The sequence below is a fragment of the Acinetobacter lactucae genome, assembly GCF_013122135.1.
Lineage (GTDB): Bacteria > Pseudomonadota > Gammaproteobacteria > Pseudomonadales > Moraxellaceae > Acinetobacter > Acinetobacter lactucae.
Genome location: NZ_CP053391.1, coordinates 2,940,903 through 3,056,245, shown reverse-complemented (window position 1 = coordinate 3,056,245; position 115,343 = coordinate 2,940,903). Strand labels below are relative to the sequence as shown.

The 115,343-nt window shown below is 40.0% G+C and carries 100 protein-coding genes, 1 other RNA gene and 1 pseudogene (2 of these 102 cut by a window edge); 71 read left to right on the top strand and 31 right to left on the bottom strand.

What is annotated here, in order from left to right; translation table 11 throughout:
• Positions 1 to 443, bottom strand: partial view of an acyltransferase gene (locus HLV59_RS14280; protein ID WP_171430239.1) — the start only. It extends 484 nt beyond the left edge of the window; the window shows 443 of its 927 coding nt (coding positions 1–443); it begins with the start codon at positions 441 to 443; its stop codon lies off the left edge, out of view.
• 246 nt (positions 444 to 689) lie between these two features.
• Between HLV59_RS14280 and HLV59_RS14275 the strand changes: the two genes are divergently transcribed.
• From HLV59_RS14275 to HLV59_RS14230, 10 genes are all read left to right on the top strand, one after another.
• A complete protein-coding gene (locus HLV59_RS14275; RefSeq protein WP_031947566.1) occupies positions 690 to 1,343 on the top strand; it encodes an OmpA family protein in 654 nt (217 codons plus the stop codon).
• Between the two features lie 193 nt (positions 1,344 to 1,536).
• Positions 1,537 to 3,576 carry a UvrD-helicase domain-containing protein gene (locus HLV59_RS14270; RefSeq protein WP_005070868.1) on the top strand — a complete coding sequence of 680 codons (2,040 nt, stop codon included), beginning with the start codon at positions 1,537 to 1,539 and terminating at the stop codon, positions 3,574 to 3,576.
• A 23-nt stretch (positions 3,577 to 3,599) separates the two neighbouring features.
• Complete coding sequence (dut, locus tag HLV59_RS14265) at positions 3,600 to 4,052, top strand: dUTP diphosphatase (RefSeq protein WP_016144530.1); 453 nt, start codon at positions 3,600 to 3,602, stop codon at positions 4,050 to 4,052.
• Between the two features lie 199 nt (positions 4,053 to 4,251).
• Positions 4,252 to 5,670, top strand: coding sequence for a phosphomannomutase/phosphoglucomutase (locus tag HLV59_RS14260; protein ID WP_016144531.1), 1,419 nt, complete (start codon positions 4,252 to 4,254; stop codon positions 5,668 to 5,670).
• Positions 5,671 to 5,685: 15 nt separating this feature from the next.
• The gene (gene argB / locus HLV59_RS14255) at positions 5,686 to 6,591 is read left to right on the top strand and encodes an acetylglutamate kinase (RefSeq protein ID WP_002121716.1); all 906 of its coding nucleotides are present in this window, start codon (positions 5,686 to 5,688) and stop codon (positions 6,589 to 6,591) included.
• Between the two features lie 122 nt (positions 6,592 to 6,713).
• Complete coding sequence (locus HLV59_RS14250) at positions 6,714 to 7,496, top strand: GNAT family N-acetyltransferase (RefSeq protein ID WP_016144532.1); 783 nt, start codon at positions 6,714 to 6,716, stop codon at positions 7,494 to 7,496.
• A gap of 107 nt (positions 7,497 to 7,603) precedes the next feature.
• Positions 7,604 to 8,452, top strand: coding sequence for a class II glutamine amidotransferase (locus HLV59_RS14245; RefSeq protein ID WP_016144533.1), 849 nt, complete (start codon positions 7,604 to 7,606; stop codon positions 8,450 to 8,452).
• A gap of 251 nt (positions 8,453 to 8,703) precedes the next feature.
• Entirely contained in the window at positions 8,704 to 9,159 is a 456-nt protein-coding gene (locus HLV59_RS14240; RefSeq protein WP_002121698.1) for a bacteriohemerythrin, read from the top strand.
• 153 nt (positions 9,160 to 9,312) lie between these two features.
• Positions 9,313 to 10,380, top strand: a complete 1,068-nt coding sequence (locus HLV59_RS14235) for a hypothetical protein (RefSeq protein WP_099910029.1) — start codon at positions 9,313 to 9,315, stop codon at positions 10,378 to 10,380.
• Positions 10,380 to 10,694, top strand: a complete 315-nt coding sequence (locus tag HLV59_RS14230; RefSeq protein WP_016144536.1) for an RnfH family protein — start codon at positions 10,380 to 10,382, stop codon at positions 10,692 to 10,694. The genes HLV59_RS14235 and HLV59_RS14230 overlap by 1 nt, the downstream gene beginning before the upstream one ends.
• Before the next feature lie 64 nt (positions 10,695 to 10,758).
• Here the strand turns inward: HLV59_RS14230 and HLV59_RS14225 are convergent, their stop codons facing one another.
• Positions 10,759 to 11,157 (bottom strand): outer membrane protein assembly factor BamE, encoded by a 399-nt coding sequence (locus tag HLV59_RS14225; RefSeq protein ID WP_002121740.1) that lies wholly within the window; start codon positions 11,155 to 11,157, stop codon positions 10,759 to 10,761.
• Positions 11,158 to 11,268: 111 nt separating this feature from the next.
• On the opposite strand from HLV59_RS14225, the gene fur reads away from it, so the two are divergent.
• Entirely contained in the window at positions 11,269 to 11,706 is a 438-nt protein-coding gene (fur, locus tag HLV59_RS14220; protein ID WP_002121758.1) for a ferric iron uptake transcriptional regulator, read from the top strand.
• 69 nt (positions 11,707 to 11,775) lie between these two features.
• Here fur and HLV59_RS14215 read toward each other — a convergent pair whose 3' ends face one another.
• Together HLV59_RS14215 and HLV59_RS14210 are read right to left on the bottom strand one after the other, a co-directional pair.
• On the bottom strand, positions 11,776 to 12,894 hold the full coding sequence (locus HLV59_RS14215) for a PilT/PilU family type 4a pilus ATPase (protein ID WP_126646067.1): 1,119 nt from the start codon (positions 12,892 to 12,894) through the stop codon (positions 11,776 to 11,778).
• A gap of 19 nt (positions 12,895 to 12,913) precedes the next feature.
• On the bottom strand, positions 12,914 to 13,951 hold the full coding sequence (locus tag HLV59_RS14210) for a type IV pilus twitching motility protein PilT (RefSeq protein WP_081175033.1): 1,038 nt from the start codon (positions 13,949 to 13,951) through the stop codon (positions 12,914 to 12,916).
• Between the two features lie 126 nt (positions 13,952 to 14,077).
• On the opposite strand from HLV59_RS14210, the gene HLV59_RS14205 reads away from it, so the two are divergent.
• On the top strand, positions 14,078 to 14,770 hold the full coding sequence (locus HLV59_RS14205) for a YggS family pyridoxal phosphate-dependent enzyme (protein WP_171430238.1): 693 nt from the start codon (positions 14,078 to 14,080) through the stop codon (positions 14,768 to 14,770).
• Positions 14,771 to 14,970: 200 nt separating this feature from the next.
• On the opposite strand, the gene HLV59_RS14200 is transcribed toward HLV59_RS14205, so the two are convergent.
• Together HLV59_RS14200 and HLV59_RS14195 are read right to left on the bottom strand one after the other, a co-directional pair.
• Positions 14,971 to 18,567, bottom strand: a complete 3,597-nt coding sequence (locus HLV59_RS14200) for an AAA family ATPase (RefSeq protein WP_171430237.1) — start codon at positions 18,565 to 18,567, stop codon at positions 14,971 to 14,973.
• 9 nt (positions 18,568 to 18,576) lie between these two features.
• Entirely contained in the window at positions 18,577 to 19,845 is a 1,269-nt protein-coding gene (locus tag HLV59_RS14195; protein WP_151747726.1) for an exonuclease SbcCD subunit D, read from the bottom strand.
• Between the two features lie 164 nt (positions 19,846 to 20,009).
• Here HLV59_RS14195 and HLV59_RS14190 point away from each other — a divergent pair, with 164 nt between their 5' ends.
• Positions 20,010 to 20,483 carry an OsmC family protein gene (locus HLV59_RS14190; protein ID WP_216606775.1) on the top strand — a complete coding sequence of 158 codons (474 nt, stop codon included), beginning with the start codon at positions 20,010 to 20,012 and terminating at the stop codon, positions 20,481 to 20,483.
• Between the two features lie 76 nt (positions 20,484 to 20,559).
• On the opposite strand, the gene HLV59_RS14185 is transcribed toward HLV59_RS14190, so the two are convergent.
• Positions 20,560 to 20,937: a VOC family protein gene (locus tag HLV59_RS14185; RefSeq protein WP_151747728.1), complete on the bottom strand. Its 378-nt coding sequence runs from the start codon at positions 20,935 to 20,937 to the stop codon at positions 20,560 to 20,562.
• Between the two features lie 380 nt (positions 20,938 to 21,317).
• On the opposite strand from HLV59_RS14185, the gene HLV59_RS14180 reads away from it, so the two are divergent.
• Both HLV59_RS14180 and HLV59_RS14175 read left to right on the top strand, forming a co-directional pair.
• Entirely contained in the window at positions 21,318 to 21,770 is a 453-nt protein-coding gene (locus HLV59_RS14180) for an ABZJ_00895 family protein (protein WP_016144543.1), read from the top strand.
• A gap of 83 nt (positions 21,771 to 21,853) precedes the next feature.
• Complete coding sequence (locus HLV59_RS14175) at positions 21,854 to 22,759, top strand: TIGR01777 family oxidoreductase (protein WP_171430235.1); 906 nt, start codon at positions 21,854 to 21,856, stop codon at positions 22,757 to 22,759.
• Here the strand turns inward: HLV59_RS14175 and HLV59_RS14170 are convergent.
• Both HLV59_RS14170 and hemB read right to left on the bottom strand, forming a co-directional pair.
• Positions 22,751 to 23,866: an NAD(P)/FAD-dependent oxidoreductase gene (locus HLV59_RS14170; protein WP_171430234.1), complete on the bottom strand. Its 1,116-nt coding sequence runs from the start codon at positions 23,864 to 23,866 to the stop codon at positions 22,751 to 22,753. The genes HLV59_RS14175 and HLV59_RS14170 overlap by 9 nt on opposite strands.
• Before the next feature lie 25 nt (positions 23,867 to 23,891).
• Positions 23,892 to 24,905, bottom strand: a complete 1,014-nt coding sequence (gene hemB, locus HLV59_RS14165) for a porphobilinogen synthase (protein ID WP_171430640.1) — start codon at positions 24,903 to 24,905, stop codon at positions 23,892 to 23,894.
• A 142-nt stretch (positions 24,906 to 25,047) separates the two neighbouring features.
• Between hemB and HLV59_RS14160 the strand changes: the two genes are divergently transcribed.
• The 9 genes from HLV59_RS14160 (at position 25,048) to HLV59_RS14120 (ending at position 41,032) form a co-directional block, all read left to right on the top strand.
• A complete protein-coding gene (locus HLV59_RS14160) occupies positions 25,048 to 25,545 on the top strand; it encodes a thioesterase family protein (protein WP_016144547.1) in 498 nt (165 codons plus the stop codon).
• A gap of 269 nt (positions 25,546 to 25,814) precedes the next feature.
• Positions 25,815 to 26,966 (top strand): EmrA/EmrK family multidrug efflux transporter periplasmic adaptor subunit, encoded by a 1,152-nt coding sequence (locus HLV59_RS14155; protein WP_031947580.1) that lies wholly within the window; start codon positions 25,815 to 25,817, stop codon positions 26,964 to 26,966.
• Between the two features lie 6 nt (positions 26,967 to 26,972).
• Positions 26,973 to 28,499: a DHA2 family efflux MFS transporter permease subunit gene (locus tag HLV59_RS14150; protein WP_171430233.1), complete on the top strand. Its 1,527-nt coding sequence runs from the start codon at positions 26,973 to 26,975 to the stop codon at positions 28,497 to 28,499.
• A 303-nt stretch (positions 28,500 to 28,802) separates the two neighbouring features.
• Positions 28,803 to 30,785 (top strand): gamma-glutamyltransferase, encoded by a 1,983-nt coding sequence (gene ggt, locus HLV59_RS14145; RefSeq protein WP_216606729.1) that lies wholly within the window; start codon positions 28,803 to 28,805, stop codon positions 30,783 to 30,785.
• Between the two features lie 160 nt (positions 30,786 to 30,945).
• Positions 30,946 to 31,304: a transfer-messenger RNA gene (ssrA, locus tag HLV59_RS14140) on the top strand.
• 574 nt (positions 31,305 to 31,878) lie between these two features.
• On the top strand, positions 31,879 to 34,203 hold the full coding sequence (locus HLV59_RS14135) for a type I restriction-modification system subunit M (protein WP_171430232.1): 2,325 nt from the start codon (positions 31,879 to 31,881) through the stop codon (positions 34,201 to 34,203).
• Entirely contained in the window at positions 34,203 to 35,423 is a 1,221-nt protein-coding gene (locus tag HLV59_RS14130) for a restriction endonuclease subunit S (RefSeq protein ID WP_171430231.1), read from the top strand. Before HLV59_RS14135 ends, HLV59_RS14130 begins: the two co-directional genes overlap by 1 nt.
• Positions 35,424 to 35,513: 90 nt before the next feature.
• A complete protein-coding gene (locus HLV59_RS14125; protein WP_171430230.1) occupies positions 35,514 to 38,798 on the top strand; it encodes a type I restriction endonuclease subunit R in 3,285 nt (1,094 codons plus the stop codon).
• Between the two features lie 431 nt (positions 38,799 to 39,229).
• Positions 39,230 to 41,032, top strand: coding sequence for a GmrSD restriction endonuclease domain-containing protein (locus HLV59_RS14120; protein WP_171430229.1), 1,803 nt, complete (start codon positions 39,230 to 39,232; stop codon positions 41,030 to 41,032).
• Positions 41,033 to 41,150: 118 nt separating this feature from the next.
• Here HLV59_RS14120 and HLV59_RS14115 read toward each other — a convergent pair whose 3' ends face one another.
• Together HLV59_RS14115 and HLV59_RS14110 are read right to left on the bottom strand one after the other, a co-directional pair.
• Entirely contained in the window at positions 41,151 to 41,768 is a 618-nt protein-coding gene (locus HLV59_RS14115; RefSeq protein WP_171430228.1) for a hypothetical protein, read from the bottom strand.
• A gap of 211 nt (positions 41,769 to 41,979) precedes the next feature.
• Positions 41,980 to 42,264 (bottom strand): hypothetical protein, encoded by a 285-nt coding sequence (locus tag HLV59_RS14110; protein WP_171430227.1) that lies wholly within the window; start codon positions 42,262 to 42,264, stop codon positions 41,980 to 41,982.
• Between the two features lie 766 nt (positions 42,265 to 43,030).
• On the opposite strand from HLV59_RS14110, the gene HLV59_RS14105 reads away from it, so the two are divergent.
• Positions 43,031 to 43,855, top strand: coding sequence for a hypothetical protein (locus HLV59_RS14105; protein ID WP_000826026.1), 825 nt, complete (start codon positions 43,031 to 43,033; stop codon positions 43,853 to 43,855).
• A 59-nt stretch (positions 43,856 to 43,914) separates the two neighbouring features.
• Here the strand turns inward: HLV59_RS14105 and HLV59_RS14100 are convergent, their stop codons facing one another.
• From HLV59_RS14100 to HLV59_RS14090, 3 genes are all read right to left on the bottom strand, one after another.
• Positions 43,915 to 45,261 carry an OprD family outer membrane porin gene (locus HLV59_RS14100; protein WP_171430226.1) on the bottom strand — a complete coding sequence of 449 codons (1,347 nt, stop codon included), beginning with the start codon at positions 45,259 to 45,261 and terminating at the stop codon, positions 43,915 to 43,917.
• A gap of 76 nt (positions 45,262 to 45,337) precedes the next feature.
• Complete coding sequence (locus tag HLV59_RS14095) at positions 45,338 to 46,723, bottom strand: MFS transporter (protein WP_171430225.1); 1,386 nt, start codon at positions 46,721 to 46,723, stop codon at positions 45,338 to 45,340.
• A 172-nt stretch (positions 46,724 to 46,895) separates the two neighbouring features.
• Positions 46,896 to 47,840, bottom strand: a complete 945-nt coding sequence (locus HLV59_RS14090; RefSeq protein ID WP_064784292.1) for a dihydrodipicolinate synthase family protein — start codon at positions 47,838 to 47,840, stop codon at positions 46,896 to 46,898.
• Positions 47,841 to 48,025: 185 nt separating this feature from the next.
• On the opposite strand from HLV59_RS14090, the gene HLV59_RS14085 reads away from it, so the two are divergent.
• From HLV59_RS14085 to HLV59_RS14045, 9 genes are all read left to right on the top strand, one after another.
• Complete coding sequence (locus HLV59_RS14085; protein ID WP_171430224.1) at positions 48,026 to 48,916, top strand: LysR family transcriptional regulator; 891 nt, start codon at positions 48,026 to 48,028, stop codon at positions 48,914 to 48,916.
• 136 nt (positions 48,917 to 49,052) lie between these two features.
• Complete coding sequence (locus tag HLV59_RS14080; RefSeq protein WP_171430638.1) at positions 49,053 to 49,574, top strand: sigma-70 family RNA polymerase sigma factor; 522 nt, start codon at positions 49,053 to 49,055, stop codon at positions 49,572 to 49,574.
• Positions 49,575 to 50,591 carry a FecR family protein gene (locus HLV59_RS14075; protein ID WP_171430223.1) on the top strand — a complete coding sequence of 339 codons (1,017 nt, stop codon included), beginning with the start codon at positions 49,575 to 49,577 and terminating at the stop codon, positions 50,589 to 50,591. It begins immediately after the preceding gene.
• A gap of 138 nt (positions 50,592 to 50,729) precedes the next feature.
• Positions 50,730 to 53,903: a TonB-dependent receptor domain-containing protein gene (locus tag HLV59_RS14070; RefSeq protein ID WP_323848052.1), complete on the top strand. Its 3,174-nt coding sequence runs from the start codon at positions 50,730 to 50,732 to the stop codon at positions 53,901 to 53,903.
• A gap of 190 nt (positions 53,904 to 54,093) precedes the next feature.
• Entirely contained in the window at positions 54,094 to 54,885 is a 792-nt protein-coding gene (locus tag HLV59_RS14065; RefSeq protein WP_031947601.1) for a Slam-dependent surface lipoprotein, read from the top strand.
• Positions 54,886 to 54,964: 79 nt separating this feature from the next.
• A complete protein-coding gene (locus tag HLV59_RS14060) occupies positions 54,965 to 56,455 on the top strand; it encodes a surface lipoprotein assembly modifier (RefSeq protein WP_456318743.1) in 1,491 nt (496 codons plus the stop codon).
• 10 nt (positions 56,456 to 56,465) lie between these two features.
• Positions 56,466 to 57,389, top strand: a complete 924-nt coding sequence (locus tag HLV59_RS14055; protein WP_171430222.1) for an energy transducer TonB — start codon at positions 56,466 to 56,468, stop codon at positions 57,387 to 57,389.
• A gap of 32 nt (positions 57,390 to 57,421) precedes the next feature.
• Positions 57,422 to 58,021 carry a biliverdin-producing heme oxygenase gene (locus HLV59_RS14050; RefSeq protein ID WP_081175011.1) on the top strand — a complete coding sequence of 200 codons (600 nt, stop codon included), beginning with the start codon at positions 57,422 to 57,424 and terminating at the stop codon, positions 58,019 to 58,021.
• 26 nt (positions 58,022 to 58,047) lie between these two features.
• Positions 58,048 to 58,488: a YbaN family protein gene (locus tag HLV59_RS14045; protein WP_061875635.1), complete on the top strand. Its 441-nt coding sequence runs from the start codon at positions 58,048 to 58,050 to the stop codon at positions 58,486 to 58,488.
• Between the two features lie 2 nt (positions 58,489 to 58,490).
• On the opposite strand, the gene HLV59_RS14040 is transcribed toward HLV59_RS14045, so the two are convergent.
• Positions 58,491 to 58,766 (bottom strand): hypothetical protein, encoded by a 276-nt coding sequence (locus HLV59_RS14040; protein WP_062849288.1) that lies wholly within the window; start codon positions 58,764 to 58,766, stop codon positions 58,491 to 58,493.
• Positions 58,767 to 59,089: 323 nt separating this feature from the next.
• Between HLV59_RS14040 and HLV59_RS14035 the strand changes: the two genes are divergently transcribed.
• Both HLV59_RS14035 and HLV59_RS14030 read left to right on the top strand, forming a co-directional pair.
• Positions 59,090 to 59,797 carry a YoaK family protein gene (locus tag HLV59_RS14035; RefSeq protein WP_171430221.1) on the top strand — a complete coding sequence of 236 codons (708 nt, stop codon included), beginning with the start codon at positions 59,090 to 59,092 and terminating at the stop codon, positions 59,795 to 59,797.
• A 147-nt stretch (positions 59,798 to 59,944) separates the two neighbouring features.
• Positions 59,945 to 61,858: an esterase/lipase family protein gene (locus HLV59_RS14030; protein WP_171430220.1), complete on the top strand. Its 1,914-nt coding sequence runs from the start codon at positions 59,945 to 59,947 to the stop codon at positions 61,856 to 61,858.
• Positions 61,859 to 61,913: 55 nt separating this feature from the next.
• Here the strand turns inward: HLV59_RS14030 and HLV59_RS14025 are convergent, their stop codons facing one another.
• The 7 genes from HLV59_RS14025 to betI form a co-directional block, all read right to left on the bottom strand.
• Positions 61,914 to 63,248: a basic amino acid/polyamine antiporter gene (locus HLV59_RS14025; RefSeq protein ID WP_171430219.1), complete on the bottom strand. Its 1,335-nt coding sequence runs from the start codon at positions 63,246 to 63,248 to the stop codon at positions 61,914 to 61,916.
• A 5-nt stretch (positions 63,249 to 63,253) separates the two neighbouring features.
• On the bottom strand, positions 63,254 to 64,132 hold the full coding sequence (locus tag HLV59_RS14020; protein WP_171430218.1) for a homocysteine S-methyltransferase family protein: 879 nt from the start codon (positions 64,130 to 64,132) through the stop codon (positions 63,254 to 63,256).
• A gap of 216 nt (positions 64,133 to 64,348) precedes the next feature.
• On the bottom strand, positions 64,349 to 64,819 hold the full coding sequence (locus HLV59_RS14015) for a hypothetical protein (RefSeq protein WP_171430217.1): 471 nt from the start codon (positions 64,817 to 64,819) through the stop codon (positions 64,349 to 64,351).
• Positions 64,820 to 64,909: 90 nt separating this feature from the next.
• Positions 64,910 to 66,550, bottom strand: a complete 1,641-nt coding sequence (gene mqo, locus HLV59_RS14010; RefSeq protein WP_016144574.1) for a malate dehydrogenase (quinone) — start codon at positions 66,548 to 66,550, stop codon at positions 64,910 to 64,912.
• 508 nt (positions 66,551 to 67,058) lie between these two features.
• Positions 67,059 to 68,717 carry a choline dehydrogenase gene (gene betA / locus HLV59_RS14005; RefSeq protein WP_171430216.1) on the bottom strand — a complete coding sequence of 553 codons (1,659 nt, stop codon included), beginning with the start codon at positions 68,715 to 68,717 and terminating at the stop codon, positions 67,059 to 67,061.
• Positions 68,718 to 68,813: 96 nt separating this feature from the next.
• The gene (betB, locus tag HLV59_RS14000) at positions 68,814 to 70,286 is read right to left on the bottom strand and encodes a betaine-aldehyde dehydrogenase (protein WP_171430215.1); all 1,473 of its coding nucleotides are present in this window, start codon (positions 70,284 to 70,286) and stop codon (positions 68,814 to 68,816) included.
• The gene (gene betI, locus HLV59_RS13995) at positions 70,279 to 70,902 is read right to left on the bottom strand and encodes a transcriptional regulator BetI (protein ID WP_005303239.1); all 624 of its coding nucleotides are present in this window, start codon (positions 70,900 to 70,902) and stop codon (positions 70,279 to 70,281) included. Before betI ends, betB begins: the two co-directional genes overlap by 8 nt.
• Before the next feature lie 265 nt (positions 70,903 to 71,167).
• Here betI and HLV59_RS13990 point away from each other — a divergent pair, with 265 nt between their 5' ends.
• From HLV59_RS13990 to HLV59_RS13975, 4 genes are all read left to right on the top strand, one after another.
• Positions 71,168 to 72,790: a BCCT family transporter gene (locus HLV59_RS13990; RefSeq protein WP_171430214.1), complete on the top strand. Its 1,623-nt coding sequence runs from the start codon at positions 71,168 to 71,170 to the stop codon at positions 72,788 to 72,790.
• Positions 72,791 to 72,910: 120 nt separating this feature from the next.
• Positions 72,911 to 74,977, top strand: a complete 2,067-nt coding sequence (locus HLV59_RS13985) for a choline transporter (protein WP_031947614.1) — start codon at positions 72,911 to 72,913, stop codon at positions 74,975 to 74,977.
• A gap of 11 nt (positions 74,978 to 74,988) precedes the next feature.
• Positions 74,989 to 75,603: a MarC family protein gene (locus HLV59_RS13980; protein WP_002117499.1), complete on the top strand. Its 615-nt coding sequence runs from the start codon at positions 74,989 to 74,991 to the stop codon at positions 75,601 to 75,603.
• Positions 75,604 to 75,853: 250 nt separating this feature from the next.
• On the top strand, positions 75,854 to 76,369 hold the full coding sequence (locus HLV59_RS13975) for an acyl-CoA thioesterase (protein ID WP_005070756.1): 516 nt from the start codon (positions 75,854 to 75,856) through the stop codon (positions 76,367 to 76,369).
• Positions 76,370 to 76,495: 126 nt separating this feature from the next.
• Here the strand turns inward: HLV59_RS13975 and HLV59_RS13970 are convergent, their stop codons facing one another.
• A complete protein-coding gene (locus tag HLV59_RS13970) occupies positions 76,496 to 76,696 on the bottom strand; it encodes a hypothetical protein (RefSeq protein WP_000761577.1) in 201 nt (66 codons plus the stop codon).
• Between the two features lie 499 nt (positions 76,697 to 77,195).
• Between HLV59_RS13970 and HLV59_RS13965 the strand changes: the two genes are divergently transcribed.
• The gene (locus tag HLV59_RS13965; RefSeq protein WP_171430213.1) at positions 77,196 to 78,194 is read left to right on the top strand and encodes a CobW family GTP-binding protein; all 999 of its coding nucleotides are present in this window, start codon (positions 77,196 to 77,198) and stop codon (positions 78,192 to 78,194) included.
• A 45-nt stretch (positions 78,195 to 78,239) separates the two neighbouring features.
• Here the strand turns inward: HLV59_RS13965 and dctA are convergent, their stop codons facing one another.
• Positions 78,240 to 79,502: a C4-dicarboxylate transporter DctA gene (gene dctA / locus HLV59_RS13960; RefSeq protein ID WP_171430212.1), complete on the bottom strand. Its 1,263-nt coding sequence runs from the start codon at positions 79,500 to 79,502 to the stop codon at positions 78,240 to 78,242.
• A 187-nt stretch (positions 79,503 to 79,689) separates the two neighbouring features.
• Between dctA and HLV59_RS13955 the strand changes: the two genes are divergently transcribed.
• The 5 genes from HLV59_RS13955 (at position 79,690) to pgaD (ending at position 84,662) form a co-directional block, all read left to right on the top strand.
• Entirely contained in the window at positions 79,690 to 80,220 is a 531-nt protein-coding gene (locus HLV59_RS13955) for a YaeQ family protein (RefSeq protein ID WP_002117684.1), read from the top strand.
• Positions 80,221 to 80,307: 87 nt separating this feature from the next.
• A complete protein-coding gene (locus HLV59_RS13950; protein ID WP_002117532.1) occupies positions 80,308 to 80,646 on the top strand; it encodes an FKBP-type peptidyl-prolyl cis-trans isomerase in 339 nt (112 codons plus the stop codon).
• Between the two features lie 244 nt (positions 80,647 to 80,890).
• Positions 80,891 to 82,885, top strand: coding sequence for a poly-beta-1,6-N-acetyl-D-glucosamine N-deacetylase PgaB (pgaB, locus tag HLV59_RS13945; protein ID WP_171430211.1), 1,995 nt, complete (start codon positions 80,891 to 80,893; stop codon positions 82,883 to 82,885).
• A gap of 13 nt (positions 82,886 to 82,898) precedes the next feature.
• Complete coding sequence (gene pgaC / locus HLV59_RS13940; RefSeq protein WP_016144583.1) at positions 82,899 to 84,158, top strand: poly-beta-1,6-N-acetyl-D-glucosamine synthase; 1,260 nt, start codon at positions 82,899 to 82,901, stop codon at positions 84,156 to 84,158.
• Positions 84,159 to 84,242: 84 nt separating this feature from the next.
• Positions 84,243 to 84,662 carry a poly-beta-1,6-N-acetyl-D-glucosamine biosynthesis protein PgaD gene (gene pgaD, locus HLV59_RS13935; protein ID WP_031947620.1) on the top strand — a complete coding sequence of 140 codons (420 nt, stop codon included), beginning with the start codon at positions 84,243 to 84,245 and terminating at the stop codon, positions 84,660 to 84,662.
• A 102-nt stretch (positions 84,663 to 84,764) separates the two neighbouring features.
• On the opposite strand, the gene HLV59_RS13930 is transcribed toward pgaD, so the two are convergent.
• Positions 84,765 to 85,553, bottom strand: a complete 789-nt coding sequence (locus HLV59_RS13930) for a crotonase/enoyl-CoA hydratase family protein (RefSeq protein ID WP_216606728.1) — start codon at positions 85,551 to 85,553, stop codon at positions 84,765 to 84,767.
• Positions 85,554 to 85,803: 250 nt separating this feature from the next.
• On the opposite strand from HLV59_RS13930, the gene pnuC reads away from it, so the two are divergent.
• On the top strand, positions 85,804 to 86,385 hold the full coding sequence (gene pnuC / locus HLV59_RS13925; RefSeq protein ID WP_005075405.1) for a nicotinamide riboside transporter PnuC: 582 nt from the start codon (positions 85,804 to 85,806) through the stop codon (positions 86,383 to 86,385).
• A gap of 14 nt (positions 86,386 to 86,399) precedes the next feature.
• Positions 86,400 to 86,699 carry a hypothetical protein gene (locus tag HLV59_RS13920; protein ID WP_171430210.1) on the top strand — a complete coding sequence of 100 codons (300 nt, stop codon included), beginning with the start codon at positions 86,400 to 86,402 and terminating at the stop codon, positions 86,697 to 86,699.
• 46 nt (positions 86,700 to 86,745) lie between these two features.
• On the opposite strand, the gene HLV59_RS13915 is transcribed toward HLV59_RS13920, so the two are convergent.
• A complete protein-coding gene (locus tag HLV59_RS13915; RefSeq protein ID WP_125698416.1) occupies positions 86,746 to 87,558 on the bottom strand; it encodes an IclR family transcriptional regulator in 813 nt (270 codons plus the stop codon).
• A gap of 273 nt (positions 87,559 to 87,831) precedes the next feature.
• On the opposite strand from HLV59_RS13915, the gene HLV59_RS13910 reads away from it, so the two are divergent.
• From HLV59_RS13910 to HLV59_RS13845, 14 genes are all read left to right on the top strand, one after another.
• The gene (locus HLV59_RS13910; protein WP_002117586.1) at positions 87,832 to 88,137 is read left to right on the top strand and encodes a non-heme iron oxygenase ferredoxin subunit; all 306 of its coding nucleotides are present in this window, start codon (positions 87,832 to 87,834) and stop codon (positions 88,135 to 88,137) included.
• 27 nt (positions 88,138 to 88,164) lie between these two features.
• The gene (locus HLV59_RS13905) at positions 88,165 to 88,464 is read left to right on the top strand and encodes a recombinase-like helix-turn-helix domain-containing protein (protein WP_171430209.1); all 300 of its coding nucleotides are present in this window, start codon (positions 88,165 to 88,167) and stop codon (positions 88,462 to 88,464) included.
• A gap of 16 nt (positions 88,465 to 88,480) precedes the next feature.
• Positions 88,481 to 89,548: an aromatic ring-hydroxylating oxygenase subunit alpha gene (locus HLV59_RS13900; RefSeq protein ID WP_171430208.1), complete on the top strand. Its 1,068-nt coding sequence runs from the start codon at positions 88,481 to 88,483 to the stop codon at positions 89,546 to 89,548.
• A complete protein-coding gene (locus HLV59_RS13895; protein ID WP_216606727.1) occupies positions 89,541 to 90,305 on the top strand; it encodes an SDR family oxidoreductase in 765 nt (254 codons plus the stop codon). The genes HLV59_RS13900 and HLV59_RS13895 overlap by 8 nt, the downstream gene beginning before the upstream one ends.
• 11 nt (positions 90,306 to 90,316) lie before the next feature.
• Positions 90,317 to 91,246 (top strand): VOC family protein, encoded by a 930-nt coding sequence (locus HLV59_RS13890; protein WP_171430207.1) that lies wholly within the window; start codon positions 90,317 to 90,319, stop codon positions 91,244 to 91,246.
• A gap of 28 nt (positions 91,247 to 91,274) precedes the next feature.
• Positions 91,275 to 92,486, top strand: a complete 1,212-nt coding sequence (locus tag HLV59_RS13885) for an NAD(P)/FAD-dependent oxidoreductase (protein ID WP_087088450.1) — start codon at positions 91,275 to 91,277, stop codon at positions 92,484 to 92,486.
• Between the two features lie 42 nt (positions 92,487 to 92,528).
• On the top strand, positions 92,529 to 93,752 hold the full coding sequence (locus tag HLV59_RS13880) for an MFS transporter (protein WP_016144594.1): 1,224 nt from the start codon (positions 92,529 to 92,531) through the stop codon (positions 93,750 to 93,752).
• A gap of 23 nt (positions 93,753 to 93,775) precedes the next feature.
• A complete protein-coding gene (locus HLV59_RS13875) occupies positions 93,776 to 94,297 on the top strand; it encodes a cupin domain-containing protein (protein ID WP_016144595.1) in 522 nt (173 codons plus the stop codon).
• A 36-nt stretch (positions 94,298 to 94,333) separates the two neighbouring features.
• The gene (locus HLV59_RS13870; RefSeq protein ID WP_057104897.1) at positions 94,334 to 95,158 is read left to right on the top strand and encodes an alpha/beta fold hydrolase; all 825 of its coding nucleotides are present in this window, start codon (positions 94,334 to 94,336) and stop codon (positions 95,156 to 95,158) included.
• 15 nt (positions 95,159 to 95,173) lie between these two features.
• Complete coding sequence (locus HLV59_RS13865; protein WP_171430206.1) at positions 95,174 to 95,968, top strand: SDR family oxidoreductase; 795 nt, start codon at positions 95,174 to 95,176, stop codon at positions 95,966 to 95,968.
• Positions 95,969 to 95,983: 15 nt separating this feature from the next.
• On the top strand, positions 95,984 to 96,775 hold the full coding sequence (locus tag HLV59_RS13860; protein WP_061875613.1) for an aspartate dehydrogenase: 792 nt from the start codon (positions 95,984 to 95,986) through the stop codon (positions 96,773 to 96,775).
• A 13-nt stretch (positions 96,776 to 96,788) separates the two neighbouring features.
• Positions 96,789 to 98,255, top strand: coding sequence for an aldehyde dehydrogenase (locus HLV59_RS13855; protein ID WP_171430205.1), 1,467 nt, complete (start codon positions 96,789 to 96,791; stop codon positions 98,253 to 98,255).
• Positions 98,256 to 98,293: 38 nt separating this feature from the next.
• The gene (locus HLV59_RS13850; RefSeq protein WP_171430204.1) at positions 98,294 to 99,934 is read left to right on the top strand and encodes a thiamine pyrophosphate-binding protein; all 1,641 of its coding nucleotides are present in this window, start codon (positions 98,294 to 98,296) and stop codon (positions 99,932 to 99,934) included.
• 155 nt (positions 99,935 to 100,089) lie between these two features.
• Positions 100,090 to 101,286 (top strand): hypothetical protein, encoded by a 1,197-nt coding sequence (locus HLV59_RS13845; RefSeq protein ID WP_216606726.1) that lies wholly within the window; start codon positions 100,090 to 100,092, stop codon positions 101,284 to 101,286.
• A 61-nt stretch (positions 101,287 to 101,347) separates the two neighbouring features.
• Here the strand turns inward: HLV59_RS13845 and HLV59_RS13840 are convergent, their stop codons facing one another.
• Positions 101,348 to 102,646, bottom strand: a complete 1,299-nt coding sequence (locus HLV59_RS13840) for an MFS transporter (protein ID WP_062849267.1) — start codon at positions 102,644 to 102,646, stop codon at positions 101,348 to 101,350.
• A 234-nt stretch (positions 102,647 to 102,880) separates the two neighbouring features.
• Between HLV59_RS13840 and def the strand changes: the two genes are divergently transcribed.
• Both def and HLV59_RS13830 read left to right on the top strand, forming a co-directional pair.
• A complete protein-coding gene (gene def, locus HLV59_RS13835) occupies positions 102,881 to 103,363 on the top strand; it encodes a peptide deformylase (RefSeq protein WP_125698432.1) in 483 nt (160 codons plus the stop codon).
• Positions 103,364 to 103,541: 178 nt separating this feature from the next.
• Positions 103,542 to 104,864 (top strand): glutaminase, encoded by a 1,323-nt coding sequence (locus tag HLV59_RS13830; protein ID WP_171430203.1) that lies wholly within the window; start codon positions 103,542 to 103,544, stop codon positions 104,862 to 104,864.
• Here the strand turns inward: HLV59_RS13830 and HLV59_RS13825 are convergent.
• Positions 104,831 to 105,619: an AraC family transcriptional regulator gene (locus HLV59_RS13825; protein ID WP_171430202.1), complete on the bottom strand. Its 789-nt coding sequence runs from the start codon at positions 105,617 to 105,619 to the stop codon at positions 104,831 to 104,833. The two genes, HLV59_RS13830 and HLV59_RS13825, sit on opposite strands and share 34 nt — an antisense overlap.
• A gap of 106 nt (positions 105,620 to 105,725) precedes the next feature.
• Here HLV59_RS13825 and HLV59_RS13820 point away from each other — a divergent pair, with 106 nt between their 5' ends.
• On the top strand, positions 105,726 to 106,946 hold the full coding sequence (locus HLV59_RS13820) for an MFS transporter (RefSeq protein WP_171430201.1): 1,221 nt from the start codon (positions 105,726 to 105,728) through the stop codon (positions 106,944 to 106,946).
• Between the two features lie 270 nt (positions 106,947 to 107,216).
• Complete coding sequence (locus HLV59_RS13815) at positions 107,217 to 108,449, top strand: hypothetical protein (RefSeq protein WP_171430200.1); 1,233 nt, start codon at positions 107,217 to 107,219, stop codon at positions 108,447 to 108,449.
• A 111-nt stretch (positions 108,450 to 108,560) separates the two neighbouring features.
• Here HLV59_RS13815 and HLV59_RS13810 read toward each other — a convergent pair whose 3' ends face one another.
• On the bottom strand, positions 108,561 to 109,706 hold the full coding sequence (locus HLV59_RS13810; protein WP_171430199.1) for an aldose epimerase family protein: 1,146 nt from the start codon (positions 109,704 to 109,706) through the stop codon (positions 108,561 to 108,563).
• Between the two features lie 171 nt (positions 109,707 to 109,877).
• Here HLV59_RS13810 and HLV59_RS18710 point away from each other — a divergent pair.
• Positions 109,878 to 109,949, top strand: a pseudogene (locus tag HLV59_RS18710) (hypothetical protein); the annotation flags it as partial.
• A 12-nt stretch (positions 109,950 to 109,961) separates the two neighbouring features.
• On the opposite strand, the gene HLV59_RS13805 reads toward HLV59_RS18710, so the two are convergent.
• The gene (locus HLV59_RS13805; RefSeq protein ID WP_081037658.1) at positions 109,962 to 110,837 is read right to left on the bottom strand and encodes a LysR substrate-binding domain-containing protein; all 876 of its coding nucleotides are present in this window, start codon (positions 110,835 to 110,837) and stop codon (positions 109,962 to 109,964) included.
• A gap of 184 nt (positions 110,838 to 111,021) precedes the next feature.
• Between HLV59_RS13805 and HLV59_RS13800 the strand changes: the two genes are divergently transcribed.
• From HLV59_RS13800 to HLV59_RS13785, 4 genes are all read left to right on the top strand, one after another.
• A complete protein-coding gene (locus tag HLV59_RS13800; RefSeq protein WP_081174965.1) occupies positions 111,022 to 111,771 on the top strand; it encodes an SDR family NAD(P)-dependent oxidoreductase in 750 nt (249 codons plus the stop codon).
• A gap of 77 nt (positions 111,772 to 111,848) precedes the next feature.
• Positions 111,849 to 113,150 (top strand): MFS transporter, encoded by a 1,302-nt coding sequence (locus HLV59_RS13795; RefSeq protein ID WP_216606774.1) that lies wholly within the window; start codon positions 111,849 to 111,851, stop codon positions 113,148 to 113,150.
• A 19-nt stretch (positions 113,151 to 113,169) separates the two neighbouring features.
• The gene (locus HLV59_RS13790) at positions 113,170 to 114,015 is read left to right on the top strand and encodes a transketolase (RefSeq protein WP_171430634.1); all 846 of its coding nucleotides are present in this window, start codon (positions 113,170 to 113,172) and stop codon (positions 114,013 to 114,015) included.
• Positions 114,016 to 114,025: 10 nt separating this feature from the next.
• Complete coding sequence (locus HLV59_RS13785) at positions 114,026 to 115,030, top strand: transketolase family protein (protein ID WP_171430197.1); 1,005 nt, start codon at positions 114,026 to 114,028, stop codon at positions 115,028 to 115,030.
• Between the two features lie 79 nt (positions 115,031 to 115,109).
• Here the strand turns inward: HLV59_RS13785 and metH are convergent, their stop codons facing one another.
• Positions 115,110 to 115,343, bottom strand: partial view of a methionine synthase gene (gene metH, locus HLV59_RS13780; protein ID WP_171430196.1) — the end only. Its footprint extends 3,453 nt past the window's final position; 234 of the gene's 3,687 nt are visible here — the last part of the coding sequence; its start codon lies off the right edge, out of view; it ends in the stop codon at positions 115,110 to 115,112.

Sequence of the window (115,343 nt, the reverse complement as noted above, 5' to 3'; positions counted from 1 at the left end):
CGTTTCATCATTGGGAAGCCTAAAATTTTAAATGCTTGCCCAACAAAAGGAATAAAGATGAGTTCCCATTTGGTAAAGAAACGGGTAAGGGGCATACGTGTTAAACCAAAATATTGATTTACGGTCGTGTCTACCCAACTTTGATGATTGCAGGTCATTAAATAACGACCTTGCATATTCAGATTAAGTCCTTCATCAATGGTAATGTCCCATTTTAGATTGGGTAGAACATGGTCAATGAGCCAATTATTTACCCCTAACCAGCTATTTGTAATTTGAATATTAGTTTCATCTATTTTTGATGATTTTTTTAATAGCTTGGTCAGACCTAATGCAAGAACAGGTGGGCCATGAAAAAAAGTACTTCCTGTGATGACTGTACCTACAGTGAGTCCACGTGTAATTTTTTTTAGCGCAGATTGCTTATTGGGTGCAGTTGACATATAAAAGACCCCGAATGTCTAAAATCCATAGAAAAGTTGTTTAACTATAACTATCGTAATATGAAATACAACGACATCTTAGACAACAATGAAGAAATTGTGATGAGCCAGCATCTTAAAGTGCATCAAAATATTACAAAAACATAACTAAACTGTTTATTATTAACAAAATATCAATGTTTTATACTTCCTTTTTGTTTCATTATTCATCCAGACAACAAAACACACAAAGTGAGGAGGCATGCAATGCGTGCATTAGTTATTTCAACAGTGGTAGGGGCAGCAGTAGTATTATCTGGTTGTCAAACAACTGGTAATAATCTTGGTGGCGTTGAATACGATAAAGCCGCACTAGGTACTTTAATTGGTGCAGCAGCGGGCTACGGTATTTCTAAGTCAAATGCAAACTCTAGCCGTCAAAATAACCGTGCTGCAGCAATTGGTGCAGTTCTTGGTGCCGCTGGTGGTGTATATCTTGACCAGAAAGAGAAAAAACTTCGTCAACAAATGGCGGGTACTGGTGTAGACGTTGGTCGTAACCCAGATGGTTCTGTTCAATTGATCATGCCTGGTAGCATTACTTTTGATACAAACAAATCAAATATCAAGCCAAACTTCTATGCAACTTTAGACAAAGTAGCTCAAACATTGGCTGAAGATAACAAGAGTGCAATTTTGGTAACTGGTTATACAGATAACACTGGTAATGACTCTATCAACATTCCATTGTCTCAATCACGTGCACAATCAGTTAAAAACTACTTAGCTGGTCGCGGTGTTCCATCTAGCCGTATCGATGCACAAGGTTACGGTTCTTCTAACCCGATCGCAGACAACTCAACTGCATCTGGCCGTGAACAAAACCGCCGTGTAGAAATCAGCATTTATGCAAAACAATAAGATTTAAATTATTGTGTTAAAAACCACCTTCGGGTGGTTTTTTTATGACTGCAGTACAAGAAATAATCACGACATTCTGCGGCGCACAAATTGCATTATTAGACATCATTTATACATATCCGTAGATTTACTATTGGGTTTCTAAAACAGAGATGACTATAATCATGCTCGAAAAATTAAGAGGTAATACACGATGTCATCTGCCAGTCAATTGAACAACAAGCAAGAAGAAGCCATGAAATATACTCAGGGCCCTTTATTGGTGCTTGCTGGCGCTGGTTCAGGTAAAACATCGGTAATTACCCGTAAAATTGCCTATTTGGTGCAACATTGTCGTATTCCAGCGCATCGTATAACTGCGATGACCTTCACAAACAAAGCTGCACGTGAAATGAAAGAGCGTGTGACCAAGCTGTTGTCGCGTGAAGAAGCCAAAGGTTTATCCGTCTCAACCTTCCATACTTTCGGTTTAAACCTTTTGCGTTTAGAACTTAAAAACTTACCTTTAAAAGCTAATTTTTCGATTTTGGATGCAGATGACTGTAAACGTATTTTGATGGATTTAATGCATCGGGATAATTTATCGGGTGCAGAGAGTAAAGAATTAATTGCAAAAGCAATGAAGAAAATTTCAGATTGGAAAAACGATCTGATTTTGCCGGAACAAGCACATTCGACTTGTGAAACACCAGAAGACGTACAGTTTGCACATCTCTATCAACTTTATGAACGTAATTTACGTGCTTATAACGCCGTTGATTTTGATGACTTGATTGTTATGCCAACACGCTTATTGCAAGAAAATGCAGAAGTACGTGATAAGTGGCAAAACCGCGTTCGTTATTTATTGGTCGATGAATATCAAGATACCAATACGGCTCAGTATATTCTGGTCAAACTGTTAGTTGGAGTAATGGGGCAGTTCACCGCGGTAGGTGACGATGACCAATCGATCTACGCATGGCGTGGTGCTAAGCCTGAAAACATGGCATTGCTTAAACAGGATTTCCCTAATCTACATATCATTAAATTAGAACAAAATTATCGTTCGACCAGCCGTATTTTAAAAGCTGCTAACTGTGTGATTCAAAATAACCCACATATTTTTGATAAGAAATTGTGGAGTGATAAAGGGCATGGTGAAGTCATCCGAATCATTACATGTCGTAATGATGACGATGAAGCAGAGCGCGTGGTAAAAGACCTACTGACTCATAAGCTGATGAATGGTAAGAACTGGAAAGATTATGCGGTGTTGTATCGCGGGAACTTTCAGGCGCGTGTATTAGAAACCCAGCTTCGCCAAATGCAAATTCCCTATAAACTTTCTGGCGGCACATCGTTCTTCGCGCGTGCAGAAATTAAAGATGTGATGAGTTATTTACGTCTTATTATTAACCCAGAAGATGACAGTGCTTTCTTACGTATTATTAATACACCTAAACGTGCGATTGGCCCGGTTACTCTAGAGAAGCTCGGTTTATTCTCACAAGAAAATAATTTGTCTTTACTTGGTGCTTCTGCTGACCAGCGTTTAAGCATGGTGCTTCCTAAAAAAGCGGAAACACAGCTTCATGAGTTTGCCGATTTTATTGCGACATTTACTCGTGAATTGTTAGAAGATGATGAGCCTGTGCCTAAAGTTCGTCAAATGATGAATGAAGCGGGTTATATGGATTACGTTCGCGAACAGTCGGCAACGCCTGCACAAGAGAAAAGTAAACTCGATAATATCGAGAACTTATTTACCAGTATTCAAAATCTGATTAATCGTGCAGAAGATGTTGATGAAAAGAATATTGAAAGTGTCATCCGAAAATTGGTCTTACTTGATCTGTTAGAACAACAGCAGGAAGAAGAAGATACAGACAAAGTTAACCTACTGACTTTGCATGCAGCAAAAGGTCTGGAATTCCCATATGTGTATATTATGGGACTTGAAGAAGAACTATTGCCTCACAAGAACTCGATTGCAGCAGAAACTATTGAGGAAGAGCGCCGTCTCATGTACGTGGGAATTACCCGTGCACGTCAAGGTTTAACGTTAACTTTAGCGGAACAGCGCAAAAATGGCGGGCAGATGAAACAGATGACGCCTAGTCGTTTCCTTGATGAACTTCCGCAAGATGAGCTCGAGTGGTTAGGGCGTAAAAAGAAAATTGCGGCTAATGTTGACCCTAAAGAACAGGCTCAACAATATCTGGCAAATTTAAAAGCTTTATTAAAGCGTTAATTTTTTAATTTTTAGGAAATCCCATGAAAGTTCAAGTGAAATTGCTCGATCCGCGTTTAGGTAAAGAATGGCCTTTACCTTCATATGCAACAGCAGGTTCAGCCGGTTTAGATTTACGTGCCTGTTTAGATGAAGCAATTGATATTGAACCAGGCCAAACTGTTTTAGTTAAAACAGGTATGGCAATTTATATTCATGATGTAAATTTTGCTGGTTTAATTTTACCGCGTTCAGGTTTAGGTCATAAACACGGTATCGTGCTTGGCAACTTAGTTGGTTTGATTGATTCGGATTATCAAGGTGAATTGATGGTTTCTGTTTGGAACCGTGGTCAAAGCACATTCCGTTTAGAGCCGGGCGAGCGTTTGGCACAGTATGTTTTAGTGCCAGTTGTACAAGCTGAATTTGAACAAGTAGAAGAATTTGAAGAAACTTTACGTGGTGCTGGTGGATTTGGACACACAGGTAAACAATAAGTTTTTTTGAAATCTTAACGAAAATCAAACGCCTGTTGAACAGGCGTTTCTTTTTACATCTTGAATGTTACAAAGGATTATATTACAACACGCTTTACTCATATTCTTTTAACTTTTTTAGCAAACAAACCTTTCAAAAATTTTGAATAATCTATGTTTTTGCGATAGATCGAATTGATCTTTAAATAGAAGATACGCTATGAATGTAAGACACTCATTTCCAAAAAGTATTTTTCGTGCTTACGATATTAGAGGCAAACTTTCTTACTTAACCACGGACGTTGTCCGTTCAATTGCCTACGGATTGGCACAACAATACAAACAAGCAAAACAAACTCAATTAGTGATTGGCTATGATGCTCGTCTGACAAGTCCAGCCTATGCACACTTAATTGAAGAAATTTTAATAGAACAAGGTTTAAAAGTTACTAACATTGGATGCTGTTCCTCACCCATGATGTACTACATTGCCCGAGATTTTGGTGGTAATGGCATTATGGTGACTGCAAGCCATAATCCAAAATCGGATAATGGTATTAAGTGGATTTTAAAAGGTGAACCGCCGTCTCCGGAAATGATTCAGCAGGTAGGTGAAGAAGCTCAAACTTATGTACCATCTCATGCAATTTCTGTACTTGAGTTAATCCTACCTCAATTTAAAGCTGAATTTTGTCAGCAATACCAACAAGCTATTTTTAAAGATATTCAATTAAAACGTCCTTTAAAAGTTGTTTTAGATGGTTTGCACGGTTCAGCAGGGCATTGCTCAAAACTAATCTTGGAAAAAATGGGGTGTGAAGTCATTGCTTTACGTACCAATCCAAATGGAGATTTTCCAGATCATGCTCCAGATCCGTCACATGCAGCACATTTAACTAATTTGCGTAAAGCAATCATTGAGCAGCAAGCGGATATTGGCATTGCTCTTGATGGCGATGGAGACCGTGTTGTTCTCGTCGATGAAAAAGCACAGATATTGACAGCAGACCGCTTATTGTCGCTTTTTGCGCAAATGTGCCTTGAGCAGCACCCAGAGCAAGAAATTGTTTTTGATGTGAAATGTTCACGTATGGTTCAAGAGACTGTCGAAAAACTCGGTGGAAAAGCAAAAATGATCCGTACGGGAAGTAGCTTCCTACGGGCTTATTTGTCTCAGTCAGGCGGACGTGCCATTTTTGGTGGAGAATATGCGGGTCATTATGTGTTTAATGATGGCCGTGGTTTTGGCTATGACGATGGTTTATATGCTGCATTACGAGTAATGGAGTATTTTACCCAATCTGATGCCGCTACAATTTCTGAATTATTTGCTCCATACCCAGAAAGATGTTGTACAGAAGATACCTATATTGGTACGTATCAGTCCGATCCAAAGTATGTATTACAAGATATTGAAATTTTAAGTCATCGCTTAGGGGCACGTATTAGTAAAATTGATGGCGTACGTCTTGATTTTGATGATGGTTTTGGCATTATTCGAGCATCAAATACTGGTGAATACTTTACAGTAAGATTTGATGCAGATAATCCTTTACGATTAAAGGAAATCCAGCAAAAATTTGTAGATATGTTGCAAGAACACTATCCGCAAATTGCACAAGAACTTTCAGAGGCCTAACTAAGGAGAGGCGTAATGCCACAACATCAGCATATCGGTGTCGACAAAGCAAAAATCTTGATTGAAGCTTTGCCGTATATTCAACGTTTTACTGGTAAAACGCTGGTGGTGAAATACGGTGGCAACGCAATGACTGATCCGGAGCTCGAGAGTTCATTTGCCCGAGACATCGTTTTACTCAAAACTGTAGGATTAAATCCGATTGTTGTTCACGGTGGTGGACCACAAGTAGATTCATTTTTAAAGCAGTTAGGCCGTGAATCTGACCGTATTGACGGTATGCGTGTAACTGACGCTGCAACCATGGAAGTGGTTGAAATGGTGTTGGGCGGTAGCGTAAATAAATCAATCGTTAATCTGATTAATAAACACGGTGGACGTGCGATTGGCTTAACGGGTAAAGATGGTAATTTACTTCGTGCCCGTAAATTGCTTATGGAAAAGCAAGAAGAAGATGGTTCTATCAAACATATCGATTTGGGTATGGTGGGTGAAGTGACTGGCGTTAAAACAGATGTATTGGAAATGTTTACCCAAAGTGACTTTATTCCAGTGATTGCGCCACTAGGTGTAGATGAAGAAGGCAATACTTATAATATTAATGCTGATTTAGTTGCAGGCAAGGTAGCAGAAGCACTAGGTGCTGAAAAATTAATTTTGCTCACGAATATTAGTGGTGTGCTTGATGAAAATAAAAATCTCTTAACTGGCCTTACGACGCAAGAAGTTGATCGCCTCATTGAAACTGGTGTGATCTATGGCGGTATGATTCCTAAAGTAGGCTGTGCGCTTGACGCTGTTAAAGGTGGCGTTGTGAGCGCACATATTGTTGATGGTCGTGTGCCACATGCCACATTACTTGAAATCTTCACTGATCATGGTGTGGGAACACTGATTTCTAACCGCACTAAAACAGCTTAAGAAATCCGTTATTCTCAATAAAAAGATCACCCTAGGTGGTCTTTTTTTATACCACCTTGATTTGGTCATTTTTTTGTCATGAGCTTTGACTAGTGTAGGGGGTGTCACTAGGAGCGTTCATTATGCTGGAAAAATTTAATCAATATCGCCAAACCTGGACTTTACCTTTAAATCGTCATAAAGCAATAAATCAGACGCAATTTCGTTTTGAATGGGTTGATAATTTAAAAGAATTACAAGATGTACAACGGTTTCGTGCACAACAATTTAGCCAACAATTCGGAATCAAGTTTGAAGATAACTTAGACCAAGATATTTACGATTTTGGTTGTGAACATGCGGTCTTGCGTGAAAAGTGGACTGGAGAAATCGTAGCGTATACTCGTTTAAAATTATTCCAAGGCCACGAAATTGCACAAAGTTACAGTGCACATGAGTTTGATATTGTTCCTCAATTATCTCATCTTCCAAATGTGTTAGAAATAGGCCGTACTTGTGTACATCCTCGCTTTCGTAATGGTAAGGCATTGTCGATGCTGTGGTTAAACCTTGCACCGAAAGTGCTATGGTCAATGCGCGCTAAATATTTAATGGGCTGTGTCAGTATTCATTTGCAAGATAATTTAGCTAGAGCGTATTACACACATCGCCAGATTCAACAGTTATCTGAAAGCAAAACGATCGATATCCGTTCGAAAAAAATCTATGAACCTGAATATCCTGAGTTTAGTTTTCCACAAGATGAACGTATGCCAAAGCTATTCCAAATGTATTTGAGCATGCAGTCAAAATTATCGAAACAGGCATTTTTTGATGAAGAATTTAACTGTTTAGATTATTTTGTATTTCTTGAAGTGAATAAAGTTGCGACCTCATTTGTAATGAATAAAATGGTGCAGCGTTAATCATATTTCCTATTTTGTAATAGCCAGCACATATTGAGATTTGCAAGCACTTTTACTCTCATGCACAATAGAGCAGATGGGGTAATTAGAAGTAGTTTAAAAGCGATATGTGCCAGCTATTAGGAATGAATTGTGCAACACCAACGGATATTACTTTTTCCTTCCGTGGTTTTTCACAACGTGCAGGAATTACCTCAGACCATAGCGATGGATTTGGTATCGCATTTTTCGAAGATAAAGCGTGCCGTTTATTTGTTGATAATCAGTCGGCAGTTGAATCTCCAATTGCCGATCTTATTCGTAATTATCCTATTAAATCACGTAACGTGATTGCACATATTCGCAAAGCTACTCAAGGCAAAATCACTTTAGAAAATTCACATCCCTTTATTCGAGAGTTGTGGGGGCGACACTGGATTTTTGCTCATAATGGCGATTTACATGATTTTAATCCGCCGTTAAGTGGACGTTTCACACCAGTAGGCAATACCGATAGCGAGCGGGCATTTTGTTATTTGCTTGATCAACTTGTTGAAGCATTTGGTTATGAAGAACCAAGTCTTGAACAGATATTTGAAGTATTAGAAAAGATTTCTCCACAAATTGCGGAATACGGCACATTTAATTATTGTCTATCTAATGGCAAAGCATTATTTAGTTATGCCATTACTAAATTACATTGGCTCGTTCGTGAATATCCATTTAATCAGGCTCATTTAATTGACTTAGATGTCGAAGTTGATTTTAGCCAAGTAACCACACCTGAAGATCGTGTGGCAGTTATAACGACTGAACCTTTAACACATAATGAAAATTGGACAGCATATCAACCTGGTGAAATGATTTTATTTCAACATGGTAAACCAATTAAAAAAGCTCTAACTTTTGTAGAAAGATTAAAGCGCGAACAGGAAAATCCTGAACTTAAACGTATTACACGTGCAGATCAGTATTAATATAAAATATATTTAAAATATATGAATAAGGATATTTATATATTTTAGTCATTTAATAATAAAATAGTTTGTTTAAAAAATACTTTATTATTTTAGTTGGTTAATTTTAATTAAAATATATAAAAACAATAACTTGTGTAAAATATATTTTTTATATGCTAAAGCCGACAAAATAGGTTTGTTTTTATTTATATTCTTTAAATATATCATGGAGTTTATGCAACAATCATTAAGCATCATTGGGGAGATGTATGAAAATGAAATGGGCTTCAGAATATAATACGGGTATTGATGTTATTGATGAGCAACATAAACGAATACTTGATTATATTAATGAGATTGATGATGTAAAAGATGAAGAGGATAGACGTCGCATTAAAGATGTTTTAGACAATATTATCGATTATACGCAATCACATTTTACTTTCGAAGAAAGTTTGCAAGAGGAAGCTGATTATAAATATCGTGTACCTCATAAACGAGTACATGATTTATTTATTAAAAAAATAGAGTTATATCGTGAACGTTTTGAAATGGGACACACGATTGAAGCAGAATTACAAGAAATTTTGGCTAAATGGTTAATTAACCATATTCAACATGATGATGCCGATTATGTAGGAGCAGTAAAAGAAAATATGATGGGAATTATTAGAGAAAAAGAAAAAAAGAAAGGGAAAAACTGGTTTGCTCGGTTTTTCTCATAACCTGAAATAAAAATAACTCATAATTTCAGTTAGCGCGGCAAACTATCGATTCGGTAGTTTGCTTTTTTTATTGAGCAAACTTTGATTTTCAAGCATGACACGGGCAAAATATCTATAGTCTTTTTCAAGGAATGCATAATGCAGGACATACCTATGTCACGATGGTTATCGCCCCTGATGGCGTTTTGCTTATCTTTCATCATTATGGCGACATTGGCACCCACGATGGGCATCCAGATTGATCGTCAACTCGATTTCTGGTTATTGTGGTTAGGCACAATGTTGCTATTGGCACTACCAGTTTGTTATTTGGAAATTGCTTTAGCAAAACGGTCGAAGACTACAGCCTTAAATGCGTTATCAAGTTTAACTCGTGAAGCAGATAGTTCCCCAAAATGGCGTTTGGTTGGCTGGCTTGCAGTTATTTTTATTCCATTTTTAGCAGGTAATGTATTAAGTACCGCTGGCAATTTACTAGCTACACAACTTAATAATAGCGTTTCTGGGCAGCTTGTTTTCGCAGGTCTTGCTGTTGTGGGTTTAATTTTATCCTTTATTCCACGTCAGATTTTAATTTTATTGATGACGGTTGGTGTAATTGCTTCTCTTGTTTTAGCTAACACAATGGGAACGACTTTACAGCCTTGGCATTGGACCAATGTTGAGTTTAAAGAATGGGGTAATGCGACTGTACTTGCACTTGTTGCGAGTGGGCTAGGTTTAGGACTTTACTGGCAAAATAGTGTAGGTGCTGTTCAGTCGCAAGAAGGTGCAACTAAAACTGTTCTTCCAATCTGGTTAGCTCAGCTCATTGCTGTGATTGCCTTTGGTTTCTTTTCTTTGCAAGCACAGCTTCCTGTTTTCACTTGGATATTTACCGCAGTCATGACAACAGCGTTATTTGTGCAATTGGCTAGAGAGCAGCTTGCTCAGCGCCAGCTTATGCCTATTTTACAGTGGGTGATTATTGTTGTAGCGATTGCGGTTTGGGCTGTACCTGAGCTCCATAGTATCTTTACGTTAATTTTGATGCTTTGGGGATTACTCATTTGCCTGATCTATGCCATTTTTGCTGGCTGGATTATGAAAATTAGCCATTTGCGTAAATCTATGAATTTTAGTAATGAGTTGTTTTATAACTTATGGCGTATTGCGGTACGTATTGTATTACCGCTTTCAATTATCATTGCCATGGTTGCGGTAATTGGACAAATGATCTGATGGAAAAACCTCAGCAAGTGTGGGTTGCTTTTGCAGCCCCAGAGCAACAGTTTTTAGTTGCTATTCCATTTGAAGCTGGTATGACTGCATTACAAGCAGTTGAGGCGAGTGGGTTGCAAACACAGGTGAGTTTGCCTGAGCCATTACAACTTGGCATCTTTGGTGCAAAAGTTGAGGCACATGCGATTTTGCAAGCGGGTGATCGAGTTGAGGTTTATCGACCTTTAACCATTAATCCTAAAGATATACGCCGTAAACGCGCCGAGAAAAACCCTGTGGGACGATATATTAAAAGTAATCGCTTTAAGCAATAAGCCCCATAAACAAAACCCCTCAAAGTTTTTCACTTGAGGGGTTTATTTTTATTAGAAAAAACGATTATAGTGGTGGTGCAGTTAAAATCGCTTCTTTAGAAGCAGGTAAACCTGGTTGCGATTCTGGAATAGTTTCTAAACCTTCAATTTTAGTTACTGTGCCAGTTCCATCAAAGTAAATTTTTAAATGCTGACCATGTGCTGCGGGGATTTTTGCTTTTTTCGCATAAGTTCCCGGGATATAGTTGTAAATGTAGTCCCAACGTAGAGGATTGAGGGGATCAGTCACAGTTGGACTACCAAGTAAAAAACGCACTTGCTGGAAATTCATGCCGACCTGTACTTGAGAGGCTTGAGCTTTGGTCAATGGAGTCCCTTGAGGAATATCAACCTTATATACACCAAAGATTGAACAACCAGCAAGGAGTGAAGTGACTAATAACGTCAGCACGAGTTTTTGCATTTTGCTACACTATCCCAATAAATTATGATGCATTTGATCAAAGGATAGATCATACTTCATCTAAATTCTATTGCCTATTCCAACTTGAGATTTGTTGAGAGACCTTTTTTCATGCCTATTTCCAATCAAGATTTGCGCAAAGCTGGACTTAAAGTTACCCTTCCACGAATTAAGATTTTGGAATTATTAGAAAATTCAAAACAACATCATCTTAGCGCTGAAGATATTTACAAGACTTTGTTAGAACAAGGGGAAGATGTCGGCCTTGCGACAGTTTACCGTGTGTTAACACAATTTGAAGCTGCAGGTATCATTCAGCGCCACCATTTCGAAAATAATCATTCTGTTTTCGAAATTATGCAAGAAGATCATCACGATCATTTGGTTTGCCATAATTGCAACAAAGTTATTGAATTTACTAATGATGTTATCGAGAAGGAACAGCATGCTGTAGCAGAGCAACATGGGTTTACCTTAACGGGTCACTCATTAAACCTCTACGGTTACTGTAACGAACCTGAATGTCAGGAAGTACTGCGCAAGAAATAATCGTTTTCACACAAAGAAAACAAATAAAAAAGGAAGGTTACGTTTAACCTTCCTTTTTTTATGAAGAAATTACTGTCTGTCGAAGGTTAAATGCTGATTTGTGCCTGCAATTTGATCAGGACCTTCTTCGGCAAGCTTAATTGTTAAACGTAAATCGTTTGGTGAGTCGGCATGTTTTAATGCATCTTTGTAGGTAATTTGGCCTGACTTATAAAGATCAAACAGCGCTTGGTCAAAAGTTTGCATACCGAGTTCACGTGAGCGTTTCATTAAATCTTTAATTTCATGAATTTCGCCTTTACGAATATAGTCTGAAATTAATGGTGAGTTAATGAGAATCTCAATCGCTGCACGGCGCGAATTACCATCAGGTGTTGGAATAAGTTGCTGTGCAATCATGGCCTTTAAGTTAAGTGATAGGTCCATGTAGAGCTGGCTGTGACGATCACTTTCAAAGAAATGAATAATACGGTCGAGCGCTTGGTTGGCGTTGTTGGCGTGCATTGTGGCTAAGACCAAGTGACCCGTTTCGGCGAAGCCAATTGCATAGTCCATCACTTCACGCGTACGAATCTCACCAATCAAGATGACATCGGGTGCTTGTCGCAAAGTATTTTTTAAGGCAATTTCAAATGAGTCCGTATCGATTCCGACTTCACGTTGGGTAATGATGCAGCCTGCATGTTCGTGAATAAACTCGATTGGGTCTTCAATGGTAATGATATGACCTTTAGAGTTATGATTACGATAGCTAATCATTGAAGCCAAAGATGTCGATTTACCTGTGCCTGTTGCCCCTACAAAAATAATGATGCCGCGTTTGGTCATCGATAAATCTTTAAGTACAGGCGGTAGTTGTAAGTCATCAATTGAAGGAATTTTAGTTTCAATTCGACGGAGTACCATGCCTGGCATGTCGCGTTGCTGAAAAGCACTCACACGAAAACGGGCAGTTTTATCACGGTTCATAATGGCAAAGTTACATTCACGAGTGTCTGCAAATTCTTTGCGTTGTTTTTCACTCATGATGGAATGTAACAGTTGACCAATAATTTCGCCTGAAAGACTATTTTTTGAAATGGGAACAATTTGTCCATTAATCTTCATCGACGGTGCAACGCCATCTGTAATAAAGAGGTCGGATGATTTTTTTTCAACCATCAGGTTGAGCAGGTCATTAAAATCCATATTTATTCTCTAGTTATTTTTATAGGAATGATTCAGGCTGTTTAGCAGCAGTACGAGCCGTTTGAGGACTAATTACACCGCGAGCGACTAAACCTTTTAAGCTTTGGTCGAGGGTGGTCATGCCATGATTTGCGCCTGTCTGAATAGCTGAGTACATTTGCGCGACTTTGTTTTCACGAATTAAGTTACGAATGGCAGGAATACCAATCATGATTTCATGGGCTGCAACACGCCCACCGCCATTCTTTTTAAGCAGGGTTTGTGAAATAACAGCCTGTAAAGATTCAGAGAGCATGGCTCGAACCATGTCTTTTTCTTCGGCTGGGAATACGTCAATCACACGGTCAATGGTTTTCGCAGCAGAAGTCGTATGGAGCGTACCAAATACCAAATGGCCTGTTTCAGCCGCGGTAAGTGCTAAACGAATGGTTTCAAGGTCACGCATCTCACCAACCAAAATAATATCGGGGTCTTCACGCAGTGCTGAACGTAGCGCTTCATTAAAACCGTGTGTGTCTCGATGCACTTCACGTTGGTTGATGAGACATTTCTTAGACTGGTGTACAAACTCGATAGGGTCTTCAACCGTTAAAATGTGGTCATAACGGTTTTCATTAATGTAGTCCATCATCGCTGCAAGTGTGGTGGATTTACCTGAACCTGTTGGACCTGTAACCAGTACAATGCCACGTGGATAATCACAAATATCTTTAAAGATTTGACCTAGGCCTAAATCTTCCATGCTGAGCACTTTGGAGGGAATGGTACGAAACACTGCACCGGCACCACGGTTTTGATTAAATGCATTAACACGGAAACGCGCAACATTAGGCACTTCAAAAGAAAAGTCGGTTTCGAGTTTTTCTTCGTAGTCACGACGCTGTTTATCATTCATGATGTCATAGACCAGACGGTGAACATCTTTATGATCTAGAGCAGGTAAGTTAATGCGACGGACTTCGCCATCAACACGAATCATTGGTGGCATGCCAGCAGACAAGTGTAAATCGGACGCGCCATTTTTCACAGAGAAGGCGAGTAGCTCTGTAATATCCATAATTTCCCCAAGTAAATCAAAATATGTCATTATTTTGTAGAATAATATACGGCTTTCACCGAGGCTTACCAACACCTCGCTTTAGGTGAAAAGCAAAAAAGTTTTTTGAAAATGAGAACCTTGTCAATGAATTACCTGCAAGATGCGCGGCAGCACGTATTACAGCAAATCCAAACTGCTTGTGAACATGTTCAACGTGCGCCTGAAACCGTGCAACTTTTAGCCGTATCGAAAACACATCCAAGTGAAAGTTTGCGTGAAATGTATGCAGCAGGGCAAAGAGCATTTGGCGAAAACTATTTGCAAGAAGCTTTAGAAAAAATCGAAGCTTTACACGATTTAGACATTGAATGGCATTTTATTGGTCATGTTCAACGCAACAAGACGAAGCATTTGGCCGAGAAATTTGATTGGGTACATGGTGTAGATCGTTTAATTATTGCCGAGCGCCTATCTAACCAGCGTGGTGATGATCAATCTGCGCTTAATATTTGTTTGCAAGTGAATATTGATGGGCAAGACAGTAAAGATGGCTGTGTACCAGATGAAGTTGCCGAGTTAGTTGGTCAAATGAGTCAACTACCGAAAATCAGGTTACGTGGCTTAATGGTCATTCCAGCGCCTGACAATACTGCCGCTTTTGCAGATGCTAAAGCCTTGTTTGATGCTGTGAAAGACCAACATGCCCACCCAGAAGATTGGGACACTTTAAGTATGGGAATGTCGAGTGATTTAGAAGCTGCAATTGCGGCTGGTTCAACCATGGTTCGTGTAGGAACAGCCTTATTTGGTGCTAGAGACTATTCGCAAAAAAGGTGATGTAAGCTTTATCTTACAGAAACTGCGGGCTTTTGCGGCTATGGCAGACAATGCTTTTTTCGTATTATGAACTCATCAGGAAACAGGATGTTTCTAAGAATAACAATAAACAGTGATGAATGGATGCATACAGGTACGACAGGAGTTATACCAACGCAGAATCTAAAAAAGCCCCGACAGGATGTCGGGGCTTTTTAGTTTTAACCTACTACTTCTATGGTACTTGCACCTGCACCGAGTGGTTTTACCTGAATTTGTACAGGAATACGCTCATGCATTTCTTGAATGTGTGAGATGAGAATGACCTGACGACCCTGATTTTGCAATTGGTCTAAAGCATTCATCACCATGTGCAAAGATGAGGCGTCTAAAGTACCAAAGCCTTCATCAATAAACAGCGATTCAATTTTCATTGAGCCCGAGGCCATATTGGCAATCGCTAAAGACAAGGCAAGGGCAGTTAAGAACGATTCACCACCAGATAAAGAAGCAACAGAGCGGGTTTCTCCATCCATGTCATGGTCAATAATCGCAAGACTTAGAGACTGATCTAGGCGTTTTAGTGTATAGCGTTGAGACAGCATTGCCAGTTGCTGGTTGGCATGTTCCACTAAAATATCTAGGTGATATTGCTGAGCGTAGTCGCGGAACTCTTTACCTTTTGCATCACCAATCAAGCCTGAAATTTTGCTCCAGCGATGTTCTTCTTGCTGAATATTTTGAATTTGCTCAGCGTATTGTTGCTGTTTAGCCAGATTTTGCTGATGGACTTCAAGCTTAAGCTTAAGCCGATCACGTACTTCAAGCTGGGCTTTGAGTTCTGCAATATTGTCTTGAATAAGGCTAACAAGCTTTTCATATTCAATATCTGGCTGAGTTTGTAAGTGCTCGCTCAATTGCTCTTGCATGGTTTTAAGGGCAGAAGAGGCTTCACTTAATAAACGCTCGGCATGATTAAGACGGTTACGAATGTCTTGCTCTTGGGCGGAATTGATTTGCATGAGCGCCGTAAGATCAGTTGCCTGAAAATCAGTATGGGCTTTTAACCAGTTTTGAATTTGTTCATTAATCTGCTGCTGGTGCCCCGCAGTGTGTTGATGTTGATGCTTAAGCTGATCGAGTGCCTGTTTTTGCTGCTCAAAGTGCTGTCTGGTTTGTTCAAAACGTTGTTTAGCCTCGTGATACGCGGTTTGTTGTTGCTGACGTTTAGCATCGTGTTCAATTAACCATTCATGCGGTTTAATGTCAGCGCGGCCTGTCATTTGTTGAATGAGCGACACCGCTTTTTCATTATTTTGTTGGCCTTTAAGCGTAATCTCTCTGAGATTTTGATTGATCTCATCAATTTGCTTGGACATTTGCTCAAGATTGGCAGCTAACATTTTAAGTTCTTGTTGCTGCTGTTCAAAACGCTGTGCAAGCTGTTCTTGTTGCTCAAGCTGCTTAGCGCGTGCATCAAGAATAGTCCAAGTCTGCTTAGCCGTTTGGCTACTCGACTGCTGCCACGCTTGCTGTTCTGTTTCAGATAAGCACTCAACAATATGTTGAACCTGTTGTTGCCATTGCTGTGCAGTATTAAGCAAGCTTTCATTACGCTGAATAGACTGAACGAGTTGACTATGTTGTTTAATCGCTTGGACTAAACGCAAGTTTTCTGAGTCAAATGAACTTATAGCAGTTTGCGCGGCTTGTCTGAGTTCGTTGAGCGTTTGCAAGATCTGTTCAGGAGCTTGATTAAGTTCAATATGTAATTGATTGAGCTTAAACGTTTGCTCAAGCTCTTGCTGCAAGCTTGATTGTTTTGTTTGAAGTTGAGCTAGATATTTGTGAACTTGCTCAAGCTCAGCACGGCACTGGGTAAGTGCATGTTGCTGGGTTTGCCACGCATTAAACTTAGTTTGCTCTAGTGCAACAGCTTGCTGCTCTTGTTGTTGCTGCAAGTCGAATAAAGCTTTGGAAACTGCACTATCATCAATACGGTAAGGGTGGTGGGTACTTCCACAGACTAAACACGCTTCACCTTCTTTAAGATCGGCTCGTAATTGCTCAATATTTTCAGTGTGTAGTAAACGCTGCTGTTGCAGGATGTACTGTAACTTTTCACGTTCAGCTTTTGTTGTTTGGTAGTCTTGCTCTGTGGACTGGCAAACGGTTTTAAGCTGCTGTTCTTGGGCTGAGACTTGAGTTTGTTTTTCAGTGAATTGCTGAAGCTCAGCATATAACTCATGATAAATTTTAACTTTCTGTTGAGTCAGATCTAGCTGAGTGATTTGAGCGAGCTTTTGTTCTTTGTCTTTACGTTGCTGTTCAAGCTTTAACTCAATTTGTTCAACTGTGCCGAGTGAAGCTGTCAGTTGTTCAAGTTCACTTTTATCTTCCGCTAGCTTTTGGCGGGCAAGGGTAGGGTTTCCGAGTTGTTGTTCAATCGCTTGGTAATTTTGAATAAATTGTCCGAGCTGATGCAGATGCGCTGAAAGGCCTTTGTCCAATACAGCATATTGCTGAGTCTGAGTAAGCTGCTGTTGTAGGTAAATTCTGTTCTGCTCAAGCTGTACAATGTGCTGTTGCACAGTGTTTTGCTGTTGTTGCACTGGACTGAGTTTCTGCTCAAGTACATTTTTCTTTTCTTTGCACTTTTTATATTCATCGGCAATAAAGGCACGTTCTTGAATGGACTGCCGAACTTGATTTAAAGCTTGTTGATGCTGCTGCTCAAAATCGAGCGTTTGTTTGAGTTCTTGTTCTGCAAGTTGATATTGTTTTTGTCCCGTTTCAAAAATTTGCACTAACTCATTAAACTTGCTTTGAGCTTGCTGAATTTGTGGCTCAAGTTGTTGTAGGGTTTGTAAATTTTGAGATTGCTGAAAAACTTGTGGGCGTATTTCAGAGAAAACTTCGAGTCGTTTTAATTGCTCACGTTCACCAGCCAATTGTTGATGATGATTTTGCTGGGTTTGAAACTGTTGTTGTCTAGCTTGAACTTCTTGCTCAAGTTTTGCTTTACGCTCAAACCATTGTTGCTGTTTGTCTAAGACATTTTTATGTTGTTCTAATTTTTGATGATTTTGTTCAGCTTGCTGATATTGTTCGGTAAAAGCCGTAATCTCTTCATCAGACAAAATTTCAATGTGGCCTAAGAACTCTTCAAGCTGTTTACGCTGTTTTGCAATATCTGCTGTTTTACGAAAGGCCAATTCACCGATTTTGGCGAAAATGCTGGAGTTGGTCAGGTACTCAAGTAACTCACCGCGTTCACTGTCTCGTGCTTTTAAAAATGCGGTCACTTCGGATTGGGCAAGTAATACCGCACGAGTAAACTGTTCAAAAGAAAGCTGGGTAATTTGTTTAACTTTTTCATCAACCGCTTTGGCTTTGTCGGCAAGCACCACGCCATCGGTCAGGCATTTTAAGTGGCGTTGTACGCTTTGTAATTTACCATTTGGGTTTTCACGTGCCCGTTTAATTTCCCAGCGTGCCAAATAACGTTTTTGATCTTGTGCGATAAAGCAAAGCTCAGCAAAACCATGTCCTGTACCACGGCGTAAGACAGTTAAAGGTGAATTGGTCAGCAACTCGGAACCATCGACATCTTTTAACTTACCATCGCTGTCTTTAAGGCGAGGAACCCGATTAAACAAAGCCAGACACATGGCATCTAAAATAGTCGACTTACCAGCCCCTGTTTTCCCTACAATTGCAATCAGACCGGCATGGGCGAGAGGCGCGCTTTCAAAATCAATAAAGTGTTCATCAGAAAGAGATGCCAGATTTTTTATTCGAATGGATAAAATTTTCATGACATATCCTTAAGGGGTTGCATCATTTTCAAGATGTTTTTGTGCTTCTTGTACTAGGCTTAGAAAATCTTTTAAGACCGCATCATCGGCGCTGTAACCTTGTTTTTCCCAGATATTTTGAAAGAGTTTTTCTGGTGTTGGTGGTTCAAGTGCGATTTGCTGAGTGGTATTTGAATCGGTAGCGTTTTTATTCACATATTGACGAGAAATACGCACTAAACGATAGCGGTCAGGTGGTAGGGCTGCTTCAAACTGCTGTCGTAAATTGGGCTGCGGCGGCGTTAAACTATAATATTCAATATCGACATATTCACGGTGGTCAATATTTTCAATCATGCCGTTTGGCAAGGCTTTGAGTTGTTGTAGCACTTCGTTTAATTCACCACGAATGCGGTGCAACTGTATACAACGCGGAATTTCTACAGCTTCAAATTGCAAACGGCTGTCTGCCTCTTGAGCTGGGTCAATTTTGACCTCGACCACTTGATGCTTATAGTTAATTTCACTAAAAGAAAGCGGAATGGGTGAACCGCTATAACGAATGTGTGGCTGACCCACTTTTTGTGGTTTATGTAAGTGCCCTAAAGCGACATAGTCGACCGCATCTTCAAATAAAGTCGTCGAAAGTGCCTCTTCATTACCAATAATAATTGGGCGTTCAGAGTCAGATGTTTCTCCACCTTGCATGTGGGCATGCGACATCAAAATCAGCGCTTGGTCTGGTGTTTTACGACGTTTTGCTTCGGCAATCAGTTGCTGATGCAAATAGGCAATCGCATTTTTGCTGTTGGTGGTATGTTCATTAAAGCCCGTAATTTCGGCTGAACGTAAAAAAGGCAGGGCAAGACACCACGCCACAATATCTTGATTTTGATTATAGATAGGTAAAAGTAGTCGATCGAGATCTAGGGTTTTATCCTCATTCCAGCGAACCACGCCCACGGTTTTTGCATTATATTTTTCTAATAGTGGCTCGACCTGTTCAATACGGTAGCCTGAGTCGTGATTACCGGCAATCATGAGTGTTTGCATGTGCGGCGCAATACGATGCGCATCTGCTAAAAATTGGTAAAGTTGTTTTTGTGCTTGAGAGCCCGGGTTAATGACATCAAAAATATCGCCGGCGATGAGTAGGGCATGCGGTTGTTTTTCTTGAATTTGAGTGAGCAACCAGCTTAAAAATTGTTGGTGTTCGTAGTGGCGTGAATGATTATAAAAAAACTGCCCCAAATGCCAGTCAGAAGTATGTAGAAAATGTACGGACATAGAAACAGACATCAAGCCAAAATAAACACAGATACGTTAGCATAAATTGGCAGGAGATTTTATCAAGACATTTTAAAGTGCTCGTTATTTAAGCCTAAGTTGAAACTTAAATTAAATTTTTCACTTTAAAGTTTGCTTTGTTACTATCGACTTAAACCATGAACTTTGAGAACAAAATGACCATTCATGAATACCAAGTGAAAATACAGTGGGAAGGCAATACGGGTACAGGCACTTCATCTTATCGTTCATATAAACGAGACTTTAGTATTCAGCATCCTCAAAAGGCCACTATTCAAGGTTCATCAGACCCAGCCTATTTAGGGGATGTGACCAGATGGAACCCAGAAGATTTATTGGTTGCATCAGCTTCAGCTTGTCATAAGCTTTGGTATCTGCACCTATGTGCAGTCAACCATATTCATGTGTTGAGTTATGTCGATAAAGCAATTGGCTTTATGGAAGATGCAGATCCAGTTAAACGTGGTCACTTTACCCAAATTATTTTAAGACCAGAAGTTGTTTTAGAAAAAGGTGCCGATCAAGAACTTGCAGCAAAATTACATGAAGAAGCACATCACGAATGTATGATTGCCAATTCGGTGAATTTTCCAATTACATGTGAAGCCAGTTTTAGCTTTGCTGAATAATTAATATGAAATAGCCACCGATAAAAAGCCGGTGGCTATACATTAAAAAATAAATAGAGTCGTTAAAATAAAAGCTTTAAGCTGCATTTTCATCGATTTGGAAAATACCAAAAACGTTGTGGTCTAAGTCGACAAAGTAACCATGCCAAGCACGACCAGGAATGGCGAATTTATCCATCGCCACAATACCACCTTGCGCTAAAATTTTGGCAGCTATGTCATCAAAGTTTTCCACCTGAATCGAACAGGTAAATGCATTGGTGCCATATTCCATTGGAGGTGTTTGAGCAGGGCGTTTTAATAGTCCTCCCATCATTGAAGGTGTCTCTATGCGGTAATATTCAATCGGTAAGCTTTCATCAAGTTTAAATTGCCAGCCGAACACAGCTTGGTAAAACTGCGCATCGCGGGCAGGGTTTGAAGACTGGATTTCAAAATAGGCAATGTTGTTCATATTATTTAAATCATATTTTTATGGTAAAAAAAGTATACGCATAGCTTTTATAGCCATGAAAGCACGATTGTGTATGTTGAACGTAAAATAAATAAAAGTGCTAAAAAATAAAAACCGACGATTCGAGTGATGAGAGAATCGTCGGTCAAAAGCTTCATCAAGGGTTTCGGCTGCTAACAAAACCTAATCCGAAGGAAGAAAAGCGTCGTAATGAAAGGTCACCGAAACAATTTTGCGGATGCCGTGCAAAGGAAGTATTCGGTTGCTGCGACCTTGTTACCCTATATAACGTCAAGAGATCAGGATTGGTTGACAGAAAAATGAAAAAAAATCGAAAAAAATTTATAATTATTTTTTGAACCCATAAATTAGGCAAAAATATGACCAAATTACGTTCTTACTTTCTCTGGTTTTTTGGTTTATGCATCGTGCTTACCTTAATTGTAGGTGTTGTTGCAGCATTATTACCAGCGAGTGTAGGCGGTATTTTAACAGCCGTTCCATATTTAGGCGCAATGATTTTTGTCTTATTTAAATTTTTAAAGAAAGAACGTCGTGCTCCGACTGTACAAGAAAAAAAGAAATTTACTTTAGGTTTTACTCTCATTTTTTGGGGGTATAACTTATGTGGCGTTTTATTTGGCCTGTTCTTATTTGCCAGAAAAGACCCTGAGATTCTGCAAAACTTTATGCTTTACCTCAAACAGCCTCAATTTTTAAGCATTATGGTGATTATGCTTTTAATGTTAGCTATTCCGCTTTATTTAATTACTTACTGGTTTTATGGCAAACAAGCACAGCGAATGGCAAACAAAATGTTTAACGTGCAATAGATCACTACGAAAACTCATACGATTAAATATAAATGAGTCTTATACAATTAAATAAAACTTGAATCCTCAGCTTAGGAGGAAATATGAATAAGAATGTATTAATTACGGGTGCCAGCGGTTTTATCGGAACGCATTTAATTAAGTTCCTACTACAAAAAAATTATAACGTGATTGCTGTGACACGGCAGGCTGGAAAGGCATCTGACCATCCGGCCTTGCAGTGGGTGCAAAAGTTTGAAGATATTTTGACACGGCAAATTGATTATGTGGTGAATTTGGCAGGTGCAAATATTGGCGAAAAACGCTGGACAGAGTCACGTAAAAAACAACTCATTGAAAGCCGTGTAAATACGACACGAAAGCTATATGCGTGGTTCAAGCAGTCTGAAATTTTTCCTGAAGTAATTGTTTCTGGTTCGGCCATTGGTTATTACGGTATAGATGATCAAGAAAAGTGGGCAGAGGTGTGCACTGAACAATGCTCGCCACAGCCTATTTTTATGTCACAGCTTTGCCAAGAGTGGGAGCGAGCAGCTTTAGCAGATGCTCAGCAAAATACTAAAATTATTCGTTTAGGGGTGGTGTTTGGGCAGGGCGGTGGTATTTTGCCTAAAATGTTGCTTCCGATTCGACTCAATTTGGTCGGTCAAATTGGTCGTGGCCGTCAGCCTGTGGTCTGGGTACACATTGAAGACGTGTTAAACGCCATCGAGTTTATATTTCAGCATCCTCAATCTGCTCAAATTCACAATGTTGTAGCGCCAGAAAATGTGACTCAAAAGGTATTTGTTGAGCAAGCTGCTGAGGTTTTGAATAAGAAACCACTGTTGTCAGCGCCGAGCACGGTTTTTCGCTGTTTGTTGGGCGAACAATCGCAATTGATCTTAAATGGGCAGTACGTTAAACCTGCTGCCTTGCAAGCAGAAGGATTTGAGTTTGCTTATCCTCAATTAAAAATGGCTTTAGAGAATATACTCGCGTCAGGCTAAGATTTTATTTTGCAAACGCTCTGGGGAATATGCTTTGGCATCAACTAATGTTGGTTGATCTAGCATAAGCTGACGGAGCAATTGCGCAGAGCCTGCGCCCATGCATAAACCATTTCTAAAATGACCAAAGTTTGCCCATAGGTTGTCCATTTCAGGCATTTTGCCAATGTAGGGAACGCCATTTGGTGAACTTGGTCTGAGGCCTGCCCAGCGCTGTACAATCGGGAAATCGGCTAGTTCAGGCACCATTTCTAAACATGCTTCTAAAATATTGTGCTGGGTGGTTTCATCGGTAGAGGTGTCAAACCCACGATGGGCCATGCTAGACCCACACACGATATGACCGTCCATACGTGGAATCAAATACATGACTCGATTCATACACATGGTCGGTAACCAGTGAGCAGGGGTTTTAAATAACAGCATTTGGCCTTGAACAGGTTCGACTGGAATTTCGAGTTGTAATTGTGAGTTCCAGTAATGGCTCCAAGCACCCGAAGTTATTACAAAATGATCTGCTGTATGTTTGCGTCCATCTTCGGTTTGTAGGGCTTGTATCACATCATCATTTTGAATCAGTTTTTTAACAGCAGCATGTTCAAAAAATTCAACATTTGGATGTTGTTTTAAATAGCTAATCAGGGACTGTAAAACGCGTGGATTGCGAATATTAGACAGTTCGGGGAAATAAATCGCTTCTTGAAACTGATCGGAAATATGTGGATTAACTTGTTCTAATGCATCTCGCTGTAAATATTCGCAGCGCTGCATCGGTTCTTGATGTTGCTCTGCGTAAGAAAGCCCAACGTCAAAATCCTCTTCATCAAAAATAAGCATGCCTGTGTCATGAATTTCAAAATCAATCCCTGTAATAGGGTAGAGTTTTTGGTTCCATGCTTGATACGAGGCTTTACCAAATTGAGCAAGTTGGTTCACTGCATGCACATAGCGCCACGGGTACATCGGAGAGAGAATACCTCCGCCAGCCCAAGAGGCTGCTTGTCCCGCTTGTTGTTGATCAAAAATGCTGATCGTACAGCCTTGTTCAACCAACTCCAGCGCAGACATTAATCCACTTATGCCCGCGCCAATGATTGCAATATGCATGCAGTGTTATCCTTTCTCTGCGAACTTAGTTCATTTCCTTGAGTTTTTCGGCAGCGGTTTCTGCAAAGTAAGTCCAGATTCCGTCTGCACCAGCACGGCGGCAGCACATGAGTGATTCTAAAATCACTGAGTCTGATAACCAGCCATTTTGAATTGCGCCAGCTAACATTGCGTATTCGCCACTCACTTGGTAGATGAATGTCGGAACACCAAAGGTATCTTTCACTTCACGTACCACATCCAGATATGGCATGCCTGGTTTTACAATCACCATGTCGGCGCCTTCTTGAATATCAAGCGCGATTTCATGTAACGCTTCGGCACGGTTGGCAAAGTCCATCTGGTAGTTATATTTATTACCACCTTTTAGGTTGGATGCAGAGCCAACAGCATCACGGAATGGACCATAGAAGCTAGATGCATATTTTGCAGAGTAGGCCATGATGTTGGTGTAGATGTGACCATTGGCTTCTAAAGCTTGACGAATCGAGCCAATACGACCATCCATCATGTCACTTGGTGCAATCACTTCGGCACCTGCTTCTGCGTGACTTAACGCTTGTTTAATCAAGCATTCTACAGTCTCGTCATTGAGGACATAGCCTGTTTCATCAATAATGCCATCCTGACCATGCGTGGTGTATGGGTCGAGGGCACCATCAGTGATTAACACCATTTCTGGTAATTCTTTTTTAAGCAAACGGCAAGTGGTTTGTACTAAACCATCTTCACGCCATGCAGCTTCTGCGGTGAGGCTTTTATCTTCTTGCGGGGTAACTGGAAAAAGAGCCAGTTTTGATACGCCCAATTCCAGAAGTCTTTCAGCTTTTTTCAGTAACAAATCTGCCGACAAACGCTGAATGTTTGGCATACTTGGAATATCTTGGGTCTGATTTTGTCCCGGTAATACAAATACTGGATAAATCAAGTGATTGGTAGTGAGCTGTGTTTCGCTGACCATCGCACGCAACTGGTCATTTTTACGGATACGGCGCATGCGAGTGGCTGGAAATGCAGGACGATTGAACGTATAAGTCATAACAATCTCGATGTTCGGTATTACACTAGGATAGGTTGGCGGATATTCCATTACTGTCAACCGATTGCTGTATTGTAGCCCCATAATGCTGGATTTGTACAAAATTATGGGTGTTTATCATGCTTTTAAATTTAGGCAACGTATGAGTGATGAAAAGAAAAATTGGACTGGGAACATCCATTTAGGTGCAAAAACTGACCTAACTGTCGTACTCAACCAATTATGTAAGGCGTTTAATAGCTCTCCTTTTTTTAAGCATAGTGGAATGATTATGCGTGTGGTGGATGGGCACATTGAAGGCTATATCGAGATGCAACCCAACCTGATTGGCAATCTGGCATTTCAGATTTTGCATGGCGGTGTTGCTGCAACTTTGCTCGATAGTATTGGCGGAATTGTGGCAATGGAACACCTATATCGCCGTTCAACTCCCGAAACTTTAACTGAAACCATTAAGCAAGTGTCGCGTTTGGCAACAGTCGACATGCGTGTAGATTATTTAGCACCAGGGCGTGGTAAATATTTTATTGCACGTGCCGAAGTACTCCGCTTAGGTCGTAAGGGCTGCACCATGCGCATGACCATGGTCAATGATGAAGATAAGCCGATTGCTGCGGGCATTGCCTCATATGCCTATTAAGTAATGAATTGAACTGTTTAAAAGCGCCAAGTGCGCTTTTTTTTTAGTGTTTAAAAAGCAGAAATTTTCATAAAAACTTTGAGATAAACATTAATTTAATTAGAACGAACGCATTAGTTATAATTTTTTATTCTCATATTATGAGGTTTTAGCGTTAAAATTGGCTCCTTTGACAATGCGGTATGTCTTGTTTATAGAAAAATAAAAACTCTATAACAAGGTGTAGTGCGAGATTGATGGCAAAGCCAACTCATCTTTAGGAACATACCATGACTGATGCACAAAGCAATGTACAAGAAACAGTGCCAACAACATCTGCCTCGGATGAAAACAATCAAAACAAGCGCAAAAAATTTCTTGGTTTTTTTGCGCTGATTTTATTGATCGCCGCTATTTTGTATGCAATCTGGGCATTATTTTTAAATCACTCGGTGAGTACGGATAATGCTTATGTCGGTGCAGAAACCGCGCAAATTACTTCAATGGTGAGCGGACAGGTCGCTCAGGTTGTCGTAAAAGATACCCAAACGGTACATCGTGGTGACGTGCTGGTTCGTATTGATGATCGTGATGCCAAAATTGCATTGGCTCAAGCTGAGGCAGAGCTCGCCAAAGCAAAACGTCAATACAAACAAACTGCGGCAAACAGTAGCTCTTTAAACTCTCAAGTTGTGGTTCGTGCTGACGAAATTAACAGTGCCAAAGCACAAGTTGCACAAGCACAGGCAGACTATGACAAAGCTGCTTTAGAACTCAACCGCCGTGCGCAGCTTGCAGCATCTGGTGCAGTGTCTAAAGAAGAACTCACTAAAGCACAAAGTGCAGTTGAAACAGCCAAAGCGGGGCTAGAGCTTGCCAAAGCTGGTTTAGCGCAAGCGTCTTCGAGCCGTAAAGCTGCCGAAAGCACCTTAGCTGCAAACGAAGCGTTAATTCAGGGTGTAAGCGAAACTTCGACTCCGGATGTACAAGTTGCACAAGCGCATGTTGAACAAGCTCAGCTTGATCTGGAGCGTACCGTGATTCGTGCGCCAGTGGATGGTGTGGTGACACGTCGTAATATTCAAGTCGGTCAACGTGTGGCGCCGGGTACGAGCATGATGATGATTGTGCCGCTGAATGATTTATATGTAGATGCGAACTTTAAAGAAAGTCAGTTGAAAAAAGTCCGTCCGGGTCAGGCTGTCACGCTGACTTCAGATTTATATGGCGACGACGTTGAATATCACGGCAAAGTGGTAGGCTTCTCTGGTGGTACAGGTTCTGCCTTTGCCTTAATTCCGGCTCAAAACGCAACAGGAAACTGGATTAAAGTGGTTCAACGCTTACCGGTTCGTATTGCACTTGACCCGAAAGAACTTGCTGAACACCCACTGCGTGTTGGCTTGTCGATGGAAGCAAAAGTCGACTTATCTGCGAAGTAAACGCTTATGAAAACGCAAACACCTTTTGCCGAACTAAGCGGTGGCCGTTTAATACTGGCAGCGTTTGTTATTGCCTTGTCGAACTTTATGGTCGTGCTCGATACGACCATTGCCAACGTATCTGTACCGCATATTACCGGTAACCTTGCTGTTTCAAGTACACAAGGCACATGGGTTGTTACGTCCTATGCAGTTGCAGAAGCGATTTGTGTACCTTTAACGGGTTGGCTTGCAGGGCGCTTTGGTACCGTTCGGGTTTTTATTTTTGGCCTGATTGGTTTTACCATTTTTTCGTTTTTGTGCGGCCTAGCAAACTCGTTAGGCATGCTGGTGTTTTTCCGTATTGGACAAGGTCTATGCGGTGGCCCCCTCATGCCACTCAGCCAAACCTTGCTGATGCGTATTTTCCCTAAAGAAAAGCATGCACAGGCGATGGGCCTATGGGCGATGACTACTGTGGTTGGGCCAATTTTAGGGCCAATTTTGGGTGGTCTGATTAGTGACAACCTGTCTTGGCACTGGATCTTCTTTATTAACTTACCGGTTGGGATTATTTGTGTTTTAGCAGCAATGCGCTTGTTAAGAGTGGCTGAAACAGAAACCATTTCTTTAAGAATCGACACTGTCGGTTTAGGTTTGTTAATTCTGTGGATTGGTGCGTTACAGCTCATGCTCGATTTAGGGCACGAACGCGACTGGTTTAACAGCACCAGCATTATCGTTTTGGCTTTAACTGCCGCCATTGGCTTTGTGGTGTTCCTCATATGGGAACTCACCGACAAACACCCCGTCGTGGATGTCAAAGTCTTTAGGCATATGGGCTTTGCAATATCGGTACTGGCCTTGTCGCTTGGCTTTGGCGCGTTCTTTGGCAGTATTGTACTGATTCCACAGTGGCTGCAAATGAACCTTTCATACACTGCCACATGGGCCGGATATTTAACCGCAACCATGGGCTTTGGTAGTTTGACCATGTCACCGATTGTGGCAAAGCTTTCGACCAAACATGACCCACGCGCACTGGCAAGTTTTGGTTTAATTTTGCTGGGTGGTGTGACCTTAATGCGGGCATTCTGGACCACAGACGCCGACTTTATGGCACTGGCTTGGCCGCAAATCCTGCAAGGTTTTGCTGTACCGTTCTTCTTTATTCCACTGTCGAACATTGCACTCGGTTCGGTACTCCAGCAAGAAATTGCATCTGCTGCGGGTCTCATGAACTTTTTAAGAACCATGGCAGGGGCGATTGGTGCTTCAATTGCAGTGACCGTATGGGACGACCACGCCAAAGTTGCACGTAGTGAAATGGTGTCAAATCTAAACACGACCGAAGTTCAAAATAACCTGATGCAAAATGGTTTTACGGCTGACTCGACGCTTGGAATTATTTCCAACCTTGTCGATAAAGAAGCGATTACCATGTCGGCGAACCATGTATTTTTGCTGTTTGCGATGGTATTTGTCTTTGCGGGGCTGGTCATTTGGCTGTGTCCAAAACCCAAAGGGGATGTCGGCGGAATGCCTTCTCACTAATCATCAAAAAGCATCTCTTCGGAGGTGCTTTTTTTAGGCCTACTACAAAGTGAGCGAGTTTATAAATAGCAGATTTTGCCTGTATTTAAAGAAATAAAGCATGCCAGAATTGGGCAAATCAGTTATAAAAGAGTGTGATAGCAAACAAGGAGATATCATACAGAGCACAAAATAAACACCCTTAATCATTTAATATTATTAAAACTTTATTTTTATCATAGATTAAAAACTGAAGACCTGAAAACTAGAGAAGCTTGCATGGCAATTGCATGGATAGGCAAGCGTATATATTGGAGTTATCACGTGAATATAAAATATTCATTTTTGTTCAGTAGTTTATTAGCAGTCGGTTTATTACAAGGATGTGGAGATGATTCTTCAGATCAACCCAAGGATGACTCAAATACAACTCCGCCCAATTTAATTGTAGATAATGACCCCACCAGTTGTAGCAAACTGGCACAAGACGGTTCAAGCGTGGTGGTGGGCTCAAACCAAAATGGTGACCCAGCCGCGCCTGAGGGTGCATCAGGTTATAGACTGGGTAACACGGTTAAATATTCAGATAAATATATGGTGGTGGCAAACACGCCACTTGCGGTAAAAGCAGGTTGTGATGTTTTAAAAGCAGGCGGTAGTGCAGTCGATGCGGCGGTTGCGGTACAAGCAGTGCTTGGTTTGGTCGAGCCGCAGTCGAGTACCATTGCGGGTAGTGGTTTTATGATGTATTACGATGCCAAAACCAAGCAGGTCACGGCTTATGATGGTCGTGAAACCGCACCAGCCGCAGCCAACGAATATTATTTAATTCGCCAGAATATGGATGACCCAAATTCACCAGCACCTGTCCCAAGTGCGCGCCGTAGTGGTCGCTCGATTGGTGTGCCAGGTGTAATGCGTTTGCTTGAACAAGCACAAAAAGAACACGGCAAACTCAAGTGGAACCAGTTGTTTGATGAAGCCATTGGTTTAGCTGATAACGGGTTCCGTATTCCGGGTCGTTTGGCAGATGCCATTGCAAGTAATGCAAATAGCTTGGCACTCGATGCAAATGCAATGAAAACCTATTTCTATATAGATGGTTCACCACGTAAAGTCGGTGAAATCATGACCAATAAAGAATATGCAAAAACACTAGAAGCACTTGCCACGCAAGGTGCAAATGCATTGCACACTGGGCCAATTGCGCAAGCCATTGTGACAAAAGCAGGCCAAACCGTAGGTGATGACCCAGCAAGAACTCCAATTACCCCAAGTTTGATGACCTTGCAGGATTTATCAAACTATCAGGTTAAAAAACGCGACCCGATTTGCACGACGTACCGTGACCGTTACTATGTATGTACCATGCCACCTCCATCTTCGGGAGGGATTGCGGTTGCGCAAACGCTGGGTATTTTAGAAAACTTTGATATGTCGCTCTATCCACCTAAAAACCCTGAAAATGAAGGCGGTGTGCCGGATGTGATGGGTGTGCACTTAGTGTCTGAGGCGGAGCGTTTGGCTTACGCTGACCGTGACAAATATGTGGCAGATACTGACTTTGTGCCTTTACCAGCACAGGGTATTGCAAGCTTTATTGATAAAAATTACTTGAAACAACGTGCATCACTGATTAACCCGAACCAAAGTATGGGCGTTGCGCCAGCAGGCAATTTCAACCCAGCTTCGGGAGTCGATACCACTGTTGAACATGGTACAACGCAGTTCACCATTGTAGATGCCTATGGCAATGTGGTTTCAATGACATCGACTGTTGAATCGAGCATGGGTTCTTTCCACATGGTGGATGGTTTCTTGCTGTCAAACCAGTTAACTGACTTTAGCGCGAATCCTTATGACAGCACTGGGGCACTGGTTGCTAACCGTGTAGAAGGGGGCAAACGTCCACGTAGTACCATGGCGCCAACTTTAGTGTTTAAAGGCACCACGCCAGATGAGTTTTATATGGCAACAGGTTCACCAGGTGGCGGCACGATCATTCAATATGTAGTTAAAACTTTGGTGGGTGCATTGGACTGGAACTTAAATGCACAGCAGGCCACTTCGCTTGTTAACTTTGGTGCGACTAATAGCAAAAACACCAATGTGGATAGCTCAAACGTTCAGCTTTCCTTAGTTGACCTGATTGAAGGCTTAAAAGCAAAAGGGCATGGCATTTCTAACACTGCGCAAACCAGTGGTATTTCAACGATTATGAAAGTAAATATAAATAATCAGAGTAAATACGCAGGTGGGGTAGACCCACGCCGTGAAGGGATCGTGTTAGGCAATGGAGCCTTATAGATCAAACTTTAAAAAAGCTGTCATTTTTGGCAGCTTTTTTATGAGAGGCCTTGAAAAAAACAAAAGGCTCTCCATTATGTAAATATGTTCATCAGTAGCAGACTGTTGATAAAATGCACAGTATTTTATTTTAGTTATGCTATGATGTTCAGACATTCATGGGGATGTTATTGGCTTCGACGCTGGTGATGAAACTCATAGATGCATGCCGAGAGCGCATTTTCTCTCGTAAATCAAATTTGCATATTTTAGTCGCAAACGACGAAACTTACGCTCTAGCTGCCTAAGGGCAGTTTGTCCGCTTCCTAGAATACTTGTGGTTTAGGAACCCGACCGTAGCGCACGCACACAAGTCCGTATAGAGTCAAGCCTCGGGGCTTTATACCAAACTTAGAGGATCGCAACTTGTACCCTGTTCGTCGGGTCACTTGGTGTTAAAACAATAGACGATATCTAAGCATGTAGTATTCTCGAGCGTAATGCTGGCGGACGCGGGTTCAACTCCCGCCATCTCCACCAAAATTCTATTCAGAAGTGTATCACTGAATAAAAAAGCCTTTAAATTCAACGTTTAAAGGCTTTTTTGTTGACTATCCTTTATGATTTTATTTAAAACTATTCGATCTGATTTTCGCTTAAATAAGGGTAAATTCTTATGTTATTTAAATATGAAGAATGTCTGTTCACAGGTAAGAAAATAATCTTTGAGATTCTATAGACTATCATTTTGTTTATGACTAATAAATTGAGTCGATTTTTTATATGAGCTATGGCCAAAGGATCTCATCATGCAACAGATCAAAGCAAATAGATATAGATTACAGTGAGCGAAATATTTTGCTGAATATATTGAAATTAAATAGCTTGATTTTGAGTAAGAGCCAAACTTGCTTCAAGGTAAAAAATTTAATATTTACAAATCACGGATGAATTTAATCAGATTTTGAAAAGCACACATGAGGGCTAGTATTAGCTTACTCAAAGTTTCTTATACATTATCGAATTTAGGTGATAGGCGTTTGAAATACATTTCTGGTGTCAGATAAAGCAAACCAATCCCAGTCTCTGACCTAAACTATTGAATTGAGGCAATATGAACATCTCTTTGATTGAAAAAGATTTATGGGAAGCAGCGGATGACCTGCGTGCGAACTCGAAATTAACAGCAACGGAATATGCTCAACCAATTTTGGGTATCATTTTCTTGTCCCATGCAACTTCACGTTTTTACTCGCTAAAAAAAGAATTATTAAAAGATCATCAAATGGCAAGTTATCAAAAACTTGTTGATGAAAATAAAATGCCAGCGGAAGCATTTGAAAAGCAATTAGAGATTGCTTTTAAGGCACGGAGTGCTTTGTATTTGAATCCAGAACAACGTTTTGATTATTTGGCAAACTTACCAACAGGTCATAACTTGGGTGCTGAACTTGATGCAATTATGGAATCAATTGAAACTCAAAACCCAGTTTTAAAAGGTATTTTACCTAAGACTTATCAGCATTTTGAAGAAGATCTATTAGAGCGTGTTGTTCGTATTTTTAACCGAGATACACTATTAAATGCTGAGGGTGATGTCTTTGGTAAAATTTATGAATATTTTTTAAATAAATTTGCTCAGTCGGGTGCACAAGAAGGAGGGGAGTTTTTCACACCTCCATCATTGGTGCGTACTATTGTTAATTTTATTGAACCAGATCATGGCTTGGTAATTGACCCTGCGGTGGGTTCTGCGGGTATGTTTATTCAAACAACGCATTTCCAAGAGCAAAATCACACGCATAATCAGATGCAATTCGTTGGTCAGGAAAAAACTAAAAACAACCAAAAACTTGCCATCATGAATATGGTTGTGCATGGTTTAGATGCCTCTAACATTGTGGAAGGCAACTCGTTTTATAGTGCACTGTCAGACTATATTGGACAATGTGATTTTGTCATGGCGAACCCTCCATTTAACGTAGATGCGGTTGATGCAAGCAAATGTAAGAATGATGTTTACGTTATACCACAGCATGAAAAAGGTAAGCCTGAACCAAAAGCATTAGAAATTGTTCAAGCAGCGATTGCTGAGAAGAAACGTTTACCTTTTGGTTTACCAGGCGTGACATCTAAGTCTGGTGGTAAGCGTAATGATGGTAATGATGCAAAAAATGAGCAAGTCTCAAATGCAAATAGTTTGTGGATTCAGTATTTTTATAGCTATTTGAATGAGTCTGGTCGAGCTGGTTTTGTTATGCCATCAAGTGCATCGGATGCAGGTGGACGAGATAAAGAAATTCGTCAAAAATTGGTTGAAACTGGTCATGTCGATATTATGGTCTCTATTGGGCCAAAATTCTTCTATACTCGTTCTTTACCATGTGCGCTTTGGTTCTTTGATAAATCTAAAACTGAAAGCCGTAAAGATAAAGTGTTGATGCTAGATGCGCGTAATATATTTACTGTAGTGTCTGCAAAATCGCATATTTTTAGTGAGTCACAGTTAGAAGCTTTAAATGCGATTGTGTGGTTATATCGTGAGGAGCACAATAAATATCAAAACTTGCTACGTCGCTATATCAATACTATGCTTGAAACAATTGAGCAGATGCGAGCGGTTTATAAAGATTACTTACGCTCATCTAAATCTGTTGTGGATTACGTTGCTAAATTTGCTTCAAATACATCGATTGATATTCTAAACAAGCTGTCGAAGAAAGAACAAGAAGCTGAAGATAAGCCAACGCCAATCACAACAGAGCAACTTTCATTGTTAAAAGCGTCTGCTTTGAAAGCTCAGCAAGGTCTTGATTCAGAGCTTGTTGAAGAGGAAAAAATTGCACTTCTTGATGCTTTACCAAATGTCGAAAAATTACGCCAAAAACTTAATGATGCTCAAGACCATGCTGCAATTATTGTCATCTTTACTACTTTGCAAAATACTCAAAATCAGACACAAGCTGTATTTAATAAATTAAATACAACAAAATCTGAGGCTTTGGCATTGGTTGCACAAGCTGATAGTTTGTATGCCAAAAAAGATAAAAAACGATGGGCCAATAAAGAGGTCGTTGCATTATTGAGGGATTTGAATACATCGGCAGAAGGAGAGCCTGAAACAATTCAAGATCAAGTGCAGTGCTTGGAAAAAGCTTTAGTTGATTGTATTGCTAATATTACTTGGTTGTATGAATGCTTTCCTGAAGGTGTATATGCTGATGTTGCTGGTTTATGTAAGCTAGCTTCACAGGAGGACATTAAGGCACAGGATTATTCTCTTACACCAGGGCGTTATGTGGGAATTGAAGAGATTAGTTCTATCAATAAAAATGTAGTTGAAGAGGTTCTTCGTTTATTAGTTGAGATAAATGAATTAAATCAGTCATCTCAAATTTTGCACAATAAATTAACTCTTAATTTAAAGGAATTGTTTTAATGCAAATTGAGTACATTCCATTAGAACAATTAGGATTTGTTGGAAGAGGTAAATCTAAACATCGTCCCAGAAATGATGAAAGTTTATATGGCGGAGAGTATCCATTTATTCAGACAGCAGATGTAAAGAAAGCCGAGTTATATATTCGAGAATATTCTCAAACGTATAATGAGAAGGGATTAGCGCAGAGTAAATTGTGGCCAAAAGGTACATTGTGTATCACTATTGCTGCAAACATTGCAGATACGGCAATATTAGATATGGAAGCCTGTTTTCCAGATAGTATTATTGGTTTTGTAGCAGATAAAACTAAAGTTAATGTGAAGTACGTTAAGTATTTTTATAGTTTATTTCAGCGTAATTTACAGAAAATTTCTCAAGGTGCAGCGCAAGACAATCTTAATCTTGAAAAGTTATTAATGTATCCAATACCATGCCCATCATTAGCTATTCAAAATCGAATAGTTGATGTGTTAGGGACAATAGATGATTTAGTAGTTTGTAATGTTGATTTAATTAACCGTTATAAGTTAGTGATAGAGAAGTTATATTTTGAGTGGTTCCATAATTTTAAATTCCCTAGCTATGAAAACATCAAACTTGTTGATGATATTCCTGAAGGTTGGGAAATAAAGCCGATTAATCAATTGACCCAATTGATTAGTCGAGGTATTACACCAAAATACAATGATGAGTCTGGAAGTAGCATTGTTATTAATCAAAAGTGTATTCGAGATAATAAATTAAATCTTGAATTTGCAAGAAGACAAGACAAAGAAATACCAGTTTCAAAATTGGTTCAGAAAGGTGATGTACTAATCAACTCGACAGGTGCTGGAACTTTAGGACGTGTAACCCAAGTTCATGAGAATTTGTCAGATACTACGGTAGATACACATGTCACTATTGTTAGGCCATTAAACGAAATTTCTTCCGCATGGTTCGGTGCAGCAATATCAAATCTGGAAAGTTATATCGAAACCTTGGGTGAAGGTGCAACAAACCAACTTGAATTGAAGCGTGAAGTGATCGGTAGAATTGATTTGTTGTGCCCTACTATGGAAATTCAACAACATTTTCAAAAAATAGTAGAACCAATGGAACAAAAAATATTGAATTTGATGAAGCAAAACATGCATTTACTTAAGTTGAAAGAAACTTTGCTACCTCGGCTTATGTCTGGTGAACTCGATGTTTCTAAACTATTAAGTATCCAATAAACTAAAAAAACCTGTGAATTCACAGGTTTTTTTATATGAGTTATGTTAAATTCGATAAAAGAAACTTTCTAATTTTTATAAATTTATATTATGGCATATGCACAATTTTCCGAAGGAAATCTGATTCAAAAACCGGCTATCAAAATTTTAAAAGAACAACTAGGCTGGCGTACAACCCATGCTTATGATGATGAGTGGAAATCAGGAAAAAGCATCTTTGGTCGTGAGTCTGAGCAACAAGTAGTCTTGCTAGATGATTTGAAACAAGCATTAGTGCAATTGAACCCAGATGTGCCTCAAGAAGCCATTCAAAATACAATTAAGTATTTAAAAGATCGTCGCAGTTATAATGCTAATCCAATTGCTGAGAATAGATATCGTTATGAAAATGATCTTTTAATTGGATATAAGACACAGGCAAAAAATCTTAAAACTGGTCAGTTAAAAGATTACACAATTAAAATCATCGACTTTAATGATATTGCCAATAATATTTTCCATGCAGTTGATGAACTGTGGGTAAAAAGCGCAGTTACGTTAGAGCGTAAGCGTCCTGATCTAATTTGCTTTGTAAATGGTTTACCATTGGTGTTTTTTGAATTTAAAGGTGTAGATATAGATGTCAATCGTGCCCTTAAGGGGAATTTGACAGACTATAAGGATAAAATTCCTCAACTTTTTGACTTTAACGCGGTTACGATTTTATCCAATGGTGAAGAAGCAAAATATGGCACATTTATATCTCCACTTGAGTTCTATGGACAATGGAAACGTAATGATGAAGATGAGGCAGAACCAGCAGCAAATACTAATCAGCTTAAACGTTTGTTATTTGGGATTTTAGATAAAACACGTTTACTCGATTTAGTACAGAACTTTATTACTTTTGAAGGTGAAGGTGATAAAGCCATTAAAATTATTGCTAAAAATCACCAATATTTAGGGGTGAATCGTGTGGTTGAAAGGCTTGTAAGCCAAGACCCAAAATATATTAAAGAGCGTAATGAAGGCCGGTTAGGTGTTTACTGGCATACCCAAGGATCAGGTAAGTCTTTCTCAATGCTATTTTTCACTGAAAAATTGCTAAGAAAAATCTCGTCAAATTACCGTTTTGTGATTATTACTGACCGTGTTGAATTAGATGACCAGATTTCTAAGCTTTATAGCGATTGTGGTAAATCAAATAAGGTCAATGATCAGGCGGTAAGTGGTGACCAACTTCGTAAAAAGCTTACACACTCGAATGATAAATATATCTTTACGACTGTACATAAGTTTAATCAGCTTGTGACAGAACCATATAGTACTGCGGATAATATCATTGTGATCTCTGATGAAGCACACCGCAGTCAATATGGTGATTTGGCACGTAATATGCGGGCTGCTTTACCAAATGCTAAATATCTAGGTTTTACTGGAACACCATTAATGGATTCTCCAGAAGATCAAAAAACCAAAGAATGGTTCGGTGATTACGTTTCAATTTATGACTTTAAACGCGCCATTTTAGATGGTGCAACTGTACCGCTAATTTACGAAAATCATGGTGCTCAGCTGAGTATTGCTAATTCTGATGAGTTAAATCAACGTATTCAGAAAGTAATCGATGATGCTAAGAAAAAGGGCAAAAGTGAAGCGGATATTGAACGATTAGTTCGTAAAGCAAGTGATGACTATAATATTCTAACTTCACCGAAGCGTTTAAAGATCGTAGCGCAAGATGTTGTGGATCATTATAAAGAGCGATGGTTACTTGGTACGGATAAATCACCTTGTAATAAGGGTATGCTAGTTTGTTTAGACCGTAATACTTGCTTGAAAATGTATGAGCTGATTACTGAAAAATGGCAGTTAGCGATTGAGTTACAAGAAAAAGACCTTGCAGAAGAGGAAATCATTCACTCTAACGATCCAGATATTTTAGATGAAAAACGCAAACATTTAGCATGGATGAAAGAGACCAAGTTTGCAGTTGTGGTCAGTAGTGAGCAAAGCGAAATTGAAGAGCTTGCAAAGTTCAATGACCATAATAGTAAGGCTTTGGATATTTTGAAACATCGGAAACTAATGCAAGAGCGTAAGTTAGATGAAGAGTTCAAGGATAGCAACAATCCGTTACGCTTTGTGATAGTTTGCGCAATGTGGCTCACAGGGTTTGATGTGAAGTCATTATCAACTTTATATATTGATAAGCCAATGCAAAACCACACATTGATGCAAGCAATTGCACGAGCAAATCGAGTAGCACCAGGTAAAAAGCAAGGGACGATTATTGACTATAATGGAATGCTACAGAGTTTAAGACGCGCATTGGCTGTATTTTCAACTGGTAAGAATTCTGCTGGGAAAACAGAACAAGTTGAAACTGATCCATTACATGATAAGCCAAACTTATTAATTGAATTTGGCGTATATCTGAAGAATTTAATTAAATATACTAAGTCTAAAAAAGCCCCTTACGAAGCTTTAAAAACTGCAACAGATGATGATCGCTTGGAATTACTTTTACAATGTAAAGATGCACTATCGGTTACCAAGGAAGTTAAAGTTACATTTATTACAATGTTTAATGATTTAGATTTACGTAAAGAAAGTCTTTTGCCGTGTGATGAACTTTCTATATTTCAGGCAGACCTGAACACATTAAAAGCCATTTACCGTAGATTATCTAAACGAGAAGATGGATCTGATATTACGTTGGAATTGAGACAGATTCAGAATTATGTAAATCATCATCTAGATGCTAAGGACAAAAAAGGTAAAAATGCAGAATATGATTTATCTGCTATTGATTTTCATCGTTTAAAAGTTGAATTTGAAAAACTCAAACATAAGCGGATTGTATTGATGGAACTGCAGGAACGTATTGAAAAAGCTTTGGCTCGTCTTACTGCTATAAATAGTGATCGTGCAGAATTTTGTGAAGATTATCAGAAGATTATTACACAAATTAATGAAGACATATCAGATGTGACTATTCAAAAAGTTTTTGAAGAACTTATGAAAGTATATGAAGACTTATCTGAAGAGGAAACTCGTTATGTAAGAGAAGAGTTAGATAATGATTTGGAGCTAACTTTATTTGATAAGTTAAAAAAACCTAACTTATCAAAGACAGAAGAAAAAGCAGTTAAAAAAATTGCGCAGGAATTATTGAAAAAGATTCAAATGACTTTATCTCAAGGTGTGAATTGGATTAATCAAGAAAGTAATAAAGCTAAATTAATGGAAGTATTGAATTCAGAAATTATTTTGACTGAAGAATTATCATGGGAAACATTTAACTATAACGAGCGTAAAGAAAAAGCTGATTCGATTTTTGATTATGTCCTTACACATAGTGATTTGATTATAAATAGGCAGATATACTCATAAATATAATTTGCCTAAGTTAAAATGAACACTTCAAAGTAACAATCTAGTTATAGTAATAGCAGGATTGAAGTGTCTTACTGAACGAATCGAAATTATTATATATGTTCGAATTGTTAATGTTATTCAAGTCAACAAGAAGTTCATTTTTTGCTTTGTCTTTATGAACTATGATTATAATAAGAGTCATAGGCTTTAAATATAAAATTCATTTGAAATTTTAGTATGCTAAAGATCAAATTTTAAAGAATTTGAATTAAATTATAAAGACTCATATACAAGCTTAATTAATTTTCAAATTCTTTATCTTTCAACTGTATTTAATTTGAGTATTCTCCGATAATTTTTTAGGACTAGTAAGGATATTTTCAATTTAATTGTTTAAAATTTATAACTTTATAGAATTGCATGTTTCAGTTTGGGAAAAATTAAAAGTGGCTAAGTACTCTGTTCATCAACATCCGATTGATACCTTACTTTCATGGATTAAATCAGGCGAAATTGCAATTCCTGAGATTCAAAGGCCATTTGTATGGTCAAGTAGTAAAGTTCGTGATTTGATGGACTCATTATATAAAGGTTATCCAGTTGGCTACATTATTACATGGCGCAACCCAGATATTCGCCTAAAAGATGGAACTTTATCTGCTGGAAAAAAAGTTTTAATTGATGGGCAACAACGCATCACAGCATTAACGGCTGCGGTTGTAGGCCAAGCTGTATTAGATAAAGATTACAAAGAAACGAATATTCGAATAGCCTATAACCCAATTGCAAAAAATGATGAGACATTATTCGAGGTCTGTAATACAGCGATCGAACGCAATCCAATTTGGGTGAATAATATTGCACCAATTCTAAATGGAGATATTTCAATATCTCAGGCTAGACGTGCATATATGGCATTGAATCCTGATGCGGATGAAGATTTTATTGAAGACAAGCTCGAGCAATTAAAAGCAATCAAAAATCGTCAGATCGGTATTATTGAATTAGACTCATCACTTGATATTGATACAGTTACTGAAATCTTTATACGCATTAATCAGAAGGGTGTGGTACTTAGTAATGCTGACTTTGTCATGTCTAAGATTGCATCTGATGAGCATTTTGGTGGCAATCGATTACGCAAAATGATTGACTATTTTTGCCATCTTTTAAAAGAAAGTAGTTTTAATAAAACTATCCAACAAAATGATAAAGTTTTTGCAACCAGTGATGACTATAAAAAAATCAGTTGGATTGCAAATATTAAGGATGATCTTTATCAGCCGAATTACATAGATGTATTGCGTGTTGCATATACTTGTCAGTTTAATCGTGGGAAATTTAGTGATCTAGTTGCTTTACTCTCAGGCCGTGACTTTGAAAATAGGCGTAATGTTCAAAGTATTGCGGAAGAAAGTTATAAAAAATTACGACAAGGTTTAGAAGATTTCTTTAATCAAACTAACTACCAGCGATTTATTACGATCATTCAATCCGCTGGATTTATAAATAAAAAGTTGATTAGTTCTCAAACAAGTCTTAACTTCGCCTATGCTTTATATCTACAGCTAAGAGCGTCAAAAATGCCTGAACCGCAAATTCAGAATCTTGTAAAACGTTGGTATGTCATATCACTGTTAACAGGACGTTATTCGGGGTCTTCAGAAACAGCAATTGAACGCGATAGTAAACAAATCTTGGAAAAGGGTATTGAAGGATATTTGGCACAAATTGAGCAAGCAGACTTAGATGAAGGATTCTGGGATTACCGTTTAGTCAATGAGTTGGATTCTTCGAGTACTGTTAATAATGCATACTTATGTTATTTAGCGTCACAATGTAAATCGAATGAGCTTTCTTTTTTATCAGATAGTTTGACAGTACGTAGTCTGATTGAGCAGAGAGGAGATGTACATCATGTTTTCCCTAAAGATTATCTAGCTAAAAATGGCTTTAAGAAGAGTGAATATAATCAGGTTGCGAATTATGTTTACACCGAGCAATCGGTGAACATCAAATTAGGGAATGCATCTCCTAGAACATATATGGATATTATTTATCAAGACATCAATTTGAAGAAAAACGAGATAACCGCTCTTAAAGATTTGGATAGTTTAGATAAAAACTTACTTACTCATTGCATACCCAACAATATTCATGGCTTAGAATCAGATCAATACAGTGAATTTTTGGAGCAACGTCGTAAGTTGATGGCACAAAAAATCAAAGAGTTTTATAAAGGCTTGTAATGATCAAGAGAGAGTAGGCGATGCGTTTTGTAACGCTTACTCCGTCTAAAAATTTAAATAATAAACTAAAATTTTTCATACTTGCTAGTTATGCCATTGTTATAAATCTTATCATTTTCTATTCCTTAACTTTTATTCTTTGATGTTCAAAATTCTTTAAAAAATTATAAGCATCAGATATTTTATTAGCTTTATGAAGACCACCTAGGGCTATAAAACCAAATAGAATTGGCCAAATTATTAAATTAAATGTTATTAAAAAGCTAATAGTATCAATAGTTCGCTGCAAGATTTCTAAATAATGCTTTAGAAACATGAGTGGGATCATGGCTAAAATGGCAAAGAAAAAATACATGCATAAGAATAGGATCCCCTTTGCCATAGTATATTTATTCTTTAAGTCCACAATTTTATTATTCTCATCAATAATTGGTTCTATGTATTTCCGAACATCAACATATCTTTCAATCCAAAATTCCATATCTACATAGTTATAGAAATACTGTGTTTCTAGAAAATTGATATTCTTTTTCATTATCAATTTTTGAGCAACACGATCTTTTACTAACTGTGATTCAGTAGAGATTACAATTGCATCAAACTCTTTAGCAGCTTCAATACTTTCGCTAAACTCCAATCTTGGATGTTTTTTAAAGTTATACCGCGATGAAATATACGCAACCATTAAAGGAACTAAGGCCCCCAATACAGTAGTAATAGCAGTAAGACTAATCATTTGTTTTATCTAGTATTTAATTTAGATTGTTATATAACATATTGTTTATTTTATAAAAATATTTCACTGTTAATTATTTAAAAATTTAATTTACCAGTATTCAAATTCTCTTATAAATAGGCCCCCGTGCCACAACAGAACTTTAATTTTTTGCGCTGATTTAAAGTCATCCACCATTGCGACACAGAGATAAGGGAGCTAAGCCAAATGCTTAGCCCATGTCATTTTTATCGCACCGCCGCATCACACTAAAAAAAGTAGGGGCAAAGTCCTGTGGGAGAGCAGGACTTTGCAAACTGACATGTTCTAGGCGTTGCATAAGCTGAGGCGAATACACTTGTTCGAGCCGTTGGTAAATACAGTCGCAACTGGCTTGGGTATGCCCACCAGACAGGCAAATTTTTTCAAACTCCTGCTGCGTGCGAAGGTCACAACCCGAAACGCTGTAATCGCCAACAATGAGGCCTAAAACCAAAATAGTTTTATAAAATTTCATATTATTCTCGTGATGATTTGGGGATATCTCAATGAGAAAAAATAAACCGCTATATTTTAAGTTTTAAAATCATTTTTAAAGGCAATAGTTAACCCGCCTATAAAAGCAATAAAATAAAATGACTTAAATTTTAAAATAAAAATAATTTATAGATTTAAAACTTTAGATAATAGAAAACCTAAATTTTAAATAAATAAAAAGTTTATAAGGGAGAGGGGATAAATATATATCGTGGCATGGTCAACTCCTTAAAATGTATGGAGCTCTACCACCAAAAATCACCGTCAATTGATTAGGGTGGTAGAACGAGAAGGGGTTGACAGACTGGGTATACAGACCAGCACGCGCGAGCGCGTCCCCCTCCCGTCCTACCGCAACGGTAAGGGGGAGGTGCAGGTTGCGCACAAGTGTCATACTCAGGAAGTATGAACCTGATACGCTGTATACTCGGTCTGTCAAAACCGACTGGCAATGTAGGCCAGCGGGACCATAATAATCATAAGTTTTTAATAGGTCAATTCAATTTAAATAAAATATTATAAAAATTTTAAATATAAATTTATATTTTAATTAAACTCAAAAGTTAATATCTATAAAGCCAAAAATTAATAAAAATAATAAAGCTAAACTAAACGTTTAGCCTGTGCTTAAAATATATAACGGTAATTAATAAATACACGGTGCTGGTCTTAGCCTTTAAGAGGCTTACCATGTATTTTTTCTATAAAAATGAGTATTCTATTTCGAAATTACAGGACTTGATGATATGAAAAGATTACTTTTATGTGGGGTAATAGCGTTTTGTACTACATTACATGCTAAAAATTTAACTTCAATTAATGACATCTATAAATTAAAAGATAAACAATTTGAAGAATGTGAGGTCAATGGTTTTAGTTTGCTTAAGTTAGATAAGGACTTAACGATTGGCCTTATTGCAAGGTTACATCCCTTTGGCGTTTTAAAACCTGGGGATTTTGATATGAGCGCTTGTCTAACAAAGAGAAATTTACAGGAAAATGTTATAACGACCTATTTTTGGCAAAAGAATCAAAAATTTGTAGGACAAAATCTTAAAAGTTATGTTGCCTATGACAGTTCTAATAAAAATATCTTAGTTATTTTATTAGATAATGATTTAAACACTTATATCTTAGGTAACCGCGACCAATATCTTATCGATGCATTAAAGAACAGTAGAGACCCAAGTGATGTAGCTTTTAGTCGTATTAACTGGAGTTCTACTAGATCTTTTAGAGATCTTGGACCAAACAATGTAATTCCTACTAAAGATGATCTACTTCAAATGCAGGAAGAAAAATACCAGATCGAAAAAAAAGATTTATTGTGTAAAGCTGGTTTTGAGATGGCTGAAAATATTATGAAAGCACGTCAAGCTGGAGTGAGTAAAACAATGCAGTTAGACTCAAATGAGCAGAATCTTTATAGATATCCTGAGTACTCAAAATATAAAATGGATTTAATAAATAAGGCTTATGATGAACCCATTCATGAAAACTCTATAGATAAATATGCTGTTAGTAAGGGATTTGCCTATAAATCATTTTTTGAATGCAAAAAAAGAGTATAGAGCTTAATTCCATAAGCTGAAAGGCTGTTTTAAAGCTAAGCGTTGAGCTTAGCTTGAACTTAAAACGTATAACGGTAATTAATAAATACACGGTGCTGGTCCCAATCTTTACGAGACATGCCATTTATTTTCTCACCTAGGTTTGCATTTTCAAATTTTGACTCATAATGCAAAAATGAATAACGCACATCTAAATTTTTCACCCACGGCAAGGCATAACTCACCGTAAAGTCAAAGTAACGCTCTTTACCCTCAATATCACTGCTAATGTTACTTTGGTGAGCACCAAAGCCATAAATATACTTCGCTTCGGTTTTTAAACCTTTCACGTAGTCTTTCCAGTTATATTTCAAGCGAAGGGCAACGGCGGTTTCATCGTTATTGGTAAAGTCAGGGCCAATGGTCGCAGAGGTCGGAAACGGGTTGGTGCCGTGATCTTGCGTTAAAACCGAGTTGCGGGCGGAGTGTACGGCAAAGTTATCTTCAATCCAAAAACCATCAAACTTTGAAACGGCAATGCCACCTTCGAGATTATTCTTGGCCACATTTACATCGACAAAATAACCATTTCCACGGTTGTTAATGTTTTGACCTTTGACACAGTCCAACTCGCTTTCGGTGCCACATTTAAACAGCTTGCCATCATCACGTGAGAAAAAAGCGCCTGTGTTGAATGTCCATACAAGTCCATGCAAGGGCAATTTATATTGAGCAATCGCCCCGTACTTTTTTAAGTAATCTTTGCTATTTAAATATTCGGCATTCAGGCTCCAGTTTTTGTATTGATATTTGGCACCGAGCAAACCGACATAATCAATCCGCTCGTCATTTTCAGTCACCAGTTTTTCAAAAGAGTCCATGCTACGCGGTTTCCAGCGGTCATAGTAAGCCATATAAGTCTGTAGCTGATCATTGAGCTGAAACTGCCCACTCGCACCCGAAAAGGTATCGGGCACCACACGGTTATTAGTGCTTTTAAGTAACAGTGAGTCTTGCAGCTGGCGGCCTAATTTAATTTCGCCTTTATCACCCAGTTTTGCCTTGATGTAGAGCTGTCCTAAAGTCGCAAAGTTTTGGTCGAGCTTGCCATTATTTTCGACCTCTAAAAGCTGAGCACTAGGCTTGCCAGAGTCAAATAACTTGGTGACTGCATAGAGTGAACCATCTACTCCAAGCCAGTCCCACAAGTAAGGTGACTGATAATTTAACTCAAGCCCTAAGGCACTTTGTTCATATTCATTCGACGAAGGCGAAGGGTTGGCAAGCGTGGGGTGGGCAGTGCCTTCATCGTTCCAGTAACGGGTGTTGAGTTTTAATTCTAAATTGCCAAATTGTTGAGGAAGCTCTGCATAAGCATTGCACACACTGCCTAAACCAATACAGCCCCATAGCAAATATTTATTCATTTTAAATTCCTTTTTTAAGTATGAATAAGCCCTTTGCCTAACGCTGGGTTAGGCAAGCTTTTATGAAATGGATAAATTAAGGAGAGAGTTTTTCGAGCACTTGGCCTTTGGTTTCAATGGCAAACAAGAAGGTCACAAGGCCACCAATGAGCGCCACAACAGCCAGCACACTAAACACATATTGAATGCCATAGCCACCAACAACGAGGCCGACCATAACAGGCCCAATTGCAGAGCCAGCACGTAGCCAAGCGGTACTAAAACCAATGCCCATTGCACGTAGGCGAGTAGGGTAAAGTTCGGCAGCGTAAAGGTATAAAGAGAATGAAATGGTTTGCAAAATGGCATAGCTAATCGTTGCGAAAATTACAACCTCCATCGCCGATTTTGCGCCTAAAACCGAGAGGCCCATGAGTGGAATGATTGCCAAGAAAAACGCTGCACTGTACCAAGGGCGGCGGCCGACTTTATCAATCATTAACGCACAGATAATAGAGGCAATCACACCTACGCCCGACGTAATCCAGCCATAACCTAAACTGGTTTGCAGCGACAGACCAAAGTGTTGTTTGTAAAGAGATGGCAGCCAAGTCACCATGGCATTGTTCACCATATACACGCAAAACCACATGCCCCACAGGGTAAAGGTACGTTTGCGGTAGATGCCACGGAACAGCTCGCGCCAGTCGGTTTTTGCCATGCCTTGCGGGTTAATTTCTTTAACCACAGGTTCAGGCAAAGTTTTACCGCTTTTGATGGCACCGTCTTCAAAGCTTTTAACGACTTGATCTGCTTCTTTAAAACGACCTTTTGAAGCCAACCAGCGTGGTGATTCAGGCAAGAAAAACCGTAAAGGAATGACCAGTAAAGATGGAATTAGGCCCACAATAAACATGACTTTCCAGCCGTAAATTGGCATCAGGAAAAATGCTGCCATGCCTGCAAACATAAGGCCGAGTGGGAACAAAACTTCATAGAGCAAGAAAAACTTACCGCGCTTTTCTGCACCAATAAACTCATTAATATAGGCACTCGCAACAGGCACTTCGCCACCTGTGCCAACACCTTGTAAGAAACGGAAAATTAACAGCGACATTCCGCTCCACGCAAACAGACAAGAAATGTCCATTGCAACAAACAGTAAAATGGTAAAAGACAGCACTTTTAAACGACCGACTTTTTCGGCAAGAGAACCAAAAAAGATCGCACCGATCAGTTGCCCAACATAGCCCGCAGCAATGATCGCACCGACATAGGCAGGCGTCAGGTGCCATTCGGTAATGAGTTGGGGTAAAGCAAAGGCAATCGCAAGAACAGTATAAGCGTCAAAAAAGGTCGCGATACCAATGGTAATTCGCATAAATTGCAATCGCCCAGTGACGGGTAGTCTTTCAAGTCTTGCAATAATTTCCGCATTTTTTTGATGATGACTAATTTGTTCTACATCCGCTAGATTTGTCATCTTCTATCTCCTTATTACTACATTCCTCGTAGTTTTGTTGTTCTATTTCGCACTACCTGTTCACCACAGTTTGCATGCTTTTTATTATTATTTTTAAGAGACATGCCCGATGTTTGGCCTCAGGCAGCGTACAGGAAAAAAAGGCTAGCGTACATGCTAGCCCGAATAGAATTTAAGCAACGGCTTGGGTTAAATCGACCTTGCCAATTCCGGCTTGACGCATCGCATCATGAATTTCTTGCTCAGCACCATCTACAAGTGGAAGCAGTGGCGAACGCACAGTAGCATGGTCCAAAATTCCGCGAGCAACCAGTGCATGTTTAAGCGCGACCGTGCCTTCCATGTGTGAACCACGGTGATAAACATTGCGAGTCACTGGTAATAATTGGTCGTGAATAGCACGAGCTTTAGCGTAATCTTTAGCTTTACCTGCTTTAATCATTTCAATTAACAGTTCAGGGGCAATGTTGCCGTAGCCAACCAATGCACCGTCTACATCAAACATGGTGTGAAGCAAATATTCATCGTGGCAAGTCAACACCTGTAAGTCTGGACGTTCACGGCGAATAATTGGAATTTCGACATCCCAGCGGCGCATGTTACGCACACCATTTTTCATGGCAAACACGCCTGGCTGTGCAGAAATATCGAGTAGAGTTTCTAGGTCGTAAGTGGCTTTAGTCGCATCTGGATATTGAAATAAAATAGATGGCAAACCACTTTCTTCATAAATCGCTTTATAACGGTCTTGCGGTGCGCCTTTTTGATAGCCAAAACGCAACCAGCCATGTGAAGGGTAAATTAAACCTGCCGAAGCACCTGCGCTGACTGCACGTTTTGCTTCTTCTGCTGCAACTGAAGTACCTTCGAGCGTAATCCCTGCAATTACCGGAATTTTGTCATCTACCGATTTAACAAAGCTTTCGATGACCTGCATTTGTTCTTTTTGCGACAAGAATGTTCCTTCACCTGCATGCCCAAGAACAACCAAGCCTTTCACACCATCAATACTGCCTAACCATGAACCTAAACGTTGAATTGCATCATGGTCTACTTGTCCGTCACGGGTAAAAGGAGTCACAGGTGCTGGGGTTAATCCACGTAAATCTAAACTCATAATCGTACTTCCTATACAGTGTAATTAAATATTCTCTGGTTCTTAATCTGACTTAAATCGTGTTGTAGAGAACATGATTGGAGTATAGAAATAGGCGAGCTATGTAGGAATTACCAATTCTTGAATTTCAGTTATACTGAAAATGTATAGCTCAAAAGCGCTGGTTTAAGATTTAGGAAGAATCGATGAATTATGATTTATGGAAAATATTTTTAGACGCGGTGGAACTTGGTAGCTTAAGCAAAGTTGCCATGTTGCATAACACCAATCAACCGCAAATAAGTCGGCAAATGAACGAGCTTGAGGCGCAATGTGGTGGTCGTTTATTTAACCGAACAGGACGCGGCGTTGAGTTGACCGATTTAGGTCAGCATTTACTTCCTAAAATTCGTTCATGGCTGAACGTGACCGACCAACTCAATAATGAAATTTTGCACTCGACCGATACACCGATTGGTACGGTTCGTATTGCCAGTTTACCGTCTACTGCACATCCATTGTTATCGACTTTGTATAAAGTGCTTCAACAAAAATATCCTCTAATTAAACTGTCGGTGCGTGAAGGGCAAGGGGTGCATTTAGAAAAATGGCTGGAAGATGGCAGCGTCGATTTAGCCATTCTCTATCGCTTTAACCCAACGCCTAAACAGGGCGATGTTTACCTTACCGAAGCCGATACTTACTTGATCGGTTGTGAAGGAGATGTGCTCACTCAGGCAAATGAAGTCGAATTTAAAGAAATAAATCAGTTACCGCTGGTCACGTTTTGCAGGCCAAGTAATTGGCGTAATTTTTTAGACCACATGGCTTATGAAAATGGGGTAGAGCTGAATATTGTGTTTGAAGCTGACTCGATTAGTTTACAAACGCATTTGGTTGCCGAATCTGGCATTTACACCATGCTTGGGCCGCAGGCTCTAAAAAAGGCCAGCCAATACACCTCAATTCAAGCCGCAAAAATTATTAATCCCGCACTCAAGCGTTATATTTCTTTGTCTATTTCTAAGCACGGCTATTTAACACCTGCGTGTAAAGCGGTGATGGAAGAAATTAGGAATTTGGCCGAATTGCTTTAAGAGAAGTGCAGCAAAGCGAGCGGGCAATTAATTCAATTTATTAAACAGTGATTTAAGTTTTACTTGAATTATTGCTTGACTTGTTTAAATGATAATTATTATCATTTGTGAGTTCCTTGTTTTGAGTCCAATTGCTGTGAACAAAACTTCTTTGCTTGTAGATCAGTTATATAGAAGTCACCAAAGCTGGCTTCACCAATGGTTGAGACAAAAATTAGGTAATACTGATCAGGCCGCAGATCTGGTTCAGGACACATTTATTAAACTGCTACAAACGCGAGACGAGCTATTCGGCATTAAGGAACCGCGTGCCTATTTAACCTCGATTGCTAAAAACCTGCTCATTGACCAAGTGCGCCGTAAACGCATTGAACAGGCCTATTTAGATGGCTTGAGTCAAATGGAATATATGCTTGACGCGGTGGCTTCACCCGAAGACCAGATACAAATTATTCAAGCTATTAACCAGCTTTGCAAAGCACTCGAAGGGGTTTCTGAAAAAGCACAGCAAGCTTTTATTTTGCATTATCTCGAAGGCTATACCCATAAAGAAATTGCCGAGCGTTTAAATGTGTCGACCAAAATGATTCAAAAATATTTGGCGAGCTGTTTAATTCAGTGCTACCAAAACCGACAAGACATGGACGCTTGCATTTAAATGGCCATGGATAAAAGCAAACATCACCAACTGGTTGAAGAAGCCGCGCAATGGATTGTTCAACTGAGTTCGGATGATGAAAGCTCACGAAAAACTGCCAATCAAAAATTTGAAGAGTGGAAAAAAACCAGTGAGCAACACCGTCAAGTGGCTGCCGATATTGAACAGTGTATTGGATCAATTCAAAAACTTTCCCAAACCAGCGGACATAAAAAAGTCACTAAAGTTGCCCTTAAGGCTGGCCTAAACTCAGGCAAAGCCTATAAACATTTACGGGCAGGAACAGCTTTTGCCGTTGTGTTTGTTGCCATGAGTGGGGCGTTATTTTATTTAACTGACACCACAGTAGCCTATGTTACGGCCGACATTCACGGGCAATCGGGGCAGTGGACCACGCAAACCTTACCAGACGGTTCACGTTTAATTTTACGTGGTAAAAGTGCAGTTAATCTTGATTTTAAAACCAACCAGCGAGTGGTTGAATTGGTGCAAGGTCAAATTTATGTCGATGTTGCCAAAGATAAAACTAGACCGTTTTTAGTCAAAACCAGTCATGGACAAATTCAGGCACTCGGCACAGCTTTTAGCGTAACCTATGACCCTTCGGCAACCGAGCTCAACATGTTGCACTCAAAGGTAAAAGTAGAAGCCACACAGGTTAAAACCACCCAATTGCATGCGACTCGTCAGGCCATTGTTGAAGCAGGGCAAGCCATTAAAATGGACAAAAATGGCGTCCAAAAACTGCCTGCACTAAATGTGTATAACGAACAACAAAAATGGCAAAAGCATCAACTTATGGTAGAAAACCTGCCGCTGAATCAAGTGCTACAAGAGCTAGACCGCAACTACAAAGGCAAAATTATTTTTAATGATGCGGCGTTGCAACATGTGCGGGTCAATGCTGTGTTGTCTTTAGACCAAACCACAGAGTCGCTTAAGCTTTTGGCTACGGTTTTTCCAGATCTGAAAATTAAGCAAATCACGCCATTTATGGTCACGGTTTCTTTAAAATAATAAAAAATTAAATTTATTTTAAATTTTAGGTTCCACTTTTTTGCAAGTCGTTCGTCATAGTAAGTAGAAGCAATAAATATGGATCATTTTAATTTGTTGTATTGAATGATTCTTATTACGATTTACTGGGCGGGGCAAATGAGAAAAGCGGGAACGGGACAAAAGCGGAATCGATCGATTTTTCGATTCTCAACACTGGCGTTTGCCATGCATGTTGTGTCGATGGGTGGGCTTGTTGTATTTCCTATGCAGCAGGCCTATGCAGAAACAGCCGGAGTTAAAAGCTATAACATTCCCGCTGGCCGTCTTGCTAACGTACTCAACCAGTTTGCCGAACAATCGGGTACTTCAATTGCAATGGATGCCCAACAACTCCAAGGGCTACATAGCCTAGGCTTAAAAGGTAACTTTGCAGTCGAACAAGGTTTTGAGCAGCTTTTAAAAGCAACCGAATTTAATGCTGTAAAAGTTGGGCAGGGCTACACACTCAGCAAAAAAACTACGCCGTGGGTCACTTCATCTAAAGTTCAGGCCGCTAGCCTGCCGCCAAGTAGTGCTGTAATTGAAGAAGATGCATCGGTACGACTCACGCCAATTGTAGTGTACGGCAAAGAAGACCGTGACACCGAAGGCTATAACAAAGTTTATGATGCAAACCGCTCTTCGGTCTATGCGGGCAAAGACTATGTTGAGCGATTTAAAGGAACCAACCCAGCCGATGTTTTACAAGGCATGGTGGGAGTCTATAGCGGCGATGCCCGTAACAGTGGGGCACTCGACCCGAGTGTGCGTGGTGTGCAGGGCGTTGGCCGTGTGCCTTTAACCATTGATGGCACCGAACAGTCGATTGCGGTGTGGCGTGGCTACAACGGGGTAAATAACAGAAACTATATCGACCCCAATCTGATTGCGGGCATTGAAGTCATTAAAGGCCCATCTTTAGAACGAAATACCACAACTTCTGTTGGCGGCGGTGTAGTCGTTAAAACGCTAGAGGCCGATGATATTGTTCGTCCGGGTAAGTCTTTTGGTGCCGAGTTGAAAGTAGAAGGCTCAACCAACTCAATCGATCCGTCTTTGCCAGACATGAGCAAAGTGGGCCAAAACTACGATGACACAACGCCTTGGATCGACATGAACGGGTCAAAATATGACCCCGATATTTATAAAAAGAATCGGACCAGAAGTGATAACTCTCATTTTTCGGGCGATGACTTGGCGGGCCGACTGGCAATTGCCACCAAGCAAGACAAATTCGATTTACTGGCTGTCTATGCAGTACGTGAGCGCGGCAATTATTTTTCAGGGACACATGGCGCGGGCTATTATAAACGAGCGACGCCAGACAGTAGCCTCGATTTTATTCCTTACTTTGCCTATGCCTATCAACCGGGCGATGAAGTTCCTAACACTTCAAGTCATATGGAGTCGTGGTTGTTAAAAGGGACCTATCGCCCAACCGATCACCAGACTCTTAAACTGACTTATCGAGATACCAAAAACATTTTTGGTGAAATTATGCCGTCTCGAATTGTTTGGGGCATTACGCCTGACTTGGGGGTTCCGCAGTGGCCTTTAAGCAATATTCACTCTAAAGCCTATAGCCTCGAATATAAGTTTAAGCCTGAGAATAATCGCTGGATTGATTTTTATGCCAACATTTGGCAAACCGACACCGAAAGCCAGACATACACACGTGGCGGGTGGCCAACCACAATCGATTTTCGAGATAACACCATTATTAACACGGCGATAAGCCATTCTGACAATACGCGTAAAGGCATTACGGTCAGTAATAAAACCCGTTTGTTAGACCAGCTTGATTTGACGCTCGGTGGAAGTTTCTTAAAAGAAAAACTAACGTCCGACGATGTGTATGGTGAATTTGGCCCAAGTTATTCGCTCTATCAGGCACTGCCACGAGCAGGCCGCCGTGAGGAAAAAACGTTCGACTTTAACTTTAATTATCGACCACTGTCTTGGTTAAGTTTTGATGCGGGCATGCGTTATCGCTCGTATTGGGCTGTTGATGACTTTTTAAATAAGTCTTTGCAGAGCGAGATTGACCCGAGTTTAAATCCGCTGTTTACCAAAAAAAGTAGGCTTAAGGAATATACCTTTGAATATCAGACCATGCCTGAGAGTTACACCTCGACTCAGCAGCGTTTAATCAATGTTTTAAAACAGCGCTATGCCACAAAAAATCCTGAGTGGGATGGGCAGCTCGATACTGTGCCTGCATCAGAGAGCACTTTATATAACATGATCTGGTCACAGAAAAATACGCTGAGCTGGAAAGCCGATGCGAATGGGCAATTGTCGCTTGCCGATAATCCTTTAAACCAGCTCAATGCCTCTGGCCAAAAGTACGTCGTAACTGGCGGGAACTTTATGTCGGTGGTAGACCAAGTTCCAGTTGAGTCTGCCGACAAAGTTAAAGATAGCGGCTGGGCACCGCAGTTAGGTGCCTCAATTCACCTCACGCCAAAGAGCAGAATCTATGCACGCTATGCAGAGGAATACCGCTTACCAAGTTTGTTTGAAAGCACTGTCGGTTTTTCTGCCATGTTGCCATATCAAGCAATCAAACCTGAACACGTTTTTAACTACGAAGTAGGGTATGTCTATGACATGCGTGATTGGTTTAGCACAGCGCGCAATGCCGACATTAAGCTCGCCTATTACTACAACAAGACCAAAAATGTGATTGAGCGTGACCAAAACCTTATTTTTACCAATATGGATGAGCAAAAGCTATCAGGTCTAGAGTTACAAAGTCGTTTTGATAATGGCGGTTTTTTCACAGACTTGAGCGTGGCCTATAACTTAAAAAATGAAGTATGTGACACCAATAGTGCCATTAACAAAATGATTTTAGGCGGCACGGTTCAAACCGAGCAGGGCCTTGAGTTCCGTGAACCGTATCAGCGCTGTGTTGATGACGGTTTCCCAAATGGCTACTTGGTAACAATGGCCACTCCTGAACTGAGTTTCCACGGTTTGCTTGGCGCACGCTTTTTTGATGAAAAGTTAGAGCTCGGTGCACGTGCAACATTCTATAAAGCTTATGAAAGCCCGCTACGCAAAAACAATGATGCTAGCGTTAATAAAGGCTATTACCTCAATGTGCCTTTGGCTTGGGATGACACGTGGATTTTTGATGCCTATGCGCGTTATCAGGTTGATGACTACAACACAGTTGAGTTTGTCGGCAGTAATCTTTCTAACCAGTTTTATATCGATCCTTTAACTCGTAGTGCCATGGCCGCACCCGGCCGAACGATGAAAATTAGTTGGACCACTAAATTTTAAAAAGAATTTGATTCCCTCTATACATACATAAAAGGGGAGTCAGGTAACGGTAAATAATAAGATTGAATGATTATTATTTACAAAAAGCCGAGTAGGTTTTCAGCTGGGCCTACTCAATAAACTAAAAATAGCGAAATCGTTATTTTAAATTAAACAATAACTTAGTTTTAAAAAGATGGAGTAACAACAAATGAAAATCTCTCAATTGTTCTTGGGTCTCGTTGCTTGTTCAACTGCATTTGCTTATGCAGGAATTGATGGTATTTCGAGTAATGAAAGTAACATCAAAATTGGTGCTGCTGCCAATGCAAGCCATCCGGGTGGTGTAGCAGCGGTGTCGGTTCAAGCTGCGGGTGCGCCATATAACGCTTTTACAGGTTTTAGTTCGTTAAAAGGTTTGGCTCAGGCTTTTGCTGCTCAGGGAACGAGTAACACCAATGTAACGGTTGGCAGCAAAACCTTTAATATTTCGCATATTCCAGTGTCTGCAATGCCACCTTCACACAGTGCATTAGGTAATTTTAACTTTGGTCAGGTGGGCACACAGGAAGTCTATTTTGGTGAATGGTGGAAAGCGGGTGACACGCCGGCAAGCGCGAGCCATACCGTTTACTACGCGGGTGATAATACTAATACCACTGTTCCAACCGCGGGTACGGCAACCTATACCGTTACAGGAATTAACGGCTCTGCAAGTAATCTGTTAAGTGGTACGTTCACGGCAAATTATGGCGCGGGCACACTTGAAGGAACGCTTACAGGAACTGGTACAGCTGTTTCATCATTAAGCCTAGATGGTGTGGCATTTAACCCGGGTACTGCTGCGTTTGCAGGTTTGGCAACGGCTAACGGTACGGCTGGTGTCGACAACTCTGGTGTGGTTCAAGGTCAATTCTTCGGTGCAAATGCTTCTGCTTTAGCGGGTATTGCCCAGTTTGATAACGTGTCTTACAACACTGCATTTGGCGGTGCTAAAAATTAATGAATGCAAAAGGAATCTACACACGTAGATTCCTTTTGTTTTTTGAGCTTTTGCTTGGTTGCTTCAGGTTTATTGTTTTATGAAACGAACGCTTTTGTGCTGTTTGACATTGTTGAGTTGTCCATTTTTATATGCCGACGAAGACACACAGCTTCGTCTTAATCAAAGCTTGGACCAAACACTTTTACAAGAACAGCGACAGTTTCACGAGCAGGGAACCATTCGTAGTACCGAGCAATTACCAAAACTTCAAATTAATGGACAAGAATATAGTGTTGAGCAAAACCCGAATGATCTTGCCAAGGCGTTATATTTGGCAGTCATGCAAAAACAGTGGCTCAAAGCCACGGTTTATTTAGAACATTATAAGAAATATGTTGGCTACGATCGGGCTTTAACCGACTTTGCCGAAGGGGCAGTTGCACGTTCTCAGGGTCAACTGAAATTGGCTGAACAAAAATTTCAAAGCAGCCTAAAACAACAACCTCATAATTTAATTTGTGAACTTGAGTTAGCGCGCGTGCTGTTTGAACAACAGAAAAATAAGGAAGCAGCACGCCTTTTTATTTCCATTCAAGACCAACTGAAACAAAGTGACCCTGCGGTAATCCCGTCTGGGGTTTTAACAACAGTGAATACCTTTGTTCAGGCATTAAAAAAACGAGACTCTTGGCAAGGCTCGGTTTCAGCGGGTTATACCTATGTTAGTAATTTAAATAGTGCGTCTAAACAGACTAAAACTTGGATGTTTTATCAGACAGATAAGGACGGTAATGTTACTGGGGGGCAGGAAGTTACTAGTAAAAAGCAAAAAGCTGAGTCGGCAACGGGATTAGATTACGAAGCCAGTCTGATTAAACGCTATGCCATTGAAGGACATCATGGTGTGGCTTTACGTGCGCTGGCTTTTGGACAGTCCTATAACGACCACGCGGCATTTAATGAATCTACCATTAACATTAATGCAGGCTATAGCTACTTTGACTTAAAAAATCAAATAGGGGTGAGTCCACTTTTTGAACATAAACGTTATGGCAATGATGGCCTTTACAGTGCGTGGGGAGCGCGTGCCGAGTGGATGCATTTTATCTCGACAGATAAAGCCTTTAAGCTTGAAGCTGAAAGAAAAGATTTTAATTATCAGAAATATAAAAGCTTTGATGGTATAGAAAATTCAGCTTTTGCCACTTTCTGGAAAATTTTTCCAGACCAATGGACTGTTTTTGGTGGTCTAGATGTAGTTGACCATTCTGCACAAGAAAAATATGTAGCTGCCTACGAACAGCAAGGCGTACGATTAGGCTTAAGCAAATCTTGGAGCACAGGATTTAACACCACTTTGTTAAGTTCTTACCGTTGGCGTCAGTTTGACAAATACGCTATAAGTTACTTAGCTCGTCGTCATGATTTTGAACAGAACTATACCTTTGTTGTGCAAATGCCGCGCTTTGCGTTTTATGGCATGACGCCTAATTTAACCTATCGTTATAACCAAAATAAAAGCAATGTCGATTGGCTGTATTCCTACGATAAACACAACATTAGTCTCAAGCTTGAGCATCGTTTTTAGGGAATAAGCTATGAAATCAAAATCTTTATTCCCTACACATGAGCCAATGGTCAAGCTGCCTTTCACACAAGGGCCGAAGCATTTTTATAAGTGTTTAACCGTAGTCGTGGTGATTGGACTACATGTGTTTGTTGTCTGGATGCTGAGCCATTTAATTGAACCCTATACTTTTGCGACATCACCAAAAGTAGATGCCTTAAAAGTAAGTTTTGTGTCGCTGGGACCTGCTAAAAAGCCATCACCTGACCAGACTGAAAGTAGGCCTATCGGAAAAAGTTTAACGCCTAAATTTACATTAAACAGTTCGGTATCTTCTATACCTGAAGAATCAAAAAACTCGCCTAAAAATGTTCAAACATTAGTGTCAAAAACTGCCTCTAAACAGGTGGTGCAAAATAACTTAAATGACAAACAGCAAGCGCAACCAAAAACGAGTTTAAACAATTTAGCTTCGTCTCAAGCAGCGCAGCCTACAGAAAGGCGAACGGTTCATACAGATAAACAACTGGGTTCGACCGATATTGAACAAACGAAAAGTGAGCATTTGCTAGAAAACACCAGCAGCACAACCAAAAGTGGCGGCGTTAAAACACCTGAAACGCAGCAAGAATATTCCAAAGCACCGAGCACGCAAGTTGAACATGATGATGTTGTTCAGGTGAGTAGTGTAGATGTGCTGAGTTTTGGCGGGCTTGACTATGATGACCGCGAGTTAAAACAACAAAATCGTTTGGTTGAGCTTCGGATTCGGATTAATGAAAAAGGACAGCCGATCAACATTCAATTACGTCAAAGTTCGGGCATTCAAAGCCTTGATGAACGGGTCATACAAGCTACGCGTAAATCCAAATTTAAACCCCACAAAATTAACGGTCGAGCCGTGACCATTGTTGTGGATTTTCCAGTCCAACTCAAACTCAATCGGGGCCGCTAACCGATGAGTAATATCCATTTTGCAGGAGAAAGATGATGAACTCATCTACAGAACAAATCATTAGCAACAGCTTGTCTTTACGTTTGAAACAAGAAACTGCTGCTGAACACGAACGTATGCATCAATTAATGTCTGAGGCAAAGGTGTTTTCAAGTAAAGAAAAATACGCACAATTTACGTTGTCTCAATATTACTTTCAGCGCGAAATTGAACATCTTTTTGAAAAAGAGGGTGTAGCAGGATTGATTCCAGACCTCGACATTCGTGGCCGCTCAAAACAAGCACTCGCCGATTTGAATGATTTAGGTATTCAACCCAACGGGCAGCAATTACAGAGTGAAAACGTACAGCTACCTGAAGCTTTAGGCTGGATTTATGTGTCTGAAGGTTCAACCTTAGGCGCTGCATTTTTGTTTAAAGAAGCTCAAAAGCATTTGGGTTTTTCAGAAACGTTTGCTGCGCGTAATTTAGCTGCCTATCCCGAAGGGCGCGCTAAAGTCTGGAAACGTTTTGTACAAGCACTTGATGAAACAGGCTTTGACCAAACCCAGCAAGACCGAGTTGTTCAAGGAGCCTTAGATGCCTTTGGATATTTTGGTCAAGCGCTTGATCAGCTTGATGAATTGAAATAATAAAGTGGATAAAGGGAATACCCGATATGGACAAACTCAATCAAGTCAACGTAATGGTAAAACATGAGCAATCATTAACGCCCACTCAACCAGTCAGTAAACTTGCTCGTTCTATGTGGGCGCGCTGGGTGTTTATTGGTTTGGCTTGGTTGTGTATCGCGCTTGGCATATTGGGTATTTTTATTCCGGGTTTACCTACTGTTGATTTTATAATTTTAGCTGTTTTCTTTGCGGCTCGAGGTTCTGAGAAACTTCATCAATGGTTTCGAAATCATCGTTATATCGGCCCATTCATTCGCGAGTGGCAAGAACATCGGCGTATTCCAAAAAAGGCGAAATACATCTCGACCTTAAGTATGAGTCTGGCCGCGGGACTGATGATTTGGACCATTCCGCATCCGTGGTTTGTCTATCCGGCAATTTTATGTATGGCTGGGGTATTAGCGTGGATGTGGCTTAAAAAATAAAATTATGACTGGCATTTTTGCATGGTACGCATCATGGACTTTACAAAATCACGCGGTATTTCAGGACTTTGTAAACTCAAACTTCCAAGTCTATGCATGAGCTTAGGGGAGTATTGGCGTTCTAAACGATGATAAATGCATGTACAGCTTGCACGGCTATGACCAGCCGCAATACATTTTAAATAGAAATCACGATGAGGACTGTTTTTTTGACCCGCAAAGGCAACAGATACAAATAATAATCCCCCTAAAAAAACTGAAAAATTATAAAGTGACATATATCTACTCGTGATTGTTGTTATTGATTATCCATATTTTGGCATAACTTTTTTAGGTCCAAAACCAGTTGCTATCAACCAGCGGCTTCATCATAGTGAGAACAGTTTTAGAGGTCAAATTGATTTGAAGCCGATAACCTTTTATTGTTTTAAAAATAGTCAATTTTGATTGTTGCCATTTCAAAGACAGTGTTGCGACATAACAGACTCTATGTTTTTACATGTTTTTTTGCTTTTATAAACGCTTTAGTTTTGATTTGTTTTTAAATATTTAAAACATTTTTGTACTGAATTAATGACTTTAAAATAATAGGATGCAGTTTATGCCAGAGACTTCAATGCAACAAGAGAAACAAAGTACTTGGGCAATTTGTCGAGATCCAGTTTTGCTGACCATGGTCGGTGGGGCAATTGATACTATTGGCTTTATTGCGTTATTTGGCTTTTTCACTGCGCATGTGACGGGAAACTTAGTGTTGGCGGGGGCGGCGTGGGTTAAAGGCGGCGCTGGTTTATGGATAAAGCTCGCAGCTATCCCGCTATTTATTTTGACAGTGGTGATTACCAAACTGTTAATTGACCGTAGTCAGGTCAAGCACAAAACGCTATCTTATTTATTTTTATTTGAAGCCATTTTTCTATGTGCTTTCATGATTGCAGGACTTTATTTCGAGCCATTTAAAGATCCGGATGCACTAACACTTGCAGTAACAGGAGGACTGGGCTTAATTGCTTTGGCTATTCGTAATACTTCTAGCAAAACCCTCATTAAAAATATTAGCCCTAGCACTATGATGACTGGCAACACTACCCAGCTCGGTATTGATATTGCCAACTTACTTAAAAACAATAACGCAGCCAATCGGGCTAGTTTTCTAAAAAGTGCCAGTATTGTGATTGGGTTTGTAATTGGTGCTTTCTTAGGAGCGGTACTTTATGTCTATTTTGATTTCTGGAGTGTAGCGCCGTTTATCTTACCCATTTTGTATTTTTCATATTTAGCTTCACAGCAAAAGTTCAACCAAGCTTGATTTGAAAAACAACAAATTAGCCTGAATTAAAATGAGTTCAGGCTTTTTTCGTCATAAAGAAAAACGAAAGCTGAGCCGAAATTGTTCGTTCACGGCTTTACAGGCATAATGACCAGATGGGGAATACATTCGATTAAGGAATGCAGAATGACAAAGTCTTACCATTATTCATTGTTAACAATAATGGCTTTGCTCAGTGGCTGTCAGGTTATTCATTTGAAAGAAACTAATTTAAGCAGTGCTTTAAATAGTAAAAATGAAAGTATTTTGACCGCAAATACCTTAAGCCATCAAACCCAAAACTTACTGTATTTAATCAAAAAAGATGAAAAGTCTTGTCTGCAAAATTTTGATGATTGTTTAAATAAAATTCAGAGTCTGTCCGAAAATAGCAGCCGAGAAGAACGCTATGCTGCGCTGAGTGAAATTTACTTGGCAAAAGCTTTAGATGTCGGGCGTAGCAGCCAGTGTAATGTGATCAATAAAAGTAGCAGTTGCCTTGAGCAAGAGTTAGCGCTGTTTGATAAAAGCTTGCGCTATAGCTATGTCTATTTGTTTGACTCGGAAGAGTCGCCGTTTGATCGGGTATTTGACCATCGGCAAAATCAGGTACGTATTTTTTATAACGTTGCCTTGTCGAAGCTCATGACCACGTACTTTAATCATTTAAATACACATCGCTTTCCACCATTGCTTAAAGCAGATAGGCATGAGTACCACGTCAATTTTGACCATGCCTTAGATGTACAAAAGATTGAAGTCGATACTTTTCGCTCCAGCTATAACATGAACTTTTCTGGCTTTAATACCGTCAACCGTAAGGATGGTTTAGGAGCAGAGTTTATTGTTGGGCGTAAAGAAAATGATGTAAATCACGGCTTCATTTTAGACCCCGATGCTTTTTATGCTCAGCAGAATAATCCCAACATACATTTACCACGCTTCTTTCCGGTCACGGCGATTGCTTATCCAAAACAAAAAGCTACAGCCGATCAGGTCATTGCTGGGGCAGAGTTAGAAATTGCGGTGTTTGATCCATATCGACAAGACCGCGTAAAGGTTGAAGGTGTGGACTATCCGCTCACTGCAAACTATTCGGTACCTTATGGGCTTTGGCTGTCGAAATATAATTTAGGTGCAGCAGGCTATTGGTCCTTAATTAATAAAGAAGCCAATTTGATCATGCCGCATTTATATATGCTGGAACCTTTTAACCCAAATAAGAAAATCATTGTGTTTATTCATGGTTTAGCGAGTAGTCCAGAGGCTTGGGTGAGCTTAACCAATGACATTATGGGCGATGCCGAATTAAGACAAAACTACCAAGTTTGGCAGGTATTTTATTCAACCAATATGCCGATTTTTGAAAGTCGTTTTCAGATTTATTCTTTGCTGAATCAAGCTTTTCAAAACGTTGCTAAAGACAGCTACGCTGCGCATGATGCCGTGCTGGTTGGGCATAGTATGGGCGGAGTCATTAGCCGCCTCTTGGTAAGTGATGCCGATGTTTCAGAGCAAGCCATGCAAAAAATGAATGAAGCGCAGTTAAATCGGTTAAAAGAAAATCCAGTCATTCGTGAGCGCTTTCAGTTCAAGGCTTTGCCATATTTTAATCGGGTTGTTTTTGTATCGGCCCCTCATCATGGTACAGACTACGCTGACCGATGGTTTACCCAAATTGCCCGCCGTATTATTCGTTTGCCCGCTGATTTTTTTATTGCAGTTGAAATGAGAGATGAGAAAAATACAAAACTCAGAAAAGGTTTAATTGAAAATGGGGCGAGTAATTTAAGTCGTTCTTCTAGCTTTATGCAGCTTACGCAAACCATTCAGCCTTCGTCCAATGTGGTCTATCATTCGATTATGGGGAACATAAATGGGACGACTGATAAGTTAAAAAGCAGCGATGGAATTGTACCCTATCAAAGTTCGCATTTGGGTGGGGAGCAGTCGGAGTTGATCATTAAAGGTGGACATTCGATTCAAACCACGCCTGAGGCAATTTTAGAATTACGCCGTATTTTAAGATTGCACTTAAAGCAGTCGCAGCCTTCAAAATAGAAATTTTTGTTTTTAAAAAACCACTGCTGAAATGATTCAACAGTGGTTGAAGTGATTAATTAAGCTGGTTTTGTTTGAGCGATTTTTTATGCTCAAAATAACTGATTGAAAAGATAACCAAGCCCACCAAATACAACACGCCAGACAACATAAGTAAGTCTAAACCTGCTGCATAGAGCAACCAAAGCGCATAGATTGAAGCGACACTTGCAATCGCAATATGCGGCATGCGTTTATGGCGAATGGATTCTTTAAGGTAAAAAGCTGACACCAGAAAATAAGGCAGTAAAATCATGACCGATGAAATCAATAAAAGCTGGGTATAGTTTTTATTGAAAAAATACACGGCAATAAGTGAGCCTTGCACGACAAGCGTTGTCAGCCAAAGGGATGAAATAGGTACATTGTTCTGATTATTCTTTAAAAATAATTTAGGGAATGCCCCATTTTTTGCAGCCAAAAATGGAATTTCAGTAGCAAATAACGTCCAACTTAAATAAGACGATGCAACGGAAATAATCAGCCCGATGGTAATAATGATGGTACCCGGCAAGCCGATCAGTTGCTGCAAAATGGTCGCCATAGATGGATTATGCATGCCAGCAAGTGCTTCACGACTTGCCACACCATAAGCCAATACAGTGACCATGACATAAAAACTTAACGCCAGTAACACACCTAAAATGGTCGCTTTACCAATGTCATAGCGGTTTTTTGCACGCGATGATAAAACCACTGCACCTTCAATACCGGTAAATACCCAAAGGGTAATGAGCATTAGGTCTTTTACTTGTTGCCAAAGCGGAACTTGCAAAGAAAAGTCATGTAGGTTGAGTTTGAATAAATCAAACTTAAAAGCAATAAAGGTAAAGAAGATAAAGACCACCATTGGAATAATTTTGGCAATGGTTGCCAGTAAATTCACAATCGCAGCTTCTTTAATACCTCGGCTCACTAACCAGTGCACCAGCCATACAAAAATGCTTGAACCAATCAGTGAGTAGAGCGTATTACCTTCACCAAAAATAACGTGGTCTTTGCTGTCGGTAAACATGCCAACGCCTGAAAAGGCAATCACCACATAGCCGACAATACCAATGGTGGTACACAACCAATAGCCCCAAGCCGAGCAAAAACCAATCAGGTCTCCAAAGCCTTCGCGCGCATAGTTATAAATACCGCCATCTAGATCTGGTCGTTGACGGGTTAAATGTAATAGCGTGAGAGCCAAGAAAATAATGCCGACTCCGGTAATGAGCCATGCAACAAGAAGGGCAGAGCCGTTAGCGACTTGAGCCATATTTTGGGGTAGGCTAAATACGCCTGACCCCACCATAGAACTAAAGACCAGCGCTGTAAGAGACAATAGTCCAATTTTGGCAGCAGACATGGTATTTATTCTTTAAAAAATTGAGAAAGTTCAGCAATGTGTTCTGGACCAATGCCACAGCAACCGCCGACTAGACTTGCACCTGCTTTCTGCCATTGCTTAGCAAATGCAAGATAAGCTGGAGCGTCTAAGTCTTTACGAATTTCATCCAGACCATCGTTGGCAGTAGCACTCTCATCTTGCGGTGGAAAAGCATTGGCATAAGCACCAATTTGTACAGACTCTGGAATAAGTCCTTTAATTTCATTAATCGCTTGCAAGATTACTTCGGGTTGGCAGCAGTTAAACAATACAGCTTTGGCATTTGATTGTTTGATGAAATCAGCCACTTGTTGCATGTTTTCGCCTGAGCGAAGTAGTGCTTGCTCATGTTTGATTTCGTCTTGCAGCGTGAAAGATACCCAATAGTCCTTACCATCTTGTGGTAATAAGGCATGCACTGTTTCTACTTCTTTTAAGCACGATTGAGTTTCAGCTAACCAAAAATCAACCTCTGGTGCCAATGTATTAATGATTGGCTCAGCAAGGTTTTTAGCCTGTTCAGGTTGGAACAAGTCTGCACGGTAAGAACCAAATAGCGGTGGTAAGCAGCCTGCAATTTTGACATTTTTGCCGCTTTCTTTAACTGCATTTTTTGCTTGTTCGATGGCAACTTGAATTAAACGCACGCCGTCAGTTTCAAAGCGTTCTTGTCCAATATGAAATGGCACAACAGCGTAGTTATTGGTGGTAATCACTTCTGAACCAGCATTGATAAAATCGAGATGTACTTCTTTTACTGTTTCAGGTGCTTCAATCAGTGCAAGCGCAGACCACTCTGGTTGACGAAACGGAGCGCCACGGCGGGCTAATTCACGGCCTAAACCGCCATCTAAAATCTTCATAAATTACAACATAAAGGGAGAAAAATAATTCAGCTAATCTAACGTGTAGATGAATTGTGTTCAATCGCGAATATGCTCGATACATTTCTAAATAAATTAGATTGTTATGAATAATTTTTCTTAAGAGGAATTCTGTAAACGATGTTCAGTTTTACTGATGAACTTCATGTGAAAAAGAAAATATCTTTAATTGAAAATCTAGAATAAAAAACGATTTTATAGCGCGCCATATTGCTGCCAACTTTCACCTGTGTGCTGCGTTTTATAATAGGCATTAAGTTGCTCAAGCTGCGTAAAATGTATGCCTGACCAAATCAATAAACTAATGAATATTAAAAATTTAGATAAGCAAAGAACTTTTTCTAGGCGAGCAAAAGCCAATAAAACAAAAAATAGGGCAGGTACAAATATAAAGAATTGAACAGGCGAGAAAAATAAATGAGCAGTACTGAAATATAATGCCACTGCACTCATCAGCAGATTTAAAACAGAACATAGCTTTTGATATTTACCGAGCTTAAATGCATAAGCAGTCAGAGCAAGTAACACCGCTGAGCTGACATAAATCGCTGTACCGCCAATCATCCACATATAAAACCCGCTTACCAAAAGATAAACCAGTAGCAAAACAAGCACCAGCTTAAAACCAAATGATAAGAGGCGAGATGATAAGTTTAAATGGGTCATAGCGAATCTAAATATCTCAAGTTGGAGCTTAAAAAACAAAAGGACGAATCGAAATTCATCCTTTTGGAATTTATTTATACATCGTCAAACTTAGTTTGCTTTTGCAACTGGGGCAGCCGCAGTTTCATCGTTTGCAGCTTTGAACGGAGATGTATAGTTCAAGCCAAGCGTAGAACTTGTGTACTGACGCACTTTGTCGAGTAACACAGGATCTTTGCTTAAGTCTTGTTTGTAAGACACTACAATTTCATGAAGCTTCTGATTCCACTTACCTTCAGTTTGCTCAGGGAAAGCTTTTTCAAGCAAGTTAAGCATAATGTATGGAGAAGTCGAAGCACCCGGAGACGCACCTAACAATGCAGTTACAGCACCATCTTTAGACGCAAAGATTTCTGTACCGAATTGGAGTGTTGCTGGTTTACCTGGTTCTTTTTTGATGATCTGAACACGTTGACCACCTTGGCTTAAACGCCAGTCTTCAGCTTTCGCATCTGGGTAGTATTTACGAAGTTCATTGAGACGGTCTTCATCTGACATCATGACTTGGCTGACCAAGTATTTAACAAGATCAAGGTTTTCTAAGCCAACAGTGGTCATTGGTAAAACGTTACTTTTGTTTGTTGATGCAAGTAAATCAAGCTGAGAACCGTTTTTCAGGAACTTGTTTGAATAGGTTGCAAATGGTCCAAACAATACATATTTTTTACCGTCAATATAACGCGTATCAATATGTGGTACAGACATTGGAGGCGCACCAAGTTCAGCACGGCCATACACTTTTGCTGTGTGTTCAGCAGTAATTTTTGGGTTGTCCGTAATTAAGAACTCACCGCCAACAGGGAAGCCAGCATATTGTTTAGCTTCTGGTAAACCAGTAAGTTGCAATAATTTAACTGCTGCACCACCTGCACCGATAAATACAAAACGTGTTTTAACGTGATCTACTTTACCAGTTTTCAAATTTTTGAAAGACACAGTCCAAGTTTTGTCATCATTTTGGCTGATGCCAGTCACTTCAGTTGAAGTCTGTAATTTGAAATTAGGATTTTGATTTAAATGACTCACTAATTGTTTAGTGATTGAACCATAGTTAACGTCAGAGCCAACATCCATACGAGTTGCTGCAACTTTTTGACTAGGGTCACGGTCATTCATCACTAAAGGTGCCCATTGTTTAATTACAGCTGGGTCTTCAGTAAATTTCATACCTTTGAACAACGGGCTTTGGATCATGGCTGCATAACGTTTTTCTAAGAATTGAACGTTATCGCCCCAAACGAAAGCAATGTGCGGAACTGGATTAATGAATGATTTTGGTTCAGCTAAAACGCCTTGTTTTACCTGATGTGACCAGAACTGTTTAGCAACTTCAAATTGAGAAGCAACTTTTTCAGCTTTGGCAATTTCCATCTTACCGTTTTTCTCTTCGGTATAGTTCATTTCCATAAAGCCAGAGTGGCCTGTTCCGGCATTGTTAAAGCCGTTTGAACTTTCTTGAGCAACTTGGTCAAGACGTTCGTACATACGAATTTGCCAGTTTGGTTCAAGCTCAGTGAAATAAGTACCAAGAGTGGCACTCATGATGCCGCCGCCAACAAGAACAGCATCAACAACGGGTTCATCTTTTGCAGTTTCAACTTGTTTTGACGTTGTCGGTCTAAACAAGAACGCAATACCTGCAATTAGAATAAGAATGATTAATACCAGAAGGTATTTCAAAAACTTTTTCATGTAAGGGGGACCTTAAAATAAGTTATTTGAGTCACTTAAGGTGTGAGGAAACCTAGACAGCGTATCCAGACAAAATGGATATAAATGCGAAAGTAAATTCTCAAAATTAGAGAACTTCAAAAAAATAAAAATGACTTGGGATTATCGCAAACACACTATATTTTAGACTAATTTTGCATTGACAAGACAATTTTTATAATAAATGGGGTTCATCAAAATCATAAATATGATTTATATTTAGCCAAGTTTAGCTTTAACAAGATAATTTAAGCTTACTATTTTTATATAAATAATTGAAATTAAATTAATAATTTTAATGTGCTTAAAGTTGAATCATTTGAAGAATATTTCCCTATAAAAATCGATTAATTTTTATTTCACACCATATTTATGTAAATAAGCTGCAGGTAAGTGCTTATTTTCTGTCATACATCGTTCTTATTAATATTCACTCTATAGATTTAAATTAAGGGCATATCTCTGTATAAGAAATATGCCCTTTAAAGTTTTATGATGCTACATAGAACGGTGCAGTTGAACGTGGTAATGCTTCACGTCCACGGATTTGGTCTGCAATTTTCTCGGCAATCATAATGGTGGTTGCGTTTAAGTTACCGGTAATAATCAGCGGCATGATAGAGGCATCGACAACACGCAAACTATGCATACCGTGTACGCGACCTTGACCATCTACAACAGCCATTTCATCTTCACCCATCTTACAGCTACAAGACGGATGGTAAGCGGTTTCTGCATGGTTACGAACAAAGTCGTCAAGCTCTGAATCAGATTGTAGATGTTTACCTGGACTAATTTCTTCACCACGATATGGGTCAAGTGCTGGTTGCTGCATGATTTCACGCGTGATGCGAATCGCATCACGGAACTCGCGCCAGTCTTGTTCAGTCGACATGTAGTTAAACAAGATACTTGGATGCTCAAATGGATCCTTCGATTTAAGTTTGATACGACCACGTGAAGGCGAACGCATTGAACCTACGTGTGCTTGGAAACCATGTTCTTTCACTGCATTGCTACCGTTGTAGTTAATGGCAACCGGCAAGAAATGGTACTGGATGTTGGGCCATGTAAACTCATCCGAACTACGGATAAATCCGCCTGCTTCAAACTGATTACTTGCACCAATACCTGTACCATTAAATAACCACTCGGCACCAATCGCAGGTTGGTTATACCATTTCAAGGCAGGGTATAAAGAAACGGGTTGCTTACATTTATATTGTAAGTACATTTCCAAATGGTCTTGCAGGTTTTCACCTACGCCCGGTAAATCATGAACCACATCAATGTCCATTGATTTCAAGAAAGTACTTTGACCTACACCTGAGCGCTGTAAAATTTGTGGTGAAGCAATTGCGCCTGCACACAGTAACACTTCGCGTTTAACCAATGCACGTTGTAAGTTGTTTTGATCAGCACCAATAATGTATTCGACACCAATCGCTTGCTTTTGATTAAACAAGATTTTGTTAGTCGTCGCATGAGTCAAAATAGTCAGGTTTGGACGACCTTTTGCCATATCTAAATAGCCACGTGCAGTGCTTGAGCGGCGACCTTTAGGGGTAACCGTGCGGTCCATTGGACCAAAACCTTCTTGCTGGTAACCATTTAAGTCATCGGTACGCGGGTAACCTGCTTGTACGCCAGCTTCAACCATGGCATGGAATAAGACATTATTGCCATTTTTAGGTGTAGCAACTGACACAGGGCCATTGCCACCATGGTAGTCATTTTCACCAATGTCACGCGTTTCGGCTTTTTTGTAGTATGGCAAACAATCGGCATAAGACCAGTTTTCTAGGCCTTTATGGGTTGACCATTGCTCTAAATCCATGGCATTACCGCGGATATAGCACATGCCATTAATTAAAGATGAGCCACCTAAACCTTTACCACGACCACATTCCATACGGCGGTTATTCATGTGTGGTTCTGGGTCGGTTAAATAAGCCCAGTTATAGCGACGGCCTTGAAGAGGGTAGGCCAAAGCTGCCGGCATTTGTGTACGGAAATCCAAGCGATAATCTGGTCCGCCCGCTTCTAATAATAAAACGGTGGTATCTTTGTCTTCAGTAAGACGCGCAGCGAGTACATTTCCGGCAGATCCTGCGCCAATAATAATGTAATCATATTCTTTAATATTCATAACTATCCTTTTTTTACTAACAGTTTGCCTGAGCAATCTATGAAAGACTGCTCGGCATATGTGATTTAGGTTGAAGTGTTTAGAGCGATTGGGGCATTAAAAAATGCTTTGATAATCGCCAAGTTCAACTTGAATAGATTTGATACGGGTATAGTGCCCAAGCGTGGTTAAACCATTTTCACGGCCTACACCAGATTGTTTGTAGCCACCGACTGGCATCTCGGCAGGCGATTCGCCCCAAGTGTTAATCCAGCAAATACCAGCTTCAATTTGGTGAATAATGCGATGAGCGCGGCTAATGTCTTGAGTAACAACGCCGGCAGCTAAACCAAAGGTCGTGTCGTTAGCACGACGGATGACTTCTTCTTCGGTTTCATAGCTTAAGATGCTCATGACAGGTCCAAAAATTTCTTCTTGAACAATGGCCATCTGGTCGGTGCAGTCGCTAAATATAGTCGGGAGCACATAAGCGCCTTTGGCAAGTTCGCCTTCTGTAGCACGGCCACCACCAATTAAGACTTTAGCACCTTGTTGTTTGCCTGACTCAATGAAAGACAACACTTTTTCCATATGAGGGAAGCTGGTAAGTGGACCGAAGTTTGTGTCTTCAGCCATTGGGTCGCCAATGCGAATACGTTGTACACGCTCTACAACCGCTTTTTCAAAATCGGCTAAAAGAGATTTCGGAACAAAAACACGCGTACCGTTGGTACATACCTGACCTGAGCTAAAGAAGTTCGCCATGACGGCAATATCTGCGGCACGGTTCAGGTCGGCATCTTCACAAATAATCAGTGGAGATTTACCACCGAGTTCCATGGTCACTTCTTTCAGCGTAGAGCCAGCAGCGCTTGCCATAACTTTTTTGCCGGTTTCCACACCGCCAGTGAATGAGATTTTTTCAATCACGGGATGTTCAGTAAGCCACTGACCGATTTCACGACCAGCACCTTGCACAACGTTAAATACGCCGTCTGGTACGCCAGCTTCTGTATAAATTTCTGCAAGTTTAAATGCAGTAAGTGGAGTGGTTTCGCTTGGCTTGAAAATCATGGCATTGCCGGCAGCAAGGGCAGGGGCAGATTTCCATAAAGCAATTTGAATTGGATAGTTCCAAGCACCAATACCGGCAACTACGCCTAAAGGTTCACGGCGTGTATAAAAGAAACTTGATTCGCGAAGTGGAACTTGTTCACCTTGAATGGCTGTTGCAAGTCCTGCGTAATATTCGAGTACATCTGCGCCAGTCACAATGTCGACTGTCGATGTTTCGCTATAGGCTTTACCTGTGTCGAGAGTTTCAAGACGGGCAAGCTCATCATTTCGTTCACGAAGAATGTCGACAGCACGACGTAAAATACGTGAACGTTCCATGGCAGTCATGGCAGCCCAGATTTTTTGTCCTTGTTGGGCACTTTGTACAGCAGCTTCAATATCTTGTTCAGAAGCTTGTTGAAGAGTCGCGATGGTCTCGCCGTTGGCAGGGTTAATACTATTAAATGTTTTTCCACTGGTTGCGTTAACGTAGCGTCCATGGATATACAGTTGATGAACTTGTGCATCACTCATTTTGTCTCTCCTGCAAAGGCTTGTTCGCAAATTGAACTTGCGTTTGTACATAATCGTAAGCAATGGAACGGGCAAGGTTGCTGTCAAATTCGTTATGACGGCTTAAACTGCCTCGTAACCATAATCCATCAATCAATGCTGCCAACCCTCTAGCGGCAACACTGGCCTGTTGTTCATTCATTAACTTGAGAAAATAAAACTTCAAGTTGGAGTACAGGCGTTGATCATTAATCTTTTGTAAGCGGCTTAAGTCTGGTACATGCATACTTGCTGACCAAAAGTCTAACCAGACCCGCATTGCTTTTTCATTAACCTGACTAATGTCAAAATTAGAGTCGATAATGGCCTTAATCTGGCTCTCTGGATGCGAATCTGCTTCTGCTCTGTACTGTTCGGTTTTACGACGCAGAACATTTAACATTTCTTGCATACAGGTATTTATCAACCCTTGTTTGTCACCAAAATAATGGCTGACAATGCCGGTCGACAACTCGGCTTTTTTTGCAATTTGTGCAATGGTGGTATTGGATAACCCCACTTCATAAATTACGTCGAGTGCAGCGTTCATGATTTCTTCACGTCGCACATGTTCTGGTTTTACTCTGCGTTTTGTCATGTTTTTCCACATCAGCACTTTTAGTGGTGCTTTAAATTCAGCATGTTAACTTGCAGAGCATCATAGCACTTTTTTTATCATACTTGTTATTGATTGAACGTTCAATCAATAACAAGTATGATATGTAAAAATCAATGAATTTTTGAAGATTGCCTCTAGGAATAAAGAGGTGAAATCAAGAGTTGTTAAGAATAGGATGATGCGCATAAGTACATTACTTATCACGTTATTTTGAGAAAATACACCGATTGCAAGGAGCAATAAGATGGTGTTGAAAAGTGATAAATATTCTTCAGACCATATTCGGTTAAATCGTTTTGTATTTTGGAGTTCAGCCATCAGTATTGGCATTTTTGGCCTACTTTTTGTGCTGTTTCCAGAAAAAAGTCAGTTTTGGCTAACTTATGTACAAGAGCAGGTAAATCACTTTTTTGGGTGGTATTACATGCTGGTTATTGTGCTGTGCTTGGGCTTTGTCGCTTGGCTTGCTTTTTCAAAGGTAGGACAGATTCCTTTAGGCAAAGATGACGATAAACCTGAGTTCACTTATCTCGCTTGGACTTCAATGTTGTTCTCGGCAGGGATTGGTATTGCGCTACTTTATTATGGTGTGGCCGAACCTGTTGACCATTTCTTAAGACCGCCAGAAGGCGAGGCAGGAACGATTCAGGCAGCCCGTAATGCGATGACTTATAGCTTTTTGCATTGGGGGATTCATGGCTGGGTACTTTATGCTTTGCTTGGAGTCACTTTAGGTTACTTCGCTTTCAGACAAAACTTGCCATTAGCACTGCGTTCAGCGCTCTACCCAATTTTTGGAGAGCGAGTGCATGGCTTAGTGGGTGATTTTGTCGATGGCTTTGGGATTTTAGCGACAGTTATTTCCTTGGTCACCAACTTGGGAATTGGAGCGTTGGTGCTGGTATCGGGCATTTGTTATTTACTTCCTCAAATTCCTGATAATTCTGCAACCTTAATTACTGCTGTTCTCATCATGATGTTTGTTGCAACCATCACAACCGTGGTGGGTATTGAAAAAGGTTTAGCATGGTTGTCGCGTATTAATTTACGTCTGCTATATGCCTTACTTTTATTTGTATTTTTAACAGGTCCGACAAACCATTTATTAAATGGTCTGGTACAAAATACGGGCGATTACCTCAATAATTTTATTGGTAAAAGTTTTGATATGTATTTGTACAATCAAAAAGCCAGTGGCTGGTTGGGTTCGTGGACCGTATTTTATTGGGCTTGGTGGATTGCTTGGGCGCCTTTTGTCGGTATGTTTATTGCCCGCATTTCAAAAGGACGTACCATACGTGAAGTAGTATTAGGTGTATGCCTGATTCCACTCGGCTTTACACTGGCTTGGATTTCGGTTTTTGGAAACACTGCAATTTATTTTATCTTGCAGCAAAAACAGAAAGTATTAGGTGATATGGTCTTAACTGATCCAGCATTATCTTTATTTAAATTACTCGAATATCTGCCGTTTAATCCTTACGTTGCGGGTATTGTTGTTGTAATTTGTTTCGTTTTATTTTTGACACCAGTTGGCTCTGGTACACTAATGATCGCTAATTTGTCCTCAAAAGGGGGCACCAATGATAGTGATTCACCGATCTGGTTACGCGTCTTTTGGTCTGTGGTAATTACCATTGTAAGTATTGGCTTGCTTTTAGCCGGTAGTTTTAACTCCATGCAAAGTGCTGTGGTGTTATGTGGTTTACCATTTTCAGTGATTATTTTGCTCTATATGTTTGGTTTAGCCAAAGCGTTAAAGCAAGATGATTTTGACCCTCAATTAGTGAAAAAACAGTTAGCTGTTTCAAAAGACATTTCGGTCCCATCGAATTGTGACCAGAATAAAGTGACCGAGGTTTTATAACCTCAATCGATCACATCTATATATTATTTTTTGCGTTTAAAGTCGTCTTTTCATTGTTTTTAATAAGAGTGAAAAGACGAAATTAAATATTTTGTTTTTATTTTATTCCTTGAGGATTGTATGGCAACAGATAATCCAAGAGCAGTTGATGATTTAACATTATCTAAATCTAAAAAAGACCCGCTCAACCGTGTGGTTTTTTATTTTTCAGCTGTACTTATTTTAATTTTTTCTCTCGTCACGTTTTTGTTCAACGATTTTGCAAATCGAGTCATGAACGCCGTACTTCAGTGGGTAACTTCAACCTTTGGTTGGTATTATCTGCTGGCAGCAACACTCTATATGGCCTTCGTGATTTTTATTGCCTGCTCAAGATATGGCAGTATCAAATTAGGACCTAAGCATTCAAAACCTGAATTTAGTTTACTTAGTTGGTCCGCCATGCTGTTTTCGGCGGGTATTGGTATCGACCTCATGTTCTTCTCGGTCGCTGAGCCACTATCTCATTACATGCAACCTCCGGTCGGAGTAGGTCAAACCTATGAAGCAGCGCGCCAAAGTATGGTGTGGACATTGTTTCACTATGGTTTAACTGGCTGGTGTATGTATGCCTTGATTGGTATGTCATTGGGATATTTCAGCTATCGTTATAATTTGCCACTGACTATTCGTTCTGCTCTCTATCCAATCTTTGGACAAAGAATTAATGGGGCAATTGGGCATAGTGTTGATACGGCTGCCGTGATTGGGACAATTTTTGGTATTGCGACGACCTGCGGGATTGGGGTAGTACAGCTGAATTATGGCCTACATGTGTTGTTGGGATTACCAGAAAATATCTGGATGCAATTTATCCTGATTGCTGTTGCGGTGGGTATTAGTGTTATTTCGGTGACATCTGGGGTCAATAAAGGCTTGCGGATTTTATCTGAAATTAATATTTATGTTTCGGTCGGGTTATTGCTGTTTATTTTATTCTTAGGAAATACTGAGTTTTTACTCAATGCTCTTGTGCAAAATATTGGTGATTATTTAACTCGTTTCCCTGCTTTAGCATTACAAAGTTTTGCTTTTGAACAGCCTAAAGAATGGATGAGCAGTTGGACTTTCTTCTTCTGGGCGTGGTGGATTGCTTGGTCTCCATTTGTAGGACTCTTTCTGGCACGTATCTCAAGAGGACGTACTATTCGTGAGTTTGTATGCGGTACCTTAATTATTCCACTTCTATTTACACTCACGTGGTTATCCATTTTTGGTAATAGCGCATTGCACAGCGTTATTTTTGAAGGCAACCAAACCTTAGCAGCGACGGTGTTAGCAAATCCGGCTCATGGTTTTTATGACCTGTTAGCGCAATATCCGGGCTTTACCTTTATTGCTTCAATTGCCACCGTAACAGGGCTTTTGTTCTACGTGACTTCTGCCGATTCGGGAGCGCTGGTTTTAGGTAACTTCACGACTAAACTTACTAATATCGATAATGATGCTCCACGTTGGTTAAGCGTGTTTTGGGCAGTGGCGATTGGTTTGCTCACATTAGCGATGCTCATGACCAACGGCATTACCGCCTTGCAAAACGCAACGATTATTATGGGGTTGCCGTTTAGTTTTGTGATGTTCCTTGTGATGGCTGGACTTTATAAGTCGCTCAGACTTGAAGATTACAGGCATGCTAGTCGCAGTATGAATGCAGCGCCAGTGGTAGGGAACGTTGATATTCTGAACTGGAAACAACGTTTAACTCGAGTCATGCATCATCCGGGAACTACTGAAACACAGCGCATGCTAGATACGGTGTGTTTGCCAGCTGTTCAGGCTGTTGCCGATGAGCTTGTTAAGCAGGGTATGAATGTAGATGTGCAGCAAACACCGTTAGAAGATGAAGATACGCTTTACCATCTAGATCTCACTATCCACTTGGAAGAAGAGCAAAACTTTGTTTATCAGATCTGGCCTGTACGCTATAGCGCGCCGAACTTTAGCCAGCGTGTAAAACGAGGCAAACAGTTCTATTTCCGACTTGAAACCTATCTTTATGATGGCTCTCAAGATAACGATCTGGTTGGCTACAGTAAAGAACAGGTCATTAACGATATTTTAGATAAATATGAAAGACATATGACGTTCTTACATATTAATCGTATTAGCCCAGGGAATCGTCCATTGTTCCCAGATCCACAAGCTTAAGAGGAAAATGCATGGCTTCTCCTTATCTACATTCTTTTGCTTTATTTTTCTCATTGCTCAATCCTTTTTTAATGAGCATTTATATGATTGGCTTAATCCGCCATTCAGAAGCTAAGGTGTTTAATAAAGCACTGATTCAGGGCAGTTTAATTGCTTTTGTCGTGTTCATGCTATTTGCATGGGGCGGCGAAACAATTTTTAGTAAATATCTGAATGTACGTTTTGAAGCCTTTCAGATCTTTGGAGGCCTCATCTTTTTGGTGATTGGCTACCGCTATGTGTTTCAGGGTGCCGATACCATTGGTGAAATGCGTGGGGCACCAGAACATCTGGCTGGCACCATTGCCATGCCATTTATGATCGGCCCGGGCACCATTAGTGCGGCTGTGGTCACAGGGATTGAAATGTCAATTGGTGAGGCAGCCCTAGTGATTGCCTTCACCTTGTTTTTAACTTGCAGTATTTTGATTTTGATGAAATTTTCACATGATCATTTACGCTATAAACATGCCAAACATATTGACCGTTATTTTGATATTGTCGGGCGTTTATCTGCTTTATTAATCGGTACGATCGCCATTGATATGATTATTAATGGTGTGACAGGCGTCATTAATAAAGTTTAGCAAGTCACTCATAAGAACCTGCTATGCCATTGAACATGGAATAAAATGGCATAGCATCTTCTAAAAAATTCTAAGATAAATAAAACAACTTTAAAAAATAACTTTAAAAATAGTGCTTTAAAAAATTAAATTTTAAAAAACAATCAAAGATATTAAAAAATACAATGCTATGTTGTGGATTTAAGCATGTTTTTTTTGTGAATTATCAACCATAATGTTGACTGAGCTTGTTTTAAGACAGAGTTGAGCTATGCCTACATTAGATGAAATGACCACAGCAACTGATGATCAGTCTGAATTGACGATGTCAGTTTTGATGACGCCTGATATGGCAAATTTTTCAGGTAATGTTCATGGTGGTACGATTCTAAAACTACTAGACCAAGTTGCTTACGCTTGCGCAAGTCGTTATTCGGGTGGCTACGTGGTGACTTTATCTGTAGATAAGGTAAATTTTAAAGAACCGATTTATGTAGGTGAGTTGGTAACCTTCTTGGCAAGTGTGAATCATGTAGGTCGTACTTCAATGGAAGTCGGAATCCGTGTTGAAGCGCAAAATATCCAGAAGAGGACAGTGCGCCATACCAATAGCTGTTATTTCACGATGGTTGCTGTTGATGAACAGGGCAAGCCATGTGAAGTACCTCAATTAAATCTCAATACAGAATGGAAGCGTTGCCGCTTTGAAGCTGCTGAGCATCGTAAGGTTTTACGTCTTCAAGAAAACCACAATCCATCTTGTAGCATGTATAAGAAAACTTCTTAAAAATTTTGAATTAAAAAAGGATCAAACCGCAGCATGGTTCGATCCTTTTCTTCTTTACCAAAATTCAGCGTCCATTTTTCATTTCAGTAAAATTATCTCTGAGCTTGGAGGAGAATGCTGAGAGAATTAACGAGTTGCAGGAGCAGCTTCAGAAGCAGAACCTACAGCATCAGATGCAGCATTTGCAGTGTTTGCTTGTTCTTGAGTTGAAACAACAACTTTTTCTTCACCAGCAGTGTTATGTGCTTGGTCGTGCTTAGAAGCAGCAAAAGTTGAAGCAGCAGTTAAAGCAAGTGTAGTAGCGAGTAAAGTTTTAGCTAATTTCATTTTATGGCATCCTTAAATTTCATTTAAAAATAAATTAAACCTAATCGTTCATACATACCTGAAACCTGTATGGCTGAATGACTAAGCTAGGACACATGCTAAGCCGAGCTTGGTATTACATCAATTAACTTAACAATCTATTACGGCTATCTTAACAATATGAAATATACGGGTCATTTATGTGAGCAATCTGTAAAATAAAAGGGCTTAAATACACCTTAAAATGTGAAAAAATATTTCTTATCGAGTAAAAAAAAGCCAACTGTGTTACGTAAACCTAACACTCTGGCATGAATTGTGAATATGCTTGAATAGGATATTTCGTTTGAATTGTAGATGTTAAAAGTTAATTTAGATAATTGATGAGATGCATGTCACAAATTGAGAGCTTTAGCCTGATAATTGAAAAGTATATCTTCAAAGTGAAAAATCATTTTCATGCTACTTAAACAGTGATATACCTTTCTTAGTTTTTATACCTTGTTGATTTGAGCCGATTGTGAAACTGATAGCCCCAAAAACTGTTCCCACCCATATTATTTCTGGTTTTTTAGGGGCAGGAAAAACCACATTATTACAGCATTTATTAAGCCAAAAACCTAAAGAGGAGGTTTGGGCTGTATTAATAAATGAGTTTGGACAAATTGGAGTAGACCAACAACTCTTACCTCAAGATGAAGGATATGCAGTCAAAGAGCTATTAGGGGGCTGTCTATGTTGTAGCAGTCAATTGCCGATGCATATTGCTTTAGCACGGCTATTGAGTGAACAAAAGCCAGATCGACTCTTTATTGAGCCGACTGGACTTGGGCATCCTTCTCAGTTATTTGACCAACTGACTGAGCCTCATTGGCAAAGTAGTTTAGCCATGCGAGCACTGATTACTGTGGTAGATGGTAGTCGTTTGCATGATACCAATTGGGTTAAACAAAACCTTTATGAAGATCAGTTAAAAGCTGCCCAAATTGTGGTGGTGTCACATACCGATGTGATGACTTTTGAAGATGAACAAGCGCTTGAGTTATTAAAAGACGAATATCAGCCTTATCACCAAGAGTGGATTAAAACTGAACATGGTCAGTTAGCTTTAAATAAAATTGATATAGCTGCTCGTTTAACCGAGCGATCTATACAACCTTTACTTAAACTTCAAAAGCAAATGACTGAAACCGAGGTCGCAAAGGAAATTAATCAATTACCTTATCATTATGTCGAGTCGGCACAAGGTTATATTGTGGCTGGTTGGAAGTTGCCTAAACGCTGGAAATTCGAGTTTTATGCTTTGCTAGATTTATTATGTGCACAGCAAGACTGGCTTCGAATTAAGGGAATTTTTAACACAGATCAAGGGTGGAAAGTTTTTAACTTTAATCCTGATCAGTTTAATTATAAGTCTGGTGAAGAGGGCATTGATAACCGTATTGAAATCATTAGCGAACATAACCATGATTGGTTGGCGTTTGAAACAGCATTACTTGCCTGTCAGCTTGAAAAGTAGAGAACATTAAACCAAAAGTAATTCAATGTTCTCTGAAGAGTGGGATTAAGGTTTGCTATCTAACACAGCTTTAGCTTGCGCATGGTCAATATCTTTTTCCCAGTGAGCGATCACTACGGTCGCGACACAGTTACCAATTAAGTTGGTACAGGCACGAATAATTCCAATAAACCAGTCAACTGAAAGTAGCAGCACTAACCCAATTGCAGGGAGACTTGGTATCACTGAAAGCGTGGCTGCAAGAATAACTAAAGCTGAGCCTGGAATACCGTGTGCACCTTTAGAAGTAATGAGCGAAACTAGCAAAATAGCCAGTAAGTCGTGCATAGACAAATCAATATTGCAGGCCTGTGCAATAAAGATCACGCCTAAAGTTAAGTAAATTGAAAAGCCATCTAAATTAAATGAATAACCAGTTGGAATAACCAAACCGACAGTTGAATCTTTAATTCCCAAATTTTTGAGTTTTTTCATAATTTGAGGAAGAACAGAGTCAGAAGAAGCGGTACCTAAAACAATAGCGAGTTCATCTTTAAAATAGCCCACAAATTTGAAAATGTTGAGACCGGCAAGTTTTAAAATCGAACCTAAAACAATAACGACAAATAAAATGCAGGTTGCATAAAACAGTAAAACTAAATAACCCAATTGTAAGAGTGAATCTAAACCAAATTTAGCAGTGGTATAGGCGACTGAACCGAATACACCAATTGGAGCTAAACGAATAATGAGCCCCATAATTTTAAAGAAGACTTCCGAAAAAGCTTCAAGTGCTTGACGTACCAGCTCTGCTAAATGTTTAGGAATTAAAAGTAGGGAAACACCAAATAAAATAGCGATGAGTAAAACTTGTAAAATATCGCCGTTTGCAAAAGCTGCAGTGAAGGTTTTGGGAATAATATTGAGTAGAAATTCCGAACCTGTATGCATTTCATGGGCGCGTTCAGTATAGGTACTTAAATCTTTTGCATCTAAATGGCTAATATCAATATTCATACCGACGCCCGGTTTAAATACATAAGCCACAACAATGCCTAAAATTAAGGCAATACTGGTGACCACCTCAAAATAAAGAATGGTTTTTGCACCGACTTTGCCCATTTTTTTGATGTCATTTGCACCATAGATTCCCAGTACAACCACACAAAACACAATGGGGGCAATCAGCATTTTAATTAAAGAAATAAAACCATCACCTAATGGCTTTAAAGATAGGGAGAAATCATGAAAGCCGATTCCAACTGCAACCCCAAGAAAGAGAGCACAAAGAACCTGTAAAAATAAACTACGCTTGAGCTTTAGCCACATAAGTCATCAATTTTAGAAAGAGGAGAATATCTCTCTAAAGCAAAAAACCGGCCAACTATAAAATAAGCTGAGCGTTTTGGAAGAATATGCAAATTTCACATGACTATGCTTTGTATTGTTCAGTTTTTTTATAAATTTTTACCTAAAATCGAGTATCCTTAGCGCCAAATTTTTGGACATATTAATCATGGCGCTTAAAGCAACAATTTATAAGGCAGACTTGAATATTGCCAATATGGATGACCATATTTATGGTGATTACCAGCTGACGCTTGCCTTGCATCCTTCGGAAACTTTAGAACGTTTAATGGTTCGTTTGATGGCTTTCGCCCGTTTCGCAAGTGATGAGCTTGAGTTTACTAAAGACCTTTTTGAAACTGACGAGCCAGCGTTATGGCAAAAAGATTTAACGGGTCAGTTAGAAACTTGGATCGAAGTCGGTTTACCGTCTGAAGATAAAGTCAAAAAAGCCAGTGCGCGCTGTAAAACAGTTGCGCTTGTTGTGTATGGCACACAAGTCGAAGAATGGTGGAAACGAAACAGTAAAATTAAAACGTTAAGTAACGTTCAAGTGTGGCAAATTGCCCCGCAAAGTACAGCAGAGCTTGAACAACTTTGTGAACGTACCATGCAGCTTCAATTAAATGTCATGGACAACGAGTGGACGCTTTTAGGTGAAAAGGGTCAGGCAAGTGTTGTGTGGACACAGTTACAGTAACATAGAAAAGCGCAACAAATTCTACAGATTCAGTTGGTACACTAAGTACCAATTGCGATTTTAAAGATTCAGATTAAGGGGTAAACCATGTCAAATGAATTAGAAATTATCGATTTAAAAGTAGGTGAAGGCAAAGAAGCGGTTAAAGGTGCTTTGATTACAACTCACTACACAGGTTGGTTAGAAGACGGCACAAAATTTGATTCTTCAATTGATCGTGGTAATTATTTTGAATGTGTGATTGGAACAGGCCGTGTGATTAAAGGCTGGGACCAAGGCATTATGGGAATGAAAGTTGGCGGCAAACGTAAACTCATCGTGCCTGCTCATTTAGCTTATGGTGAGCGTAAAATGGGTAAGATCATTCCAGCAAACTCTAATTTAATTTTTGAGATTGAATTATTCGATGTCAAAACTCGTGACTAGTGAAAAATTTAAAGCCCTTTAGGGGGCTTTCTTATTTATATGAGCTTTAAATATAAATACATTATTAATTTATATTTTAGCTTTTTAAATATTTAAGATTATTTTCAGATTATTTGATTATAAATGCCAAATGAAAAACTGTTCATTTGTAGGCAGTGTGATATTAAGACCAAATTTCAAATAGTTTGTGCCTTAACATCAAATTTCACATAAATAATCTATATTGATATTGAGACGCTATTTCATGACTATCCGCTTTGCATCTCCTTTGTTGAACATATCACTTGGCTTGGCCTTGGCAGGTTTGTCAGGCATGGCATTAGCTAAACCACCTAAACTGGACGCTTCAACACTTACGGTGATTGGTTATCATGAAATTACCGATACTAAAAATGCCTTAATTCCTCAATATGCAGTGACGACTCAACAATTTACACAGCACGTTGAATGGCTACAAAAAAACGGATTCCATTTTATTACGGTTGATCAGTTGATCCGTGCTCATCAGGGGAAAGCTCAACTGCCTACAAAACCGGTTTTATTAACTGTAGATGATGGTTATCAATCTTTCTATCAAAATGCGTATCCTGTCATTAAAGCTAAAAAAATCCCTGTAGTACTTGCAGTAGTAGGTTCATGGTTAGAACCAAAAGCAGGGCAGAAAGTTGATTTTTCAGGGGAAGAAATCCCACGTGATAAAATCTTAAGCTGGGGTGAGCTCAAAGAGATGCAAGATAGTGGTTTTGTAGAAATTGCAAGCCATAGCTATCATTTACACCGCGGTATTACAGGCAACCCGCAAGGTAACTCTGAACCTGCTGCAACAACTCGTTTTTATGATGTTAAAACTCAAACCTATGAGATCGATGAACAGTATCAATCACGTATTTATAATGACTTAAAGAAAAATAACGAGCTACTCAAAGCGCATGGCTTACGTTCACCACGTATTATGGTGTGGCCATATGGTCGCTACAATATGCAAACTGTCCAAATTGCGAAAAAATTGGGTATGCCAGTGACTATTACACTGGATGATGGGGCTGATCACGCAAAACAATCTCTACAAAATATGAGCCGTATTTTGGTAGAAGGCGATATGACGACTGATGATTTGGCTCAAGAAATCAAAAATCGTGAATTGAATTTAACGGATAACAACCGTCCGCAAAAAATTATGCATGTCGATCTGGACTATATTTATGACCCAGACCCGAAACAGCAAGAGCGTAATCTAGGTCATTTGTTAGACCGAATTAATGCAATGGGTGTAAATACAGTTTATTTGCAAGCTTTTTCAGATCCAGATGCTAATGGTTCTGCCGATATGGTGTATTTCCCAAACCGTCACATTCCAATGCGTGCCGACTTATTTAACCGTGTAGCATGGCAAATTCAAACCCGTACGCCTGTAAGTCGTATTTATGCATGGATGCCTTTATTGGCATGGGAACTACCAAAAACTGATCCTGTTTCTAAGGATTTGGTGGTGACAGAGCAAGCAAAAGCAGGTGAGCACCTCAACATGGGGTATATCCGTTTAAGCCCATTCTCACCAGAGGCACGCCAAACTATTCGTGAGATTTATCAAGACTTGGCTAAGTCATCTTCATTTAACGGAATTTTATTCCATGATGATGTCACTTTATCTGACTATGAAGATGCAAGCCCCGATGCATTAAAAGCTTATGCGAAACAAGGCTTACCAACAGATTTAGCAAAAATCCGTGGTAATGATCAGGACTTGCAGAAATGGACGGCATATAAGACAAAATATCTAGATGATTTTGCCATGCAACTCGTTGATGACGTGCGACAATATGAACCGTTCTTGCTTACCGCACGTAACTTATACGCGCAAGTTGCTTTAAAACCATATGCAGAAAACTGGTATTCACAATCGCTTGAAGAGTCGTTAAAACGTTATGACTTTACGGCTATTATGGCAATGCCTTATATGGAACAGGTCGATAATGCTGATCAATTCTATAAAGATATGATTGATCGTGTGAAACAATATCCAAATGGCATTAAGAAAACCGTTTTTGAATTACAGGCAACCGACTGGCGTAAAAACGAAAAGGTACCATCGGCTGAAATGGCTGCAACAATTCATTCTCTTTATCAGCAAGGTGTCATGCATGTCGGATATTACCCAGATGACCCAATTAAAGATCATCCGGATGTAAACACAATGCATAAAGCATTTGCTGAAAAATCTTCTCGTCTTGTGCCGTAGTTGAGGCTAAAACATGACAATCTTTGCTGCAATATGGTCGCATGCCTTAAAATTCGTTTTCTATTATCCATTATTCATGTCGTATTTATGGATGATTGGCGCGATCATTTTCTATTGGAAAGAACGTCAGGCTCCGCCTTACGATCAACCTGCTCCATTAGAAAGTTATCCTAAAGTTGCTGTGTTAATTCCTTGTTTTAATGAAGGGGATAATGCAGAAGAGACTATCAGTCATGCTTTAAAACTGGACTATCCTCATTTTGAAGTGATTGCGATTAATGATGGTAGCTCAGACAATACAGGAGAGGTACTCGACCGTTTAGCAGCACAACATGAAAAATTACGTGTTGTTCATTTGGCTCAAAACCAAGGTAAAGCCATGGGGTTGCAAGCCGGAAGCTTAATGACTGATGCCGAGTTTTTAATTGGTATTGATGGGGATGCTTTACTTGATCCACATGCAGCAAAGTGGATGATTCGTCATTTTCTGGAAAACCCAACCATCGCAGCTGTTACGGGTAACCCGCGTATCCGTACTCGCTCAACTTTACTAGGACGTATTCAGGTCGGCGAGTTTTCATCGATTGTCGGCATGATTAAACGTGCACAACGTACCTTTGGTCGCTTGTTTACCGTATCGGGTGTAATTACCGCTTTTCGTAAGAGTGCTGTTCACCAAGTCGATTATTGGTCACCCAATATGTTGACTGAAGATATCGATATTACTTGGAAATTGCAGCGCGCAGGCTGGGACATTCGTTTTGAACCGAATGCCTTGGTCTGGATTTTAATGCCCGAAACTCTAAATGGTTTGTGGAAACAGCGGTTACGTTGGGCTATGGGTGGGGCACAGGTATTAATTAAAAATATTGATGTGTTTACCAAACCGAAATTAAATTTTCTATGGCCTTTAATGTTTGAGCTTTGCTTAACCTTAGTTTGGTCATATTTAATGCTCGCGATGGCTTTGTTGTGGTTGGTACATTTTATTTTACCGGTCCCTGCTTTAGCCGTTGTGAGCTCTCCGTTTTTACCTTATGGTAGCGGTATTTTATTGGGGGCAACCTGTCTCATTCAGTTTGCTTTAAGCAAGTGGATGGATAGTCGTTATGAACCACATCTAGGAAAAAACTATTTCTGGATGATCTGGTATCCATTGGTCTTTTGGCTAATCACCATCTCGGCAACTATCGTGGCATTTCCAAAAGTTTTAAAACGTGGAGATGAGAAACGTGCGCGTTGGGTGAGCCCGGATCGGGGCATTCGTGGATGAAATGCAAGAGTCATGAGATTTTAAAGATCGTGCTGTATTGATGTCTGGGGAAAAACCACAGCACTTCGTTAGGTAAAGAGAGAAATGAAGACAAATTCGTTGATTATTGATTTACGCCGTCAATTACCATGGCATAAACGCTATGCTTCTACAACAAGCACAGCCATGATGTGGGCGGTTTGGTTGTTGTTGTGGCGTCCATTCGTATTTATCTGGGTATTGGCTGAGCTCCAAAAAACACATTTGGTTCACCGTTTGTTTAGTGCCTTCGGTGTAGGCATTGAACATGGCATTACTGCATTAATTGCTTGTGCAATTTGTTTATTGTTGTGGAGTCATGTGCTACCGGAGCGTCGTGTTGGTGGTAATGCGCTTAAAGCAAAACAGACAGATGACTATGCGCGCTATTTTGATTTACCTGAACATGAAATTGAGCAGGGGCGTAGCCAAAAAATTACAGTCGTTCACCACGATGAATTAGGTAAAATCGTTAGAGTTGAATAAAAAAGATTAATCAAAAAAGCCCGCATCATGTGGGCTTTTTTTTACGCTAATTTCGGTATATCCATAAGTTTTAAACTGTAGAGCGCAGTGCTTAAGTAGATGTTATTTACCTTTAAAAATAGGAGGTCTTTTTTGCAACATGGCAAAAACACCTTCTTGAACATCTTCCGTTGTGAGCAATGGTTGAAGATGGCTTTGCAATTGCTTAAAGGCAACCTCGTAACCTTCATTCATGGCTTCACGTGCAGAGGCAAGGGTCGCTTTTACCGCAAGTGGTGCAGCTTGAGTTATGTGTTCAGCAAGTTCTATTGCACGGTTGAGCTGAGAGCCTTCTGGGCATATTTCGGTAATCAGGTTCATATCAAAAGCTGCTTTGGCATCAAAAGAGTCACCTGTTAACAAATAGCGCATGGCTTTGGCCCAACCCGCGGCTTGAGTAAAACGTGCAGTTGCTCCGCCAAAAGGTAAGATGCCACGTTGAACTTCCATTTGAGCAAATTGTGTATTTTCATTCGCAATCGTAATATCAGCATTGAGAAATAGTTCTATACCAGCGGTGTAACAATAACCTTGTACTGCCACTATCAAAGGTTTACTAAGCTTTCGGCCTACAGTGCCCCAAGGGTTAATTTCATTTTCACTAAAATCAAAAACACCTGTAGCGAGTTTAGGTTGTAACTCAACTAGGTCTAAACCAGCTGTAAAATGATCGCCATGAGCAAAGATAATTGCACAGCGCAGGGCATCATTATTTTCATATTCAGTGAGCGCTAGTGATAAGTCTTTGATCATGTGGCTATCGAAGGCATTACGTTTTGCAGCCCGATCTAGGCCAATTAAAAAAATATGTCCACGAGTTTCACGGCTAACTTTTCCTTCTTGATTTGACATATTCTCATGCTCTTTATTTGTCTTTCATTATCTTTTAAACAATCATTAAAAAACGATCAAATACAATTTGTTGATGACCTGATAAGTATTTCTTTTATCTATCTACGTATTGAAATAAATCGATGTCATATGAAAAGTATAAACTCTCATATCATGTTAATTTCCATGATTTATTTAAATTAGCAGTTTGCTTAACTTTATATTTTTCTCATAATACGCTGTCAAAATGATCTCAATAAGCAGCTGTTTTATGTCACCTCTAGAAATTTTTGCAGTTTTGATTAGCCTAATTGGAGTCGGATTAACTGTCATCCGTAATATGTGGTGTTGGCTGTTTAATTTCTTTGCCTTTGTTTTATATGCCTATTTGTTTTACGAATTTAAGCTATATGGCGAAACGATTTTGCAGTTCTTTTTTATGGTCGTAAATTTTTATGGCTTTTACTACTGGCTCAAAGGAAAGCAGCAAGATCATGACATTCGTATAGAGCCAATAGCTCCTAAAGTTGCAATTTTTCAAATGATCATTGCCGCGGTAGGTGGCTTGCTTTTTGGCTTAATTCTTAAAAACTTTACTGATGCAGCAGTTCCTATGCTCGACTCACAACTTGCCGCATTTAGTTTACTTGCAACGTATTGGACCAGCCGAAAACATATTGCGACTTGGATACTTTGGGTATTTGTCGATATTATTTATGTCGGTATGTTCATCTATAAAGATTTATTTTTAACAGCTGCTTTGTATGCAGCATTTGTTTTGATGGCAGCTTATGGTTGGTATCAATGGGAAAAGGTTAAAAAGAAACAGCTTTTAGCCTCAAACCAGCTTTAATTTGGAGAACGATCATGTTGTTGAGCTTAGAGGCCTATAAACAACAACAGTTTGATCAAATTGCTGCAAAAATAATGGCAGAGCCAAAACAGTATTGTGAATTTAATTCTGTATCAGATTTTTATAACGCTGCATGGCTTAAGAAATTTCCACAAGGCAGCCAGATTTTTGCTACCGGTTTAGATGATGGTGCTGAAGAGTTTTATGCAATTATTCAGTTTAAAGAGCAGTATTTAAAGTTTGATATTAAAGAGCATCATTCGACAGTTATTTTTCAAGACATGAATGGGAAAGTATTCGAAAGTAACTTTTAATTTATAAAATCACTTTCCATAAAAAAGCGACTTAACGTCGCTTTTTTTAATAAATAAATTTGGAAATTTTATTTGCTGTTTCAATGACGAGGTTTGCGATATCTTCTTTAAAAGTTTTTTCGTCGTAAGTGGTAATTGGGCAACTCACTGAAATAACAGCGACCATTTTACCATTTGACTGTTTAAAGATAGGTGCCGCACAGGCTGCCATATCATGATTGTAATGACCCCAGCTCACCATGGTCTTTTGAGTTTTTACGTAAGAGAGCCTTTGCAATAAAGCTTTTAAACTGGTTGGAGTCAGTTCAGAGAAACTGTCCCAATCATTAAAATTACGGTAACGCTGACGTACTTCAGTTTCAGGTAAATCAGACAAAAGCATTTGACCAATCACGGTGGCATGAGCAGGCCAGCGAGTTCCTAAGCTAATGTTGCTCGTAAATGTTCCCATCGACTGAATGTTATTTACAAAGACAATATGAGTGCCTTCTAAAATTGAAAGATGCACCGCAAGTTTGGTTTGGTCACGTAGTTCTTTCATTAATGGTGTCGATAAATCGAGTAATGAAAGTTTAGATAGACTGTTAAAACCAAGTTCCATCACTTTAGAATCGAGAGCATAAGTTTTTTGAGATGCTTTTCTTAAATAACCACAAGATTCGAGTGTATAGATTAGACGAAATGCACTAGAACGGTTCACTTCTAAAATTTCAGCAATTTCTGTAATTGTCATTTCTTGCGCTTGTTGATTAAAAGCTTGCAAGATAGCTAAACCCCGCACAAGGCCGGGGACTAAATATCGATCATCATTTTTTGTAGTTTCTGATTCTTGAGAATCTTCTTCAATCGCTAGGCTCATTCGTGTCTTTTTCCTATAAATAAAACAAGGTTCAATTTGGGGCATGCTGCTTTATTTTAGAACTATTGTAATTGTTAAAAATACATAAAACAATTTTTATATTTAAAACTTTGTTTCCAGAATGAAACGTAACAAAATATTTAAAATTTATTAAAGTAATGAATTTTATATTTATTTTTACTTTGACAAAAAATGATCAAGGGTATTATGCTTAGCTTGTGTTTTGAAAGTTAAATTATGTTTTGTATATAAAACAAAATGAGGGCGCAAGGTATGAGTTGGATCTCAGTTTGTCAGCAGGGTGACGTTAGCGAAGATGAGCCGAAAGCCATCGAAATTGAAGGGAAAAAAATAGGCGTATTTTTCGTCGATGAAAATTACTTTGCTATCGAAAATGTTTGCCCTCATGCGTATGCCTTATTAACCGAAGGATTTATCGAAGATCAGACTGTTGAATGTCCATTGCATGAAGCAATTTTTGACATTCAGACAGGTGAGCTAAAAAGTGGACCAGGGTGTAGAAACCTATGTACGTACCCAGTTCGTGTTGAAGGACAGGATATTCAAATTCAACTCTAGTCCTCACATGTACAAGGAAGCAGAACAATGAAGACATTTAATGAAAAGTTGGCAAGCTGGATTCATGCAACGCCGGCAACCGAAGCAGGTATCAACAATATTCAAGTTCCAGGTCAATCTGAATTGTTGGTTTGGCAGACACGTTATAAAGAGCCAACTCTCTACGAACAAGATTTTGTAAAGAACTTGATTCAGGCATTTTCTGCGGGCGCAACAGAGTTAGATGACGTTGTTTCTGCACTTAATCAACAGGGTTTCCGCTGTGAATCTGGTGATGAATGGACTTCTGCAAGCTTTACAGAAGAATTGCAACGTTTAGGTTATTGATTCAGGGAAGAATAAAATGAACGCAATCGTATCAGCTTCACAAAGCGCTGAAGAATATTTAGAACTTGGTTTACGTGATCAATGGCACCCGGTTTTAGCAAGTTGGGAAGTCGCTGCTAATCCAGTTGGAATTACTCGTTTAGGCGAAAATATTGTGGTTTGGCGTGATGCCGAAGGTCAGGTTCATGCGCTTGAAGATCGCTGTCCACACCGCGGTGCTCGTCTTTCACTTGGTTGGAACTTGGGTGACCGAGTTGCTTGCTGGTATCACGGTGTTGAGGTTCGTGCTGATGGTGTAGTTGCTGATGTACCAGCCGTTCATGAATGTCCAATGACTGGAACCAAATGTTTAAAGAACTATCCGGTCATTGAGCAACATGGCGCAATCTTCATCTGGTTTGGTATTGATGCAAATGAACAGCCAAAACCGCTTGAGTTTCCAGAGCAACTTGCAAGTGAAGAGTGGAGTTCATTCCTCTGCCAAGCAGACTGGAAAGTAAACCATCAATACGCAATTGATAACGTGATGGACCCAATGCACGGGACCTATTTGCACTGTACTTCACACTCTATGGCAGATGGTGAACGTACTGCAGAGATGAAGCATCGTACAACCGATAATGGCTTTGTTTTCGAAAAAGAAGGCCAAACAGGCGTGAACTTCGACTGGGTTGAATATGGTTCAACTGGTGCAAGCTGGTTACGTCTTTCAATTCCTTACCGTAAACAATTTGGTCCAGGTGGTGAATTCTGGATTGTGGGTTATGCAACCCCAATTGATGCCAACAATACCCGTGTATTTTTCTGGCGCTGCCGTAAGGTAAGTGGCTGGCAACGTAATGTATGGCGTTTCTTATATCGCAATCATTTAGAACAGTTGCATTGGGATGTGTTGGAACAAGACCGCATTATTTTAGAAAACCTTGCACCAAATGCGCGTGAAAGAGAATTCTTATATCAACACGATGTGGGTCTTGCACGTTTACGCCGTTTAATGAAGAAAGAAGCTGAGAAGCAATTAAAGAAAATTGCTGCGCTAAATGCATCAAACCGTATCGAGATGCAGGAAGAAGCTCATGGCTAATGTAGCGTTGTTGCAAGGCAAAAAAGTTTTAGTGACAGGTGCTGCGCGTGGTTTAGGCCGAGATTTTGCTCAAGCCATTGCTGAGGCTGGTGCTGAAGTTGTGATGGCAGATATTTTGTCTGACTTGGTGCAACAAGAAGCACAAACTTTACAGAAACAAGGACTCAATGTTCATGCAGTAACAGTTGACCTTGCCAATGCAGACTCTATTGAAAATGCGGTTGCCGAAAGCGTGGAAGTATTACAAGGACTAGACGGACTTGTGAACTGTGCGGCACTGGCAACCAATGTCGGTGGAAAAAATATGATTGATTATGATCCTGAACTTTGGGATCGGGTCATGAATATTAATGTGAAAGGTACATGGCTAATCAGTAAGGCATGCGTTCCCCATCTAAAACAATCGGCTGAGGGCAAGATTATTAATGTTGCTTCCGATACAGCACTTTGGGGCGCACCGAACTTGATGGCTTATGTAGCAAGTAAAGGTGCAATTCTTGCCATGACACGTTCAATGGCAAGAGAGTTGGGACAGTTCAATATCTGTGTTAATACCTTGTCACCCGGCCTTACTCTGGTTGAAGCAACTGAGTATGTGCCGCAGGAACGTCACGATTTATATGTAAACGGAAGAGCGATTCAACGTCAGCAACTTCCACAAGATTTAAATGGAACAGCATTGTATCTACTGTCGGATTTGTCCTCTTTTGTGACAGGTCAAAATATTCCGGTCAATGGCGGTTTTGTCTTTAACTAAGGAGTAGTCAAATGATTACAGGGATCGAGATTTTAAAGTTTGGAGTTGAAGATAGAGCCGCTTCAAACAAGTTTTTAGCAGATTTTGGTTTAAGCCAAAGTACTTCGGATATTGAAGGCGCTGATCTTTACCAGACTCAAAACGGTAGCAAAATTTATTTATTTAATTGTGATGATGACCGTTTGCCTGCTGCCATTGAAAAAGGTTCAACTTTACGTGAAGTGACTTGGGGCGTAGATAGTGCTCAAGACCTCGAAGACTTAGCAGCTCGTTTGGCCGATGTAGAGGGTTTTAAACGTTCTGAAAGTACAGTTCAGTGTCTTGACCCAAATGGCATGACCATTCGTTTTGAACAAAGTTTTGTTAAAGAAGTACCAGAACTTAAAACGGAAGGTATTAACCAATACGGCAACATTCAACGTGTGAATGCAGCAAGTCCTGTCTATGAAAAAGGCCAACCTGTTGCCATTGGACATGTGGTGTTCTTCACACCGGATTTGGCAACAACTGAAAACTTCTATATTGAAAAAGTAGGCTTTCATTTATCTGATGCCTACAAAAATCGGGGTGCATTCTTACGCTGCCGCGGTGAAGGTTATCACCATGATTTATTCTTGCTCAGTGTTCCAAATAAACCTGCTGGCTTAAATCACGTTGCGTTTGTAGTACGTGATATTCATGAGGTGATTGGGGGCGGTTTAAATATGAATCGTTCGGAGTGGTCAACCTTTATTGGACCGGGACGTCATCCAATTTCTTCTGCTTATTTCTGGTACGTCAACTCACCATTGGGTGGTGCATTTGAATATTACACCAACGATGATTATTTGACAGAAGAATGGCAGCCACGTGTAGAAGAACATCGTCTAGAGCTTTTCACCGAATGGGCGATTGAAGGTGGTCTTGATGACACAACTCGCCGTCAGGTGAAGCCTGTTTAACAGGGATTGCTTTACAAGGAAGATGGCTATGGAAAAGATCGTAATTGTAGGTGCCGGACAGGCAGCGGGTTGGGCAGTAAGTACCTTACGTCAAAATGGGTATGTGGGCGAAATTCACGTGGTTTCAAATGAAGATCAAGTGTTTTATGAACGTCCGCCACTGTCTAAGCAAGTACTTTCAAAAGAAGCAACTTATGAAAGTTTGAATCTGTTCTCTCCTGAACAGGTTCAAGAGTTCAACGTTCAATGGCATAAACCGGAAATTGCAACAAAAGTCGACCGTGAGCAAAAACAGGTTCATTTAGAAAGTGGCCAGATTTTGCCATATGACAAATTGCTGATTGCAACCGGAAGCCGTGCACGTGTACCGGTCAATACATGGCAATTTATTCCAAATGTTGTGACCTTACGCAATGTGCATGACTGTGAACGTTTGGCTGAAATTTTAAAGAATGCAAAAAATGTCGCTGTGATTGGCGGTGGCTGGATTGGTTTAGAAATTGCTGCAACTGCACGTAAGCAAGGTAAAGATGTTCATATTTTTGAATATGGCGACCGTTTATGCGCAAGAAGTGTGAGTCCGGAAGTTTCTGCATTTTTAAAAAATATGCATGAGACCCAAGGCACAAAAATTCATTTAGACAGCAAGAGCCTTCATTTAGTTGAAGCGCCGAATCAGAAAGTTGAAGTGGTGAACCATCCTCAAAATAGCCAGTTATTTGACTGTGTTGTGGTAGGTGCAGGCGCTGAAATTGCCAAAGAGTTAGGTGTACATGCTGGTCTCGATGTGAAAGATGGCATTGTGGTGAACTGTTTTGGGCAAACTTCAGATCAAAACATTTATGCCGCAGGCGATGTCGCAATTCATCCGGGTTTGGGGTATTGCATTCAGTCTTGGGCAAATGCGCAAAATCAGGCGATTGCTGCAGCAAAATCGATGCTCGGAATTGAAACTGAATATACTGATATTCCATGGCTTTGGTCTGATCAATATCACTTCAATATCCAGATTTTAGGGACGTATCAGCCTGAAAAAACCAAAGAAGTGGTGATTCGCCAAGGTGGTGAAGATCAGGTGAGCTATTTATATCTGGACCATGAAAATCGTTTGCTCAACATGATTGCCATTAATGATTCTAAACTGATCAAACTGGCGAAACGTTGGATGCAAGCCAACACCGTTTTAGATCCAAAACTATTAGCAGATGCTGAATTTAATGTCATGAAGTTAAAACCGTAAACATTAAATCTGGTTCTCATTACCAAATCGAAGGAATGACACATGAGTAATGAAGAAAAAAGTGGATTGAAGCATTGGGTACCTGCTTTTGTCCTTATGGTGTGTGTGGTACTGGCATTTTTCGACAAGATTAGTATTGCGGTTTTATTTTCAGATCCTCATTTTCAAAGTGCAATGGGAATTGCTGAAGATAAGGCCAAGCTTGGATGGCTCATGACAAGTTTCTTACTTGCTTATGGTTTTTCATCGGTCTTTCTAAGCTTTTTAGGTGACATTTTTAACCCAAAGAAAATGCTGTTCTGGAGCGTAACATCGTGGGGAATACTCATGTTTTGCATGGGGTTCACCACTAGTTATTCAGGCATGTTGGTTTTACGTGTACTGCTTGGTTTAGCAGAAGGTCCTTTATTTGCCTTGGCTTACACCATTGTTAAGCAGACTTACACAGACCGTCAGCAGGCACGCGCTTCTACCATGTTCTTACTTGGAACGCCGATTGGTGCATTCCTTGGTTTCCCGATCACTGCAAATGTTTTAGCTCACCATGACTGGCACACCACTTTTTTTGTGATGGCTGCGCTAACCCTGATTGCGATTTTTAGCATTGTTTTTGGTCTGCGTAACTTGCAGCTCAAGAAAACTGTCGAAATTGAGGGTGAGAGTAAACGTACCAATTTCAAAGGTCACATTGCCAATACCAAGATACTTTTGAGCAATAGAGCATTCTGGTTGGTTTGTCTGTTCAACATTGCATTGATGACGTATTTGTGGGGCTTAAATAGCTGGGTTCCTTCTTACTTAATGCAAGACAAAGGATTCAATCTCAAAGAGTTTGGGATGTATTCAAGCTTTCCATTCATTGCCATGTTAATTGGCGAAATTATCGGTGCGTTTTTATCTGACAAGTTAGGCCGCCGAGCAATTCAAGTATTTAGCGGTTTATTACTCGCGGGCATCTTCATGTATGTGATGGTCATTATGACCGAGCCATTATTGATTATTGCTGCCATGTCTTTAAGCGCTATGGCTTGGGGTTTTGGAGTAGCAGCTGTATTTGCTCTGCTTGCAAGAGTAACAACCTCAAATGTAGGGGCGACTGCGGGTGGAATATTTAACGGTTTAGGTAATTTTGCAAGTGCAATTGCGCCTGTTCTTATCGGTTACATCGTGATGCAAACACATAGTTTTAATTTAGGAATTACCTTCTTGGCTGCTGTCGCTGTCATTGGGTCGTTGTTCTTGGTTCCTCTTTTAAAACGTTATTAATTCACTGTATAGGAGTTTAAAAAATGACTACACAACAATTCGAATCGTGGGCACAACCAGAGGGTGCTTCTTTAGAAGAGTGGTTAAACACGCGTATTGCTCGCTTTGAGACACGTAAATATGACTTTGATGCTTTGAAGTTCCAAGCAGATTACGACCCGAAATATCGCCGTGCACAAATGCGTTACATGGGTACGGGTGCAACAGGCGTTGCAAATGACGGTAACACCGTGCCAGCAGAAAACTTCACATTTTCAACCATGGTTCTGCCACCACAGTGTGAAGGTCCTTTGCACATTCACCACGATGTTGAAGAAGTGTTCTTTATGCTCCGCGGCGAAATTGATTTGTTCATTGAACACAATGGCGAAAAATTTGAGACCCGTTTAAAAGAGCGTGACCTGATTTCAATTCCACCGGGAATTTACCGCGGTTTATTTAACCCAGGTCAAGAAGATGCCTTGATGTGTGTGATGTTGGGAACAGGTAAACCAACAATTCCTAACTATCCACCAGAGCATCCATTGTCTCAAATCAAACGTTAATTGTTTGATGAAGTGAATGAAAGGAAAGAATTGAAAATGATGACACTCATTGAAAAGTTAGCAGAATTTCCGGTGAAAACCGTGACTGTTCAAGGTCAGCAACAAGCTTATCGGGAAGCCGGTCAGGGCGAGTACCTTGTGCTGTTGCATGGCATTAGTTCAGGTTCTGCTTCATGGGTAAACCAACTTGAAGTGTTGTCTCATCATTTTCATGTCATTGCCTGGGACGCACCAGGCTATGGCAAATCAGATGAACTTTTAACGGATCAACCCAATGCGACCGACTATGCAAAGCGTTTAGCAGCATTGTTCGATGTTTTAAAAATTGAAAAAGCAATTGTGGTTGGACACTCATTAGGTGCCTTACAGGCGAGTGCATTTGCTGCACTTTACCCAGAGCGAGTGGAACACTTGGTCGTCGCTAATTTAGCGCAAGGCTACCAACGCCACGATGAAAAGACACAAATTCAGGTTTTTGAAAAAAGACCAAAGATGTTGAAAGAACTTGGTGCTAAAGGAATGGCCGAAAACCGTGGACCTCATTTGATTTATAAACAAGAGCCCCAAGCCTTAGCTTTAGTTTCAGAGGTGATGCAACAGTTGACTCTACAGGGTTTCACACATGCATCGTACTTACTCGCATATGACGAAATACGTAATTACTTAACCCATTTAAAAGTCCCATGCACAGTCATTGCAGGGCAGCAAGATCAAATCACTCCTGCGTTAGGTATACAAGAGCTTGCTCAGGAATTGCAGTTGGAGCAGCGCTTCGTCATAGAAGATGCAGGACATTTAAGTTATGTCGACCAACCGCAAGCATTTAACCAAATTATGTTGACGATTCAGGAACAATCGTAAGAGAGATTAAGGATTATGAGCTTCCAAGTTGAAGGAAAAGTTGCAGTTGTTACCGGTGGCTCATCTGGGATTGGGCTGGCTGCTGTTGAAATACTGGTTGCAGAGGGTGCAAAAGTAGCGTGGTGTGGTCGCGATGAAGAACGTTTAAATGCTTCTAAGCACTATATTTTAGAAAAATTTCCGCATGCCAATATTTTTACTAAAGCATGCAATGTATTGAAAAAAGAAGAAGTTCAGCAATTTGCCAAAGACGTCAAACTCAATTTGGGCAATGTGGACATGCTCATTAACAATGCTGGGCAGGGCCGTGTTTCAAATTTTGAAAATACGCAAGATGAAGACTGGATGAAAGAAATTGAACTGAAATATTTCAGTGTATTACATCCGGTACGGGCTTTTCTTGACGACTTAAAACAGTCGGCAAATGCCTCAATTACTAATGTGAACTCATTACTGGCATTGCAACCAGAACCGCACATGATTGCGACTTCATCTGCACGTGCTGCGTTATTGAATTTAACCCATTCGTTGGCGCATGAATTTACTCAATATGGCGTTCGAGTTAACTCGATTTTACTAGGTATGGTCGAATCTGCGCAGTGGAAACGTCGTTATGAAACTCGCTCAGATTTAAATATGTCTTGGGAAGAGTGGACAGGCAATATCGCAAAAAATCGTGGTATCCCAATGCAGCGTTTAGGTCGTCCAGAAGAACCGGCCCGTGCTTTAGTTTTCTTGGCATCACCATTGGCATCTTACACCACAGGTTCGGCAATAGATGTCTCGGGTGGTTTTAATAAACATTTATAAATATTAGGTGCTGTCATGAAAAAGTTGATGATGATTGGTTTTGGCGCAATGGCAGCAGAAGTGTATGCCCACTTGCCTCAAGATCTGCAACTCAAATGGATTGTCGTGCCATCTCGCAGTATTGAAAAAGTGCAGTCACAAGTCTCTTCCGAGATTCAGGTGATTTCCGATATTGAGCAATGTGATGGTACGCCAGACTATGTCATTGAGGTGGCAGGTCAAGCAGCTGTGAAAGAGCATGCTCAAAAAGTTTTAGCGAAAGGCTGGACCATTGGTCTGATTTCGGTGGGTACTTTGGCTGATAACGAGTTTCTGGTTCAGCTTAAGCAAACTGCTGAAAAAAATGATGCCCATCTGCATTTACTGGCAGGCGCTATTGCAGGTATTGACGGTATTTCTGCGGCCAAAGAAGGTGGTTTGCAAAAAGTCACTTACAAAGGCTGTAAAAGTCCAAAAAGTTGGAAAGGTAGTTATGCAGAGCAGTTGGTCGATTTAGACCATGTTTCTGAAGCTACGGTCTTTTTCACTGGAACTGCTCGTGAAGCTGCGACCAAATTTCCAGCCAATGCCAATGTTGCAGCAACCATTGCACTTGCAGGGCTTGGAATGGATGAAACCATGGTTGAGTTAACTGTTGATCCAACCATCAACAAAAACAAACACACCATTGTGGCAGAAGGTGGCTTTGGACAAATGACCATTGAACTGGTGGGAGTGCCGCTGCCAAGTAACCCGAAAACATCAACTTTGGCTGCGCTTAGCGTGATTCGTGCTTGTCGCAATAGTGTAGAAGCAATACAGATTTAAGAAGGATTTGATCATGGCAAAGGAAATTTATATTGCAGGTGAATGGCGATTAGGCCGTGGTGCAGTCATTCAAAGCCTGTTTCCGGCAGATCAGTCGGTAAACGCTGAGCTTTCAACGGCAACGCTTGATGATGTAAATGAAGCAATTGAAAAAGCGGATCAGGCTTGGCGTCAACAGAGCTGGAGAAACAGCTTGCCGCATGAGCGCGCACGTATTCTCTACAAAGTTGCAGACATTATTGAAGCACGTGTTGATGAGTTAGCAAAATTACAAACACGCGATAATGGGAAGCCTTTAACCGAAACTCGTGGCTTGGTCATGAGCGCTGCGGCGACTGCACGCTATGTTGCAGCGGCATGTGAAACAATGAATGATGAGCTCACCACTCAACGTGCTCCAGACTTTATGACCATGAGTGTGCATGAACCTGTAGGCGTAGTAGCAGCCATTACGCCGTGGAACTCTCCAATTGCAAGCGAAGTTCAAAAGCTTGCTCCAGCTTTAGCAGCAGGAAATGCCGTAGTGTTAAAACCAGCAGAAGCAACTTCACTGATTGCTTTAGAGCTTGCCAAAATTTTTGAAGAAGCAGGTTTACCAAAAGGCTTACTCAGCGTGCTAGTGGGTCGTGGTTCGATCATTGGTGATGCAATTGCTCAGCACCCATTGGTTCGTAAAATTTCTTTTACAGGTGGAACAACCACAGGGCGTCATTTGGCACACATTGCCGCTGACAAACTGATTACCACTTCACTTGAATTGGGTGGAAAGTCACCAACCATCGTTTTACCTGATGCAGATGTCGAACTGGCTGCTAAAGGTGTCGCGTACGGTATTTTTAGCTCGGCAGGCCAAGCGTGTATCGCAGGTTCTCGCTTGTTTATTCATAGCAGTCTTTACGATCAGTTTTTAACTCGTTTAGTTGAAATTACCAAAGGCTTACGTATAGGTCATCCGGAACAGGCGGGTGTGCATTTAGGGCCACTAGTGAATGACAAACATTTGCAGTCAGTTGACCGTTATGTGCAGCTTGCCAAAAGCGAAGGTGGTCAGGTTCTGATTGGTGGTGAAGCGCTTACGACTGGTGATTATGCCAAAGGAAGTTATTACTTACCGACCATTATCACGGGCTTAAATAATAGTACTCAAACCTGTCAGGAAGAAATTTTTGGCCCTGTTTTAGTGGTTATGAAATATGACAACGAGCAAGATTTAATTGCTCAAGCCAATGACAGTTGTTTTGGTCTTGCCGCAGGAATTTGGACTGAAAGCTATCGCAAAGCTTGGCGTATTGCACGTGTATTAGAAGTGGGAACAGTGTGGATTAATACCTACAAAAAATTCTCGATTAGTGCACCGTTTGGTGGCTTTAAAGACAGTGGTATTGGGCGCGAGAAAGGCCGTTTGGGTATTTTATCGTACATGCAACAAAAGAGTATTTATATGGGGCTGAATGAACAGCCTAACCCTTGGTGCGATTAATAAATTCAAGGACTGAAAACAAATTTTGAGGAACAGACATGACTGAACGTGTAAATGTAGGCGAAGCAATCGCAAGAGTTTTAGAAGCGCACCAAGTTGATAGTATTTATGGTGTTATTTCCATCCACAATTTACCTATTGCCGATGCAGTAGGGCGCCGTGAAAAAATGCGCTTTGTCGCAGCTCGTGGTGAAGCGGGTGCGGTTACTATGGCAGATGCACACTCACGCTTTAAAGGCCTAGGTGTAGCGTTGACCAGTACCGGTGCTGGGGCTGGTAATGCAGTGGGGTCATTGATTGAAGCAATGAATGCGGGTAGTCCTGTATTGCATTTAACTGGTCAGGTTGAGCGTGAATATCTCGACCGTGATGCAAGTTTCATTCATGAAACTAAAGACCAACTTACGTTTTTACGTGCATCAAGCAAAGCGGCATTTCGCATTACCAGTCCAGACAATGCTGTGGGTGTGATTCGTGAAGCCATCCGTGTTGCAACGACTGTTCCAATGGGACCTGTTAGTGTCGAGCTACCCATTGATGTGCAGGCAGCAGAAATTGATTTACCACTTAATTTAGGCCCAGTGAAAGCACTTGAATTGCCACAGGCAGAACAAGCTGAAATTGATCTTCTTGTGAGTGAAATCAAAAAAGCAAAACGCCCGATTTTCTGGATTGGTGGTGGAACTTTAAATAGTGTTGCCGAAGTTAAAGCAATTGCAGATTTAGGTATTCCAGTTGTTTCATCTACACACGGCCGCGGTGTGTTGGCAGATGACCATCCACGTAGTTTAGGTGCATTCCATAACTCGGCAGGTGTTGAGCAACTGTTAAAAGATGCTGACTTAATGGTTGTGGTGGGTTCTCGTTTACGCAGTAATGAAACCAAAACTTATTCGGTTGAGTTCCCTGAAAATATTATTCAGGTTGATGCAAACCCAGTGGCTCAGCAACGTAATTACAAAATTCGTAACTTCATTTGTGGTGATGCCAAAGATGTCTTAACACGTGTGTTGGAACAGCTTCAAGGAACTTCAAAAGTTGATGCCGATTACGATGCTGCTGTAGTGGAGGCTAAACAGGCTGCAATTAATGCACTGCGTAAACAAATCGATCAGTACGCATTAATTTGTGATCACTTGCGTGCAGCTTTACCGCAAGACGGTATTTTTGTACGAGATATCACTATGTCGGGCAGTACATGGGGCAGCCGTTTATTCCCTGTACAAGCGCCAAACCAAAATATCCATTCACTCGCAGGTGCAATTGGTTTAGGTCTTGCAACAGCAATTGGTGCTTCGGTTGCTAACCCTGACAAAAAAGTGATTGGTTTAGTCGGCGATGGCGGCTTAATGCTTGGCATTGGCGAGATTGCAACCATGGTGCAAGAAAACACCAACATGGTCCTTATGATTATGAATGATGGTGGTTATGGCGTAATGCGTGGCATTCAAAATAACTACTTTGGTGGTCGTCAATATTTCAATGAATTGCATACACCGGACTATAAACTTCTTGGCGAATCAATGGGTGTGAAAAGCTGGAAAGTCGGTAGTGCAGATGAGTTTAAAACGGTTATTCAAGAGGCTGTCGCTTTTGAAGGGCCAACTGTGATCGAGCTCGATATGAACTCGATTGGACCATTAAACTTCGCGGGTCCACCGCAAAAGAAACTGTATTAACCAGTTTGGATGGTTTAGTACATATGCGATGGGAGCTGCTAAGCCATCCTTTTTTTAGATAAATTTTTTTATCTAAAAAACAATAAAAACGAAGTTTTACAGGTAAAACAAATAAAGTTCCAGCAGGACGCTGGAACTCAATCAAGGATGTAGAGATGAAAAAGACTTCATTGATCATGGCATTCATTGCACCGTTTACGCTGGGGGTAAGCGTCAATGCATTTGCAAAAGATTCATTGCTTGAATGGAAAAGTGATGACGGCACCGACTCATTAAAGTTAGGTGGGGTGGTGCGTTTAAATCAGCGTTATGAAGATTGGGAAGGTCCGAACCGTGGTTTTGGTAAGCTCCATTTTGATATTTTTAAGGTAGATCTCAAAGGTAAGTTTGATGATGCTTACATTAATGCCAGTTATATGGTTCAAGACCAACAAAAAACGTCCATTGAAAAAGCATATGTCGGCTATAACTTAGATGCCAATAACAGCATTGAAGCAGGTCTGGTTTATAAACCATTTACGATTTATCCCTATCCACAAAATGGCTGGACTTACCACATTCCATTCTTTTTAGGTTATGGCAACAACATTGCGCCAGGGATCAACTGGAATTATCACGACAAAGATTGGGATGTAAAAGTCGGTTATTATCCTCAAATGTTAGAGACGAACTTGCGTTATTCACCTGAAAGTGCAACTTATGATGACTTGGCAGGAAATGCATTTCCATCTCAAAAAGCCTATCAAAATGAAAAGCGCAATCAGGTGAATACCCGCATTGTTCGCAAGTTAGAAACTGATTTTGGTAAACAAGAGTTTGGTGTTTCGGGTGCAATTGCTCAGCTACATAATGATATTACCGATAAAGATGGCAAATATTATGCAGTCGGTTTGCATACCGAAAACAACTACAAGCGCTTTAACTTACAAAGTTCGGTTATTCACTATCAGTACGATGCTAAAAATCCGGATGGTGTAAATAGTGATATGACTTTGATGGGGGCAAATGGTCTTACGCCAGCTTATTTCATTGCTTCGGAAGGGACGATTGCCAGTTTAAACCTTGCCTATACATTGCCTGTGACCAATATGGGCAAGCTAAAAGCCATTAAGTTTTATAATGACTATAGTTATCTCGATAAAAAACGTGATGATTGGTCAGATTCGCAAATGAATACCACAGGAATGATGTTTATTGCTTCACCATTTATGGTTTGGGCAGATTATACGTGGGGTAAAAACTCCAACATTATTGGTGGCTCGACCAACTCAACGGGTTATACCTCTGCTACCTCGCCAAACAGTGATAAATGGCTATACCGTATTAATTTTAATATTGGCTTTACTTTCTAAAGTAAGCAGCAATAAAAAACCACGCAATCGGCGTGGTTTTTTATTTAATAAGTTAAAGCGTTTAATACCTGTTTTTTTCAAACTTATTCCAAAACACAAAGGCAGTCACAAAGGCCAAAATGGTTAGCGCGAAAATATAATACATCGCACCAATATCACTATATTGACTGAGCCAATGCACTAAAGGCAGGGTCATACCACCAACAATTGCATATGACAAATTATAAGAAAATGAAATGCCCGAGAAACGCACAGGCGCGGGGAACATTTTAACCATACTGCTCGACACCATGCCGACAGTACCAGAGCATAGACCCAACAACATATATAAACCAAAAATGGTTGAATGTGCCGCGTGCCCCAAACTGTTATAAAAAACTGCTGCTGTAAGTGCAACGGCAAGCGCACCGAACATCATGACTTTGCCACAGCCAAAACGGTCAGCAAAATAGCCTGCTAAAATACAGCCCACCATTTGCATGACAATGGCTGCACTTTGCATTTCAAAAGTCTGTGCGCGCTCAAAGCCAAACGTACCAGTTAATAAATTTGGCATGGCTAAAATCACCACCACTACACAACCAGTTAAAAACCATGTAAATAACATGCCAATTGCAACGGCTGTTTTATGTGTTTTTAAGACTTGTTTTACAGGCATTTCTTTTGAAATTTCTTTACGTGCTTGCATGGCTTTAAACACAGGTGTTTCTTTTAAATAAGTTCGTAAATAAAGTGCGACTAGACCAAAAATACCACCTGCAATAAAAGGAATCCGCCATGCCCAGTCATGGATTTGCCCTTCACTAAAATTCAGTGAAATCCATAAAGACATGAGCGCACCTAGTAAAATTCCTAAAGACAGTCCGGCAGTTAACAAACCATTTGCCAGTCCAATTTTTCTTTCAGGCACGTGTTCAGACACAAAGGTCCACGCGGCTGGAATTTCACCCCCAATCGCAATACCTTGCACCACACGCATGAGCAATAAAAGTAGGGGGGCCAAATACCCAATATTTTCAAAAGTAGGCAAAATCCCGATAAACAGAGTAGGCAGTGCCATGAGTAAAATAGAAAGTGAAAATAGTTTTTTGCGCCCGACCAAGTCACCAAAATGGGCCATGACAACCCCGCCCAAAGGCCTAAAAAAGTAACCTGCTGCAAAAATACCGTAAGTATTAAGCATGGCCCAAAACGGACTAAGCGTGCTGGGGAAAAAGAGGTCGGAAATGATTTTGGCGTAAAACACATAAATCACAAAATCGTAAAATTCTAAAGCTCCACCCAATGAAGAAAGGGCAAGGGTTCGTTTATCTTCTTTATTAAGATAGTTCGCATCCTGCAAAGTTAAGTCCTGATCCATTTTTTACTTAATTGTTGTAATTGAAGTTTGGATATTAATGGAAAAGTGAAGTAAAAGTAAATGGAGGAAATTTGTTCTATAGGATGATGTCGATTGGACTTACTCAGAACAAAAAGCTTTAAAACAAAAAACGCTTTAGATGAAATAAAAACAGATGTAGGAATGACTTTTCTTTTGAGTCATTCAGCGACACAATAAAACTTGTCATAGCCAGTTTAATGAGAGATTCAAAGGATGAGTGTAGTTTTACCTGTCGCGAAGCGTGGCGAAGATATTCTAAAACTAATTGCGGTTCCCGTTTCGGTAAATGAGTTAAACAGTAATTGGCTTTATCAGCTTGCTGACGCTATGCATGCAACAATGCTTGAGCGTAATGGGGTAGGGATTGCAGCACCGCAAGTTTACATCTCTAAACGCGTCATTATTGTGGCGTCTCGACCAAATCCACGCTATCCCGATGCACCTGAAATGGAAGCTGTAGTCATGGTGAATCCTGAAATTTTAGAGTTCTCAAACGAAGTGTGTTTAGGTGAAGAAGGCTGCTTAAGTGTACCGGATGAGCGTGGACAAGTTGAACGTGCAGAAATGGTGAAGGTGAAATATTTAACACTTCAGGGTGAAATGGTTGAGACAGTTTTTCATGGTTTTCCTGCTCGTATTGTTCAACATGAGGTCGATCATTTAAATGGGATTTTGTTTGTAGAAAGAATAATCTAATCTTTAGTTTAAAGTTTTGAAAAACCTATAATGAGCTTGAAATAGATAAGACATCGGAATTAGAATACTTATATCGTGATTTTTAATCCATTACAAAAGATATAATTTTAATATTATCAGCAGGTTGTGCTGAAATTTTGCGCGATGTTGTGAATCTCCTCATTTAAGGTTACTGACCATGAAAACCCCTCTCCCAGAATATTTGGCAAATGTTATTGAAGCCTGTGACATCGATAACAGCGGTCATCTCGCTGATTATATTCCTGAGTTGGCAAATGCAAACCCAGATCGATTAGCTTTAGCAATGTCTACGGTAGATGGTGAAATTTATTCGGTTGGCGATGATGATGTTGAATTCACCATACAATCGATTTCTAAACCTTTTGTATATGCCTATGTTTTACAACAGCTTGGCATTGATGCTGTGCTTGATAAGGTAGGGGTAGAGCCTTCAGGGGAAGCCTTCAATGAAATTTCATTGGGTAAAGATGGTCGTCCGAAAAACCCGATGATCAACTCTGGCGCAATTACTGTACATTCCTTGATTCAGGTCAAACATGGTTTGCATAGCGCAGAAATTCTACGCCGTTTTATGAGCGAGCTTGCAGGTCGCGAATTAAGTTTTGATGAGTCTGTCTATGATTCGGAAGTCAAAACTGCTTACCGTAATCTTTCGATCGGTTATATGTTGCGAACTGTGGGGATTTTAGAAACCGACCCAGTCGATATTGTGAATGGGTACATTCGCCAATGTGCGATCATGGTTACGGTTAAAGACTTGGTACGTATGGGCAGTGTGCTTGCCAATGGTGGGGTAGACCCTAAAACTGGAAAACGCCTATTGAACCGATCTGTGGTTAGACAAGTGCTCAGTGTCATGATGAGCTGTGGTATGTACGATGCAGCGGGAGACTGGCTTTCAACTGTCGGTATTCCTGCTAAGAGTGGTGTAGCAGGTGGTATTTTAGGTGTGTTACCGGGTCAGGTGAGTATTGCCGCTTTTTCTCCTCGTTTGGATGAGCATGGTCATAGTATTCGAGGTATCGATATTTTAGAGCGATTATCTCGTGACATGGGGCTACACCTCATGGAAGGTACACCTTCTGCACAAACCATTGTCCAAAGCCATTATCGTACAGGCAAGGATGCATCATTAAGTGTGTATGTGCTTCGTGGGGTATTGAAATTTACCGAAGCTGAAATGTTGTTGCGTATTTTACAAGACGAGACAACTGATCAGAGTACAATTGTTATTGATTTAACCCAAATTTCACTTATCCATGATGTGGGTAAACGTATGTTCTTAGAAGGGGTAGATCGTCTGATTGATGATGGTCATACCCTTGTTTTGGTTGATCCTGAACAGCGCCTAGATCATGCGAGAACTGCCAAAGATCGAGAACTTCATGTCTATCATGATTTTGATGATTTATTAGAAAAGCATGAGATCCGCTCCAAAAAAAAGACTTATAGCGACATCGCGGCACTTCTAAGCTGCTGAGGTGTTTTTCCTAGATGTCGCTTAAACATCGCACTGAACGCGCTGGGGTTTGTATACCCCAGTGACTCTGAAATTTGAGCAATAGATTCGCCATTCGCAATTTTACTCAAGGCGAGTGCAATATGCATTTGCTGTACCCATGCCCGATAAGATAGCCCAGTTTCTTTTTGGAACATACGCATTAAAGTTCTAGAACTCGCGCCAATATCATCAGCCCAATCTGTTAAATCTTTTGAATGGTCAGGCGTATGTAATAACTCTTGGCAAATTTTTAATAATCGTTTGTCTTTCGGCCACGGAATCTGAATAGGCAACAAGTTAGCGCGATGAATTTCTTCAAAAATCAAAATTTGTAAAGAACGGGAAAGCTCTTGAGAGGTGACAATATTTGGAATCTCCTCTTGTTCAATTTCATTTAAACGAATCAAAAGTTCATGCAACAGATTACTGACTCGAATAATAAAACAATGTTGTCCCATTAGAGCTGCTGCATTTACTTCAACCAATGCCGTATTTAACTTCACGTGACTCAGTGAAATCACGCTGTGCTCAACATGTGCTGGAATCCATAACGCGCACATGGGCGGCACAATCCACACATGATTGGGTGTAAAAACCTGAATGTTTCCTGTAGACGCATATAAAAACTGTGCACGCGTATGCGTGTGGGTAGGTGTGATTTCTCGGTAATAATGTTCAGAAGAGAGTCCAATCACAAGTTCAGACAAATCAGACTGAATAAGAGAATCGGACATAAATTATCCTAAAAATTGTCACTTATACGATGATTATTGGAAGATAACTTTATAAGCGACAATTTACAATAAGCATCTCATTTAAAAATATTGGAGTTTTTCAGGTATGACGTCTTCAATACAATTGAAAGATGGTATTGCCAATACCGTTGCAAATGATCAGCCTCAGGGAATGATTATTAAGATTGTAGGCGCCGTGGCGGTCGCACATTTACTGAATGATTTAATTCAAGCAGTGCTACCAGCCATCTATCCAATGCTAAAAGCAAACTTTTCGCTGAGTTTTGCTCAAGTCGGCCTGATCTCGTTTGTATATCAAATTACAGGTTCGCTGCTACAGCCTTGGATTGGACTTTATACCGATAAACATCCAAAACCGTATCTTCTCCCACTCGGAATGGTGGTCACATTCTGCGGCATTATTTTGTTGGCATTTTCACCAAGTTTTGCTGTGTTGTTATGTGCATCTGCGCTAATTGGGGTAGGCTCTGCAACTTTTCATCCAGAAGCTTCGCGGGTGGCGCGAATGGCATCGGGTGGACGCTTCGGTACAGCTCAGTCCACTTTCCAAGTGGGCGGGAACACGGGTACAGCCATTGGCCCATTGTTGGCAGCTTTACTGATTGTTCCATTTGGACAACATGCAGTTGCGGGCTTAGTGATATTTGCACTTTTAGCGATTTGGGTTCTATTTGGGGTAAGCCGCTGGACAGTGAGCCATGCTAAAAGTCAGGTGGTTGCACGTGCTACCCAAGCACATACTAAATTGCATGGTCGTAAGCTAATTATCGCTTTGAGCACAATTAGTGTGTTGATGTTTGCTAAATTTACCTACATTGCCAGCATTAGTAACTACTTTACTTTTTATCTTATTCAAAAGTTTCATATCAGTATTCAAACAGCTCAGTTGCATTTGTTTGCCTTCTTGGCAGCCGTTGCCTTAGGCACATTTGCAGGTGGCCCAATTGGTGACAAGATCGGCCGTAAAGCTGTGATTTGGGTTTCATTTGTTGGTATGGCACCGTTTGCATTAATGATGCCGTATGCAAACTTATTTTGGACAACAGTTTTTTCAATTATTGCAGGTTTGGTGTTGTCGTCGGCTTTTGCAGCAATGGTGGTCTACGCACAAGAAGCTGTTCCGGGCCGTGTGGGTATGATTGCAGGTTTAATGTTCGGTCTCATGTTTGGGGTCAGTGGTATTGCCGCAGCAGGTTTAGGACATTTAGCGGATATTAACGGCATTGAATGGGTATTTGGTTTGTGTTCATTGTTGCCATTACTTGGCTTTGCAACTGCATTTTTACCAAACACAAAAGTTAAATAAAACCATCACTCCGTTGTTTTTTAAATCCTCCAGTCTTAAAAGGGTTGGGGGATTTTTTATTAGAAAAGAGAGCTATATTAGGGTGATAAATTTATTTTAATTAAAAATAATAAAGTTAATTCAATAGGCTATCTTGTCCTATGAAAAAAATTGTTTAAAATCGCAAGGCAATATATCAAGTCATAAATTGATAATATTGTAGAAACAGTAGTAATTTCTTAATTTGTTGAATTTATTATATAAAATAAAATTTATTATAGGTGGTATGAAGTGCTCGCTATTAAGCAATTATCATTAAGTGTTTTTCTCATTTCTACATTAACTTTAGTTGCATGTGGTGGTGGGGGTGGAGGAAGTTCTACTGACGGTTCTTCTACATCTTCAAAATCAAATCCTAATGAAATCCCTACTTTATCATCTACTCCTTTGATTAATTACACTACAACTTTTGAGCAAAATCTTACTATAACTAATGAAAAAAATAATGGCATATCAACCCAGCTTGTTCCAAGTAATGGATCTAGTAATAGTGTGATTGAACCTAGTTATAGTGTAAGAACTTATGGAAATTCAGGACTTTCATTTTATTATAAATTAGATAAAAATCAATTTGTTAGGGTTGAGTATGATAAGCTTTCTGGTAAAGTAGTGAATGCAAGAATTGATACGGAGAAATCTTCTTTAACTTGTAGGGATGATAAATGGACTCCTGAAGGTTGTGAAGGAATTAGTGTGATTTATGATGACCGTACTGGTGATTCAACACTATTATTTAATAATAAAAAATTTGAAGATTCATATTATACAGATTCCTCTTCGAATAATGAAAAGATAACGTATTTAGTTACATTGAATGGTACGGTAAAAGGGAATATTAGTAGCAAACCTTTAGAATTTACAGATTTTGAAAAGAACCATAATGGTGAAATTACTGTTAATGGTAAGAAAATGGATATTCTTCGAGCATATATGAGGGATACTCAGCTTGTTGTTCAATTTACGAATGGTGAGAGCTTATATTTGCTTACAGGTAAATCATCAGGGCTAGTTAACACTTATTATACAGGAGAAGAGATTCTCTCTAGTGCGGCTATGGGAACATTAAAAAAACTAGATAACGATCGAGTAAATGTAGAATTTAATAACGTTTACTTTAATTCAAAAACTGGATCTAACTCTAAAATAGCTTCAGGAAATATTACGTTAATTAATAGTTATGCCAAAATTGATATCTCAAATGTAGGAAAAATTGATACAAACGAGGTTTATGCTTATGAACTCTCTAATAAAGAAATAACTTACTTTATTACATCTACTACTGGGCATGGTTATATCACTGTTCAAGGACAAAATCCTGTTAATATTCAGATAAATGGCTATTCTTGTACTTTAGGTGATTGTAAAAATGTATTGATCTCTAAAGATGGTTCTTATATCCAACTGAATGGTACAAAGCTGGGTGATGTGAATGTGACCGGTTCAATTCGAACGAATATTCATTAAGTGATTCATTTCACCTTGTACTAGCTGGTACAAAAGTTAAATAAATGAAAAGACTCTCAGTCATATTCGGCTGAGAGTCTTTTTTAAATAACGTTAGTTCTAATTAAAAGACTATTTTTGAATACCAAACTTAAATACGGTAACACTGTTATAAGTTTGATTTTGGTTTAAACGTGTAGACGGGAAAGATGCTTGATTAGGGCTATCTGGAAAGTGCTGCGTTTCTAATGCTAGCGCGTCTGCCTGTCGATAGAGCACACCATTTGCGCCAACAATATTTCCTAATAAATGATTGGCTGTATACATTTGAACACTTGGTTCAGTGGTTAAAACCTGCATGGTCCGTTTAGATTTTGGATCAACCACAACAGCTGCAAGATTTAATTTCCCTTGAGACTTTTGATTAATTACCCAAGTTTGGTCATAGCCGTATCCATAGGCCAATTGCTGATTATTCGCTCGAATATCTTTCACAATAGCCTTAGGCGTCCGAAAATCAAAAGGTGTACCTGCAACTGAGGCAATTTCACCTGTTGGTAAGGAGTTTTGATCGGTTACCAATATACGGTCTGCATTGAGTTGTACCACATGATCTAGTACGCCATAAGGGTTATTGCCAGCGCCTGATAAGTTGAAATAACTGTGGTTGGTGAGGTTGACGACTGTAGGCTGATCAGTTTTAGCCTTATATTCAATTTGGAAATCATTTCGATCTGAAAGACTATAGATCACTTCTACATCTAATTTTCCGGGAAATCCTTGATCACCATTTGGACTGGTCAACTTAAGAGAAGCTTTAACGGTTTCACCTTTAGAAACAAGGGGCTTAACTTGCCACACACGTTTATCAAAACCACGATTCCCGCTATGTAATGAATTCGGCCCATTATTCTTTTCAAGGTTATACGTTTTTCCATCTAAGCTAAATTTAGCATTACCAATCCGGTTCGCATAACGGCCAATCAATCCGCCAAAATGAATCCCTGCATTGGTGTCAGTAACTTCATAGCCTTTTAGATCATCAAAGCCCAAAACGATATTGTTTTTTTTGCCTTGGGCATCGGGAGTCAAAATCTGTGTAATTACACCACCAAAACTAATAAAAGATACCGAGACTCCATTGTTATTACTCATGGTGTATAGATCAACTTTTTGGCCGTCTTGAGTTGTGCCATATGGCTTTACATTTAATGTTGCTGCATTTGCAAGTTGTGCAAAGCTATAAATCGCAACACCTAAAATTACTAATTTTTTCATGCTTATACTCTATATTGTAATAGTTGGACTGGATGAATATAAGATTGATTTTTCATCTTTTTAAAGAGGTTTTTATTATAGATAGTGTTAATAATAATGGAGCTGTTAATGTTAAATATTGAAAAAACTGGTTCAATTTACGCTTATAGAGAAATTAATCTTATGAGCAATGTTTTTACCTACTTTGTATTTGTTCGAGAGATGATGCATCACTTACGAGTTGAGGAAATTCAAATCATTTAAGAAATCATTTTTTCAATCTGCCAGCTCATCATGAATCCAGTTTAAAAACAGCTCAATTTTAGGAATAAACTGGTGGGTTCGTGGATAAACCAAATGATGAGCAGAGATAGGAATCGATAGCTCATCGGCAAAAACTCTAACCAACTTTCCAGATTCCAAATAATTTTGAGTGAGTAAATTACTTTCTAAAACAAAACCTAGTCCATGTGTGGCTGCTTCAAGTGACATGTAAGAGCGGTCAAAACTCAAAGTGTAGGGAAACTCAGGAATGCTTAAACCCTGATGGGCAAACCATTGGGGCCAAGTGACTAAGGTTGAGCGCGATAAAATCAGTTCTTTCTTTAATAAATCTTGAGGTTTATTTACTGGACTACGTTCAAGTAGTTTGGGGGATGCAAGTACTTCTAGCTTTTCATTACGAATCGTTCTGATTTCTACCCCTGTCCAGTTGGGCAAACCGTGACGAATATCAATATCGATCTTATCGCGGGTGAAGTGCAAATTTTCATATGAACATGACAAGTTGACCTGAATCATGGGGAACTTTTCTTTAAATGACTCAAGGCGGGGGAGCAACCAAAGTAAACCAAAACTTGGAGATGAGTGAATATATAGACTGTCTTTAGGACTTTTATCGGCAGCTTTTTCAGTGGCTAACATTAGGTTATGCAAAATGGTGGTGACATCTTGAAAATAGCGTTCGCCAGAAGGGGTAAGCGTCACACCACGGGCACCACGGATAAATAAGCTCTGTCCAATCATTTCTTCAAGCTTAGCAATTTGGTGACTTACTGCTGAGGGGGTGAGATTCAAATGTTCGGCTGCCTTGGCAACATTGCCAAAACGGGCGGTTTGTTCAAAAGCCTGCAATGTTTTAATTGAGGGCATCTGATTGAAATTGTTTTCACTGCTATCCATGAAATGATCCGTTTTTATCCCTAAAACTTATTTGAAAATAGCATAGGCATGAATTTTTTTCATGCCTTGTTGAATTCGAGCTGATTGCTGGTCTTGGTGAAAAAAGAGATTCTAAGTCAGAACTCAGGAAATAAAGCGTAAAAGAGGATTGAACATGTTATTACAAGGAAAAGTGGCATTAATTACCGGTGCAGCATCAGAACGTGGAATTGGGCGAGCAACCGCAGAAATCTTTGCACAACAAGGTGCTAAAGTCATTATTGTTGATTTAGATCTTGCTCAAAGCCAAAACGCTGCAAAGGCAATTGGTGAAGGACATTTAGGTCTTGCTGCAAATGTTGCAAATGAAGAGCAGGTCAAAGCAGCTGTTGAACAGGCACTACAGCACTACGGCAAGATTGATATTTTAATTAACAATGCAGGGATTACTCAGCCAGTTAAAACCCTCGATATTCAGCGCAATGACTATGACCGTATTTTAGATGTGAGCTTGCGCGGAACACTCATTATGTCGCAAGCTGTTATTCCATCTATGAAAGCAAATGGTGGTGGAAGCATTGTGTGCTTATCTTCAGTTTCAGCGCAACGTGGTGGTGGTATTTTTGGCGGGCCACACTATAGCGCTGCCAAAGCAGGCGTGTTAGGTCTGGCAAAGGCGATGGCTCGTGAGTTTGGTGGTGACCAGATTCGTGTAAATTCGCTTACTCCAGGTCTAATTCAGACTGATATTACTGGCGGTTTAATGAATGATGACCGTCGTCACGACATTTTGGCAGGTATTCCACTCGGCCGCTTAGGTAAAGCACAAGATGTTGCAAATGCGGCATTATTTTTGGCAAGTGATCTGTCAGCTTACTTAACTGGTGTCACACTCGATGTAAATGGTGGCATGCTGATTCATTAAGGCTTGTCATTTAAAAACTAAAAATAGAATGATGGTCACAAGAGGATACTGTGGCCAAATGTAAAGGGATTCGCATGATGGATACAGTATTTTCATCTGAAGTAGATACGGTGGTTCGTAAATCTGCCTATCGAAAAATTGCATTTCGGCTCATGCCATTTTTAATGCTTTGCTATTTTTGTGCCTATTTAGATCGAGTAAATGTGGGTTTTGCCAAGCTCCAAATGATGAGCGATTTACAGTTTAGTGAAGCTGTATATGGGCTAGGCGCAGGGATTTTCTTTATTGGTTATTTCCTTTGTGAAGTGCCAAGCAACATCGTACTCCATAAGGTAGGTGCAAGACGTTGGATTGCCCGTATCATGATTACATGGGGCATTTTGTCAGGCTGTTTTGCCTTTGTTCAAACCGAATGGCAATTTTACACCTTACGTTTTTTGCTTGGTGTTGCTGAAGCTGGACTAGCTCCGGGTTTGTTACTCTACCTCACTTACTGGTTCCCATCTTACCGCCGAGCACGCATGACAGTTCTTTGGTTTATCGCGATTCCAATTTCGGGAATGATTGGTGGACCACTTTCAGGTTTAATCATGGACCGAATGAGCGGCGTACATGGCTGGTTTGGTTGGCAGTGGATGTTTGTGATCGAAGCTATTCCTACTGTGCTTGTTGGCCTATTGGTACTCGCTGTTTTAAAAGATTCAGTTCAAGACGCCAATTGGTTAACTCAAGCTGAAAAAAACTTGGTGAAGCAAGAGCTTGCTCAAGATAACCAGCACAAAGAAGGTCATGCTAGCGTCAAAGAGTTCATCGCAGATAAACGGTTATGGTTACTCGCAGGCATTTACTTTTGTGTAGTGATGGGCCAATACGCCATTACCTTTTGGTTGCCAACTCTTATTCGTAACTCAGGCATTAGCGATAACTGGCATATCGGTTTGCTCACAAGCCTGCCTTATATGTGTGCGATTGTGGTTATGATTTTGGCAGGGCGTAGCGGTGACCATTTCCAAGAACGCCGCTGGCACTTAATTATTCCAATGTGTGCAGGCGCTATAGCACTCACATTTGCGACCTTATTCGCTTCAAATCTAACGCTCTCTTTAATTTGCCTTTGCATCGCAGCCTCAGGTGTGCTGACTGCATCCTCTTTATTTTGGATGTTACCGACCAACTTCTTGGGTGGTGTTTCCGCAGCGGCAGGTATTGCAGCAGTGAATAGCTTCGCCAATCTTGCAGGATTTTGCTCACCTTATTTAATCGGTTGGGTCACTACCAACACAGGTTCAAATGCAATCGGCATGTTCTTAATCACAGCAGTATTAATTTTCGGTGCCAGTCTGGTTCTGCGTGTTCCGGCAAAACTGGTTAATCGTTAATAAGGAATAGTAAATGACAATATTAAATGTTGATAAAGCAGGCCAAATTGCCGAGTTGCAACAACGTGCCTACCACATTCGCCAGCATGCTCTGCGTATGGGGCAAGTACAAGGTCAAGGCTATGTTGGACAAGCTTTAGGTGCAGCAGATCTACTGGCAGTATCTTATTTCCATGCCATGAAATATCAGCCTGAAAGCCCTGAATGGGAAGGCCGTGACCGTTTTTATCTCTCTATTGGGCATTATGCAATTGCACTTTATGCAGCCTTAATTGAAGCAAAAATTATCCCGCTTGAAGAACTTGAAACTTATGGAGCAGATGACAGTCGGTTACCGATGTCGGGCATGGCTTCATATACACCGGGTATGGAAATTACAGGTGGCTCATTAGGTCATGGTCTTGGAATTGCAGTCGGTGCATGTTTAGGACTGAAACAGAAAAAGTCGGATGCTTTTGTCTATAACTTACTGTCCGATGGTGAGTTAAACGAAGGCTCAACATGGGAAGCCGTAATGTCTGCTTCGCATTGGAAACTAGATAACTTGATTGCCATTATTGATGTGAATAATCAGCAGGCAGATGGGCACTCAAGCGAAATTTTAGCGTTTGAGCCGATTGTAGACCGTTGGCAGTCATTTGGTTGGTACACCCAACGCGTAGATGGCAATGACGTCGAAGCTTTACTTAAGGCATTCGACCAAGCACGAAACCATGAAGGAGCATGTCCACGCGTCATTATTTGTGACACTAAAATGGGTAAAGGCGTGTCGTTCTTGGAAAGCCGTGAAAAAACACACTTCATTCGTGTTGATGAACATGAATGGGATGACGCTTTAAATATTTTGACCCACTACGGACAGTAAGGAATATACCATGAGCCAGTTAGCCAATCCTCCTAAGAAAAAACTAACCACTTCGGCAATGATTGCTTCTATTGCTGCCGAGGGTCAGCCGACCAAACCTGCACCATTTGGCCATGCACTCAATGCCTTGGCAAAAGAGCGTGACGATATCGTCGGTTTGTCAGCAGATTTATCCAAATATACTGACCTGCATATTTTTGCCAAGGAAAACCCAGACAAGTTTTTCCAAATGGGTATGGCAGAACAACTTTTGATGAGCGCAGCAGCAGGACTTGCTCGTGAAGGATTTGTTCCCTTTGCAACAACTTATGCCGTATTTGCATCACGCCGTGCCTACGATTTTATTTGTATGGCGATTGCAGAAGATAATCTGAATGTCAAAATTGTGGCGGCACTCCCAGGTTTAACTACGGGCTACGGCCCAAGTCATCAGGCGACAGATGATATTGCGATTTTCCGTGCAATGCCGAACCTCATGATCATTGACCCTTGTGATGCCTTGGAAATCGAACAAGCGATTCCTCAAATTGCCGCTCATAATGGCCCTGTATATATGCGTCTATTGCGTGGTCAGGTTCCATTAGTACTCGATAAATACAATTACCAGTTTAAATTGGGTAAGGCACAGGTGATTAAGCCGGGTAAAGACTTACTCATCATTTCGACTGGCTTATTGACCATGCGTGCGCTTGAGGCCGCTGAAGAGCTTGAAAGAGAGGGCATTGAGGTTTCAGTGTTGCATGTGCCTACAATTAAACCTTTAGATGAACAAACTATTTTGGATGAAGTCGCTAAAGGTGGCCGACCTGTTTTAACTGCCGAAAATCACTCAGTCATTGGTGGGTTAGGGGAAGCAGTTGGCTCACTACTTTTAAGAAATGGACAACATCCTCGTTTTGACATGATTGGTTTGCCAGATGCATTTTTAGATGCAGGGGCTTTACCCACTTTGCATGATCGATATGGTATTTCAACAGAAGCAGTTAAAGAGAAGGTTAAGTCACATTTGAAGTAGAAAGATTAAATTTTTCAAATTGAAAAGGGCGTGTGGAAATTCCTTCACGCACTATTTTTAATCAAGATGATTCAAAAACTTAAACAATCGAATCATCTAAATTCGGTGCTAACCAACGCTTCGCTTCATCCAGAGTCCAACCTTTACGTTTCGCATAATCTTCAAGTTGGTCTTGAGAGATTTTACCCACGTTAAAGTATTCACTTTGTGGATGAGAATAATAGAAACCACTTACCGAAGATGGCGGCATCATTGCAAAGTGCTCGGTAAGTTTAGTGCCGATTTTGTTGGTAGAGTCTAACCAGTCGAACAA

Coding starts and splice junctions, on each gene's coding strand:
- HLV59_RS14275 (WP_031947566.1), top strand. CDS start 690: ATGCGTGCATTAGTTATTTCAACAGTGGTAGGGGCAGCAGTAGTATTA.
- HLV59_RS14270 (WP_005070868.1), top strand. CDS start 1,537: ATGTCATCTGCCAGTCAATTGAACAACAAGCAAGAAGAAGCCATGAAA.
- dut (WP_016144530.1), top strand. CDS start 3,600: ATGAAAGTTCAAGTGAAATTGCTCGATCCGCGTTTAGGTAAAGAATGG.
- HLV59_RS14260 (WP_016144531.1), top strand. CDS start 4,252: ATGAATGTAAGACACTCATTTCCAAAAAGTATTTTTCGTGCTTACGAT.
- argB (WP_002121716.1), top strand. CDS start 5,686: ATGCCACAACATCAGCATATCGGTGTCGACAAAGCAAAAATCTTGATT.
- HLV59_RS14250 (WP_016144532.1), top strand. CDS start 6,714: ATGCTGGAAAAATTTAATCAATATCGCCAAACCTGGACTTTACCTTTA.
- HLV59_RS14245 (WP_016144533.1), top strand. CDS start 7,604: ATGTGCCAGCTATTAGGAATGAATTGTGCAACACCAACGGATATTACT.
- HLV59_RS14240 (WP_002121698.1), top strand. CDS start 8,704: ATGAAAATGAAATGGGCTTCAGAATATAATACGGGTATTGATGTTATT.
- HLV59_RS14235 (WP_099910029.1), top strand. CDS start 9,313: ATGTCACGATGGTTATCGCCCCTGATGGCGTTTTGCTTATCTTTCATC.
- HLV59_RS14230 (WP_016144536.1), top strand. CDS start 10,380: ATGGAAAAACCTCAGCAAGTGTGGGTTGCTTTTGCAGCCCCAGAGCAA.
- HLV59_RS14225 (WP_002121740.1), bottom strand. CDS start 11,157: ATGCAAAAACTCGTGCTGACGTTATTAGTCACTTCACTCCTTGCTGGT.
- fur (WP_002121758.1), top strand. CDS start 11,269: ATGCCTATTTCCAATCAAGATTTGCGCAAAGCTGGACTTAAAGTTACC.
- HLV59_RS14215 (WP_126646067.1), bottom strand. CDS start 12,894: ATGGATTTTAATGACCTGCTCAACCTGATGGTTGAAAAAAAATCATCC.
- HLV59_RS14210 (WP_081175033.1), bottom strand. CDS start 13,951: ATGGATATTACAGAGCTACTCGCCTTCTCTGTGAAAAATGGCGCGTCC.
- HLV59_RS14205 (WP_171430238.1), top strand. CDS start 14,078: ATGAATTACCTGCAAGATGCGCGGCAGCACGTATTACAGCAAATCCAA.
- HLV59_RS14200 (WP_171430237.1), bottom strand. CDS start 18,567: ATGAAAATTTTATCCATTCGAATAAAAAATCTGGCATCTCTTTCTGAT.
- HLV59_RS14195 (WP_151747726.1), bottom strand. CDS start 19,845: ATGTCTGTTTCTATGTCCGTACATTTTCTACATACTTCTGACTGGCAT.
- HLV59_RS14190 (WP_216606775.1), top strand. CDS start 20,010: ATGACCATTCATGAATACCAAGTGAAAATACAGTGGGAAGGCAATACG.
- HLV59_RS14185 (WP_151747728.1), bottom strand. CDS start 20,937: ATGAACAACATTGCCTATTTTGAAATCCAGTCTTCAAACCCTGCCCGC.
- HLV59_RS14180 (WP_016144543.1), top strand. CDS start 21,318: ATGACCAAATTACGTTCTTACTTTCTCTGGTTTTTTGGTTTATGCATC.
- HLV59_RS14175 (WP_171430235.1), top strand. CDS start 21,854: ATGAATAAGAATGTATTAATTACGGGTGCCAGCGGTTTTATCGGAACG.
- HLV59_RS14170 (WP_171430234.1), bottom strand. CDS start 23,866: ATGCATATTGCAATCATTGGCGCGGGCATAAGTGGATTAATGTCTGCG.
- hemB (WP_171430640.1), bottom strand. CDS start 24,905: ATGACTTATACGTTCAATCGTCCTGCATTTCCAGCCACTCGCATGCGC.
- HLV59_RS14160 (WP_016144547.1), top strand. CDS start 25,048: ATGAGTGATGAAAAGAAAAATTGGACTGGGAACATCCATTTAGGTGCA.
- HLV59_RS14155 (WP_031947580.1), top strand. CDS start 25,815: ATGACTGATGCACAAAGCAATGTACAAGAAACAGTGCCAACAACATCT.
- HLV59_RS14150 (WP_171430233.1), top strand. CDS start 26,973: ATGAAAACGCAAACACCTTTTGCCGAACTAAGCGGTGGCCGTTTAATA.
- HLV59_RS14135 (WP_171430232.1), top strand. CDS start 31,879: ATGAACATCTCTTTGATTGAAAAAGATTTATGGGAAGCAGCGGATGAC.
- HLV59_RS14130 (WP_171430231.1), top strand. CDS start 34,203: ATGCAAATTGAGTACATTCCATTAGAACAATTAGGATTTGTTGGAAGA.
- HLV59_RS14125 (WP_171430230.1), top strand. CDS start 35,514: ATGGCATATGCACAATTTTCCGAAGGAAATCTGATTCAAAAACCGGCT.
- HLV59_RS14115 (WP_171430228.1), bottom strand. CDS start 41,768: ATGATTAGTCTTACTGCTATTACTACTGTATTGGGGGCCTTAGTTCCT.
- HLV59_RS14110 (WP_171430227.1), bottom strand. CDS start 42,264: ATGAAATTTTATAAAACTATTTTGGTTTTAGGCCTCATTGTTGGCGAT.
- HLV59_RS14105 (WP_000826026.1), top strand. CDS start 43,031: ATGAAAAGATTACTTTTATGTGGGGTAATAGCGTTTTGTACTACATTA.
- HLV59_RS14100 (WP_171430226.1), bottom strand. CDS start 45,261: ATGAATAAATATTTGCTATGGGGCTGTATTGGTTTAGGCAGTGTGTGC.
- HLV59_RS14095 (WP_171430225.1), bottom strand. CDS start 46,723: ATGACAAATCTAGCGGATGTAGAACAAATTAGTCATCATCAAAAAAAT.
- HLV59_RS14090 (WP_064784292.1), bottom strand. CDS start 47,840: ATGAGTTTAGATTTACGTGGATTAACCCCAGCACCTGTGACTCCTTTT.
- HLV59_RS14085 (WP_171430224.1), top strand. CDS start 48,026: ATGAATTATGATTTATGGAAAATATTTTTAGACGCGGTGGAACTTGGT.
- HLV59_RS14075 (WP_171430223.1), top strand. CDS start 49,575: ATGGCCATGGATAAAAGCAAACATCACCAACTGGTTGAAGAAGCCGCG.
- HLV59_RS14070 (WP_323848052.1), top strand. CDS start 50,730: ATGAGAAAAGCGGGAACGGGACAAAAGCGGAATCGATCGATTTTTCGA.
- HLV59_RS14065 (WP_031947601.1), top strand. CDS start 54,094: ATGAAAATCTCTCAATTGTTCTTGGGTCTCGTTGCTTGTTCAACTGCA.
- HLV59_RS14060 (WP_456318743.1), top strand. CDS start 54,965: ATGAAACGAACGCTTTTGTGCTGTTTGACATTGTTGAGTTGTCCATTT.
- HLV59_RS14055 (WP_171430222.1), top strand. CDS start 56,466: ATGAAATCAAAATCTTTATTCCCTACACATGAGCCAATGGTCAAGCTG.
- HLV59_RS14050 (WP_081175011.1), top strand. CDS start 57,422: ATGATGAACTCATCTACAGAACAAATCATTAGCAACAGCTTGTCTTTA.
- HLV59_RS14045 (WP_061875635.1), top strand. CDS start 58,048: ATGGACAAACTCAATCAAGTCAACGTAATGGTAAAACATGAGCAATCA.
- HLV59_RS14040 (WP_062849288.1), bottom strand. CDS start 58,766: ATGTCACTTTATAATTTTTCAGTTTTTTTAGGGGGATTATTATTTGTA.
- HLV59_RS14035 (WP_171430221.1), top strand. CDS start 59,090: ATGCCAGAGACTTCAATGCAACAAGAGAAACAAAGTACTTGGGCAATT.
- HLV59_RS14030 (WP_171430220.1), top strand. CDS start 59,945: ATGACAAAGTCTTACCATTATTCATTGTTAACAATAATGGCTTTGCTC.
- HLV59_RS14025 (WP_171430219.1), bottom strand. CDS start 63,248: ATGTCTGCTGCCAAAATTGGACTATTGTCTCTTACAGCGCTGGTCTTT.
- HLV59_RS14020 (WP_171430218.1), bottom strand. CDS start 64,132: ATGAAGATTTTAGATGGCGGTTTAGGCCGTGAATTAGCCCGCCGTGGC.
- HLV59_RS14015 (WP_171430217.1), bottom strand. CDS start 64,819: ATGACCCATTTAAACTTATCATCTCGCCTCTTATCATTTGGTTTTAAG.
- mqo (WP_016144574.1), bottom strand. CDS start 66,550: ATGAAAAAGTTTTTGAAATACCTTCTGGTATTAATCATTCTTATTCTA.
- betA (WP_171430216.1), bottom strand. CDS start 68,717: ATGAATATTAAAGAATATGATTACATTATTATTGGCGCAGGATCTGCC.
- betB (WP_171430215.1), bottom strand. CDS start 70,286: ATGAGTGATGCACAAGTTCATCAACTGTATATCCATGGACGCTACGTT.
- betI (WP_005303239.1), bottom strand. CDS start 70,902: ATGACAAAACGCAGAGTAAAACCAGAACATGTGCGACGTGAAGAAATC.
- HLV59_RS13990 (WP_171430214.1), top strand. CDS start 71,168: ATGGTGTTGAAAAGTGATAAATATTCTTCAGACCATATTCGGTTAAAT.
- HLV59_RS13985 (WP_031947614.1), top strand. CDS start 72,911: ATGGCAACAGATAATCCAAGAGCAGTTGATGATTTAACATTATCTAAA.
- HLV59_RS13980 (WP_002117499.1), top strand. CDS start 74,989: ATGGCTTCTCCTTATCTACATTCTTTTGCTTTATTTTTCTCATTGCTC.
- HLV59_RS13975 (WP_005070756.1), top strand. CDS start 75,854: ATGCCTACATTAGATGAAATGACCACAGCAACTGATGATCAGTCTGAA.
- HLV59_RS13970 (WP_000761577.1), bottom strand. CDS start 76,696: ATGAAATTAGCTAAAACTTTACTCGCTACTACACTTGCTTTAACTGCT.
- dctA (WP_171430212.1), bottom strand. CDS start 79,502: ATGTGGCTAAAGCTCAAGCGTAGTTTATTTTTACAGGTTCTTTGTGCT.
- HLV59_RS13955 (WP_002117684.1), top strand. CDS start 79,690: ATGGCGCTTAAAGCAACAATTTATAAGGCAGACTTGAATATTGCCAAT.
- HLV59_RS13950 (WP_002117532.1), top strand. CDS start 80,308: ATGTCAAATGAATTAGAAATTATCGATTTAAAAGTAGGTGAAGGCAAA.
- pgaB (WP_171430211.1), top strand. CDS start 80,891: ATGACTATCCGCTTTGCATCTCCTTTGTTGAACATATCACTTGGCTTG.
- pgaC (WP_016144583.1), top strand. CDS start 82,899: ATGACAATCTTTGCTGCAATATGGTCGCATGCCTTAAAATTCGTTTTC.
- pgaD (WP_031947620.1), top strand. CDS start 84,243: ATGAAGACAAATTCGTTGATTATTGATTTACGCCGTCAATTACCATGG.
- HLV59_RS13930 (WP_216606728.1), bottom strand. CDS start 85,553: ATGTCAAATCAAGAAGGAAAAGTTAGCCGTGAAACTCGTGGACATATT.
- pnuC (WP_005075405.1), top strand. CDS start 85,804: ATGTCACCTCTAGAAATTTTTGCAGTTTTGATTAGCCTAATTGGAGTC.
- HLV59_RS13920 (WP_171430210.1), top strand. CDS start 86,400: ATGTTGTTGAGCTTAGAGGCCTATAAACAACAACAGTTTGATCAAATT.
- HLV59_RS13915 (WP_125698416.1), bottom strand. CDS start 87,558: ATGAGCCTAGCGATTGAAGAAGATTCTCAAGAATCAGAAACTACAAAA.
- HLV59_RS13910 (WP_002117586.1), top strand. CDS start 87,832: ATGAGTTGGATCTCAGTTTGTCAGCAGGGTGACGTTAGCGAAGATGAG.
- HLV59_RS13905 (WP_171430209.1), top strand. CDS start 88,165: ATGAAGACATTTAATGAAAAGTTGGCAAGCTGGATTCATGCAACGCCG.
- HLV59_RS13900 (WP_171430208.1), top strand. CDS start 88,481: ATGAACGCAATCGTATCAGCTTCACAAAGCGCTGAAGAATATTTAGAA.
- HLV59_RS13895 (WP_216606727.1), top strand. CDS start 89,541: ATGGCTAATGTAGCGTTGTTGCAAGGCAAAAAAGTTTTAGTGACAGGT.
- HLV59_RS13890 (WP_171430207.1), top strand. CDS start 90,317: ATGATTACAGGGATCGAGATTTTAAAGTTTGGAGTTGAAGATAGAGCC.
- HLV59_RS13885 (WP_087088450.1), top strand. CDS start 91,275: ATGGAAAAGATCGTAATTGTAGGTGCCGGACAGGCAGCGGGTTGGGCA.
- HLV59_RS13880 (WP_016144594.1), top strand. CDS start 92,529: ATGAGTAATGAAGAAAAAAGTGGATTGAAGCATTGGGTACCTGCTTTT.
- HLV59_RS13875 (WP_016144595.1), top strand. CDS start 93,776: ATGACTACACAACAATTCGAATCGTGGGCACAACCAGAGGGTGCTTCT.
- HLV59_RS13870 (WP_057104897.1), top strand. CDS start 94,334: ATGATGACACTCATTGAAAAGTTAGCAGAATTTCCGGTGAAAACCGTG.
- HLV59_RS13865 (WP_171430206.1), top strand. CDS start 95,174: ATGAGCTTCCAAGTTGAAGGAAAAGTTGCAGTTGTTACCGGTGGCTCA.
- HLV59_RS13860 (WP_061875613.1), top strand. CDS start 95,984: ATGAAAAAGTTGATGATGATTGGTTTTGGCGCAATGGCAGCAGAAGTG.
- HLV59_RS13855 (WP_171430205.1), top strand. CDS start 96,789: ATGGCAAAGGAAATTTATATTGCAGGTGAATGGCGATTAGGCCGTGGT.
- HLV59_RS13850 (WP_171430204.1), top strand. CDS start 98,294: ATGACTGAACGTGTAAATGTAGGCGAAGCAATCGCAAGAGTTTTAGAA.
- HLV59_RS13845 (WP_216606726.1), top strand. CDS start 100,090: ATGAAAAAGACTTCATTGATCATGGCATTCATTGCACCGTTTACGCTG.
- HLV59_RS13840 (WP_062849267.1), bottom strand. CDS start 102,646: ATGGATCAGGACTTAACTTTGCAGGATGCGAACTATCTTAATAAAGAA.
- def (WP_125698432.1), top strand. CDS start 102,881: ATGAGTGTAGTTTTACCTGTCGCGAAGCGTGGCGAAGATATTCTAAAA.
- HLV59_RS13830 (WP_171430203.1), top strand. CDS start 103,542: ATGAAAACCCCTCTCCCAGAATATTTGGCAAATGTTATTGAAGCCTGT.
- HLV59_RS13825 (WP_171430202.1), bottom strand. CDS start 105,619: ATGTCCGATTCTCTTATTCAGTCTGATTTGTCTGAACTTGTGATTGGA.
- HLV59_RS13820 (WP_171430201.1), top strand. CDS start 105,726: ATGACGTCTTCAATACAATTGAAAGATGGTATTGCCAATACCGTTGCA.
- HLV59_RS13810 (WP_171430199.1), bottom strand. CDS start 109,706: ATGAAAAAATTAGTAATTTTAGGTGTTGCGATTTATAGCTTTGCACAA.
- HLV59_RS13805 (WP_081037658.1), bottom strand. CDS start 110,837: ATGCCCTCAATTAAAACATTGCAGGCTTTTGAACAAACCGCCCGTTTT.
- HLV59_RS13800 (WP_081174965.1), top strand. CDS start 111,022: ATGTTATTACAAGGAAAAGTGGCATTAATTACCGGTGCAGCATCAGAA.
- HLV59_RS13795 (WP_216606774.1), top strand. CDS start 111,849: ATGGATACAGTATTTTCATCTGAAGTAGATACGGTGGTTCGTAAATCT.
- HLV59_RS13785 (WP_171430197.1), top strand. CDS start 114,026: ATGAGCCAGTTAGCCAATCCTCCTAAGAAAAAACTAACCACTTCGGCA.